Below are 115,343 nucleotides of genomic sequence, written 5' to 3'. Positions count from 1 at the left end.
TTAGAAAGCGATTATTTGTTCATGGATTCCGAAAAGAGGAATCTTATCAAAAGAATTCTTGAAGAATACCCTGATGAGGATGAAGTGGGTCGAACGAAGATTCTTGCACTGAGAGACGAATTGGACACAAGGAATTAAATGATGATAACTTAATGTTTATTATTTAATCACCTTCAATATCCTAATGGTTGGGTTCTGAATAATGAAAGTACAAACAAAGAAATATGGGGGAACTATATTGAGGTTATTCCTTGCGATTCCAATCATAGTGTTTGGTAGTTTTCTTATTAGTTTAACAGTTGATAACATTGGTATAGGTAACATTATTATTAAAGTCATTGGTGCTGGATGTATCTTTGTTGGAATCATTATCGGGAAAAACAAAAGAATATACTAATGAATCTGAATGATTGAACGTGTACTAGTTTATATCTAGAATTAATGCTTATTAGGAAATAGTTTTTGTGAGGAGAAAAATTCAATGGACTTTAAATTTATTCCAATAACTATAGAGTATGTAAAAGAAATAGATTCATGGAATTATGAGGGCTTCATTGAAGAAGTTTGGATGACTCCCTATTTTGAGTCGTTCAATAATACGGAGAAGTTAAGAGGTCCTGGTGGATGCGAAGGTTTTGTAGCATTATTGGATAATAAGGCTGTTGGATTATTTGAATTTAGAATGGAAAACAGTATTATGGAAATCGGCCTAGCATTAAGACCCGATTTAGTGGGGAAAGGCTTGGGAGTAGAATTCGTCAATCAAGGGATAGAGTTTGGCCTTAAACATTATGATACTGAATTTGATTACATAAGATTAGAGGTGCACTTTCAAAATAAAGCAGCTATCCGTGTTTATGAAAAAGTGGGCTTTGTAAAAGTCGAACAAAAGGCTACTGAAATTGAAATGAGAAAGACACTGTAAAGTAATTTTATATGGTCCAGAAAGGGGAGGGTTAATCTATGAAGGATTAACGCTCTTTTTGTTTAATAATTAACAGAAGGGCTGGATTATATAGAAGCTTTTTAATTAAATAAATTAAATGGAGTTCGGGGATAAAAAAATGAATAGAATATTTGTATCATTATTCGTTCTACTTCTAATTTTTTTAGGTGCTTGTGAGAGTTCAGCGCATACAATTTCAAAAGAAGAAGTAAAATCAATTGTTGTGGAACAGAACTCAGGATCCATCGGAGAAATTAAAATAATATCAGTCCGTCACACAAGGGGTAAATACATAGTCGAGTGGGAAAACAAACAAAACTGTGAGAGGGGCACTCAATATATTGATGACCAAAGTGGGGAGATAACAAAAGGTAAAGTGTCGATATGTTAATAATATTTGTTTCTAACAGTTATTCTTCTTAGTAGTAATTTAAGTGCTAGACCTTGCGAATAGCGTATAGGTATTTAAGGAGGAGCAGATGAAGTTTTATGTAGCATCGAGCTTTAAGAATGTAGATAAAGTTCGGCAAGTTAGTAAAATGTTAAAAAGTAAAGGGTATATACATACATTTGATTGGACTAAAAATATAAAGGCTTCAACACTTGAAGACTTGAAACAGATTGGGCAACAAGAGAAAAATGCTGTTTCTGAAGCTGATTTCATTGTGGTTTTATTACCAGCAGGAAAAGGAAGTCACATTGAATTAGGAATAGCACTAGGGCTAAATAAAAGGGTTATACTTTACTCGCAGGATAATGAAATCAATAACTTTTCCACTACGAGCACTTTTTATCATCTATCAGAAGTAGAAAAGGTCATTGGATCTTTGGAAGACTTGGTTGAATACTTGACCTCGAATGATAAAGTACTTAAATAAATTAGGGGGTATTGAATGTGAATTCGAAATTAATTGAAGAACTTACTGATCAAATGGAAAAAGATAGAGGTTGGGTTGACGAGGATGCATACTATAAAATGAATCTTTTAATTGAAGAAGTTGGGGAATTAGCTAGGGAAGTGAGAAGGAGAGAAACTGGTAGATTAAGACCTGATGAAGACGATACGGTGGATAATAGAGATGATTTAGAACTTGAGGTGGGAGATGTATTATTTTCGCTAATATCTGTCTCAAATCATTACAAGATCTCACTAGACAGAGCATTCCTAGCAAAGTTGAACGACCTAAAACGACGATACAATTCCAGCATACCTATTCCTGGATATGAAGAAATCAATTCTAATAAATAATCGGTATATCTGGCATTATTTTAGAGGAGTTTTTAGAAATGAAAATTAAATTTCTCATAGTTTTAGTCTCATTAATCCTAGCTATATTCACATTCAGTATCCCTGGACTATACATGCTCTGGTCTTCTTCAGGGTTCTTTGAAGTGTGGACTTTTTGGTTGGTAATACTTATTTTTTTCATTTATATAAAAAGAGAAGAAAAGTAGAATTCTCTACGATTGAAAGCGTTAATCTCAGAAGGATTAACGCTTTTATTTGGAGTTTATTGGATTGAATTATGATAAAAGGAGGTATGGACAATGGATTATTTCTACCCCTTAAATGGTGACCTTGAAAAAGATCCTTTGTTGGATCAAACACCTGAGAAATTTAGATTTGCTGCTATCATTTTTTATCCTTTTGTAAAAATGCCAATCAAATGGAAAGCTAAGAAGGGTGCAAATCCCCATGCCTACCCGTCCAATAAAGATATTCTTAAATATGGAAAGCCCGTATATTGGAATGAAATCAGAGACAAGAGTGGCTTAAATAACATTGCTGAGATGTCTATTGCTGTAAAATCTGCCATATCAGGAGAGTCAGGAAGACAAATCTATCAAAGACCCGACTTAGCAATACAAATGAATGATTGCTTATATAAAAATATCTTCTATCCATTGGAAGATCGTCTATCTATTTTTCAAATAGATGGCATATTGAAGATCCTGAGCTCTAAAGGAGCAAAACGGATAAAGTATACAAAGATTCATGGTGAAGAAGGTACATATGAAATTAATAGTATTAAAACGAATGATGCGATTAACTTATGTTCTGGACCCATAACGAATACAGATGAAAATGAAGATTTTGTGGTTGCCTGCTATTTTGATGAAGTATCAGCATTATGTCTTGCAAAAGAAGATATTCGGGATCTTTTAAGGAAAACTAAGTTGGAGGGCATTATCTTAGACGAAAAAACACCCTTAGTTTGGGAAAAATACAAGGTTGCTACTTTAAACTCTCTTATTTAGCCTAAGAATTAGGCAGGAATGTGATACCGAGAATGTTACTTTTAGGCAGGTGAAAACATTTGGATTGGGATCAACAAGCAGTCATTTTTAACATTTTTCATGATGGAGTGATTACAGATTTAATTAAAAGATCTGGGATTCTTGAAATGAAGATAGAAATTAGATATTTAGCTGAAATGTTAGATGAAAGTTATAGGTGTTTCTACTGTAAGTTGATCAATTGCGATAAGTTTTTGTTAGAGAATTGGAGTGATGAGCAGAATTACATTCATGATTTAAAGACGATCATTGACTATGATCTGGAGATTATGGATGCCAAGAATTCCGAGGAAGGGGTATTGGTTAATTGTCTAAGTGTGGAGTTTATAGGTGGTACATTGCAAATTGGTACAGAGGATATAAAAATTTTTGACCAAAGTAAGAAAGAAATCTTTTTAGACGAACTTACTCAGTTAGCTGATCGTTATTGGAAAGATAGTGTCTAGTTAATAGCCCGTTCAATAAGTTTATTGAGATAGTTGCTCATATTTGAAATAATTGGCATGGGAGGAGTGGTGTTCTCATGTTTCTTTTTAATGATTTGTTCATGTGGCTTCTTTTAGCTTTTGTCGTTATATTATTAACGATCATTGTATTATTGAGAGGGATTTTCCAGAGGTTTAGAGAACCGAATGAGGAATTAAAAGAACGTGTTCGCAGACTAGAAAGGCAGGTTCATGAGCTCCAAAATAATAAATAGCTAATGGAGCCCCTTTCATCTTAGTGACATGAGAGAGGAAGATGGTTATGGAATGGGTGAAAAAGACTTTTCAAAAGTTGACGAAAGAGGAGTTATATACGATTCTGCAAAAGCGCGTAGAAGTATTTGTAGTTGAACAGGAGTGTCCATATCCAGAAGTGGATGGGCGTGATGAAGAGTGCATACATATTTGGTCTGAAATGGATGGTGATATGGCAGCTTATTGCCGGATAGTTCCACCTATTCATAAAGACGGACACTACTCCATAGGCCGGATATTGATTCCGAAAGATTACCGCAGACAGGGGATTGCCCGAGATATGGTCAATTTAGCGATTGACGTCTTAGTTCAGGAAATCGGTGTAAAAAGGATAGCGCTTCAAGGTCAGGAATACCTACGTCACTTTTATGCTTCGTTCGGATTTAAAGAAGTTTCAGGTGTGTACCTAGAAGACGGGATTCCACATGTGGATATGCTGATGGAAGAAGAAGAAAGGTGAATCAGGTAATGATGGGGCGTGAATCCAAGAAGGATTCATGCTCCTTTTGTTTAAATTAAATCATGAAATTAAGATAGGCTCTTGTCATACAATACATTGAGGTGAAGAAAATGCCTAGAATAAAGTATACGAATTCGGATGTTGATTTAATGGCAAGAATGATGAGAGCGGAAGCAGAAGGCGAAGGCAAGCAAGGGATGTTGTATGTTGGAAATATAATTGTTAATCGCGCGAATGCAGAATGTTTAGATTTTAAAAATATAAGAACCATTCCACAAGTCATTTATCAAGTACAAGGTGGTAACTATTCTTTTGAAGCTGTTCAAAAGGGCAATGTATTTTATAACCGAGCGAGATCTGCTGAAAAAAGGTTAGCCAAAAAGAACTTGGATTATTGGAGGGAACACCCGGCGAAATATGGTCTTTGGTATTTTAACCCGTATGGTCCATGTCCACAAACATGGTTCGGGCAACCTTTCGCTGGTCAATACAAAAACCATTGTTTCTACGAACCAAAAGCCGGTACATGTGCAAGTGTTTATGTATGAGTTGGTTTAGAAAAAAATAAGAATTATCTTCTAACTAGGAGGCGCGGATCTACGCCTCTTTTTGTTTTGTCTAAAAATGGAGGATTCTTACAGGCGATGTAGAAGACTGGTCATGTAAGAGAAACCATCCTTCAGGAGTGAAGTTCATGAGCCAAGAAGTTATTAATGAAAAGTCTGTTAAAGAATTAGGTCAAATTAAACTAGTCGGGTTTAGAGTAGTGTGTGCAGATAATCAGTATATTGAAGAAATCCCAAAGGCGGCAAACGAACTAGCCGAGAGGATAAATGAAATAAAAAACGTCATGAATGTCGACCAACAGATAGGAGCTTTTGTTGTAGAAGAAACGACTCCAGAGCACGAAGGATACTGGGTCGGAGTGCAAGTAAGTGAATATCAGAACATACCTGAAAATATGACTATTCTAACCATTCCTGAACAAAAATATGCCACACTGGTACATACAGGACCAAACGATTTAATTAGAGAAAGTTATAGCCACTTACACCAGTGGATCGAGGAACAAGGATATACACGGTCCAATACGGGATGGAATTTAGAGATCTCTCCAAAACAAAACGATCCTCAAAATCTTCAAGTTGAATTGATGGACTCCATTAAGTAACCCGAATGAGAGAACGACAATTTGATGGTCGTTCTCTTTTTGTTGTTACTAACTTAAAAAGCTTCTTTCTCATATAATTTTCAGATGCATTTAGTTTGGATGAGCAGCGGTATTATGTGTACACTAACGGTGGATTATTATAATAAATGTTTTGAAAGGTGATTCTAGTATGAAAGCTGTTCAAGTAACAGGATATGGAGATGTCGACAAATTAGAATTAGTGGACACACCGATTCCTGAGCCGAAAAGTAATGAAGTTCTCGTAAAAGTTAAGGCTTGTGCAATCAATAACACGGAAATCTGGATGAGAGAAGGCGCATATGGAACTGGCAAAAAATCAGGTTGGAGACCAGAGGGTGTTCAATTTCCGAGGACTCCAGGGTCTGACATTACAGGTCAGGTCGTAAAAGTAGGAAGCCAGGTTGAAGAAAGCATGATTGGAAAAGATGTTGTCCTGTTTCCATTCACTTCAAGCGGTGAAGAAGGCCTTGAACATATTTCTGAAGATATGTCTTTCATCGGTTCTGAATATGATGGAGGGTATGCTGAATATGTTGTTTGGCCCGCGGAACTTTGCTATGATATGCCCCTTCCTGACTATATAGAGAGCTCAGTTTTCTCTGTTAGTGGGATGACCGCCTGGCATATGGTTGAACAGATTCAGGCGAAACCAGGAGAAACGATTATGGTGACGGGCGCAAATGGTGGCGTCGGATCGTTGAACGTTCAAATCGCTTCAAAAGTCTTCGGTGCCAAGGTCATCGCAATCGTTGGTGATCTGGCTTTAGAAGATAAGATGAAAGATTTAGGAGCTACACATGTACTTTCCTATAGATCGGACAAGCTTAGCGAAGAAATTTTAGAAGCGAACGGCGGTCCAATTGATTCTGTCTTGGATGTAGTAGGTGATGCGTTGTTTGCAACATCGCTTCAGGTTCTGAAAAAAGGCGGGAAGTTTTGTACTTCTGGTTCAGCCGGGGGTCAAAAAACGGAGCTTGATTTCAGAACGATGTATTTAAAACACATCACGCTGTATGGCTCTGTATTAGGAACGAGAGCGGATTTTCAAAAAATGCTTACTGCCATATCAGAGGAAAAAATCAAGCCAGTCATCGATTGTACTTTTCCATTAGAAGAAGCAAGAGAGGCACAAACCTACTTCAAAAACTCAGGGAAACTCGGAAAGATTGTTCTACTTCCTGAAAAATAGGTTATAAACTAAAATGGCGTAACCCGTTAACTCGGGTACGCCATTTTTTTAACGTCATTCACTATAGTTTTCTTGAGATTCTTTGTTTTTAGTTGGTGCGAACCAGCCTAATAATGCGATTGCAATCAGCACGCCGTAGAAGATGAGCGTCCAGACCGTACTATGTGGGAAATGGTGGTCCAGTACGCCGATATCCTTGTGCGCAAGAGTGATTACTGCAAGCTTGACTCCGACCCATGCCACAATCGCATAAGCAGTCGTTTCTAAAGCAGGGCGTTGTTCAAGAAGTTTTACAAACCAGGTTGCAGCATACTTGATGAGGACAAGTCCTGCAATCCCACCGAGCACGACGACTAGAAATTTTCCGCCATCCATACCGCCGAAGTCACCGAGCGGGGAGTCTGGTAGGCCAAGTGCTAGAGCAACTGCAGCTAAGATCGAATCAATCGCAAACGCAAGGTCTGCCACTGCAATTTTTCCGACTGTTGGCCAAAATCCTTTTCCTGCAGCCTCTTCTTCTTCATCCTTATGGACGTTTTCGTTTTCTTTTCCAAAGCGAGCCTTAATGACATGCTTTAGACCTAAGTATAGAAGATAAGCCGCTCCGACTGCTTGAATCTGCCATACATTCGCGATAAAGGAAATGGCAAAAAGAGCAAGGAAGCGGAAGGCGAACGCCATGATAATTCCATATTTGATCGCTTTCTCTTTTTCATCGTCTGGTAAGTGCTTGGCGATCACCGCAAGAACAAGTGCGTTATCCGCTGATAGCAAGCCTTCCAGACCAATAAGTATCAGTAATGTCCATCCATATTCTAACCAAATTGACTCCACAAAAAAGTACCCCTTTCACAAACAAATCCAAATCATCTGAGCCTTTATACGGTTTAACAATTATAAATATACCATAGTCCACGAAAGATAAAACTTTTTCGCATATGAGTTATCTTCCCTCTTTTACAAGATCTAATTCTGTAATCTGACCTTTTGAAGCAGGATTATGGCGTTCCGATAAGAATATACATACGTGAAGGTTCAGTAGTCAAAAATCTGTCAAATCTGGAGGTAATGATGGGAAGATTGATTCATTTCGAGATTCATGTAGATGACATGGAACGTGCTAAGAAGTTTTATGGAGAAGTATTCGGATGGACGTTTGAAGATTGGAGCGAATTTGCTGGCATGCCATATTTCGGGGCTGTAACAGGAGATGCAAATGAGCCTGGAATCAACGGCGCATTAATGCAACGTCAAGGTCCACCACCAGAAAAAAACCAGGCAGTGAATTCCTTTACTTGTACGATGGGTGTAGAAGATTACGATTCCATCGACACTAAAATCAAGGAGCTCGGTGGAGAGGTCGCATTGCCGAAATATGCACTTCCAGGAATGGCTTGGCAAGGGTACTACATAGATACGGAAGGAAATATTTTCGGTATCCATCAACCGGATGAAAACGCGAAATAGGAGTTTTAAAAAAGTAGTACAAGTCGAAGAACCCTACTATAAGGGTTCTTTTGTTTTCTAGAAGAGGGTGATGTATTGGACAAGTGGAATAGATTCGTTTATAAACTTTGGTCTCCTGTTTATGATAAGTTTTTCAACACTGGGCAATTCCTCAAAGCACGAAAAGAGGTTTTTCAAGACCAACGTTTTCACGAGGGTCAGGAGATCTTATTTGTAGGAGTAGGAACAGGTGCAGATTTAGAGCTTATCAACTACGAAGTAATGAACATAACAGCGATCGACTATTCAAACGATATGCTCAACAAAGCGAAAACCAAATTCAAAGGTACATCTATAGAATTCTTGAAAATGGATGCTCAAGATATGAGTTTTCCGGATCATCAATTTGACGTTGTTGTGGCAAGTCTTGTTTTATCGGTCGTACCTGATACGAAAAGGTGCTTGGAAGAAATGGTGAGAGTATTAAAGCCTCAAGGGACTATCATTGTATTTGATAAATTTGCGCCTAAACATAAAGGTCTTTCCTTTTTGAAAAAAGCATTAAGACCGTTTATTAAGTTATTGGGGACGGATATCGGGATCAATTTTGAAAAATTGTATGCGGTACATAAAGATGGATTATTGATTAGAGAAGAGGAGCCGCTCATGTTCAATGGTATGTACATGAAGATTATCCTCCAGAAAAAAGATTAGAAACCTTAGAAAAGAAGGATTCAGCCCTTCTCTCTATAATAAGTACTGTTGGGGATGCTGAATTTCTTTCATCTACATAGTGAAAAAGAGGAGCTTACATAACATGAACTTGCTTACAAAAAACGCTTCTACAGAACTTGAACTCATCAATAGAGCGTTAAACAATGAAGGATTAAATGGACTATCGGATAAATCTCAGATCCATCGTTTAGGTGAAGGTGCCTGGCACTTTGCTTATTTGGTTGAAAAAGATTCCCTCGTTCTTCGTATTCCGAAAAAAACAGCCTACGATCAAGAGGTCGTTTTTAATCGAGATGAATTGACGACCGAGTTTGCTGGCACGAAAGCATTTTACGAAATGGCTAATAAAGCTAAAAAAGGTATCTGTCCTGAGCATTTCGAGTACTTCGTCCATGACGAATTGACTTATACCATTGAATCCTATTTGGGAACATCAGCAGGGCTTGGCGATCAAACCGAGGAACAAGCAAAACGGTATGGTGCAGAACTGGGAGAGTTTTTCCTGGCACTTGAAGGTTTAGAACATCCCTATGACGGAATTGGATACTTGAAAGTCGGAGACAGCGGTAATGTGAAAGGCTCATTAGATATGGACTTGAAAGCGTGCATTATTGAAGAAACGCAAGAGTACCTGGATGATTTGAATACGTTGGCGTCCAATAATTACCGCTTTGATAAGGAAAAAGTTTTAAACATAGGTAAGGAATTGCTCTCTAAACGGTCAGTAGAACGTGAAAAAAAGGTGCTTACCAATCAAGACACCTCTCCTGAAAACATTCTTTTTACCAGTAGTGGTGCTCGAATGATCGATCCGGTACCGATCCTTTACACAGGAACTTCACTAGCTGCCAATTATGTTTACAATTATCAGGGGTTTTTCCATACGGTTCATGACACTGAAAGATATGGGAAATGTCAGTATCACCTTCATATACCGAGATTAAAGGCCAATGCTGAAGGATTCATAGCAGGATATACAAACGGCTCACCGCAAAAACTGCAAGACTTGAATGTTGAAGTGTTCATAAAGCTTTTATCGATGGCGTTTACACATCATGAGCTATTGCAAAAAGATGAATTGAGCCATGAACAAATCATCCGATTCGGGACAAAAGAACAAATTGAGAAACGTCTCCAGATTTATTTGAGAGAGCTTGAGGCGTTTACAACTATCTAAAGTGACAACTAATCAGAAAGCATTTGGGGGATGATCATGGAACAAAATGTACATAAACCAATCAAGTTTTTAGAAAGCAAAAGAGTGTATTTGAGACCTGTTGAAGAACATGATTTAGATCTTTTCTATACTCAAGCCTTGTGGGATAAAGAAGGCAGAAGGCTAACGGGAACCCAAGCGGTATTCAGTCGAGCTGGTGTTCAAAATTGGTTTGAGAGTATTTCCACCGATACGACTAGAGTGGATCTAATTATTTGTTTACAGGAAAACGATCAACTGATAGGAGATCTGTCGATGCTCGAAATCGACCATCAAAACCGTAAGTCTGTCGTTCGTATCTCGATTTTCGAGAAAGGTTGTTGGGGAAGCGGATACGGAACAGAAGCAATGTCGCTTCTGTTGGATTATGGTTTTAACATCTTCAATTTAAACAGGATCGGTCTTGATGTTTTCGACTATAACGAAAGAGGGATCAAGTCTTATAAAAAGTTAGGGTTTAAAGAAGAAGGCCGCATCCGACAGGACCTCTTTTACAATGGTGAATATCATGATTCCGTCTTGATGGGTGTTCTAAAGGACGAATTCCGGCCTTATCGTTTTTAAGATTAGTGACTAATGTTTATCGTATTTCTGTGCCGGGTACAGCATGGACATAACCCAATTCCACAGAAAGGATGAGTACATTGGCTAGAAATATTCAATATCAACCTGTAAGAGGAAATGGGATGGAATTATCAGACGCTCAAGAGGTGTCTTACGCGAAAGAATTCAAACATGCCGATATGGCAGGTGGATATCGCAAACCGAGAGTGAAAGAAGCGAAGAGGGAAAATCCTAAATTACGCTCTTAATCGGAATGAAAGCAGCCCATCAGCGGCTGCTTTTTTACGTTTTACATAGGAAATGACCGAGGAGTATGGAATCAATATCTACACTACTTTTAGTCAGATTGGAGATTTTTAATGGAGAGATATGTAATCATTACTGTTGGAAAAACACATAGTGGAAAGTCGACGTTTGCAAGAGATTTAGAAAGACAATTGAAGAATACGGTGGTCATTGACCAGGACGTACATGCAGAGTTTATCAATACATATTATGATAAACTATTGCCTGCCAGTGGTCCCAATACTTTTAAATATGCAATCACGAAAACCATTGTAGATTATGCGGTGGAAGAGACGAATGCTCACCTTATATTGTGCAACTCCAATCGCAATGAGAAGATCCGCTTGAAATTGCTGTCCCGTTTTCATGATTTAGGCTTTAAGAGTATCCTTGTTGATTTTGACTTACCGGATGATGTACTGCGGGCACGTATTGCCGATAGTACGCGGAGCACAAAGATCTTTCGCAGTGCATCAACCTTTCAAGAAGTGCTCGATCGTCAAGAGGTTGAAAGAAATGTAAAGCAGCCAAAAACTGGTGAAGCGGACCACTTATTCGTTATTAATAGACCAGAGGATGCAGAGCAGGTCATTTATTCAATTGTTGAAGTAGTGGATTAGAGAAAAATAATGGCGTTTTGGTCTATAATTTCTGAATCTGGTCTATAATTTTTTATTTTTATGGGAAAATCGAAAATCTGATCTATATTTTCTCATTTTTATTGGAAATAACCCGTTTTTTATGGGAAATAATCAAAACCCACTCTAAAACAAAAAAACAGAGCCGACATAATCACTGTCCGGCTCTGTTTTACAACATTTCAACTCAAATTACTCTTTTTCCTTCAGTGCTTCTACCATTTTCTCGGCTGCACTTTCACTGGACATCGGATTTTGACCGGTAATCAAGTTTCCGTCACGCACAGCATGAGAAGTCCAGTCTTCACCTTTTGAAAAGTTTGCTCCTTTATTACGAAGCTCCGTTTCCAACATGAATGGCATATGAACATCCAATTTCATGCTGATTTCTTCTGAATCTGTGAAGCCTGTTACGGTTTTACCTTTTACAAGTGGAGTTCCGTCTTCATATGTTGCGTTTACAAGACCAGATGGACCGTGGCAGACGGATCCGATGACATTTCCTTGCTCAGCATGTTGTTGAAGGACATACTGAAGGGTTTCATTCTCTGGGAAGTCGAACATTGTACCGTGTCCGCCTGGTAGGAAAATGCCGTCAAAGCCTTCTGCATCATCTTTTGACAGTTGAGCTGTGTCCTTTAATTTATCTTGAGCTTCAGCCCATTCCTTGACTTCTTCTTCAGGAATGCTGTTCGGGTCAAGTGGGACTTCGCCTCCCTGGATGCTTGTTACTTTTACGTCATAACCAGCTGCCTTGAACGCGTTGTAAGGGACAGCATATTCCTCCAGCCAAAGGCCGGTTTTATAATCGTCTGTAATTTTAGTGTGATTGGTTACAACCATAAGTACTCGCTTGCTCATTTTCTCTACCTCCTAATTTTTTTATAGAAACTAAGGATTACGTAGTCAGTTATAACACGAACCTTCTTTATGACAAAAATAGTTTGCTCAAACGCTTTTGAATTAAACATGGATTTATGTAGTGATCGACGAGCATATGTAAGGTGAATGCAATTGATTTGTGGTACAGTTTTTGCAAAGCCCTAAGATTGAAAGGATGTATCGAAATGGACGCTATTGTAATTAATGCGATTTTCAAACCGAAAAGTGATAAAGTTGAGGAATTTTTTAAAGAGCTGAAGGAAGTTCAACGTGCTTCAAGAGAAGAAGAAGGTTGTGTACAGTATGAATTGCATCAAGGTCTAGAAGACGATACGTTCATGCTTTATGAAATCTGGGAGAATGAAACCGCATTTGAGGAGCATATAACGACAGATCACTATAATCACTATCGCGATCAGACAGCGGATCTTATCGAATCGAGAGAAGTATATAAGTTCAAGAAATTGGACTAAAATTGTTGCGAGGTATTGAATGAGTAATTTTCAGCTGCAAAAAAGGTTATGGATCGGGAGCGTATTTGGATCGTTACTGGCTTTTCTGATTTTGAAAGCCATCTGGTATGAACTGCCCAATCCTACTTTACTTGTCATCCTGATGATTAGCTTCCTGATCAACTTCATCATTTCATTCAAGTTCGGAATAAAATAAAAAATGTCTCATGCTGAAACAGCCATGAGACATTTTTGCGTTTTGCTTACCAGATTCCATAACCATATGGTGGATAATACGGGTATGGTCGGAACAAGGTGACACCAGCAATCGCACCCAGCCCCAAACCAATTAGCCCCGCACCTAATAAAGGAAAGAACCTTCCTTCTCTTTCTTCAAATGGTTGCAGGTATACTTTCTCCGAATCCACATCTACAATGACACCGACAAAGACTTCCTTTTTGTACGTGGTAATCATCACAGGCTGTTCAATATGGTGAACACATTGTTGATAAATATAGTCTTTCATACCTTCACCTCCCCCTTCCGCCTAAATGACTCTTTTTATCATATGAAGGGGTTCTGGAATTGACAAAAAAGCCCGGAGAAAATTTCGTTTTAGAGGAATGGAATCCGGGTATGACGACTATAGATATGGGTCTCATGGTTATTCATTGAATAACTGTGGGGCTTTTTATTATATAGAAAGAGGGGGAGAACATGAATAGCAAAAACTTGATCGAGTATAAGATCTTCTTACCATCTTTACTCGTCATCATTGCCATAAGTGTTCCGTTTGCATTGTACGAAGCGGAATCGCTCCAATTACTGAACTCCATTTTTGACTATATCGTGAAGGTATTCAGCTGGGGTTACTTATGGTATGGGATTCTATTGGTGGCTGCGGCGTTATATTTTTCATTTTCCAAATATGGTCAAGTCGTACTCGGTGATCCGAAGGAAAAGCCGAGGTTCACCTTATTCGAATATGCTTCCATATTGATTGCGATGGGGATTGGTTCAACAATCATGCGGACAGGGATGTTGCAGTGGACGTCGGTTGCAAACGATCCTCCGGCAGGTGTGGAACCGGGCTCAGCTGAAGCCCTATTATGGGGGAATTCCTACAGCATGTTCTTATGGAGTTTCCAGGTATTTGCGATCTTTGTCATGATTGCGCCTGCGATGGGATACATCCTCCATGTAAAAAAACGACCATTGATGCGGATCTCAGAAGCCTGTCGGGTGTTGTTTGGTGATCGATTTACAGATGGCTGGGGCGGCAGAGTCCTGGACATGCTTTTCCTGATCAGCATTCTAGCGGGAGCAGCCGTGACTTTGGGGCTTGGAGCTCCGATTGTTACACATAATCTGTCCTCTTTGTTGGGGATGGAAGTGACTTTCACGATGACAATCATCGTCACCATCATCTGGGTGATGTTGTTCTCGATCAGTGCATACTTAGGGATTGATAAAGGAATCAAACGGTTAAGTACGTTGAACATGTATTTAGCTGCACTATTTGGGCTTTTCATCATCATAGCAGGACCCGGTGTGTTCATTTTGAATTATTTCTCGGATAGTGTTTCCTTTCTGTTGACACACTACATTCCAATTTCAATGAACACGGAGTCTGTCCATCAAGGGGCAGCATCGCATATCCAAAGTAATACGGTGTTCTGGTTTGCCTATAGTGCGACCTGGGCGATGCTGCACAGTGTATTTGCGGCGAAAATTTCAAAAGGCCGGACAGTCAAAGAAATGATTCTTACCTATCTGTTGGCACCGACTCTCATTTCCTGGGTAGCAACTGGCATACTCGGTGGGCTTGGAGTGCACCGTTACCTCACAGATCAACTTCCGGTATTAGAGCTCGTGAAGGAGAAGGAAAGAATGGCTGTCATTCCAGAGATTCTATCCACACTGCCACTCGGTGAACTGTCCATCATCATCTTTATGGTCGTCGCACTTATTTTCCTGACGACGACACTGGATTCGACCACTTACACCGTAGCAGCATATACGAGTAAGCGGGATATGAGTAAACATGAACCGCCTAAAACGTTGCGGATTGTCATCGCTGGAATCATTACGGCAGTTGCCCTTGTCTTGATGCGAATCGGAGGGTTACCACCGTTATCGGTTGTGTCAGGATTGATGGGATTACCAATCATCGTGATTCAGTTCATTCTCATCTATGCAGCGAAGCGAATGTTTGATGTCGATCAAGCATTTAAAAATAATATAAGGGAAAATTAATGAAGGAGACGCGTCCAGTGGACGCGTCTTTTCTAATTAGATAAAATAAAAGGAACGAATGGAAAGATGTGGAATGAGCTATGTAAAAAAGGGAGGGTGTATGTATATGAAAAGTTGGGTGCCAATGAACGATCAAGAATCGGAGCAGGTTTGGACCACGATTTACGAAGAATTTGAGTTTCGACCAAGTACGACAATCTTTCCTTCCTTATCAGTTCCTGCGCCTTTTATCACGTATGATGTATCTTCATACTATAAAGCGAAAAATCACGAAGCCCTTTACGAAGATCTGGAGAATAAGGTCATACATGCTTTCCGAAATCTAACGAGTCAAGATGAGTTGATCTATGCATTGGAGTGGCAACATGAAGGGTATTGGTTCAACCCACGCGATGAAATACCGAGTGATGAATTCGGTGAATGGGTGGTTCCGCCTTTTCCTAATGGAGATTATCCTTTCTACTTGGAACAGAATTTCAGTTGGGGATATATCGGACATCCATGGGAGAAATCCGTCATTGTCTTTGGTGACGCATTAATCAGTAGTCTGGAGAACCAAAGGCCAAAATTATTTCAGCAAATCATTCGTTCCAATTACCATCTTTAATGAGAGAACTTTATTTTATAGAGGAGAAAAAGAATGCAATTTAAACATGAAATTACGAGCGAAGAAGAGCTGCGAGAAATCATTGGTACCCCGAGTGAGAGAGCAAGGAAAAAAGTCATTTCTCATATCGACGAGCATGTCAAAACGTTCATCTCCAAGTCACCTTTTCTAGTATTAGCAACTTCCAATCTAGCAGGCTCTTGTGATAGTTCTCCTCGAGGGGATGCGCTAGGCTTCGTACATATCTTAAATGAAAACATATTGGTTATTCCAGAACGTCCCGGCAACAAGAGGATGGACTCCATATTGAACATCATGACGAACCCGAATGTGGGCTTACTGTTTTTCATACCAGGATTGGAGGAAACCCTCCGAATCAACGGAAAAGCTAAGGCTATACGAGATGAAGAGATTCTAGAAAAGATGAACGTGAATGGGAAGACTCCATTACTAGCAATTGCCGTAATAGTGGAAGAATGTTTCATCCATTGCGCCAAAGCCCTCAAGAGGTCACAACTCTGGCATAACGATACATGGTATGAAGACTGTTCTCTTCCAAAACCTGCGAAGATACTAGCAGATCACGTCAATATACCTGAAATGGACGAAAAGAGAATAGCGGCTGACCTGAAAGAAGGTTATCAAAACCGGCTGTATTAAGGAGAATGAATAATGAGATTATTATGGAGCGGTATACGGATTTCTTTAGAGTTTTTGCGATTCATAGTCATACTTATTCTTCTTGGTAGTTTGTTAGGTGGTGTGAGTAAGCTCATATACAACATGTTTGGGATTAATCTTGATCATACTGTTGGTGGTTGGATGGTGGGGTGCGCAATCCTCATTTCTATTACAGTGTTTTATAAAAATAGATTTCAAAAAACAGTCTTTTATAAGGGGCACCCTTTTTCACCAACAATCAGGAAGACGCTCCTTTTCGTGTCCTTAATGATGTTCATCATGGCACCCTTTTTCAGTTGATAAGCTTGGTTATCCAAGCTTTTTTATTTTTGCCTATCTGAAATCAAATTTTATAATTTAAAATAAAAAACTAAAAAAATATTTTATTTTGGAAGGGATTTTTCATTTCAGGCCGAAATAATATTTTAAGAGTGTATCCGTAATTGTGAAATCAACATTCAACAAACATTTAAAGGGGGATGGAACGGGTCTTCATTTAAAATTTTCAAACAATAGAGGTGTCTTATGGAGTTAGATTTGACGTCGTTGACGACGGAACAGCGCAACATGCATACGAATAGCATCGACACACTCGGGACTCAAGAGATTCTGCAAACGATTAACAAGGAAGATGAGAGCGTTTCTCTTGCGGTAAAAAAGGTCTTGCCAGACATTTCTGCTGCAGTTGATTTGATTTATGAGGGTTTTAAAAACAACGGCAGATTATTGTACATCGGTGCTGGCACAAGTGGCAGATTAGGTGTCATTGATGCGGCCGAATGCCCACCGACGTTCAGCACACCTCCAGAGCTCGTGCAAGCGATTATAGCAGGAGGAGCGGAGGCGATGTTCGAGGCGATCGAAGGTGCGGAAGATAATGAGCAACAGGGAAGAAAAGATCTCCTCGCTCGGGGTTTGGCTGAAAACGATGTGATCGTTGGGATAACGGCGAGTGGTCGAACGCCTTATGTCATTGGTGCTATAGAAGCCGCAAAGGAAATGGGACTGAAAACGGTCAGTTTAAGCTGTAATCCGAATTCGGTTGTATCGGATCTTGTGGACCAAGCGATTGAAGTTGTGGTCGGTCCTGAAATTCTGACGGGTTCGACCCGGATGAAAGCGGCAACTGCACAAAAGATGGTCCTGAACATGCTGACGACTGCTTCGATGATCAAAATGGGTAAAGTGTATGAAAATTTGATGGTCGATGTGAACGCCACCAATAAGAAATTGGTGGAAAGAGCGAAAGGAATCGTCATGACGATTACAGGAATTCCGTATGAGGAAGCCGAAAAACTGTTAGAGCAGACAGGTTATGAAGTGAAGACTGCAATTGTCATGCAGAAGGCGGACGTACCACTAGTTGTAGCGAAAGAAAGCATTCAGAAAGCAGATGGATTTGTCAAAAAGGCGATTGAATTGGCAAAACGTTTCAAGTAGAGTTAGCGAATTACAAATTTGTGAGGGGGATTCACATTGAAAATGAAGAAATGGTTAATGGGATTCGTTTCAATGATGCTCGTTGTTGGTATTTTTGCTGGATGTTCGAATGATGATGCATCAAAGGACATGAGTTCGGATGAGTGGAAGGATTGGGAAGGCACCATCACGATGTGGGATGGTCCACGTTGGGCTGATAAGGATGAAAACAAGTACCACTGGATTGAAGCGAAGATTTCTGAGTTCCAAAAAGAGTATCCGAATGTAAAAATCAAACTCGTCAAAACACCTTGGGCTGAAATGAATGACAAGCTCAGTGTAGCGATTGCTGGACGTGCATGGCCGGATATCGCACCAGTGGACATCAGTGGTGGATCAGTCAACCAAAACCACATCAAACAAGGTGTCATCGCTGAATTGGATCCTTATTTTTCAGATGAAGACAAAAGTGATTTCTATGACAATGCACTAGAAGCGTACACGACTGACGGCAAATTGTATGGTATTCCGACGTCGATCAGTGTTCATGCGATGCTTCTGAACCTTGATATCTTTGAAGAAAAAGGCGTAGAACCTCCTGAAAATGGAAAATGGACATATGATGAATTCGTCGAAAAGATGAAAGCACTCACTGGTGATAAAGTGGATGGATTCTCAACGTACATCCTTCCAGGATACTATGAAGCTTGGCCGTTCCTATTGATGGATGGCGGGTATCCATTGAATGAGGACATGACGGAGTATACGTTTGACTCCGAAGAAGCGATCAGCGGCTTACAAAAGCTTGTCGATCTTAAATACAAACACGAAGTTGCACCTGAAAGCATGGGTGGTCAAGATGTCGGTGGTACTTGGAAGGCTTGGGCTGCAGCCGATCAACGAACAGTAGCGGTTCAACCTTGGGCGACATGGGCAATTGCTGCTGCACAAGGAGATAAGTTCAAGACGAACTTCATGGTTGCAGAGTATCCGATCGGTGAAACTGGCGAACCCGTTACAATTGGCGGTGTCGGTGGTTACGTGATGTTCAACGCGAAAGACGAAGCGAAAAAGCGCATGACAGCTGAGTTCATGAAGTACATCACGAGCACGGATGAGCAAGTGGTAACCGCAAAGAACTACGGAACGTTCCCAGCAAGAAAATCTGCTGCGGACCAAGAACCGTTTGCGGATAACCCTCAAATGGCGAGAGCGCAAGAACTTGCAAAGCATGCAGTACCTGTTCCTCGTCACGAAAACTGGGCACGAATTGATGAAGCGATCCAGAAGGAACTTCAGCTTGCTCTGAACGGTGAGAAAGAACCGGCAGACGCATTGAAAGACGCTGGAGAAGCTGTAAACGCCATTCTAAGCGAATAGTTTAAACCCATGGGGTTGGCTCGATGAACGATCGAGTCAATCCCTACAATTTTAGTCATTGTCGGTTCAGAAGGGAAGTGGACAACCTTGGAAACGAATACGGTAACCGAACGTAAAGTCCAACAACGGACGACAACGAAATCGAAGACCAAAAAGGTCCTGAAAGAGATGTACAAGAACAAAGTGGCTTACCTTTTTCTCATGCCGAAGCTTTTGTTCTTTTTCTTGTTCATGCTCGTTCCGATTGTTTGGGCATTCATATTATCGTTTCAGGAATTCAATATCATGGGCTCGACATGGATCGGGTTCGACAACTATATAACAGCTTTCCAAAGTAAGGTCTTCAAAGTGTCGCTATGGAACACATTCCTCTATACGATTGTGACCGTACCGGCATTTGTCATCACCGCACTCATTATTGCATCACTCGTGCAGCCGCTCGGTAAGCTCTCGCAATCTTTCTTCAGAGCTGCGTTCTACCTACCGACGGTAACGTCTATGGTCATCATCGCAATGGTGTGGCGCTGGATGTACAACTATCGGTTCGGAATCTTCAACTACATCATCGGATGGTTCGGATTTGAACCTGTCAACTGGCTCGGTAAGAGTGATTCTGCGTTACCTGCACTCATGATCATGTCGATTTTGATTCCTCCAGGTGCCGGGATCATCATCTACCTTGCAGCGATGAATGACATCGACCAATCGTTATACGAAGCGGCAAGGATTGACGGGGCGAATGCGTTCCAACGGTGGTTGCGCATCACAATACCGATGCTGAAGCCAACGACCTTGTATCTGGTCATTTTAAGTACGATCGGCTCGTTCCAGGTGTTTACCCAAATCATCATGATGACGGGCGGCGGACCAGGGAATGCTACAGAAACGATCGTCCATGTCATTTATAAGACCGCATTCCGCGATTTCAAATTCGGATTAGCCTCGGCACAGTCCGTTATCCTGTTCTTCATCATTATGATATTTGCTATTTTCCAATATCGAACACTACGGGATCATCATTAAGGAGGTGGGAAGATGAATCCAAAACAAGTGAACCAAAAAGTCGGAAAAATGCTCATCTATGTCACGCTTATATTCATGGCAATCGTTTCCCTACTCCCGCTGTACTGGGTGTTCGCGACCTCATTACAATTACCGAGTTATCAAAATGAAACGATGGAGGAACCAGTCAATTACGTGGAATCGACTCCACCGAAGTTGTATCCGGTCGGGGTGAAAGAGTACTTCCATCAGTGGCAAAAGCGTGAAGCGGCAGAGGATGCAGGCAATGATGCGCAAGCTGCTTATCACGACGAGAAGATGGATGAAGTAGTTACGAAAACGTTTGAAGGATTCGTCATACTCTTTGAGCGGACGAAAATCATGAAATGGCTGCTCAACAGTTTATACATATCCATTGTCACGACGGTCGCCATTGTCTTGATCGATACGATGTCCGGATATGTGCTCGCAAAGAAGAAATTCCCAGGGAAGATGATTATCTTCTGGGCAATCATCTCTACAATGATGATTCCAGAGCAGGTCACGCTTGTGCCGACGTTCATGATGGTTCAGAAATTGCAGCTTTTTGACACGCACTGGGCATTGATTTTCCCGAGTCTCGCATTAGCTTTCGGTGTCTTTTTGATGCGTCAATTCTTACTGGCAATACCGGATGAGTTAATTGAAGCGGCGAAAATTGACGGTGCGTCGGAATGGAAAATCTTCTGGACGGTGATCGTACCGCTCGCAAAACCTGCAATGGCAGTGTTGAGCATCTTTACGTTCGTGTTGATGTGGAACTCCTTCTTGTGGCCTATCATCGTATTGAACGATGAGAACCTGTTAACGCTTCCGGCAGGACTGAAAACGTTACAGGACGCGAACCTTGCAAGCTTCAAGCTGCTTATGACAGGTGCTACGGTCGCAGCGATCCCAATGATCGTATTCTTCTTGTTGTTCCAGCGTTACTTTGTCAAAGGACTCTCAATGGGTGGTGTGAAACAATAATGGATCTACGGAAAAAGATTGGCCAATTGATGGTGTTCGGATTTAAAGCCGATCATCCTTCGGAGCTGTCTGACGAGATCAAAGATCTGATCGAGAATCATCATGTAGGCGGCATCATTTTATTCGGTAGGAATATTGGTACTCCTGAAGAGATTCAACAACTGACAACAACGCTTCAATCCACTGCGAAAAATGCAGGTCATACGCATCCTCTGTTCATTTGCATCGATCAGGAAAATGGTGTCGTTCGTAGGTTAGGAGAAGGAACGACCGTGTTTCCTGGAGCCATGTTGCTAGGAGCAACGGGTAATCCAGAACGCGCATTTGAGATTGGAAAAGCTTCCGGTCGAGAGCTGATGGATTTGGGCATCAACTGGAACCTTTCGCCTGTTGTGGATGTGAACAACAACCCGAACAATCCTGTCATAGATGTACGTTCTTTTGGGGAGAAGGCGGAGGTCGTTGCCCAATTCGGAAAGCAGTTGATGAAGGGAATGCAAGCTTCCGGAGTGATTACGACACTGAAGCATTTCCCGGGGCACGGTGATACGACTGTCGATTCGCATCTGGCATTGCCAGTGATCCCGCACGAGCTTCAGAGATTGCATGAGGTAGAATTGGTCCCTTTTAAAGAAGCGATTGAAAACGGAGCGGAAACGGTCATGTCTTCGCATGTCTATTTTCCATCCATCGAGCCGGAAGAAAACCGACCGGCGACAATGTCCAGAGCTGTCATGACTGGTCTATTGCGTGAAGAGCTCGGGTTTGAAGGTGTCATTACGACCGACTGTATGGAGATGAAAGCCATCGCAGACGGAATCGGTACGGCAAGAGGGGCGGTCGAGGCGATCAAGGCGGGCGTCGATCTGATCATGATTTCCCACTTACCTCAATTGCAGCATGAAGCGATTGAAGCGATCTATCAAGCCGTTCAGAGCGGAGAGATCGACGAGAAGCTGATTGATGAAGCGGTCGATCGTGTGATGAAGCTGAAAGAAAGCACGTTGGATTGGCACGATGACCTGAAAGGATTCTTGAAGCCAGAAGCTCATCAGAAACTAGCTGAGGACGTGATGCGCAGCGGTGTTACACTCCTTGAGCATAGAAAAGGATTGCTCCCGCTAAAACGGGATCATCATGAACGAATCCTTGTCATTTATCCGGAAAACAGTTACTTGACCCAAGTTGAGGATGAACGGTTTTCACAAAATGCGCTCGGAGAATTGGTGAAAGAATTGAACCTGGGAGCAAAGGTGGCTTCTGTTTCACCACAGCCAGAACAAAGCGAGATTGATTTTATGAACGTTTTGGCGAGTGGTGCTGATGTGATTATTGTAGGGACATTGTCAGCTACGCGATCGGAAGGTCAACAAAGGTTGATGCAGGATATGTTGAAGATGAACAAGCCGATCATCCATTTTGCGATGAGAAGCCCATATGACCTCGGATTGTTTCCGGAAGTCGATGTGTCAGTAGCCACTTATGAATTCACGACCCCTGCATTGCGTATTGCCGTCCGTGCTTTATTCGGATTAGAAGACGTTAAAGGGAAGTTACCCGTCACCATTCAGAATAAGAATTGATGCAAAGAGAGAAGCAGGTGAATACAGATGACGAATACGACCGGTGGACTTGTGATGTTGAAAGAAATGCGTGACAAGTTACCCCCATCAGAGAAAAAGATTGCAAGCTATATTCTAACGAACCCGAAAGCAGCCGTTTCTTGCACAACGAGTGAGCTTGCGAAGCATAGTGAAACAAGTAGTGCAGCCGTTATCAGGCTATGCAAGTCCTTAGGACTGAAAGGCTTCCAAGAACTGAAGCTGAAAGTCGTCGGGGATCTGCAGAAAGACGTTCAAGAAGGCTATCGGGACATTCAACCGAATGAAGCTTACGACTCAGTGTTGGAAAAAATGACGAACAACAGCATCCAATCTCTGAAAGAGACCGCGGAAATGCTGCACCTTAGTGAGCTTTCAAAGTCAGTCGAAGCGTTGAAAGATGCGAAAAACATCCATTTCTTCGGCGTCGGCGCTTCGGCAATCATTGCACAAGACGCTCAGCAGAAATTTTTACGAATCAACAAGAACGCCAACGCATTCTCCGATCTTCATATGGTGGCGATGCTCGTAGGTAATGTGCAGCCTGAAGATGTGGTGGTCGGCATATCGTTTTCCGGTGAAACGGCGGAGGTTGCCCATATCCTTGAATTGGCGAACCAAAAGGGAGCAACCACGATCAGTCTGACGAAATACGGTTCATCGAAGGTTGCTGATCAGGCGGATATCAAATTGTTCACTTCCGCATCGAAAGAAGCGACATTCCGAAGTGGCGCGACCTCTTCACGCCTCGCTCAGCTACACGTGTTGGACATTCTGTTCATGTGTGTTGCTTCCAGTCAATACGATGCATCCATTCAGTACCTGGATGAGAGCCGAAGTGCCATTGAATATATCCAACAGAAACGTCGGAAGTAGGAGGGATGGAATGCTTCAGAAACTGACTTCTATTTTGAAAAGTGAGAGGAAATTGGCTGTCGGTTTGATGTCCGGGACGTCGCTGGATGGAATTGATGCCGCTTTAGTTGAAATCAGCGGGGCAGGAGAAAACACTGAAGTGAAGTTGATTGAATTCGATACGACGCCTTATTCGAGTGAAGATCGTGAACAGTTGATCGAGCTCTGCAGTCCATCTTCTTCAACGGTTGAAAAAATCTGCCGGATGAATGTCGTGCTTGGTGAACGATTTGGTGAAGCGGCTTTAAACGTCATCCAGAAGGCTGGTTATCAACCTGGAGACATCCAATTCATCAGTTCTCACGGTCAGACGATTTATCATTGGCCTGAGGAACGATCTACGTTACAGATCGGGGAACTTGCTAACATCGCAGCAAAGACAGGTATTTTAACCGTTGGAGATTTCAGACCGAGCGACATGGCGTATGATGGGCAGGGTGCTCCGCTTGTTCCTTTCGTAGACGCACTGCTCTTCTCGCATGAGACCGAGACTCGAGTGTTACTAAATATTGGTGGAATCAGCAACTTGACGGTTGTCCCTGCACTATCCAACCGGAACAGAGCGTTCAGTGCTTTTGACGTCGGTCCGGGCAATGTCTTGATTGATGGGGCTGTCCGGAGATTGACGAATAACAAGCAATCTTATGACAAGAACGGCGAAATGGCGAAACAAGGTAAAGTGCATTTGGAGTTGCTAGAAACCCTAATACAGGAGGATGGATTTTTAACGATTCAACCACCGAAAAGTACAGGGAGAGAGCTTTATACAGAAGATCGTCTGGACAAAATCCTTGTTAGAGCAGAAAAGTTGAATCTGAATCCGAATGATACGATCGCGACGATCACTGCCTATACCGTGCAGATGATTGCAGAAAGCCTCGACAAGTTCATACATAAGGATCATGCCATCAATCAATTGATTGTTTCCGGTGGTGGTGCCTACAACGAGACGATTATGGATGGATTGAAGGATGCTCTTTCATATAAGGTATCTAAGATGGATGACATTGCGTTCGATGGGGATGCGAAAGAGGCGATTGCATTCACGATTCTAGGAAACCAATTCCTGCACGGCGAAACGAACAACCTTCCTACGGCAACAGGAGCTTCTAAACAAGTCGTCATGGGAAAAATGGCATTACCCTCATAACAAACAATCAGGGGGGAGAGAATGAAACGATCTTATAAGTGGTTGATTGGAGCAACAATTGCAGGCATTTTGTTGCTTCTTTTTATTTTCATCTATATGAATCAAAGTCCGATGATGTGGAGTGAAGTGCAATCGGATGAGGATCTTGATGATTTTATCAAACAAATGAGTACAGAAGAGAAAGTCGGTCAACTGCTCATGCCAGCAATCCGTGAGATGGATGGAGAACCGGTTACTGAGATGAACGATGAGTTGAATGAAATGCTCGGTACGTTCCAGCCTGGTGGAATCATTCTTTTTCGTGAAAATATACAGAGTCGGAATCAAGTGAAGCAATTGAATGAAGCGATGCAGAAAGGAAGTGACGTTCCACTCCTCATTTCCATTGATCAAGAAGGAGGAATTGTGACACGCCTCCCTTACTTTCCCGAGCTTCCAGGCAATATGGCACTTGGTGCAACACATAGTGCAGACCTTGCCCGTGAAACCGGGGAAGTGCTAGGAGCTGAACTCCGACAAATCGGTGTACATATTGATTTCACTCCTTCCGTTGATGTGAACACGAATCCGAATAACCCGGTCATTGGTGTGAGGTCGTTCGGAGATGATCCTGAGCTAGTCACTGAGATGGGTCTCGCGTTCATGGAAGGACTGCACGCTTCTGACGTAATGGCAGTTGCCAAGCACTTTCCAGGTCATGGGAGTGTGAATTTGGATTCTCATTACGTCCTGCCAGTCAGCGAACAGTCGATTGAAGAGCTGGAACAAGTCGAATGGAAACCTTTCCGTAAGATGATTGAGCAAGGTGTGCCTGGTATCATGACGGCGCATATCACCTTCCCAAACATTGATGATTCGGAATTCACCTCTCGTAAAGATGGTTTACCGATCCAAACGCCAGCGACTATGTCACCCAAAATCATGAATGAACTACTAAGGAATGAGATGGGGTTTCAAGGGCTTCTTTTCACAGACTCTATGGAGATGAAGGCAATTACCGATCATTTCGGTCCAGGAGAAGCTGCGGTTCAAGCGGTTTTGGCAGGTGTGGATGTCATCGTTATGCCCGACCATTTGAAAGTCGCGTATGATTCCTTGGCCCAAGCGGTAGAAGAGAATCGGATTTCAGAAGAGCGGCTTAATCAATCGGTCAATCGGATTTTACAAGCGAAGTTGAAGTGGATCGATGAGAGTGAGGTAGACGAGTTAGATGCCGCGGTTACAAATCGAGCTGTGGAACTAGAAAAAAAGATTGCCCAGGATTCTATTACACTCATGAAAAATGAGGGAAGTGTGATTCCGCTCACAGCACCAGTCAACGGGCAAATCTCATTCGTATCTACCAATAGCCAACACTTAGAAAAATTGAAGTACGCGCTTTGGAAGGATCACAAAAAAGTTACTCTGATCCTATTAAAAGGTGATGCCCTCACAGAAGCGCAGAAGCAAGAACTGAAGAAGAGCGAAATGACCATTCTGATAACCGATTCCAAAACCGTTATCGGAGAAGGGGATACAGGTTGGGAACAATCAGCCATGAATGAAACCATCCGCCACTCAGAAAAATCCATTCTTGTCATGGCACGAAATCCGTATGATGCGGATGTGTTATCAGAGGTTGATGCTGCGATTGCGCAGTACTCGGACCAACAGGCTTCTTTCCAGGCAACTGTGGATTTGATTTTCGGACGGATTGAAGCAAAAGGGGAACGACCTGTAGAACGATTGGAAAAAAGGTGAGGAAATTCATGAACAGATTAGATGCAATCGTAGAAGACGCTGTGCGTACTCAATTTCCAGGCTGTGTCGTCAAGGTCTTGAAAGAGGAAAAGACGGTTTATGAAAAAGCTGAAGGGTATCGGCAAACTGAACCGACACTTGAACCGGTAAACATGGAAACTATTTTTGATATCGCCTCTCTCACGAAAATCATGACTACGACAATGATTTTACAGCTGATCAGTCAGGAAAAATTGAGGATGGATACTTGTGTTGGGGAGTTTTTGAATATTAAGCATCCCAAACTGAGAGAAAAACTAGAATCTATTACCCTATTTCAGCTTTTGACCCATTCTTCCGGTTTGATTGCCTGGCATCCATTTTATACGGCTGACGATGATTTCTGTTCACAGCTTCATAAATTGGGTCCAAACCTTTTTCAAGCTGAAAAAGTGAAGTACAGTGACGTGAACTTCATTTTGCTTGGAAAAGTGATTGAGGAAACAACAGGACATTCCTTGAATGAAGCTGTCCGAACAAGAATCTGTGTACCTTTGGGTTTGTCGACCATGAAATATGGTCCGGTTGAAGCGGAGAATGTGGCAGCCACGGAGTTTGGCAATCACATTGAGCGAAAGATGTGCGAAGAGCGGTCTCTCACTTTTAACAGATGGAGAAGAACAGATCGACCGATCATCGCAGAAGTGAATGATGGAAACACGCATTACTTCTTCAGAGGTGTCTCCGGTCATGCAGGTCTTTTTTCAAATGTGGACGATGTTCTCGAGTTAGGCCGAATTTATATCGATCCTTCACATGCAGAGAAAGTAGATATCCAACCAAGCTTGATAGATGAAATTAAAAATACAGTCGTAGGGTCCAGAAGTCTAGGATTTGAGTGGTCGCCGAACTTTCCAGGTGGGTACGGTCATACTGGATTCACGGGGACATCTTTATTCATCCATCCTGAACAGAAAATCGTTGTGGTGATTCTCACGAACCGATTGCATCAAATAGAGCCTGTAAACATCAATACATTTCGTCGAATCTTCCATGAAGCGGTCTTGTCACACACCTAGCCACTTCAACAACCCATAAAGGAAAGTCAACGTGAACATGGAGAGCACGGTTGATATGGCTGAACCGACGGATGCGAAGTAAGGGTCACCTCCATACTTCCTTGCATACAAGGCGATTGTCGGAGCGGAAGGCGTTGCTGCAACCAATACCGCAACGAGTAAGAGAATTTTATTGTCGAGTAAAACAATGAACGGAACGAGGCAAATGGGGATCCCGATCAAGCGCATGAATACAGAAGACCAGAGGTATGGACTGCAAAAATAGTTCCATACCTCTTTCTTGTTTAAGTTCGCTAAAAGGATTCCGATAATTAGCATTGAAAGCGGGACGGTGGGAAGTCCGACGGTTTCAAAAAGGTTATGGATCGATTGTGGCCATTGATACGGAAGTAGAAAAAGGATGAACCCGATCACTGTAGCCATTACACCCGGATTGAATACGAGCCATTTCCATGTGAACGATGCATTGCTTTTTCCAACCACATAAATGCCGTATGTCCAAATCAAGACGATGTAAAGAAAATTGAACACCGCAGTATAAAGGATGCCGATGTCACCGAGTAACAAATAAACGATGGCATAACCGATGAATCCTTGATTCCCGAATACGATCAATCCTTCATAGACGCCTTTTTGCTCATCGGGTAGTTTTGCGTTTTTTCGTAAAAGGTATCCGAATAGACAGGCGATGATGATGGCGGTAATCGATAACAAGAGCAACCAGCTGAAATCATGGAGGTAACGAGCTTCATAGGGAAAATCCATGGAATAAAGGATGAGGGCAGGTAAGGTGACATAGAGGACAAGCTGGGTCAATACATAGTCGGATCCGTCCGGAAGTACTCGAGCTTTCCGAGCGATGTACCCAATCACAGCTATTCCGTACAGCATGATCATTTCCTCGAACAATGAAGCCATGGCACCCATCGGAAACCCCTCCCCTTTGCAGAGTATGAGCTCTGTTGGGCATAGGTGCAGAGATCGATTTTGGAAAAAGGAAGGTGTAGTTGATTCCGATGGCGTATTAGTAGGTATGCACAAGAATTATGGAAGGGGTTTTCCAATTGTTATCGAAGCTACCAGATCATATTGCAAAAGAACTAAGTGTACCCGTAATTTCTGCACCTATGTTTCTCGTATCCAGTCCTGAACTCGTCATTGAAAGTTGCAAATCAGGTATCATCGGATCGTTTCCCTCATTGAATGCTCGTACCGAAACGATTCTAGAAGAATGGATGGAACGAATTCAATTTGAGTTAAGTGAGGCGAAGGAGAAGGAGCCGAACCGAAAAGTTGCCCCATGGGCTGTGAATCTTATCGTCCATAAATCGAACAAACGATATGAGAAGGATCTTGAAATCGTGAAGAAATATGAGCCTCCGATTGTCATTACATCGCTCGGAAATCCATCTGCTGTCATTGAGATCGTCCATTCCTATGGTGGACTCGTTTTCTCAGATGTATCTACGATTACACATGCTAGGAAAGCGGCTGAAACAGGTGTAGATGGACTCATCCTCGTGTGTTCAGGAGCAGGCGGACATGCAGGCACCATCAACAGCTTCGCATTCGCAGGAGCGGTACGGGAATTTTGGGATGGTATCACGATACTTGCGGGTTGCATCTCAAGTGGCAGAGACGTGCTTGCTTCTGAAGTGTTAGGGATGGACTTAGCCTATATGGGAACGAGATTCATCTCGGCAAAAGAAAGCTTCGCATCAGATGAATATAAAGAGATGCTGATTGAATCGGTCTTGGATGATCTCATATATACGGATGCATTCACAGGTGTTAACGCCAATTATTTGAAAAACAGCATCATCAAAGCTGGCATTGATCTGGAGAAATTGAAGAGTAAGGAAAAAGTCGACCTCTCTTCTCTGGATCAATCGGATTCTAAAGCCTGGAAGGATATTTGGTCGGCTGGGCAAGGAGTCCATCAGATTCAAGCCGTGCAATCGGTCAAGGAAATGGTAGCCGAACTACAAGATGAATACGACAAAGCAAAAGAAAAGCTTTTCGTTCCTTCGTCTTAACGTACATGTGGGCATTGCTTCGATAAGAAGTAATGCTCTTTTATTCAAAGGAGGAAGAATATGATATATGTCATCCGACACGGTCAAACAGACTTGAATAAAGAAGGCAGGCTGCAAGGTAGAAATGGACTGCCTTTAAATGGACAAGGTATCAAACAAGCTGAATCGTTAAGAGGGGAGTTGAAAGGGGTCTCTTTTGACTATGTCTTTTCATCTCCACAAGAGCGGGCGGTTCATACTGCTGAAATTGCAACAGGCGTGACTCCTGCAATAGACCCGAGGTTGGATGTCTTTGACCTCGGTACTGCGGACCGTATGAAAAAAGAGGATGTTCAAATGAAAGAGGCTATACCCGATCCAGATGTCTATGAGGGAGTTGAAGACATTCCTAGCTACATGAAGCGGGTTTTCAGTTTCATGGAGGAGCTTGAGAACAAGTACGGTACAAGTGATGTAAACATATTGATTTCCGGACACCGGTGTACGACCGGCTGTATCGGCTCGTACTTTGAAGGCATCCCGGAAGACCGGAACATACTGAAATTGTCCTCTGATAATGGAGGTTACAAGGGATACTCTTTCAAGAGCCGAGTGAATAATTGACCTGAAAGTTGCCGTTCTGCCCTCCCTAAACTTGTCGTTACTTCATATACTGCGGTAATAAGACAAGCTAGAGGTGGAGAGAGAATGGCAACAAAATTGACTGGACGGGTCGTTTTGCCGGATGATCCGGCTTATCCGGAAGCCCGCACCAATTTGAATCTATACAGAGGCAAGTACCCTGCTGCAATCGTATTTTGCCAGGATGAAATGGATGTTTTGAATGCATTGAAATTTGCGCGTGAACGCGATATTCCTTTTCGAGTGAGAAGCGGTCGGCATAGCTATCAAAATTTTTCTATACTGAACAAAGGTATTGTCATTGATATCAGCGAGATGGTTAAAGTGTCGGTGAACACCAGTAGCAATACTGCGGTCATTGATGCAGGTGCGGATCTCGGTCATGTGTATCAGTCGCTATGGAAGTATGGACGAGCTCTTCCAGGCGGAACAGAATACAGTGTTGGAGTAGCGGGACTGACATTAGGTGGAGGCATCGGATACTTATCAAGAATATTCGGATTAACGTGTGATCATCTCATTGGGGTAAGGATCGTGATTCCGAAAGGCGACAACAGTGCAGAGATTGTTGAGGCGAATAAATGGAAAAACAGGGATTTGTTTTGGGCCTGTTGCGGAGGTGGGGGAGGAAACTTCGGAATCATCACCCAGTTCACGTTCCGTGTTCATCCGATAGACATGGTTTCCATATACCGGGTGGAATGGGACTTTGATCAATTGGAAAAAGCGTTTGACTCATGGCAAAATTGGGCTCCTTTTACCGATGAGAGGTTAACATCGGACATAGAATTACATGCGAAAAGTCAAAATTTGATACTATCGGAGGGGCAATTCGTAGGCCCGAAAGAGGAATTGAAGCAGCTGATCAGACCATTGCTGAAAGGAACACGCCCTCGTAGAATCCAAATCGCATCGCTACCTTTCAATAGAGCGTTCGAACATTTCAATTATCCTGCAGGGAACGAACCCTCCTACTTTAAGCGATCGGGATCTTTTGTTTATGAAAAAATTCCGGAACGTGGCATTCAAATCATGAAAAAGTTTTTGGAAAATGCTCCGAATGAGAATGCATCGATCTGGCAGCAATCGTTGGCAGGGAAGGTCCAGACAGTCGGTCCGACGGAAACGGCGTATTTTCACAGAAATGCACTTATCGCTCAGGAATACAACACGACCTGGGAAAAAGGTGAAGATCCAAAAAAGTTCGTCGAGTGGGTCGTGGCTTTACGGAAACATATGAGTCCTTATACGAGAGGCGATTACGTCAACTGGCCGGATCTGACCATTTCTGACTGGCCGACCTCTTATTACGGGGAAAACTACGATCGGTTGCGAAAAGTGAAAACGCGGGTCGACCCGATGAACGTGTTCAACTTCAAGCAGAGTATTCCACCATTCACACGCTAGAAAGCGGTCGCGTTTCGAATAATTCAATGGTGATTTTCGCAATCTAATCCCATGAAAGGAGGTTCTTTCATGGGAAGAATGGACCACGGTCGAAAAGCGAACAACAGCAAGAAAAAGATCTCGCAAGATCCAAATCAAGTCGGCGGATTGACGCAGGAAGAAGTTGAGCTTTCGGAAGAACTTGACGCTTCATATGAAATGGAAGAGAAGCCAGGCTTCAGACCAACTGCGGCGAGAAAGAAAGAAGATTAAGTCTAGCAAGAAAATACTAGAAAAAATTGGCGTACTCCTAAGAGAAGTAGGATACGTCAATTTTTTTATGTGCAGAAATCTAAACTTTGATATGTTTTTCTCAGTACAGATGGTACCCTTATAAACAGAGAAGATAATCCGAGGAGGATCACAAGTTTTGATACAAAGAGCAAAAGAGATGCTGGAGCAATACTATGGTTATTCGTCATTCCGATTGGGCCAAGAAAGAGCGATACAATCGGTTTTGAACGGGGAAGATACCCTTTGTGTGATGCCGACTGGTGGAGGGAAATCGATTTGTTATCAGATTCCAGCGGTCGTATTTGAGGGAACGACGATCGTCATTTCTCCATTAATTTCTTTAATGAAAGATCAAGTAGATTCATTGCTACAATTAGGTATCCCTGCTGCTTTCATCAACAGTTCACTCACTGGATCGGAAACGAGAGAACGAATTGAAAAAGCGAAAAGCGGAGAATACAAATTATTATATATCGCACCTGAAAGACTGGAATCGTATGACTTTATGACGCTTTTAAAAGAGTTGGACATTCCCTTGATTGCAGTGGATGAAGCCCATTGTATTTCGCAGTGGGGACATGATTTCCGACCAAGTTACCAGCGCATTCAGAGAATGATCGGAAGCCTGCCGAAACGACCGACTGTATTGGCGTTAACGGCAACGGCTACACCGAAAGTTCGTCAGGATATTTGTAGGTCACTTGATATTGATGAGAACAATTCGGTTCTGACAGGTTTTGAGCGGGAAAATCTATCATTTTCTGTAATCAAAGGACAAGACAGGGTCAAATTTTTAAAAGACTTTATTAAAAAGAATGGAAATGAAGCAGGCATCATTTATGCAGCCACCCGAAAAACAGTGGATAAGCTGTATGAACAATTGAAAAAAAGTGGTGTCAACGTCTCACGCTATCATGCTGGCTATGATGAAGCGGAGCGAATGGAACAGCAAGAGCAGTTTTTACAAGATCAATCAACAGTGATGGTAGCCACCAACGCGTTTGGTATGGGAATCGATAAATCCAATATCCGATATGTGATCCATTTCCAGCTACCGAAGAACATGGAAAGTTATTACCAGGAGGCAGGACGTGCCGGACGTGATGGACTTCCGAGTGAATGTATCCTTCTGTATTCTCCTCAAGATGTTCAAGTACAGCGCTTTTTAATTGATCAATCGAGTGAAGCTGATCGCATGTCGCAAGAATTGCAGAAGCTGCAACTCATGGTGGATTATTGTCATACAGAAAGCTGTTTGCAAAGATCGATTGTCAGGTATTTCAGTAACGAGGATACACCGCCATGTGGTCGCTGCGGCAATTGTACTGATTCGCGTGAAAGTATCGATGTGACACGAGAAGCTCAAATCGTCCTGTCTTGTATCGTGAGAATGGGGCAAAAGAGATTCGGAAAGACGATCATCGCTCAAGTACTGACAGGCTCCAAAAGTAAAAAAGTACTGGAATTGCGTCTCAATAAACTTCCGACTTATGGTCTGATGAAAGAAAAAAGTACAAAAGAAGTGACGGACTTTATCGAATTTTTCATCTCGCAAGAACTAATAGCTGTTGAACACGGTACATTTCCTACCCTTTACATCAATGAAAAAGGGAAGGACGTTCTACTCGGAAAAGAAACTGTGAAGCGGAAAGAAGCTGTTCAGACGAAACAAGTTGCCGTCAATGATCCATTGTTCGAGGAACTTCGAATGGTTCGTAAAGAGATTGCTGAAAGAGAAAACGTTCCACCTTTCGTCATATTTGCAGATACGGCCTTGAAAGACATGTGTGTGAAGCAGCCACAGTCTAGAGAGGAATTCTTAACGATAACGGGTGTAGGGCAAAATAAACTCGAAAAGTACGGAGAACGGTTCATTGAAGCCATTACGGATTATCTAGTCCAGAACCCTGAGCAGAAAGACGAAGCAATAAAGGGATCTGACAGTATTGAAAAGCCGAAGAAAGCTACACCGAACTCACATCTTGAGACGTACACGTTTTTTAAAGAAGAGATGAGTGTGGAAGAAATTGCAGAGCATCGCGATCTCGCGGTGAGCACGGTGGAGAGTCATCTCATTCAATGCATGCAAGAAGGAATGGACGTTCAGATGGAAGATATTATTCCGGATGAATATGTTTCAGAAATAGAACACGCCATTCAGCAAGCAAACGGCGAGAAGTTGAAGCCGATCAAAGAACTGCTGCCTGATGAAGTGAGTTATTTTATGATTAAAGTGTATTTACTTCAAAATGAGAGACAAGTAACTTAATAAACAATTTGACATATTGGTATGCAAAAAAGGAACTTCGTAATTACGAAGTTCCTTTCATTTTTACAGATGTTTAATTAAGGGTGCAAAAAGAATTTCCAGTACGCCAAACTGATAAAAGCACAAATCCAAGAAATAAATCCAAAAACCGTGACAATTTTATTTTCAGACCACCCATATTTTAAGCTGAAGTGGTAGTGAATTGGTGTAAATCTGAAGATTCGTCGACTTGTAAGTTTAAAGGAAGCAACTTGTAAGATAACCGAAAGTTTTTCTGCGAAATAGATAAAGAACAATACGGGAATTACAATCTCAACTTTCTCAATCACAGCAAGAAATGAAAGGGATCCACCTATTGCTAGAGATCCTGTATCTCCCATAAAAGCTTTGGCTGGATAAATATTATAAATGAGAAAACCGAGTAAGCATCCAATCATAATCAAACAAAACAGTTGTACCTCTGTACGATCTGAAATCACAAAAAAGAAAAAATAGGTTGGAATTGCAACGACTCCTAAAAGGCCGTCCATCCCATCTGTAAAATTGATGGCATTTGCAGAACCAACGACAAACAAGGTGATGATTATGATATAAAATACCATGGGAAGATCGAAGGAAAGATTTTTATGAATACGAATGATTGGGTCTACACCTAGTTCGTCAATCGTGTAGTAAAGTAATGCACCAGTAAAAAGAAACTGTAAGATGAGCTTGGTCTTACCTGATACCCCTAACGGATCTTGGCGAGAAGCTTTCCAAAAATCATCCAAAAAACCAATAAAGCCAAACAGAATGTAGGTAGCAGATAGGAAATACATGAATGGAGTAGGTGAAAATAGAAGGGAAACGATAATCCCTACTAATAGAATCAATCCAAACATCAACGGTGTTCCTTTTTTCAACTGATGATCCGGAGGGAGTTCTTTTCTAATCGGTTGAAGAAGCTTTCGTTTTCTCAAGATAGAAATGAATAGTGGGGATAATACGGATACGAATACAAAAGCAATGATTGCAGGAATGATTTGATTACTCAATTTTTTTCTCCTTTTCTCATTAATATCTATAATAAGTTCTAAGATGACTATTCATTTCCTCTAATTCATACAATAAATAAAAATTAAGATACCAAGAGGTGCACTTATTCATTGTACTTTTTTTTGTTTAGGTCCGTAGTACGTAATTTAATCCCGTTGAAGTAAAAGAGTCTTTAACCTGACCATAAAGCAGTTCTATGGATGGAATATAATCAGGCACTTTGGACGAAGTACACGAACTGAAAATGCATTAAACTCAATCTATTACTATTAAAGGTTGGAGGGTTCTATGACTTTATTTAAACGAGTCTTGGGAGCAGGAGTTTTTGCCTTGGGTGTTATGTTTGTCGTGGGCTGTTCAATTTACGAGAGTGAATCAGCGTCAAAAACGGAGCATGAAACAAAAGTCAGTTTCGAGGATCTAGAGAAGGAATATAATGCCAGGCTTGGTGTTTATGCACTTGATACGGGGAGCAATCAAACGGTTTCCTATCGAGCTGATGAACGCTTCACCTATGCATCTACTCACAAGGCACTAGCTGTAGGAGTACTTCTAATGAACAAATCTATTGATGATCTTGACGAAAAAATTAATTATACGGAGGCGGATTTGGTCAATTATAATCCAGTAACGGAAAAGCATGTTGATACAGGTATGACCTTACGGGAGTTAAGTGATGCCTCTATCCGTTACAGTGATAATACGGCAGGGAATCTAATCCTAGAAGCCATCGGAGGTCCTAAAGGATTCAAGGAAGCTCTCCACAAAATCGGTGATGATGTTACAAAACCTGAAAGAATGGAACCGGACCTGAATAATGTCGGACCCGGGGAAACGAGAGATACCAGCACGCCTAAAGCACTTGCTACAAGCTTAGAAGCATTTTCACTGGGCAGTGTTCTTCCCAGTGAAAAGAAGAATCTACTGAATGACTGGTTGAAACGAAACACGACAGGCGATGCTTTGATCCGTGCGGGTGTTCCTGAAGGCTGGATAGTAGGAGACAAAACCGGCGGCGCAAACGGAACTCGTAATGATATCGCTGTCATTTGGCCGACAGATGGAGACCCCATCGTTCTCGCTGTACTCTCCAGTCGTGAAAACGCAAACAATGCAGATGAACTCATTGCCAAAGCTACAGAAGAAGCGATTAGACAGCTTCAAGATAAGTGACAACAGTTAATTCTAAAATTAATATCAAGATTGATAAAAATCCTGGACTTTAAGTTCGGGATTTTTTTAAAAAAGAGAAAGAAGCGTGGAATGAAGTTTAATCGTATATTACATATTTTCCTTGTTCACGTAACTTTTTTAGAGATGTAAGCATATGATTGATTTCTTCATCGGTATGTCTTTCCCATGAACCCAATTCAGCTATTATTTTCAAAGGTGATTTAGATCTATATGAACGGGTTGGGTTTCCGGGAAATTTTTTATCAGTTAAGTTCGGGTCATTTTCAAAATCACCTAATGGCTCTACAATATAAATTCTTTCTTTCGATTTAGATCTTGCTAATTCAGCACCCCATTTAGCAGCATCTAATGTTGCTGTGAAATATATGTAGTTCGATTTTTTGTCCTGATAATTTGATAAGTGTTGCGGTTCTAATAGATCTCCGAGTTTTAGTTCAGCTTTAGTACCATGAAAGAAAGGACCATGATCTAAGACATCTTTTTGGTCATCCATACGGGTACACCTCTTTTTTTTAGATTTGATAACAAAAGTATATGACAGGAATTTTAGAAAGAGTAGTCTACAAATTATTGGGAATCAGGAGTATAATGTAAGTAGAGAGTATGATATTGAAGTACGATTAAACAATTATGCGCGAAAAGCCGCATGCCTGGATGCATGCGGCTTTTGCTTTATTCTTCTTCTCTTTTCGATGCCCAGAATATTATAAGAATGAAAATCGAAAAAATCACCAAAAGAAATAGGGTGGATAGACCATGATTATAGTGGAAAAACGCCTGAACAAGCGGAAATTGATAAGCAATCAATCCTAAGATGATAATGAATAGAGCAAACATGAAAACATTCCTTATTTAATCGACGAAGCAACCTGGATCAATTCGTCTTTGCTTAAAGGTTCTTTCCCCACATAGTCGATGGCGTACTCGACTTCTTTTCCGTTTCGCCAGCTAAGCATTTGAGTCCCGTCACTTTCAGTATAATAGGCTTTCCGACCATCCTCGAAGGTCAGTTCTTCGTCCCAATCGGTTACGTTGTTCCAGCCGATTTCAGATGTTACCCAAATACCCAAGGAATCTTCCGCATTCTCGAACACGAGCCGTACTCGATCGAAACCAGTGAATTCTGCGTATTCCTCTTCTGCTTCAAAAGGCAAATAAGCTGGTGTTACCACTTCAAAAGGTACAATCCAATTGATCATCTTGGTCGGGAATTTCACCCAATTTAATATTAGAAAAAATGAGATGCAAAAGACCAGTACCCATACGAATGTCTTTTTCACTCTGATGCTTTCCCTGAAATATCTCTCCATATGTTCGAGCAATTTGATCCCCACCCTGTCACCTAATTGATTGGAAAATTATGATAATTTCAGTTTATCATACGTTCAAATCCTTGAGAACAACGGAATCAGGTTTAAAAAATCAGACCTAGGTGAAAATTACCAGTGGAAAGCGAACGTATATTCGCTTACAATAAGACATAAGATATAGAACAAACGTTCTTATTGGGAGTGACTGAGGATGGAGATTGATTATTCGACCTTTGAAAAACGAACGATCCTTTGTATTGACATGAAAAGTTTCTTTGCAAGCTGTAGTGCGGTGGAGAGAGGCTTGGACCCGCTTACGTGCTACCTTGTCGTTGTAGGAGATACCGAACGGCAGGGCAGTGTCGTATTGGCTGCTTCACCGATGATGAAAAAAGAATTCGGGATCCGAACAGGAAGCCGGTTGTTCGAGGTGCCGGACGACCCGCGCATCCATGTCGTGAATGCGCAAATGCGCTTGTACCTGCGGCGTTCGACGGACCTGACCCGCTTGTTCAACCGTTATGTGCCGAAAGATTCAATCCATACGTACAGTGTGGACGAAAGCTTTTTACAAGTGGATGGGACGGAACGGTTGTGGGGAGACGGCTGGGAAGTCGCCCGCCGCATCCGGGAGGAAATATGGGAGAAGTATGGTCTGCCGTGTGCCATCGGGATCGGTCCGAACATGTTGCTTTCGAAAATTTGCCTTGACCTTGAAGCGAAGAAGGAAGGGATTGCGGAGTGGACGTTTGAGGATGTGCAGGAAAAGCTGTGGAAAGTTTCGCCGCTCAGTAACATGTGGGGCATCGGTCCTCGGCTAGAGAAGACGCTGAACCGGATGGGCATCATGTCGGTCGGTCAGCTTGCGAACTATCCGCTGAAAATGCTTGAGAAAAAGTTCGGCGTGATGGGGAATCAGCTATACTATCATGCCTGGGGAGTCGACCTTTCTGAAATCGGCGCGCCGATCATGCAGGGACAGATCAGCTACGGGAAAGGCCAAATTTTACTCAGGGATTATAAAGACCGCAAAGAGATCCAGCACGTGATTCTCGAAATGTGTGAGGAAGTCGGCCGACGTGCGCGGACGGCGCGGAAAGCCGGTCGTACGATCAGCCTCGGTGTCGGTTACAGTAAGGATGAAGGCGGGGGAGGATTCCATCGCTCCAGAACCATCACGGACCCGACGAACATCACGATGGATTTGTACCGTGTCTGCCTAGAGCTGTTTGACGAATTTTACGGAGGTCAGACGGTACGGAAGCTTAACATCACTTTATCGAATGTGTGTCCAGACGATGAAATGCAGCTGTCTCTATTTGAACTTGATCGCCCGAAAAAGCGGGTGCTCGGCTATACGATGGACCAAATCCGTGAGAAATACGGAGGAGACGCCCTCCTGCGCGCAGTATCCTACACACCTGCTGGGACTGCAAGGCATCGCAGCCGTCTTGTCGGTGGACATAAAGCGTAGAAAGGAGCGTGGGTCGATTGAGTATTCGTGATCGCGGCAACATCAAATGGACGTCCATGATGCTTCCGGAGCACGTGAAGCTGCTCCGAGACTGGAAGGAGGAAGAACGCCTCCGGAAAAAGCCGGAGCTCGATGAACAGAAGCTTGAGGAGATGAACGAGACGATTAATGAGGCGATGGCCTACAACGAAACCCTTTCGTTCGTCTACTTTTCGGCATATGAGTATAAGCTCCTTGTCGGCAACATCCATTATGCGGATCCGGTTAAGAAGGAGCTGCGCATCGTCGATGAGTTCGGCGACCGTTATGATTTGAAGCTGCAAGACATCGTAGATATTCGCCATTTATAAAAGGGAAACCGCTCATTTTTTGAGCGGTTTTTTCTTTAATTAGGTCCATGTGACTAAAATTTAATTTTAGAAATATTAAGATAATTTTGAAAGGAAATTTCAACCAAACGTCGAAAAGTACAGATAGAAGACTAAAAATGAGGAGGAAATGTGTTGAAACGAATTTGGCTTGTGCTGTTGACGATGGTGACAGTGGTTGCTTTTTCTTTTCCAAATGCACAACAAGGGATGGCATCCGAACCAGAAGACATGATTCGAATCGGTGTTGTTCCTGAAGCGGAGTCTCTTACACTAGGGAGTGCCGACACCTTCCGTATCCAGGACAAAGTGACGGGTGATGTGCTCGTTGAAGCAGTGAACGACACTGCAGAAGTGATGTTGGAAAGTACGGGATCCGTCGACTCTTCCTACAGATTGCAGACGGCATGGACAACGAGTGAAGCTTACATGAACGACTGGGTAGCCCGTGCGGAAGCAGGGGGATACGAAACGTATATTGAACCGTATAACGGAGGGCATCGCCTATACATAGGGAAGTTCCCTGCGGATGCGAGCTGGAGTGTACGGAATAACTTCCGAAATGAAGTGATTGCGAATGGACTCGCCGCTACGGATTCGTTCTGGAAAGTGATTACGTTGACGACAGGCGTCTCATCGGTAAAAGTAAGCTATCAAGGAAGCGAGTTTGTCACCGAGAATCCGGTCGTAGTGAGCTCACCGGATGGATTGATCGAAATGAACGGTAAGCAGTACCGCGGTGTTGGGGAAGTTGGCTACAACAGCAACGGCACGTTGGCTGGTATCAACGAACTGCCGCTTGAAGAATACTTGTATGGCGTCGTGCCTAAGGAATTGCCACCAAATCCGTATGGAGAAATGGAAGCACAAAAAGCACAAGCCGTGGCAGCCCGTACTTACACCTACGCGAACTTAGGAAAACGCAGCAATGATGGATACGACTTGTTGCCGACCACATCCGATCAAGTGTATGGCGGCTATGAGGTCGAGCATCCAGTATCCACACAAGCAGTCCAAGAAACAGACGGTGTTGTCGCGACAAAGGACGGTAAGCTGATTACAGCCGTCTATCATTCAACAAGCGGTGGCGTGACAGCGAATAACGAAGACGTCTGGGACTCAGGTCCAGTCGACTACTTACGAGGTGTTTTCGTTTTTGATTGGAAAAAAGGAAACAAACATAAGTCCCAAAAAGAAGAATTCAAAAATGCAAAAGAGGCTGCCTCACTCCGAACGAGTAAAGTATTGGAGTATGAGAAAGACTGGTCGAAGTATTACCGATGGGAGTTTGAGTGGACAGCCGAAGAAATTTCGGGTGTCTTGAGCGAATACTTCGGTACCGATGTCGGCGAGGTGTATGAGATCAACGTCGTAAAACGGGCTGATCTCGGTCGCGTACTGGAAATCGAGTACGTCACTGAGAATGGAACATTTTACGAGCAAAAGGACAAGATTCGTTGGTCGTTGAAATACATCAACTCAGCTGGGAAACATAGTGTGTTACTCAGCACTCTGTTCTATATCGATCCGGTTGAAGGTGACGATGACAATCAAGCTGCCGGATTCAAAGTTTACGGCGGCGGCTGGGGACACGGAGTCGGATTATCCCAAACCGGAGCAGTTGGAATGGCCGTTGACGGGAAAAACTTCGAGCAAATCCTGAAGCACTTCTATCAAGGGATTGAGCTGGAAACAAGATAATAGTATGAATGTGAAAGAACCTCACGAGAGACGTGGGGTTCTTTTTATGTTGCCCTCAAAAGCGGTGATTAGTTGGTTTTGGGTAAAGATAGAGGGTACATCTTGCCCTCAAAAGCAGGTATTTGCGATTTTAGGTAAAGATAGAGCGTTTACCCTTCCCAAAAAGAGTGATTCATCGGATTTCGGGAAGGGTAGAGCGTTTATTCTGCCCCAAATGAGCGATCCTCCGGATTTCGGGAAGGGTAGAGCGTTTATTCTGCCCCAAATGAGCGATCCTCCGGATTTCGGGAAGGGTAGAGCGTTTATCCTGCCCCAAATGAGCGATCCTCCGGTTTTCGGGAAGGATAGCGTCCCCCTACCTTACCTACATGAGCAAAAATTTTTTCCAAATATATCTTCCCAAATTGAATTTACTGGTATATAATCAAAACTGTATTAATAATCATAATACAGTTAGTACGGATAATACAGTTGGTACAGATGGGAGGGAGTACATGTTTAATCTTGATGTCAGAAGCAGAAAGCCAATCTATGAACAGTTAGTCGAACGGTTCAAAGAGTTGATTATCAGTGAAGTGATGAAGAAAGATGAGAAACTCCCCTCTGTCAGAACGTTGGCTCAGCAATTGACGATCAATCCGAACACGATCCAAAAGGCGTACCGAGAGCTCGAAACCCAGGGCTATATTTATTCAATAAAAGGAAAAGGGAGCTTCGTGAGTGAAACGACCGACGTCGTCAACACAGAAAAGCTCCAAAAAGTTGAAAAAGATCTGAGCAAACTCATTTTAGAAGCCTTATATCTAGGGATGACAGTCCCACAATTACAAGCACTAGTCGAAGAAACAGAAAAATCAATAGGGGGAGGGGAACAAGATGATCGTAGTGAATAAAATTTCAAAAGAATTAGATGATACGGAAGCTCTTTCAGATGTTTCCTTTACGGTCAAAAAAGGATCCATTTATGGACTGCTCGGCTCGAACGGCGCTGGGAAAACGACGTTGTTGCGAATCATTGCAGGTGTCTTGAAAGAAAGCAAAGGGAACATCACCATCGACAATCTACCGGTTTTCGAAAATACTCAAGTGAAGGAACGGATGATTTTCATCCCGGATACATTGTATTTCTTTTCGCAATACACGGTCCGTCAGATGGCGAATTTTTACCGAAGTATGTATCCCAGTTGGAATGAAGAACGTTTCCAGCAGTTAAGTGAAGTCTTCGATATTGATGTAAAGAAGAAAATCCAAAAGTTCTCAAAAGGCATGCAGCGCCAGGTCGCGTTCTGGATTAGTCTTTCGGCAATGCCAGACATCCTGATCCTTGACGAACCGATTGACGGACTCGATCCAGTCATGCGGAAAAAGGTGAAGAACTTGATCCTTCAGGATGTGGCAGAACGTGAAATGACGGTCTTGATCTCATCCCATAACTTGAGGGAGATTGAGGACATTTGCGACCATATCGGCATCTTACATAAAGGGGAACTTTTACTGGAAAAAGAACTGGACGACTTGAAGTCAGATGTCCATAAAGTCCAAGTGGCCTTTAAAGAGGGCATTCCAGAAGGATTGTTCGAAGATGTAAGAGTCCTTTATAAGGAAGAACGAGGAAGTGTACTGCTCTGTATCGTGCAGGGGCGAGCGGAGGAAGTTGAAAAGCAGATCGAACAATACAATCCAGTCATCTTCGACTTGTTGCCACTTACATTAGAAGAAATATTCATCTACGAAATGGGGGATGTGGGTTATGCAATCCAAAGCGTCCTGGATTAATAAAGAGATCCTTATACAAAGTTTTCGAAGTGTTGGATGGGTGAGCATCATCTATCTAGTCGGTCTTTTGCTGACGATTCCGTTACAGATCTTGATGGATTGGAGCTATCGAAAAGACGAACTTGAACAAAACATGCAAGTAGAAGCTACTAACTTGAACTACTATGACAATGTGTTCCAAATCGGAATTGGTATTCAATTAATCATGCTTGTCGCTATACCGGTCTTGCTCGGAATCTTTTTATATCGTTTCCTACAAGTGAAGCAAGCATCTGATTTTATGCACAGCTTACCTTTAAAAAGAACCAATTTGTACACGCAATATTTTCTGATAGGCGCTCTATTCTTAGTGATTCCGTTGTTCGTGACTGCAGTTGTTTTGGTCATTATTCATGGAGCATTAGACTTAGAACAATATTACGCTTTAAAAGATGTCGCTAGTTGGTTTGGAATCTCTATTGTCTATTTACTACTTATGTTCTCTGGGACTGTCATGATTGGAACGATTTCCGGTTTATCAGCGGTTCAGGGTGTGCTCACGTTCATCATGTTTTTATTCCCAGCAGGAATCTTAAGTCTGATCTATTTAAATGCTAAATACTATTTCTACGGTTATGATGCAGAATGGTATTTTAATAACGAACTTGAAAATTATTCACCAATTACAACAATACCCGTGTTACATGATGGATCTTTCAGTTCAGTTCAAATGTGGACTTACATCGTGCTGACAATCGTATTTTTCACGATAGGTTTACTATGCTATCAATATCGTAAACTTGAAAGTGTTTCACAACCACTTGTTTTCAAATCATTAAAGCCAATTTTCAAATATGGCGTAACCTTCTGTTTCATGTTACTAGGAGGTATTTACTTCGCAGAGCTTCAATATCACGGAAGCTTTCCTTGGTTAATTGTTGGATACGTAATTGGATCATTCATCGGATATCTTGTAGCAGAAATGGTGCTTCATAAAACGTGGCGCGTGTTCACCCACTTGAAAGGGTATGCGTTGTATGTAGTAGCCGCTGGTATTTTAGTAGCGGCACTTCAATTCGATGTTACTGGTTATGAGAGAAGAGTTCCTGAAATGGAAGATGTGAAAAGCGCATATATCGGTGAGGTGACTTACGGATACATGCAGGATAATTTTGATCAACCTGATTTTGGTGGTGGGTCAATATTAACGACTCCAGAAAATATAGAGGAAATTCGTGAATTGCATAAAAGATTGATTGAACAAAAGGGTGAGTCCCAGAGATACAGTAATTACAATCACATTTATCTGGCATACGAGCTGGAAAATGGTAAGGAAATCACAAGGCATTATAAGGTTCAAATGAACGATGATATGACCAAAGCGTTAAAACCAATTTATGAATCAGATGAATTCAAATTAAAAACAAACCGTATTTTGAGTGTCAATCCAGAAGATGTCATTCAAATTCGAATCATGCCAGACCATCCGGTTAGTATCAATGCGCAACTGAAAGATCCGAAGGTTGTAATAAAAGCAATAGAAGCTTTGCAAAAGGATACGCTTAACACGCCTTATGAAGGTTGGACCAACTGGCACGATCATGAAGCTGATATTGCAATCCATCTAGATAATGGAGATGACTTCCATATGAATCTAACGTCAAACTACACATCCTTTAAAGAGGTATTGAGGGAAGCTGGCGTACTAGAGGATATTCAAGTTGGTTCAGAAGACGTGAATTATGCAGTTGTCATACAGGCAGAAGGGATGAACAACCTGCATCGTTTAAGTGCTGAAGAAATCATTGACCTTGAAAATTCAATAATGGTGAAGGATGCTGAGAAAATCGATAAGATCTTGGACTCTAGTAAATCTTACAACCCTGGCAGTCCTTATGTCGTCATGTACATGTATTCTAATTGGGAAGTTGACTTTGGTACGCTTGAGGATAACAATCTTCCTGACTTCGTCAAGGAACATTTTGAATAAGGTGAGGTGATGGGAATGGCTGCAGAAATGAATGCGCCGGAATTAGATTTCGGTCTTTTATATGAAACCTTTGCGGATAAGATCTTCAAGATTGCAATGATGATAACGAAGGACGCCTACCTGGCTGAAGATATCGTCCAGGAGACGTTCATCAAGGCTTTTAACAAAATCGACTCTATTTTGGACTTAGAAAAGGTCGGTGCCTGGCTGTCCACAATCGCCTCACGAACCGCAATCGATCTGATCCGGAAAGAAAAACGATCGGGAACGATCTTAGTGGATGACATTATTTTTAACGAGAGCACGAAAGCGATCAATGATGTGGAGCAAGAAATCGAGTATCTTTGGATGAAGCGGGAAATCACTCAGGAAGTGCTTCAACTGAAACCTGCACTCCGAACAGCTTTCCTTCTGAAATATAAGGAAGACATGAAGGAAGAAGATATTGCGACTCATCTCCAATTGCCACTCGGTACGGTGAAGTCAAGGCTTTACCGCGCAAGACAGCAGATTCGAACGGAACTCAATCAACAATTGACAGCTTCATAGCAATACAAAAAGGACACTTGAGATGCAGGGGATGCCACATCAAAAGTGTCCTTTCTAATAATAACTTTTAAGGGGGTTGTGTTAATAAGTTTCGGGTTTACAGGATTACATGTGGGGGTGCTGTTAAAAAAATTCTTCAGCACGTTGATGTGTTTTCTTAGGAAAGCGTAAAGTGAAGGCCAGGAACGGGATGAACGTGATCATACTGATTAAAGTAAGCCCTGTTCTGATAGTTAATGAATCAAGCATCCATCCAACTAGAAACGCTCCAATTCCACCACCTGCAACTGCTATCAAACTCCAGCCAGCAAAAACTCTACCTAAGTACTCATCCGCAACACGTTCTTGAATGACGATCTGCAGTAAAGTTACGGTTGCGGTCAGTACGCCACCGAAAAGGAAGGAAAACACAGCAATGGTCACCGGATGCAACCACTGCGCCACCAGGACCAGCAGAATGCAAAGTGTGAACCCGCTTATTTTTACAAGATGGGTGGGAGGAATACGGTTGTGCACTTTGGGTATAAAAAGAGATCCTGTTATGCCTCCTGTAGCGAAAATCGCCAAAAGCATTCCAAGCGAATGTAGACCGTCACTATTCATGCGATTGCTGAAATCCAAAACCAAGACATCAAAAATTTTCCCAGTCCACGCAACAGGAAAGATCAGCAGGAGTAATGAACGGACGCCCTGGTACGGAAAATGAATTGGAACCCTTCTAACAAAAGTGGTCTTCCGGGAACATTTTGTTGACGTTCAGAGTCCTTGAAATCTACTTGGAGTAAAAAGAAAAAACTGATAAGAAAAGTGATAGCGTCTAATACAAACAACAGCTGTAGAGATTCGTTCGTGTTGAAATAAAGTATACCGGCGAGGAGAGGTCCTGCAATGACCGCAATTTGACTGAGCAGGGCGCTGACAGATCCGGAAATTTTTAAAGGTGTAGGATCAGAAATACTTTTGAATGACGCTTTAGCAGCGGGATCATAAACACGCTGGACCGCTTGAGTTGAAAACGCTAGTAAAGGAAGTAGCCAGACTTGATTTCCGTGGTCAACGAAAATGAAGCAGAACGTTAACAACCCCAGTATCACGTCTGTCGTAAGCATCAACCTTTTCCGTGGGAAGCGATCTGCAAGCACACCTCCAAAGGGGATGAGAAGGATACTTGCAATCCCGCGAACCAACCACAAGACTCCCACCGCAGTAAGGGTTTCGGTAAAATGATAAGCAGCCACAGATTGGGCGAAAAAAGAAAAATGATTGCCGAGTGAAGAAATGAATCGACCGGTAAAGTACCGTCTTAAGTTGTTGTTTGTCCAAATCTCATTAAACATCCATCACCCTCCTAAATTGAGTAACCTTAATATTAGAAGGAAATTTGTGTAAAAGACAGTCTGTAATTGCTCAGGATATTGGAGTATACTTAAGATAGAAGGACATACGTCGAACACACCGCCTGACCACATTGGTTTGGCGGTTCTTTGTCTAGCTGGAACGTTAACGTTTAGTCAGGTCAGCGGAAAGGGAAAGATAACCTTTAGAGTCTATCGTTCGATCAATGAATTCCGAAAACGAGGGAAAATTATGGACAAACGTAAATTGGCTAAGAAGATTGCGATCATTTTAACCATTATTGGTGTTTTCATTTGGTTGAACCGAACATTCTTCGATATTCCACCTGAAGAGATTCGCAATTGGGTAATGTCATTCGGATGGATTGCGCCTGGTATTTACCTACTCATTTTTGCATTCAGACCATTTGTTTTATTTCCTTCTTCTCTCTTGGGAGTCGTTGGAGGATTAGCGTTTGGGTTTTGGTTTGGATTCTTACTCACAACAATTGGGACAACAATCGGAGCGGTTCTATCTTTTCTAGCAGTGCGTCAATTAGGTTTTTCTTTTGGAAAAATCCCATCCTCTGAGAAGTACGATGGACTTCGGAAGCAGATTGAAGACAAGGGCTTCATTATCTTGATGATTTTACGATTGATTCCGTTTTTGCATTTTGAATTGGTGACCTATTTAAGTGCCGTTTCCAACATCAGGTTCAGAGATTACTTCTTTGCTACATTGGCAGGTGTGATACCAGGAGCGGCAATTTACACAGGGATTGGAAGCAGTTCCTATTCCGGTGGAAGTGAAATACTCATCTTTTCCATCGTGAGCTTGATCATCCTGACATCGATCCCGATTTTGTTTCGGAAAAAACTCTTTACGATGCTTGCAATCCGAGCGGACCAAGAATAGGGAAACGAGCGGACCAAAAATAGGGAAATAGGAAGGAGCGTTTTTGAACAATCATGGCAGATTTTCGTGTGAAAGCAATTGTATTTGATGTATACGGTACGTTATTTGACGTACATTCCGTCATTGAAGAGTGTGAGCGGCAATTCCCTGAAAAAGGGGAGACCATCAGCCAAATTTGGCGGAAAAAGCAATTGGAGTACTCCTTTTTACGTGGATTGATGGGTAACTACCGTCCTTTCTGGGAGATTACACAGGACGCATTACGTTATGCTTGTATAACTGAGGATGTAGAATTAACGCCTGAAAAAGAGGAAAAACTGCTGAATGCTTACAAGCAATTGCAGCCTTACGATGAAGTGAAGGAAGTCCTTACCCAATTGGAAGGCTATCAGCTGGCGGTTTTCTCCAACGGTTCAGAAGAAATGCTCCATCCGTTAATTAAATATCATGATTTTCAAGGCTATTTCGATGCATTGATTTCCGTAAATGGGATCAAACAGTTCAAACCGCATCCATCGTCTTACTTGTATGCGCTAGAACAGCTTGGCGTCGAGCGTGAAGAGGTGTTGTTCTTATCGTCCAATACATGGGACATCGCCGGTGCGAAGACGTTCGGTTTCCAGGTTGCATGGGTGAACCGTTCGGGTGGTATAATGGACGAACTAGGGGTCACACCGGATTATGTAATAAGAGACCTCACTGAGCTATTCGAATAGGAGATCACGTTGTATGTCAGAGAAATTGTTGTTAATCGGAGGTGGCCATGCCCACCTTTCTTTATTGAAAAAATTAAAAGATCATCAGCTTCCAGATTGTGAAGTGACTTTATTGAATCCAACTTCATCGTATTATTATTCCGGTATGTTTTCAGGATATGTGGAGGGCATCTACTCGTTAGACCAGTTGGAAATCGACCTGGCTGAATTGAGTGAGAAGGCAGGCGTCCAATTCGTTGAAGGAACGGCAATGAGTGTTGATGCAAAACAGAAAATGGTGCTCACCGAAAAAGGCGACATCCTGTCTTTTGATGTGCTCTCCTTTGACATCGGAACAAGACGAAAAGGTATTGAGGACCTGCCTCAGTCTGATGCCATTTATCATTTGAACAGAAAAGAACAGATCCAGGAGCTCGGAACGGATGAAAGTCGACGAGGAGAGGTCGTCATCATCGGCGGTGGGGCAGCTGGAATCGAACTTGGCTTCTCAATCCAATCATGGAAAAAGAAACATGGTGATGAGGGACGAGTGAGCCTTATCAGTTCTTCAGCCATTTATGGAGAATCTGAAGATGATCGTTGTAAAAAGCAGTTGAAACAGAAGCTTCTAGATGCTGGAGTGCACCTTCTGGAAAATGAGAGGGTAGAAGAAGTCAGGGAGCATGAAGTGGTTGTCGGGGGAGAATCTGTCCGATATGATTCGTTGCTCTGGATGACAGGTTCTGAAGCCCCTAAATTATATAAAAGCTCCAAGTTGCCGACTGATGATGAGGGTTATCTTCTCGTAGAGGACACATTGCAGGTGAAGGAATTTCCATTCATCTTCGGCTCTGGTAATGGCGTTACTGTCCGGCAGTACCCAGAAATTCCGAGGAACGGTGTCATGGCGGTACGACAAGGGGAAGTGCTGTGGGACAACTTGAAAGGCTTTTTGGGTTCTGGTGAGGGCTACCATTTTAAACCGCAAAAGCGGTATTTAACGATTTTATCGACCGGTGAACGGCACGGCTACCTACGCTACGGTTCGTTATGTACATCCGGCAAACTCGCCTGGAAACTGAAGAACAAAATCGATCAGAAGTTCATGTCAACGTTCAAATAATGAAGGAGGAGTGCCGTGATGGCACTCCTTTCATCTTGAAAAGAGTCTATTCACCCCGACGGAGCGGAAAATTAATTGAGATGGTAATGAATAGGGGCTATTCATCCATACGAAGTGGAAAGCTGATTGTGATGGTAACGAATAGCGTTTATTCGTCCCTAAGATGCGGAAAATTGCTTGAGATGGTAATGAATAGGGGCTATTCATCCCTAAGATGCGGAAAATTGCTTGAGATGGTAATGAATAGGGGCTATTCATCCCTAAGGAGCGGGAAAATGACTGAGATGGTAACGAATAGCGCTTATTCGTCCCTAAGATGCGGAAAATTGCTTGTGATGGTAACGAATAGAGCCTATTCGTCCCTATCAAACTAAAAAACAGCACATAAAGGTAACGAAAAAGGCTGATCTCCGCTACAAAAGCGGGATCAGCCTTCTTTTATTATGCATCTACTGCTTGTTTTCGTTCTTTTCGTGCTTGTTTGAAGAAGAACAGTTCATAGATGACTGGGACGATGATCAATGTCAGGAAGGTGGAAGTGGTTAATCCACCGATGACGACAATAGCGAGTCCTTTAGAGATCAACGTACCGGATGAAGTTGTAAACGCCAATGGTAACAAGGCTGCAATCGTGGCGAAAGCAGTCATCAAGATTGGGCGCAAGCGCGTTTTACCTGCTTCCAATAAAGCCTCACGAATCGACATTCCTTTTTCAAATCGGTTCTGTCCGATGCGGTCTACGAGTACGATCGCGTTCGTCGTTACGATACCGATCAGCATCAGGACACCGATCATGGCACTGATGGAGAGTGGTTCACCCGTCAACCATAAGCCACCAATGGATCCAATCGGTACGAAAATCAGTGAAGACAGGATGATGAACGGAATACGTGCTTTTCCGAATGTGATAAGCATCGTCAGATAAACGAGTCCGATGGCTACTAGCATTGCAAGACCTAGCTGTTGGAACGTTTCTACCGTCTCATCACTTCCACCACCGCCCTCAAGGGAAACGCCGTCTGGTAATTCTAAATCAGATTTCACACCACTGACCACTTCGTTTGAAACGGTTTGGATGTTTTGACCTAGAATCTGTGCAGATACACGAGCAAAGACTTTTTCATCAAGCTTTTGGATGGAAGCGACATCTTCAATCTGTTTCACTTCAGCAAGTTCAGAGAGTGGAACGGGACCTTTGCTTGTGAATATCTGCAGTTCTTCAAGCTCCTCAAGTGAGGTCACATCTTCATCATACTGGAGCGTTACAGATGAATCTTCTTCACCAATCGGAAGTTCTCCGACACTCACAGGTTTCGTCTGTTCGCTGATGATGCCTAGAATCATGAATCCAGATACGCCATATTCAGACGCGATTTCAGGATCGATTTCAACCTTCCATTGAGGTTGTTTTTCAGAGAAGTTGTTGCTTACATAATCCAGATCATCGTTCTCTTTCATATAAGCTTCAACCTTGGCTGCTGCTTTTTGGAGCTTATCAAGGTCATTGCTGTATAGATCGATGTTCACGGCATTATTAGTCGGTGGTCCTCCAGACTGAAGTTCTTGAACGCTGACCACAGCATCTTCGCTTTCAGAGGTGACGATCTCTTTCATTCCGTCTTCCAGCATATCAATAACGCCACTCACATCTGCAGACTCAGTCAGGTTGATGAAGTAGTTGGCGACATTTTCACGCTTAAGTCCAGTCTGGAAGTCTCTGCTTCCGACAGCTGCGGTGACATCCTTTATGCCGTCTTGGTCTTCAAAATATTCCTCGACTTGTAACGAAACTTCATTCGTGTTTTCGAGTGTAGTGGAAGCTGGCATCTCAACGGATGCAATCAATGTCTTCTGCTTTTCGTTCGGTAAGAATACGAATCCGAGTTGAGAGGTCATGAAGAACGAACCTCCAAGCAGCAAGAAGGACAGGATGATGACAACCGCTTTGTGATTCAAGGATTTCTTGATCAGGCTGACATACACTTTTTGAAGCCAGGTCACTTTCTCTTCATGCTTTACATTTTTGAACGACACTTTTGCAAGGATCGGAACAATCGTAACCGCTACGATAAGGGATGCGAGTAGAGCAAATACGATCGTCAATGCGAAAGGTAAGAAGAATTCTCCTGTCACGCCTCCGACAAATCCTAATGGTAAAAAGACGACAACCGTAGTCAACGTAGAAGAGACGATTGCTTTCAAGATTTCTTTCGTCGAGCTTAAGATGAGCTCGTTGCGATCTTCCGTTCCATCACTTTTGCGCATTCGCCTGAATATGTTTTCGATGACGACGATACTGTCATCGACGACTCGACCGACTGCAACCGCCATACCACCGAGCGTCATGATGTTCAATGTGATGTCCATCTGGTCTAAGAAGATGGCCCCGATCAACAAGGATAGTGGTATGGAAATGATGGCGATGATCGTTGCACGGATATTTCGCAAGAACAACAATACTGCAAGGGATGCGAATAAAGCACCGTACAACCCTTCCTTCACAAGCTTTTCAACGGACTGCTTGATACCAGAAGCTTGGTCGAAGCCGATCGCATAATCCACTCTGTCGTCGTACTTTTCGAGTGTCGTGATGATTTTTTCTGATACTTCAACAGTGTTTGCGCCTTGTTTTTTCGTAATGGCAGCAGATAAGGCTTCCTGCATGTTGTAACGTGTGATTTCATCGCTTTCTGCCGTCTCTTCGACTTCAGCAACATCCCCTAACGTTACAGGTTCTGGTGCCTGAGTCGGTGCAGTTCCGGCAGGAGGTCCTGCTTCGTTTCCACCACTCGGTGGCCCTGCATTACCCTCACCGGAAGGAGGACCTTCCTGTTGAGCGGGTTGCCCTGTAGCTCCAGAACTCAATTGGAGAGCTTTCAGTTCATTGATCGTTTCGATTTTTTCTTCGACACGGACAGGGACGGAGATCGTCTCCTGTTCAATGGAACCAGCAGGGAAGGACATGTAATGCTGATTAATTGTTTCTTTGATTTGATTCAAGTTCAAGCCATTTTGTCTGGCTTTTTCTTTATCGACCGTGATGACGATGGATTCGTCTTCCAATCCACCTACGGAAATGTTGTTCACTCCAGAAATTTTATTGATTTCTGGAATCAGTTCATTTTCAACGAACGCTTTGAAATTTTCACCTTCACCGGAAGGGAAGAGTGAAATGTTGTAAATCGGAAATGTACCGAATGAAAAACGGTTGATTTCAGGTTTTGCATTCTCCGGTAGATCCGCGTCTTCAATCAAACTTTCGATTTCACGTTCTACGTCATCCAAGTTTGTGGAGAATGGAAACTCCAGATTGATGACGGAAAAGCTTTCAAAGGATTGACTTTGCAGTTTTTTGACATCGTTCAATCCTTTCAATTGTTCTTCTAATTTGTCGGTGACTTTCTCATTTACGTCCTGGGTGGAAGCCCCTGGATAGACGACTTGCACAGACATTTGTGGGAATTCAATGTCAGGAAGTAGATCGACTTTCAAATTACTGAATGAAAAAAGTCCGCCAATCACTAATAAAATACCGATGATAACAACAGCAATCGGATTCTTCAGACTGAATTTAGTTAAGAAACTCAAGATTTCGCCCCCTCGTATTATGTAAAAATAAATTCAGGTGTATATGTGAATTTACACATATACACCCTAAGTATAAAGCATTAGTGAAGTGGTGCAACTATTTTGTATCTGTTTGTTTGTAAATTTTGTGATAAGATGTATTCAGTTGAGAAGAAAGAAGGATAAAAATGGCTTTACGATACGCAATACTCGGGTTATTAACCAAGAAACCATCGACGGGTTACGAACTGAATCAGCAATTTAAGGAAACGATGATCCATTTCTGGTCAGCGCATCACACACAAATTTATCGTGAATTGATCAAGCTGGAAGAAGAGGAGTGGGTGAGTTCTGTCATCTATCCACAAGAGGATTCACCGGATAAAAAGGTCTATTCAATTGAAGACAAAGGAAGAGAAGAATTATTGAAGTGGTTGTTGAACTATAAAGTCGAGCCACCCAAATTGAAAGACCAACAGTTGTTGAGAGTCTCCTTGTTCCATCTGATTGATCCGGATGATGCGATACGATTTTTAGAACAGAGTAAAGAGCATCATAGAATCGGTGTTCATCATATGAACGTCTGGCAACAGACACAATATCCAACAGATGAAGACAAGAAAGCTGCGCTCGGAGAATATTTCACCTCCGAATTTGGTAAAAGGTATATGAAAAGCTGGATTGAATGGTGTGATTGGGCGATAGAAGTGTTAAAAGAGTTGAAAGAGTAGATAATCAAGATTGTCCCTTTCCTTTAAAGGATCCTATGATTAAGAGCAGTAAAGGGAATATCAAACCAAACAACAATGCATAAGCGAGCCACGTTTTCGTGGCAAAGTCGATGAAATAGGCGCTGTTTGGATAGGCAATCAGTGAGTAGATATATAAGATGAATGACATCGGAATGACCAACAAGCGATAATCTTTCAAATTGAACAATTTCTTGAGCATGATGAGTGAAGCATGGAATGAGAGAACCAGTTTAAAGAACAGGGTGATTCCCCATAATGCAGCAACCGTGACTTCTATCCGCTCTAAGAAGTCTGCTATGCTGATTTTCTTTGCCCACACATAGGTAGGGTATACTTTCAGTTTTGTCAGTTCCACTCCGAGAACGAGGATGGTAAATAAGGTCGTAACGATTAGTATAGACGAACCTAATGTGACACCTAATAAAAAGCTTTTTCTCGTTTTCTCCGGATGATTGATGGACGTATAAAATGTGGTCAAAATGACCAATTCAAGGAAGGGAACTCCAACCATAGATAGTGAGCCCCCAAAAATCGTCTTCAAACCTTCCCCTGCAATCGGTTGTATGTTCGTCAGATTGATTTGTGGAGACGTAAGGCCGACTAGTATGATGAACATCAGTACGACAAAGGGAAAAGTGATTTCCGCTACTCGGCTATATGTTTCTAAGCCCAATTTCACTGCATAAATGACCGGAATCAGAAACATGATATGGATCGCTTCAAGTGGTGTCTCCAACATGATTTTCGTTTTCATGAAATCGCCGAAATTTCTTAATACGAGTGCAGCAAGCGTGAAGCAAAAGAAAAAATAGAACACGATGATGATACGCCCCAAAAATTTACCTAAAACAAGTTCAGCGATGCTCGGTAAATTCATTCCAGGATACCGTTTAGGAAATGAGGAATAAAGATAAGCCAAGCCCAATCCTATGATGGAGGCGACAATTGCGGAGATCCAACCATCTTGACTGGCCGTAATAACCAGACTTGATGGAATGATGATGATTGAACTTCCCACAGTGAATAACAAGACGAGAAGTACAAACTGACGGGAACTAATACTCTCCTCTTTTCCCATAAACGTTCCTCCTTACTTAAATAGATTGAGAATACTCGTACTGATTGGTTCGAAAAGATAACTTACTAAATTTAATGGATTGGGGATTTTCACATCAAATCCATAAAGAGTTAGAAGTATGCTTGCAAATGCTAGCAGGACAAAATAAATGATACTTGGATAGAATTGCTGTTCCTTGATTAAGGGTGGTAATTCTACAGTTACAAAAAGTATCGCTAACAATAACATTCCTACAGTGAACCCCATCTACTTCATCCTCCAATCTCTGGAGATTCTGAAATCGATCCTGTATTATGAATTGCTGAATCTACTTTGACCTCAACCTCGATGTTTGGGAATAAACTATCCCACTCTTTCTCTACTCGTTTCCAAACTTTAGGATGACTACGATGAAGAGCGTTTCCAAAGCCATATATATCAGATTGATAAGTGTCTTGCGCTTTTTTAATGGCTTCTCGAATGTCCTTTTCAATGGTTTCATTCATGTTGTTTTCAAATTTCTTCATATAATCTGGATCATTGAATGGCTGTGGTAAAACACATTCCGAATCCATAATATTTCCGTTTATCTCCACAGAAACATCACCTTGAATTTTTTTGTTTTTTTGTTCTGTGTTGATTGAAGCGTTTGTATTGATCACTTCAACACCAACGAGTCCATCTCCCTCGACACATGGAACATTAATCAATGTGCTTTGGATATTGCCTTGAGAGAAGTTATAGGCAATACTTTCTTTCTCTTCCATCCAAGCAATAAGCTTATCCTTTTTGAACACACCTAAAGGACTATACATGAGATAGGTTTTAGGACTGATATATTTATATTTTGATTCCGTTTGCCCCTCTTCTTCATCCCCCTCAATGAAGACTCCTGTTACAACGAGGTTTTTCCCTGTGCTTACCAGTTCGGTAATGAAAGTGTCCAACGATACTTCCGTCGTTGAACCATATGATGTGCTGGATGTAACCAGTGATTTGAACAACTTGTTTCCAGGAATTTCATCCATGGTTGTCAAGATTGAGAGAATGTCATTGGCTTTACCATTTTTTGCAATTAAGATGAAAAAGTCAGAACGATATTCATGGTCCCTTAGCATAACGTCCATGATTTTTGAAACTCCTTCTTTTGCAAGGTCTTCTCCGATGATAAGTACCCGAACGTGCGAAAAGTACATTTTTGTTTCAGCTTTTTTCGTCATTTTTCTCCATGCTTCAAAAAGTGTATCTCCCTTTTCATCTAGGGTCGTTACTACTGTCCGTTTTGCAGAGCGTTCTTTTGCTACCTCACTCGGATTAATGATTTGTGTTGTAAAAACATATTGCCCATCCACTTTGTCAATTCCAAGACCAGTCGTTATGGAGAGTTCGTTCAATTCACGGCTGTTCCAGCAGCCTGAGAGGAGGGGAGTAATGAATACGAGAATTACAATAAAAGTTTTAAAAGATCTCATTTCTATCATCACTCCTCATTATCATCATTGCTTTCTCTTGCCATTCAGAGGCGAATGGTATTGTTGCTTCGTTGTATTTATTTGACTTATCAATCGAGGTCTGGTGATCAACCATCTTCTAGGGAATCTGAATACAGCATCTTTTTGTTCTTTTAAGCTGAAAGGTCCAATCGGAGACATGTACGGCATACCGAAAGAACGTAGACTACATAAATGTAAAAGCAATAAAAATAGTCCGACTGCGATTCCGAATAAGCCAAATGTGGCGGCAAGAATCATAAAGCCGAATCGTAGAATTCGGACAGAAAGTGCCATGTCGTAAGAAGGGAATACGAAGTTGGAAATTGCAGTGATGGATACGACGATAACCATTGTCGGAGAGACAAGTCCCGCCTGGACAGCAGCCTGGCCGAGAACCAGTGCGCCTACAATTGATATCGCTTGTCCGACTGCTCGTGGCATCCGAATACCAGCTTCCCTTAAAATCTCAAAGGTTACTTCCATGATTAAAGCCTCAACGAGTGCAGGAAAGGGAATTCCGTCTCTTTGTGCTGCTAAGTCAATTAATAGTTGAGTCGGTATCATTTCCTGATGAAATGTTGTTACCGCGATGTATAGTGATGGAATGAGTAACGCTGCAAAAAAAGCTAGGAACCTTAAAACTCTTATGACTCCAAAGAATGAACGCTCATAGTAATCCTCAGGTGATTGGAAGTAATGGATAAACAATGCAGGCACAATAAGTGCGAAAGGTGTTCCATCGATGAGGATGGCGACTCTTCCCTCCAATAAAGCAGCAGCAACAACATCTGGACGTTCGGTGTTAAAAACAGTAGGGAAAGGGGAGGACGTCTTATCCTCAATTAATTCTTCTATATAAGCACTTTCCAAGATGCCGTCAATGTCAATCTGTTTAAGACGGTCACGTACTTCTTGAAGTACTTTAGGGTTGGTAACAGATGAGATGGAGATGATAGATACATCCGTTTGTGTATGTTTTCCGATGATGTTCGTTTCCACTCTCAAGTCTGGATCTTTAATTTTCCGACGTAAAAGTGACGTATTCGTCCTGATGCTTTCTGTAAAAGATTCCTTTGGACCACGGATGACATTTTGTGTAGTCGGTTCTGTAACTTCACGATGTTCCCAACCACGAGTAGCAGCAATGACCGCTGTGTTGATACCTTCTATGAAGATAGCGGCATCCCCAGACAAAATGTTGTTCAACGTTTTCTTGAAATCCTTCTCATCATGTACTTCACCAATGGAAATTGCTTGTTTTTTCAGGAGATCAAGATCGTTCTTTTTTTCATTGCGAAGTACTTTGGAATCATGATCGAACATCATGACTTTTAAAATAAATTCCTGTATGGATTGGATATCTACAAGTCCATCTACATAAACGATGGAAGCGTTGATTTGCTGGTAGATCTGGAATTCTCTGATGATAATGTCGTCACTTTGACCAAGACTTTCACGAAGAGCTGCAACATTTTCCTTCAGTGACCGAGAAACTTCATTAATCGGAGAATGCGTGACCTTCTTTTGATTTGTACTGAATTGATCTTTCATCCGGTTTCGTTTGCGGAAGAAACTCATGACGAGCTCACTGCTTCCCTTCTGATTTGCCCGATTTTCTTTAGTATTCACGGATAATATGAATTTATGAATACACAAAAAAGATGAACCAAATGAATTTGGTTCATCTAACTTTTCCATATCGTTTTGTAAGTCCTTAACGTCAAGAAACAGAATGCGTGTTGTTATTCAAATTGTAATATTTACTTTCAATGTTTCTAGAGACGTGTCCGGAAATGCCTTGAATGGCTTTCTGGAGTTTTTCTAAATCGATGCCGGTTTCAATGCCCATCTGATGAAGCATGTAGACGACATCCTCTGTTGCAACATTTCCTGTCGCACCGGGGGCAAACGGACATCCTCCAAGTCCGCCGGATGAGGCGTCGAATCTTGATATTCCAGCCTGGAGGCATGCAAACACATTCGCGAGTGCCATTCCGCGCGTGTCGTGGAAGTGCGCTGTCAGGAGCAGGCGATCTCCCAATTCATCATTCAACCTTTTGAACAGAGCATAGCTTTCTTGCGGGTTCGCCATCCCGATCGTATCCGCAACGCTCAGTTCGTCCACTCCATTATCTGCAAATTGCGTGCAGAGCGCGACTACATCGTCCGGATTGACCTTCCCGTCATAAGGGCAATAGAAGGCTGTCGAGATACATGCTCGGACAAAATAGCCTTTTTGCTTCAACTCCGCAAGGATCGGTTTTAATTCTTCCATACTTTCTTCTGTCGTTTTATTGATGTTCTTTTTGTTGAATGCAGAACTGACGCCTACAAAAACTGCGACATGCTTAACGTCTGTTTCATAGATGCGATCGATCCCTTTCCGGTTCGGTGCTAGGACGAAATTCCGTTCTCCATCCAGACAAGCCTCGATGACTTCCTTGGCATCACCCATCTGTGGCACCCATTTCGGGGATACGAAGGAAGTGAGCTCCATTTCCTTCAGTCCAGCTTCTTTCAATCCTTTTATGAAGTGAATTTTTGCATTGGTTGGAACTTGCTTTTTCTCATTTTGAAGTCCATCCCTTGGTCCGACTTCAATCATGGTCACTTTTTCAGGTAAGTTCATGTTCGACCTCCCAATCTGGCAAAAATCGTAAGCGTTTTCACCCATACTAACTTTCATTGTAACGCGAAAATTTTTATAAGGGCAAGAATTTTCAATAAATTGAAGAAATATTGGAGGATAGGGAGGAAATGCTCGAATGAAATGAGAAATAGACAAGGTGAGACATAGAACTACAATTCACAAGGAGGCAACAAAGAGATGGAGAGAGAAGCTGTCATTGTAAGTGCTGTCCGGACGCCAATCGGGACGTTCGGCGGTAGTCTGAAATCAATTCCAGCCACTCAATTAGGTGGTCTAGTCATTAAAGAAGCTTTACAAAAAGCTGGTATATCAGAAGTGGATGAAGTCATCATGGGGAATGTCCTGCAAGCAGGCTTAGGGCAAAATCCGGCTCGACAAGCTGCGATTCATGCAGGTCTTTCAGAGAAAATTTCATCCATGACAATCAATAAAGTGTGTGGATCCGGACTGAAAACTGTCCATCTAGCAGCACAATCCATCCTGCTTGGGGATGCAGACGTCGTCCTTGCGGGTGGAATGGAGAATATGAGCCAGGCGCCTTACTTGTTACAAGGCGCACGTGATGGCTATAAAATGGGCGATCAGAAAGTGGTCGACTCTATGGTCCACGACGGGCTTTGGTGTGCATTCAACGATTACCATATGGGGATTACAGCAGAAAACCTTTGCTCATCACATGAGTTGAAACGTGAGGAGCTTGATGAATTCGCGGCATGGAGTCAGGAGAAAGCAGCGAACGCAATTGAAAGCGGAAAATTCAAGGATGAAATCGTACCCGTTTCCATTCCTCAACGAAAAGGTGATCCGGTTGTTTTTGATACAGACGAACACCCGAAAAAAGGGTCGACTGCTGACAAGTTAGCGAAACTTCGTCCAGCATTCAAAAAGGATGGCATGGTCACTGCAGGGAACGCTTCCGGAATCAATGATGGTGCAGCCGCAGTTGTCGTCATGAGCCGACAAAAGGCTGAAGAGCTCGGATTGAAGCCGCTGGCAATCATCCGTTCAAATGCATCAGCAGGTGTTGACCCAAGTGTCATGGGCATCGGACCTGTTCCGGCAACACGTAAAGCACTTGAAAAAGCGAACCTCACAATGGATGCGATCAATTTGATCGAAGCGAACGAAGCGTTTGCCGCTCAATCGTTAGCGGTCGGGAAAGATTTGAATATCAACCGTGACATCCTCAATGTGAATGGTGGCGCAATCGCACTCGGACATCCGATCGGAGCGAGCGGAACGCGCGTACTCGTAACGCTCATTCATGAGTTGAAGCGACGTAATGAACAATATGGTCTGGCAACATTATGTATCGGTGGCGGACAAGGTGTCGCAACCATTATCGAAAATGAAGCTTAAGCAGAGGAGATGAAGAAGTTATGAAACCAATCGAAACATCATTCTTAGAAGCTGTCAAAGAAATCAAAGATGGCGCAACGATCATGGTCGGAGGATTCGGACTTGTCGGAATCCCGGAGAACCTCATCCTTGCTCTTGTTGAAAGCGGTGTCAAAGACTTGACCGTCATTTCCAACAACTGTGGAGTCGATGAGTGGGGACTCGGTCTTTTATTGAAAAACAAACAGATCAAAAAAATGGTCGGCTCTTATGTCGGTGAAAATAAAGAGTTCGAACGCCAAGTGTTGGCAGGCGAATTGGAAGTCGAACTAATCCCTCAAGGTACGCTTGCAGAGAGAATCCGTGCAGGTGGAGCAGGTATTCCTGCATTCTATACGCCAGCTGGCGTTGGAACACCGCTTGCAGAAGGTCGTGAAGTCCGTAACTTCGACGGCAAGGATTATTTGCTCGAATATGGCATGAAAGCCGATGTGAGTCTTGTTCGTGCGAAGAAAGCGGATAAGATGGGGAACCTCATCTACAATAAGACCGCTCGTAACTTCAACCCGATGATTGCAGCGGCAGGTAAAGTGACGATTGCTGAGGTGGAAGAGTTGTGCGAAGTCGGTGAATTGGATCCAGATCTGATTCATACACCAAGCATCTACGTTCAAAAGTTGATCGTTGGAGAACAGCAAAAGAAAATCGAGCGCTTGACGGTTACAAAGTAGCAGAGGAGGAACTGAATCATGACAAAAGTAGATAAAGCAATTGTACGCGAACGTATCGCAAGAAGAGCAGAAAAGGAAATCCAGGACGGCTTCTACGTGAACCTAGGAATCGGTATGCCGACGCTAGTAGCCAACTACATTTCAGATAACAAGACAGTCGTTCTTCAATCGGAAAACGGACTGCTCGGAATAGGCCGTTATCCGACAGAAGATGAAGTTGACCCGGATTTGATCAATGCTGGTAAAGAAACGGTCACAGCGACAAAAGGAGCTTCTTACTTTGACAGTTCCGAGTCATTCGCGATGATCCGTGGAGGTCATATCGATATCGCCATTTTAGGTGGTATGGAAGTTTCCGAAAACGGAGACCTTGCGAACTGGATGATTCCAGGAAAGATGATTAAAGGTATGGGCGGTGCGATGGATCTTGTCCATGGTGCACAACGCATCATCGTCATTATGGACCATGTCAATAAGAATGGTGAACCGAAGATTTTGAACAAATGCTCACTGCCGCTAACAGGTGAAGGTGTCGTCGACCGTATCATCACCGATCGTGCAGTAATCGATGTAACACCAGAAGGTCTTAAGCTAGTTGAGGTGGCAGAAGGATTCACACCTGAAGACATCCAGGAAGTGACTGAGCCTTCGCTCATCATTGCAAATGATGTAACAACCAATTCATTTTAATGAATTGTAAGCTTCTAATCGTGTAGGGAGGGGATTGGTCTTGAAAAGATTAACAGCACTTTCAAATCGGATCATGCAGAGGTATCTGCCTGATCCCTTCCTTTTTGTCGTCATTTTGACGATCGTCGTATTTTTGATGGGTATGCTCATCATGCAAAGTACACCGGTTGAAATGGTGACATATTGGGGAGATGGATTCTGGAATCTATTAACGTTTTCCATGCAGATGGTCTTGATCCTTGTGACCGGATTCGTTCTTGCGAGCAGTCCGTTTTTCAAAAGGATCCTGAAAGGGATGGCTTCGCTCGTTTCCAAGCCAGGCCAAGCGATCGTTTTCGTCACGATTGTTTCATTGATCGCAAGTTGGGTGAACTGGGGCTTCGGATTGGTCATCGGTGCCTTGTTTGCGAAAGAACTGGCCAAGAAAGTAGAGAAGGTCGATTATCGTTTGTTGATTGCCAGTGCGTATAGTGGATTCCTCGTCTGGCATGGCGGATTCTCCGGATCCATACCGTTGACGATTGCGACACCAGATCATTTTACGAGTGACATGATCGGGATCATTCCGACATCGGAAACGATCTTCGCACCGTTCAATATTTTCATCGTCATCTCGTTGTTCATCGTGCTACCGATTGTAAACCGCTTGATGATGAATTCGAAAGAGAATGCCTATTACATCGATCCTTCTGTGTTAAAAGATTCTGATGTACAAGCAGCGACCGTCGAAGCGGGTACACCTGCTGAAAAGATGGAGAACAGTAAGATTTTATCACTGATCATCGGGTTGCTCGGATTGGCGTTCATCGTCTATTATTTCGCGACGAACGGATTCAGCTTGAACTTGAACATCGTGAACTTCATCTTCTTGTTCTTCGGAATTCTGCTGCACGGTACGCCGAGAAGATTCATCAACAGCGTTTCGGAGGCGGTGAAAGGAGCAGGAGGCATCATCATTCAGTTCCCATTTTACGCTGGGATCATGGGGATGATGGTCGCATCTGGACTCGCAGCTGAAATGTCGCAATGGTTCGTGAGCATTTCTAACGATATCACGTTCCCATTCTTCGCCTTCCTTAGTGCAGGTATCGTCAACTTCTTCGTTCCATCTGGTGGAGGTCAATGGGCGGTTCAAGCACCGATCATGCTCCTTGCTGGTGAAGAACTTGGATTTGATGCAGCTAAAACTGCGATGGCAGTAGCATGGGGAGACGCATGGACGAACATGATCCAGCCGTTCTGGGCATTACCAGCCCTTGCGATTGCAGGATTGTCAGCCAAGGACATCATGGGCTTCTGTGTCATTGCCATGCTTGTAAGCGGTTTATTCATTACGGTCGGTCTCGTATTCATCTAGGATGATGCCGGATTGAAGCCTTTTTAGGAGGATAAAAGATGAACGATTTATACATTGTAGATGGCGCACGTACAGCTTTTACAACGTTCGGTGGATCATTTACACAGGTCGGTCCAACCGAACTTGGTGTTGCAACCGCGAAGGAAGCCATGCAACGGGCGAATGTGTCGCCTGAAGATATTGACCAAGTGATCTATGGAAATGTGATTCATAGTAGTGCAAATGCCCCTTACGTCGCGCGCCATATCGCCACTCAGTCTGGCATCCCTGTAGAGGTACCGGCGATGCTCGTCAACCGTTTGTGTGGTTCCGGATTGCAGTCAGTTGTTTCTGGGGCGCAGTCTTTGCTGTTGAACGAGGGAGAAGTCGCTCTTGTCGGCGGTGTGGACAACATGTCGATGAGTCCGCACGTATCTTTTCAAAATCGGTTCGAACATCCGAAGCTGGGTGGCGTCGAATTCCAGGACATGCTGTTGTTGACGTTACGTGATGAAGCGATTGGAAACGGTATGGGCATTACGGCGGAAAACTTAGCGGAGCAGTATGGCATTTCGCGTGAAGAGCAAGATGAATTTTCTACGTTGAGCCATACGAGAGCCGCTAAAGCGATTGAATCAGGCCGATTCAAAAAGGAAATTGTATCGGTTGAAGTGAAGAAGCGTAAAGAAACCGTCATGGTCGACACGGATGAACATGTTCGTCCGACGACTTCCATTGAAGGTCTTGCGAAGCTGAAACCGACGTTCAAAAAAGACGGGTCTGTAACAGCTGGGAATTCTAGCGGAATTAACGATGGAGCGGCTTCTCTAATTATCGCTAAAGATTCTTTTGTGCAAAAGAAAGAGCTAAAGCCGATGGCGAAAATCCGTTCATGGGGAATCTGCGGAGTCGATCCATCTGTGATGGGCATCGGGCCAGTGCCAGCGATCAAGATGGCACTCGAGCGGTCCGGATTGACGATGGATGATATCGATTTAGTCGAAGTGAATGAAGCTTTTGCCGCACAATATTTATCGGTCGAAAAAGAGTTGAAACTCGATCGTGAAAAAACGAATGTAAACGGTGGCGCGGTTGCACTCGGACATCCTGTTGGAGCGAGTGGTTCAAGACTACTGCTGTCACTAGCATATGAATTGCATGAACGAGATAAACAATTCGGTGTTGCTAGCCTTTGTATCGGAGGCGGACAAGGCATCGCGATGGTAATTGAACGCGTTTAGTTTCAATAAGGAGGGGGCTGACCACATGTCAGCCCCTTTCGTTATGGAGAAGTTGAGTTTTGAGCTATAAATTTCGATTTATATGGAAAAATCGAAATTCTGATCTATAATTTCTCAAATTTATGGGAAATAACACTATTTTATGGGAAATGCCGAAATCTGATCTATATTCAAAAAAACGGAGCCCGACAACCACTGTCGAGCTCCGTTTTTCCACCTATTTATTCTCGATGTTTATCGTAATGCGTCACTTGTGTCCATTCTTTAAAGAGTTCTACCTCTTCTTCTGATAGATTCACGTCTGCTGCCGCTACGTTGTTTTCCAATTGACTCACACTGCTCGCCCCTGGAATGACTGTGGCTACAGCAGGGTGATTCAGAGGATATCGTAAGGAAAGGTGTGACAAATCGCGACCTTTCGCGATTTCTTTTACTTTGGTCATTACATCTCTAATTTCCTCGTCACTATATTCCATGAATCCTTTACCAGAAGCTTTATCAGTGAAAATTCGCTCTGTAAGATTCCCCTTCGCTAACGGACCTCGTGCAATGACGGACACATCGTTTTCCTGTATGAGATCAAGGAATTCCTCAGGTCGTCGATCGAGCATGCTGTACTGCATCATGATACTCACAATGTTGGACCGTGATAAGTATTCTTTGATGACGTTCGGACGGATGGATGAGATGCCATATTCCCGAATCAGGCCATCTTGCTTCAAGTCTTCGAACGCTTCAATGATTTCATCAATCGGATCCTCAATCGTTCCACCGTGTAATTGATACAAATCAAGATAATCCGTATCCAGTCTTTGTAAGGATCTTTTGACCGCAGTTTTTATATAATCCTTACTTGGTGCCCATTCCCAACCTTCATCGACATGATCCCAGCGATTTCCTACTTTTGTAGCTAGGACGCATTGATCACGTTTTCCTTTCAATGCTTTACCGACCAACTCTTCATTTGCGCCAAAATCATACAGATCGGCAGTATCGATGAACGTCACGCCTTCATCAATTGCTCTGTGTATGATGTTGATCGATTCTTGTTCGTCCTTTCCAAGTGACATGCAACCAAGACCAATCTCTGATACATATAATTCGGAAGAACCTAGTTTATTTCGTTGCAAAGTACGCACCTCCTACACCTACATTACCACGTACGGATGGAACTGTAACACGAGAATGAGGATCAGCTTGAATTCTAAAGATAAAACATAAAAAAGCACCCTTCTGTAGAGTGCTTTCCGTCCGTTTCCTTTATACTTTTGGTTTTCCTTCGATCCATTCCTGGACGGTGGTGTATTCACGCATGTACTTCTTCAGCATGTATTTAATCTGCCAAGGTTTCCCGACAAGTGTCACGCTGTTTGGTTGAAGATAGACTTTCATGCTCGGACCCCCTTCATTTTTTACGTAGTAGGTTTAGGATGTCGCGTATGATAGACTTTATGTAAGTTGAACTAGATTTAGTACAAGGAGTTTTGCGATATGAAACCATTAGAAGAGAAGACCCTTGATTCGAAAGTGATCTATAACGGAAAGATCATCGATTTACATTTGGAAAAAGTAGAGTTGCCTGATGGAAGGACTTCAGAAAGGGAAGTGGTGAAGCATCCTGGTGCCGTTGCCATTCTCGCTGTCACGCCAGAGGACAAGATCGTGTTTGTCCGCCAATACCGTAAACCATTGAATCGTGAAATCATTGAGATTCCAGCAGGAAAGCTCGAGCCAGACGAAACTCCTGAAACATGTGCAATCCGTGAACTGGAAGAAGAGACGGGTTACCGGACAGGAAAGCTTGAATTCTTACAATCGTTCTATACGTCTCCAGGATTTGCAGATGAAATCATCCATATCTATTATACTGATCAACTCGAGCCTGGTGAGGAACAGCTCGATCAGGATGAGTTTGTTGAATTGATGGAAGTGACTTTGGATGAAGCGATCCAGATGGTGAAAGACCAGAAGATCTATGATGCGAAAACCGCATTTGCGGTGCAATATCTTCAATTGAAACGAGCGATGGAGTAAGAGAATATGATTCAACCGTTTGCAGATCTTCATATTCATTTAGGAAGTACTTGGGAAGGACAACCGGTCAAAATCTCAGCTTCCAAGAACTTGACGATTCCAACAATCATGGACACTGCTGTGCACAAGAAAGGGATCCAAATGATCGGAATCATCGACTGCCACGTCCCAGCGGTGATCGAGCAATTACAGTATATGTTGGATGATGGTGAGCTTCTCGAACATGAAGAAGGTGGCCTGATCTATGATAGTGGCTGTTTGATCCTAGGTTCCGAGATCGAAATCTATGATGAAAATTGCAAGGGACCAATTCATGTACTCGTATATTTACCTTATTTAGACAGCATGAAACATTTCAGTGAATGGTTGAGCCAACGGATGACCAATCCGACTCTATCATCACAGCGTTATTATGGTTCGGCGATCGAACTGCAAGAGAAAACGCACGAGCTAGGAGGTCTGTTCGTGATCGCCCATGCTTTCACCCCGTTTAAAAGTCTGTACGGCAAAGGGGTTGAGCGGAATCTTTCAGAAGTGTTCGATCCTGCTAAAATCAATGCCATCGAGCTTGGGTTGAGCGCGGACACAGAAATGGCGGACCAACTCAGTGAGCTCCATTCCTATCCGTATCTATCAAATTCAGATGCGCATTCACTAGAGAAGATCGGAAGGGAGTACCAACAGATTCAGGTGGATCAGCTTTCTTTTCAAGAGTTGGAATGGGCTTTGAAAGGGCAAGAAGGCAGGAAGCTTCTTTCCAACTTCGGTCTTCATCCAAAGCTAGGCAAATACTATCAAACGAGATGTTCAAAATGCGGTGCTGCTATAGAGGAGCTCTCTATGAAACGATGTCCTCACTGTGAAAAAGGTAGAGTGGTCAAAGGTGTATCCAATCGGGTGGCAGAGCTGGCGGATACATCTTTTCAACTCGATCGGCCCCCTTTTGTCCATCATGTTCCACTGGATTTCATCCCAGGTTTAGGACCAAACACTTTACGGAAACTGAGAGAAAAGTTCGGCACCGACATGGAAATCATCCATTTTAAGGATAGAGAAGCGTTGGAATCGATTCTTCCAACCCGTTTAGTAGAGAAGATCATCCAGTCAAGAACGGGTTCTGTAGCTGTGGAAGCAGGAGGAGCAGGTAAATACGGCAAGTTGAGATGATAGATTAGCTCCAAACGGATTGTCATACTCTATGAATTCCCTCATAAGATGGAAGTAAGAGAAGAAGAGGGAGGGCAATACGATGGAGCACCGGGTAACCTTGAATATGAAGCGGTCATTCTCGCAACACATGCAAGAACATTCTTCCTTATATATGTTCACAGTCGTTTTACTCATGATGGGAATCGTTTTCGGAGCCGTCATTGTAAATAGCTTAAGTTTGATGCAGAAGGAGGATCTGTTCCATTATTTGAATCGTTTTTTCGGACAAGTCTCTGAAGGAGAGGTCGCTAGTGCATCGGCCATGTTCACCCAGAGCTTTTTACACTATTTAAAATATATGGGATTGATCTGGATTCTTGGACTTTCCATCATCGGACTGCCCGTCATCCTCGTTTTGCTGTTTTTGAAAGGAATGGTGGTTGGGTTTACGGTCGGGTTTCTCGTCAATCAAATGGGGTGGCAGGGCTTCTTGTTATCGTTCGTTTCCGTACTGCCACAAAACCTAATCCTAATCCCAGCATTCGTGCTCGTCACCACTGCTGCAGTTGCAATTTCCTTGACATTGATCAAGGCTCAATTCTCAAATAGGATGAAAACGCCGCTTATGCCTTTGCTCGTCCGTTATACCATGACAGTCGTTCTCATTATGGTTCTTGTCGCATGCGCATCTTTTGTCGAAGCCTTCCTGTCGCCAACTTTGATCAAAACAACGATCGGCATTTTCAATTAATAATTGCTATCAGATGATAATAACTTTAAAACCCAAATTAAAATTATTATAATTTGACACTATTTTCACCCACGCTTATAATGAGACTATACATAGAGTGTGGGAGGGTTCGTCTTGGAAAACCGTATTGAAAGCATTAAAAAACAACTCCATTCACAAAGCTACAAATTAACCCCCCAGCGTGAAGCAACGGTCCGGGTCCTGCTAGAACGTGAAGAGGACCACTTGAGTGCAGAAGATGTCTACCTTCTCGTTAAGGAGAAAGCGCCGGAAATCGGTTTAGCAACCGTCTACCGGACACTGGAACTGCTGACTGAATTGAAAATCGTCGATAAGATCAATTTCGGCGATGGGGTTTCCAGATACGATCTACGAAAAGAAGGCGCGGATCACTTCCATCATCATTTGGTATGTATCGAATGTGGCGCAGTGGATGAAATCCAAGAGGATTTGCTTGGAGATGTAGAGCAGATCGTTGAAAGAGATTGGAATTTTAAAGTAAAGGATCACCGATTGACATTCCATGGAATCTGTCACCGGTGCCATGACAAAGTTGAAGCTGAAAAAGAAGAAGAAGTAACGACGAAATAATTGAAAATGAATCATAATGAAACGATGGGTTGACCCGAAATGAAAGAGTTCCAAAGGGTCAGCTTTTTCTTTTGTTCTTTTCCTAAGGATTGTTGCTATTGAGGAAGTGACTGTAAAGAATCAACAACTATCAGATCCCATAAATTTTGCTAATCTTTCTTAACGATATCCCGGTTTACAAGTATATTCTTTCGAAAGACAGGCATATCCTGTAGAAAGGACAAACTGGGAGGCTTTCGTTATGTTGTCTATGATTCGGTTGATGTGGAACACGATGAAAGTGTTCTTCACATTCATTTGTTTTACACTGCTGTTTTATTACGGACTTTTATGGTTAAATGAAGAGTATCAGAACTTTCACCGTTATGACGAGCCTGAAGGGCGTGCTGTGAAAGTATTCGAAGCCTATTATGAGAAAGAAGAAATGAACTGGGTCGACCGTTTGAAGTTGTTTTATGATATTGGGGAATAAGGAGCGGTTGCTTCATGCTAGACGAAGTGAAGGATTATTTGCATTACCTCACAGTTGAAAGAGGTCTCGCAGCCAATACGCTGCAATCATACGAACGTGATCTGAAGAAATACACCACACACTTACAAAAAGAATTGAACCATACGAATTATAATACGATTACTCGTAACGACATCATGAATTTTTTATATCATTTGAAGGATTCTGGAATGGCGACAACGACGATTGCAAGAACAATTGCATCCATTCGTTCTTTCCATCAATTCCTGATCCGTGAAAAGGTCACCGATCAAGATCCTTCTGTACATATTGAAACACCTAAAACGGAAAGACGCCTACCGAAGATTCTTTCATCAGCAGAAGTGGAAAACTTGATGGAAGCGCCAGAAGGGAACACTCCTTTCGGATTAAGAGACCGTGCCATGATTGAGTTGTTGTATGCAACAGGTATCCGGGTATCGGAAATGATTCAGCTGAACGTGTCGGATGCGCATTTGACGATGGGATTCATCCAATGCACAGGAAAAGGGAACAAAGAGCGGATCATCCCGGTGGGGCGTATGGCTAGTCAAGCATTAACCACTTATATAACAGAAGCACGGGGCAAGCTATTGAAGAAGAAATCGAATGATGCTTTATTCTTGAATCATCACGGAAATCGTTTGACCCGACAAGGTTTCTGGAAGATTTTAAAGAAGCTTGCTCGTCAAGCGAATATCGAAAAAGAGCTGACACCACATACATTACGGCATTCATTCGCGACGCATTTGCTCGAAAATGGTGCGGATCTTCGTGCGGTCCAGGAATTGCTTGGGCATGTGGACATATCGACGACACAGATCTATACACATGTGACGAAAACCCGGCTGAAAGATGTCTATTCCACGTATCATCCAAGAGCCTGAACAAACAATATTTTACATTGATAGAATAGGAATGTAAGCCCTTATATAAAATTACGTGCGAATTGAAAGAAAAGATGATACACTCAAAAAAGTGCCTTCGTTTAGAACAATGAATGAAGGGCACTTTTAAATAAGATAAGAGGTCAGACTTCTGACCTTTACAAACTGTTGTTTGATAGACCGTTTCGCTGGAAATGGTATTAAATAGTGTGAAAATAGGGAGGAGACTTACTATGACGGATCCTAAATTCAAACGAGTATTCCTGATAGTCATGGACTCTGTTGGAATTGGAGAAGCACCAGATGCAGAACATTTCAATGATGTCGGTGCGGACACGCTTGGTCATATCGCAGAAAAAATGAATGGCTTGAACATGCCGAACATGGGACGCCTTGGATTGAGCAACATCCGAGAAATTCAAGGAATCGAGAAAGCAGATCAACCGATGGCTCATTTCGGTAAGATGGAAGAGGCGTCTAATGGAAAAGATACGATGACAGGCCACTGGGAAATCATGGGCCTTCATATTGAAAAGCCTTTTAAAACATTCCCTGATGGTTTTCCGGATGAACTGATTCAAGAGCTCGAAGAAAAGAGTGGCCGAAAGATCATCGGAAACAAACCTGCTTCCGGTACTGCTATTATTGAAGAACTTGGCGAAGAGCATATGAAAACAGGTGCTTTGATCGTATATACATCAGCGGATTCTGTACTTCAGATTGCTGCACATGAGGACATCGTTCCAATTGAGGAGCAATATGAAATTTGTAAAATGGCTCGAGAATTGACTTTGGATGAAAAGTATATGGTCGGTCGTATCATCGCACGTCCATTCATCGGAAAACCAGGTGAGTTCGAGCGTACATCCAACCGTCATGACTATGCATTGAAACCGTTCGGTCGTACCGTCATGAATGAGTTGAAAGATGAGAATTACGATGTGATCGCAATCGGTAAGATTTCCGATATTTATGATGGAGAAGGGGTAACAGATGCGATCCGTACGAAATCCAATATGGATGGAATGGATCAGATCGTCAAAACAGCTGAACGTGATTTCACTGGCATCAGCTTCTTAAACCTTGTCGATTTTGATGCGAAGTTCGGACACCGTCGTGACCCGATCGGTTATGGAGAAGCATTGGAAGAGTACGATGAGCGACTCCCTGAACTGTTGGATAAAATGAAAGAAGACGATTTGTTGTTGATTACGGCAGACCACGGAAATGACCCGATCCATCATGGCACGGATCATACGAGAGAGTATGTCCCACTACTTGCTTACCATAAAGGTATTGAGGTTGGTCAACAGCTACCGACAAGCAAGACATTTGCCGATATTGGTGCAACGATCGCGGATAACTTCAACATCAAATTACCTGAGCACGGAAAAAGCATTCTAGAAAAATTGTCGTAGGAGGAGAACCATGACACAAATTGAATCCATACAACAAGCTGCACAATACATTACTGGTAAAATCGATGCTAAGCCGACAATCGGTCTGATTCTTGGATCAGGCCTTGGCGTGTTGGCGGACAAAATCGAAAATCCAGTTTCTTTCCCTTATTCTGATATTCCGAATTTCCCTGTTTCCACAGTAGAAGGGCATGCTGGCGAACTCGTCGTTGGTACGATTTCTGGTAAAACAGTCGTCGCGATGAAAGGACGCTTCCACTATTACGAAGGTTACTCCATGCAAAAAGTCACGTTCCCTGTTCGTGTCATGAAAGAAATCGGAGTGGAGCAGCTGCTTGTAACGAACGCTGCTGGAGGAATCAATGAAAACTTTGATGCTGGTGACTTGATGCTGATCACGGACCACATCAACAACACAGGAGACAACCCGCTTATTGGACCGAATGACAATAAACTAGGTGTCCGTTTCCCTGATATGTCTGATGCCTATTCTGAGCGCTTGCAAGGCATTGCGAAGCAAATTGCCAAGGATCTTGGGGTGAAAATGCAAGAGGGTGTCTACATCGCGAACTCTGGTCCTTCTTATGAAACACCAGCAGAAGTCAGAATGCTTCGTATCATGGGTGGAGACGCAGTCGGAATGTCTACTGTACCTGAAGTCATCATCGCTCGTCATAGCGGAATGGAAGTCCTCGGTATTTCTTGTATTTCCAACATGGCTGCAGGAATCCTTGATCAACCATTAACGCACGATGAAGTCATCGAAACGACGGAAAAAGTAAAATCCAACTTCATGGATCTTGTCCAACAAGTTGTCAAAAGCATGTAAGTAGAGGGGGATATACATGTCAAACCTAATGGAACAAGTGAAAGAGTCAGTAGGTAAAATCAAAACCTTCACAGAGCAGCAACCGACGATCGGTTTGATTTTAGGATCTGGTCTAGGTGATTTTGCAGACGAAATCGAAAATGCCACTTCCATCGACTATGCGGATATCCCACATTTCCCAGTATCAACAGTAGAAGGTCATGCTGGGAAATTGGTCGTCGGTGAAATGAGTGGCAAGACGGTCGTTGCGATGCAAGGCCGCTTCCATTTTTACGAAGGGTACTCCATGCAGGAGGTTACGTTCCCGGTCCGTGTCATGAAAGGATTAGGTGTGGAGCAGATCATCGTCACAAATGCATGTGGCGGAATGAACCCTGATTTTAAAGCAGGAGATTTGATGATCATTGAGGACCACTTGAATTTGACGGGGGCGAACCCGTTGATCGGACCGAACGACAAGGAGCTTGGACCGCGTTTCCCTGATATGAGTACAGCGTACACACCTGAACTCATCGAGTTGGTTGAAAATGTAGGGAAAGAACACGGTATCAACCTTCAAAAAGGGGTATATGCTTCTATAAGTGGACCAACGTATATGACGCGTGCTGAGTTGAAGATGCTCCGCACACTTGGGGCAGATACAGTCGGAATGTCCACGGTTCCAGAAGTGATTGTCGCTCGTCATATGGACATGAAAACAATTGGAATTTCATGTATCACGGATATGGCGATCGCTGAAGAACTCGAACCGTTGACGCACGAACAAGTCGTCGAGGTTGCGAACCGCACGAAACCGACGTTCAAGCAATTATTACGTTCAATTATTGAAAAAGTTTAAAACAAGGAATGATTTCGCATGAGAATGGTAGATTTAATCGAGAAAAAACGTAATGGTCAAGAGCTCTCGAAAGAAGAGATTGACTTTATCATTGAAGGATATACAGAAGGTGACATCCCGGACTATCAAATGTCTGCACTAGCTATGGCGATCTATTTTACGGATATGACGGAAGAAGAACGCGCAAACTTCACAATGGCGATGGTCGAGTCTGGCGATCAAATCGACCTATCTGCGATTGAAGGCATCAAAGTCGATAAGCACTCCACAGGTGGTGTCGGTGACACGACGACGCTTGTACTTGCACCATTGGTTGCAGCGCTCGACGTTCCAGTTGCGAAAATGTCAGGGCGTGGACTTGGTCACACAGGTGGAACGATCGACAAGTTGGAAGCTGTCCCTGGTTTCCACGTTGAGCTAGAGAAAGACGAATTCGTCGACCTCGTCAACAAGAACAAGATCGCTGTCATCGGACAGAGCGGTAACTTGACTCCTGCAGACAAGAAATTGTACGGTCTGCGTGACGTTACAGGTACAGTCAATTCGATCCCATTGATCGCAAGCTCAATTATGAGTAAAAAAATCGCAGCAGGTGCTGATGCAATCGTGCTTGACGTCAAAACAGGCGCAGGCGCATTCATGACGGAAGTTGAGCAAGCGGAAGAACTTGCAAACGCGATGGTCAAGATCGGAAACAATGTCGGTCGTAACACGATGGCAGTCATTTCTGACATGAGCCAGCCGCTCGGGTTCGCAATCGGTAATGCGTTAGAGGTAAAAGAAGCAGCGGATACGTTGCGCGGTAAAGGACCGAAAGACCTTGAAGAGCTTTGTCTCACGCTAGGTTCATTCATGGTGGTCCTTGCAGGAAAAGCGGAAACGAAAGAAGAAGCACGCGAGATGTTGATTGAAGTTATGGAAAATGGCAAAGCGATCGAAGTGTTCAAAACATTCTTGGCGGCACAAGGCGGAGATGCTTCTGTCATCGACGATCCGAGCAAAATGCCACAAGCTCAATACCAAGTTGCGTTTGAAGCAGACCAAGACGGATACGTTTCTGAAATCGTTGCGAACGAAGTCGGAACGGCCGCAATGTGGTTAGGTGCTGGTCGTGCGACGAAGGAATCTGAAATCGACCTCGCTGTAGGAATCGTCCTTCACAAGAAGGTTGGAGAAGAAGTGAAGAAAGGCGAAGCACTCGCTACCATTCACAGCAACCAGGAGAACGTAGACGATGTATTGAAGAAGCTGCGTGAATCCTACACGATCTCAGCTGAAAAAGTGGATGCACCACCACTTGTCTATAAAGAAATTATGTAAACTTTAGTTGGGAACTGCCCTTGAGCGAATGCTCGGGGGCAGTTTTTTTATGGCGTGTGGCGTGGTACAAAAGGCCTGATTTCTAAAACAGGTCGCTGTTTTTCTAAAACCGACGTGCAAAATTCTAAGACCCCATGTGATTTTTCTAAAATGAGCGCGCAAATTTCTAAAACCCACCCTCATTTTTCCAAGACCACCTCTCAACTCCCCCACAAAAACCAACCGAAACCCACTCGTTAAGTATAAACTCTCCAAAATTGGAAAATATAAGAATAATAAGAATGGAGGGATTATGCCATGAAACGTATTTTTTCTAGTATTCTGGCGGTTATGATCGCTTTTTCAGTCGTATCACCGACCGCTTTTGCAAACGAAGACCATGTTACTGTGAATTCTCTTGCGAATAATGCATCTTCTGCCATCCTGATTGAAAGGGATACGGGCAGTGTTCTATTTGATAAAAATGCTGATGAGAAGCTTCCTCCAGCAAGCATGACCAAAGTCATGACGATGATTCTCGTGATGGAAGCCCTTCATAAAGGCAAAATCAACATGAAAGACAAAGTGCGTACAAGTGAATACGCTGCTTCCATGGGAGGTTCTCAAATTTTCCTGGAGGCTGGTGAAGAAATGACGGTTGAGGAGATGCTCAAAGGGATTGCGTTAGCTTCAGGAAACGACGCATCCGTTGCCCTTGGGGAGCATATCGCCGGAACGAACGATGCGTTCGTGAAACTGATGAACGAAAAGGCGAAGGAACTCGGCCTGAAAAATACAAACTTCGAAAATGCGACAGGTCTACCAGGCAAAGAGCACTACAGTACTGCCAGGGACATGGCGCTTATGGCGAAGGAACTGTTGAAGTACGAGCAGATTACGAAGTATACCGGTAAATACGAAGATTACTTACGTGAAAACACCGAGAAAAAGTTCTGGCTCGTGAACACGAACAAGCTTGTCAAATTCTACCCTGGAGTCGATGGGCTCAAAACAGGTTACACGTCTGAAGCAAAATATTGTCTGACAGCTACTGCTAAGAAAAACGGCATGCGTGTCATCGCGGTCGTCATGGGTGCTCCGACAACGAAAGAGCGGAATGCGCAAGTGACGCAAATGCTGGACTATGCATTTGCCAATTACGAAACGCAAAAGCTTTACGATCGTCATCAGATGATTGAGAAAGTAGAAGTGCAAAAAGGTGCTTCGAAAACCGTCCAAATGCAGACTTCAGAGCCGATCTCCATTTTGATGAAAAAGGGAGAGAAGAAACTGAAGTTGAAGACGGAAATCAAAATCAAGAAGAGTCTTAACATGCCGATTGAGAAAGGCGATCGTCTCGGAACACTCGTTGTGAAAAACAACGGCAAAACCGTGACGGAATCAGCACTCGTCGCATCTGAAAACGTTCCATCAGCCAACTGGTGGGGACTATTCAAGCGAACCGTCGGCAAGTTCTCACAAACACCATAGAGTATTTTTTTATCGATTCGACACTAGTTTTGTCATCGTGAAAGGATTCAACTATTGCGGTATAGAATTGACTCACTACCCAGAAGAAGGAGGAGAGGTAAGTGAGTCTCAGCGTAAAACTTGAAGTGAAAGACCGTGTACTTTGTATCCGATTATCCGGTGATTTAGACCACCATACAGCGGCACAGTTAAGAGAAGAAGTCGATCAGACCATCCAAGAAAATCAGATTCATGACATCGTTTTGAATTTGGAAGCCTTGTCTTTTATGGATAGCTCGGGATTAGGTGTAATCCTCGGCCGTTATAAATTGATTAAAAGCCAAGGTGGAGAAATGGTTGTATGTTCGATCTCCCCTTCTGTAAAAAGACTGTTCGAAATGTCAGGCTTGTTCAAGATCATTCGTCTTGAGGACAGTGAACAAAAAGCACTGAACACGCTGGGGGTGGCATAATGAAAAATGTAATGAAAATGGAGTTCTCTGCGAAAAGTGAAAACGAGTCCTTTGCACGCGTAACCGTTGCTGCGTTCATCGCGCAGCTCGATCCGACAGTCGATGAATTGACGGAAATCAAGACCGTCGTTTCAGAAGCAGTCACGAATGCGATCATTCACGGCTATGAAAACAAAGAAGATGGCATGGTGCACATCGAATGTCGTTTGGAAGATGGTTGTGTGGAAGTCGTCATCCGTGATGAGGGTATGGGCATCGACAACCTGGACGAAGCTCGGCAGCCTTTATTCACGACGAAGCCTGAATTGGAACGTTCTGGAATGGGCTTCACGATCATGGAGAACTTCATGGATCAAATTGAGATTGAAACAGAAAAATCCTTCGGCACCACGATCCGCTTGAAAAAGTACTTATCAAATCATAAAGCGCTTTGTAATTAAGGGAGCTAAGCCTATGGATTTGGACGTCAAACAAGATAAAAAGACCACGTACCTGAATGACAAGGAAATGAAAGAATTGATTCAACGTAGTCAAGATGGTGATCAGACGGCACGCGATACGATTGTCGAGAAGAACATGCGACTTGTCTGGTCCGTTGTACAACGTTTTTTGAACAGAGGGTACGAACCGGATGACCTTTTCCAAATCGGAAGTATTGGTCTGCTCAAATCTGTCGATAAATTCGATCTTAGTTATGACGTAAAATTCTCAACCTATGCGGTACCGATGATCATTGGAGAGATCCAACGGTTCATAAGGGATGATGGCACGGTAAAAGTAAGCCGTTCCTTGAAGGAGCTCGGCAATAAAGTCCGGAAAATGAAAGACGAATTATCCAAAGATCTCGGAAGGAACCCGACGATCAATGAGATCGCCACGAAACTCGAAATCAGTCCAGAAGACGTCGTGATGGCGCAAGAAGCTGTAAGGGCACCTTCCTCCATTCATGAGACGGTTTATGAAAATGATGGCGATCCGATCACCTTGCTCGATCAGATTTCGGATCAAGAAGAAACGAAGTGGTTCGATCAGATTGCGTTGAGGGAAGCCATACAGACGCTCAATGAACGTGAGCGGCTGATCGTCTACCTCAGGTATTTCAAGGATCAAACCCAGTCGGAAGTCGCGACAAGGCTTGGCATCTCACAAGTCCAAGTTTCGCGGCTCGAAAAGAAAATACTTCAGGAAATGAAAACCCAGATGGACGAATGACTCGTCGCATCTGGGTTTTTTACGTTAAATGATACCTAACCTCGGTCAAACTGAGCTATCATTTTTCATTTTTTATGGGAAATGCCGAAATCTGATTTATATTCCACAAAGATCCTACATCCATGTATCCTTTCCACTCCATTTCACCCCATTTTTTGCAAATAGGTAATTGTTGGAGAACCTGAGTGGACAGAATGATACAGGTTTGGAAGAAACATACTACACATAAACGAATTGGCATAAGGGGGACTTACTATGGATGCTGAAGCGGTGTATCTACGTATGCGACATAAGCTGCATGTTTCTCCAAATCAAACCGTACGTATCAAGGACCTTGCCCAACTCGTAGGACCTGACTCGGTCATTGAAAAGATCGGTCAGATCATCGTGCACAAAATCACGATCCATGACAAGAACATCGTCATCATCGACCTTATGAAAGTTCTGAAAGCGATACGAGATGAGTATCAAGGCATCGACATCCAAACGATCGGAACCGCGCAAACGATCATCGAAGTACAGTATAAAAAACCTAAAATGACAGGTATGTACTTTATCATCGTTTGGCTCCTCCTATTCATAGGTGCGGCTCTTGCCATCATGAACTTCCATGAGGATGTCAGTATGCAGGAAGTACATCAGAAAATCTATTACATCGTGACAGGTCGGGAGAACGATTATCCTTTACTGCTTCAGATTCCTTATTCACTAGGACTGGGGCTTGGGATGGTGTTGTTTTTCAACCATATTTTCAAGAAACGCTTCAATGAGGAGCCTAGTCCACTTGATGTAGAGATGTTCAACTATCAACAGGATCTCGATCAGTACGTCGTCATGAACGAAAATAGTGAGAATGAGAAGAAGACCCATGACAATCAAAATACTTAGCGTCATGTTGATCGGATTAGGTGGAGGATTGGCCGTCGGTGCCGGTTTTGTCGCGGTACTTACCGTGTTCGGTATCCTTCCTAGGCTTATGCAGATTTCCAAAACACATGCACGCATCAGAAGCTATGAATTAAGTGTCATACTTGGAGTCCTTTTTTCCAGTTGGTACGGACTTCGGGACATGACGATCACAAGCAGTCCATGGCTGCTCGTCCCGATCGGGCTTGCAAGCGGGACGTTCATCGGAATGCTGGCAGCTGCATTGACGGAAGTGTTGAATGTCCTGCCCATCCTCATGAAACGGGTCGGGTTCAAAGAGCAAGTGCTCATCCTTCTGATGGCTATTCTTTTTGGAAAAGTGTTCGGCTCGTTATTTCATTGGATATTCTTTGTCCATTTGTAGAAGTGGTGCTCATCCAAAACAAGGAGTGGAATTCAATTGGCTAAGAAAAAGCTGACACCTGAACAACAGGCATACAAAGAGAAAATCAAACCCTTGCAGCCGAAAACCCCTTATGTGCTGAATGCGTTCAAAGCGTTCATGGTCGGAGGTTTCATTTGCTTGATCGGACAAGGGATCTCCAACTTTTACATCATGTTTTTTAATTTTACCGAAAAAACAGCCGGCAATCCGACTGTTGCCACACTGATCTTGATCGCTTCGTTACTCACAGGTTTTGGTGTGTACGATAAAATCGGTCAGTTCGGCGGTGCAGGATCAATCGTGCCGGTTACAGGCTTTGCGAACGCGGTCACGAGTGCCGCACTCGAACACAAAAGCGAAGGGATCGTTCTCGGGGTTGCGACGAACCTGTTCAAATTGGCAGGAGCTGTCATCGTGTTCGGAGCGGTATCCGCCTATGTCATCGGTATGATCCGATATATTATCCAACAATTCCTATAAGTCTCAGGGGGACTGACAATCATGAAGTTAACTGGAAAGCAAACTTGGACTTTTTCGAAACCGTTATACATTACATCCTCAGCTGCTGTCGTCGGTCCAGAAGAAGCGGCAGGTCCTTTAGGGGATCAATATGATCTGTCGTTCGATGAACTCCATTGCGGTCAGGACAATTGGGAGCTCGCAGAACGTCATCTGATGGAACAGGCGATCAACATCTGTCTGGAAAAAGGAAGTAAACAAGCGTCCGATATCGATTTATTTTTGTCAGGTGATCTGATCAACCAGACGGTCATCGCGAACTATACGGCACGTCAAAATCAGATACCGTTCCTCGGTATGTTCGGGGCTTGTTCCACATCAATGGAAACGTTGGCTGTGGCATCTGCATTGATCGATGGCGAGTTTGCCAACAATGTGTTGACGGCGGTCAGTAGTCATAACGCGACAGCTGAACGGCAATTCCGGTACCCGACAGAATACGGTGGTCAGAAGCCGGACTCCGCGACCTACACGGTAACAGGAGCGGGGGCATCGATCGTCAGCACGACGCCATCCCCAATCAAAATCACCAGTGCCACAATCGGGCGGGTGATGGACTTAGGGATTAGTGATCCATTCGACATGGGTTCAGCGATGGCACCGGCGGCTGCAGATACGATCGCGACTCACTTGAAAGATACGGGACGTTCACCGGATTACTATGACATGATCGCAACAGGCGACCTTTCCGCTGTCGGGACACCGATTTTACTTGAACTGTTAAAGGAACAAAATTATGACCTCACTGCGAACCATCAAGACTGCGGACTGCTCGTCTATCGACCTGATCAGCCTGTCTTCGCAGGTGGTAGTGGGTGTGCCTGTTCAGCAGTTGTGACTTACGGTCACCTGTTGAAAGAGATGAAGGCCGGTAATCTGAAGCGGATTTTCGTCGTTGCGACAGGTGCGCTCATGAACCCGATCATGATTCAACAGAAGGAATCTATTCCGACTATTGCTCACGGTGTCGTATTAGAGGCTGTTTCAGGAGGTGGGAATCAATAATGGAATATCTTATCGCATTTGTCGTTGGTGGTCTGATCTGCTTGATCGGTCAATTGCTGCTCGATTTATTCAACATCACACCTGCCCATCTCACCTCTGGATTTGTCGTAGCTGGAGCCTGTCTCGATGGATTCGGATTATACGACAAGTTGATTGCATTCGCTGGAGCAGGGGCAACCGTTCCAATCACGAGTTTTGGACATTCGCTGCTTCATGGGGCGATGGCCGAATCGGAAGAACATGGATTCATCGGAATTGCAATGGGGATTTTCCAGCTCACCTCAGCTGGAATCTCCTCCGCGATCTTGTTCGGATTCATTGTCGCTGTGCTTTTCAAACCAAAAGGATGATCTGACATGAAAAAAAGAGTCATCATGATTACGGATGGAGACTTGTACGCTCTGAAGGCAGTCGAGCATGTGGCAAAGGAAATCGGAGGTCGCTGCATCTCCCAATCCTGGGGGAATCCTTCCAAGATGTCCGGCGAAGAACTCGTCTCCATGATTTTATCAACTCCATATGATCCCGTACTTGTCATGTTCGACGATTGCGGATACCGAGGCGAAGGTCCAGGAGAACGGGCGATGCGTGAGGTATGCAACCACCCGGACGTGGAAGTGCTTGGAGCGATTGCGGTGGCGTCCAAAACCCATCTAGCGGAATGGACCAAGGTGGACGTCAGCATCGATCGCTTTGGAGAACTTTCCGCTTATGGCGTTGATAAGAGCGGTCTTCCGGATATGGAATTCGGTCGATTGGACGGGGACACCGTTTATATCCTTGATGAACTCGATATACCCTTCATAGTCGGAGTCGGTGATATTGGAAAAATGGCGGGCATCGACCACGCTGAACGGGGCTCACCGATTACGCGACAAGCCATTGAACTCATCTTAGAAAGGAGTGGACAACATGAATCCGAAAAAGGAAAAGGAAACACCGATCAAAAAGAAAATCGCTGAAAATGAAGAGTTCTTGAAAGAAAAAATCGGCATAGGAAAGAGCTTCGACGTCGGTGTCCGGAAGATGAACATCCTGAACAAGGAAGTCCAGATCTACTATTGTACAGGTCTCTGTGACAGTGAATACATCATCATGCTGTTAAAAGAACTCCTTGTCATGAACGATGATTTCCGAACGAGCTCTAAAACGAAGGATATGATCAAAAACCACCTCGCCCATCAGCAGGTGTCGACTGCGAAAAACCTCGATGAAGTCATCGACCGGGTGCTTTCAGGGCTGATCGCGGTGCTCATTGACGGTCATGATGAAGGATTCATCGTCGATGTCCGTAGTTATCCCGGACGAACCCCACAGGAACCGGATGTTGAAAAGGTCGTCCGTGGTGCACGTGATGGGTATACAGAGAACATTGTTGAGAATACAGCCCTGACTCGTAGACGATTGAGGGATGAGCGTCTACGCAATGAAATCGTCCAGATCGGTGACCGATCGAAAACGGACGTATGTTTATCTTATTTGGAAGACGTAGCCGATCCTGGACTGATTGAAACGATCAAAAAAGAACTCGACAATATCCGGATCGACGGAATTCCGATGGCAGACAAAACGGTAGAAGAATTCATCGTCAATCAAGGCTGGAATCCATACCCACTCGTACGATACACCGAACGTCCTGATGTTGCGGCGACCCATTTGCTTGAAGGGCATGTGCTCATTTTCGTCGACACTTCTCCAAGTGTCATCATTACACCGACGACGTTTTTCCACCATGTGCAGCACGCAGAGGAATACCGACAAACACCGATGATCGGGGCTTTCTTGAGATGGATCCGTTTTGGAGGAATGCTGACCTCAGTGTTTCTGCTACCACTCTGGCTGTTGTTCGTCTTGAATGAAAACTTACTACCCGCGGGTCTCGATTTTATCGGTCCGACGAAGGAATCGAATATCCCAATTTATCTGCAGATCTTGTTCGCCGAACTCGGAATTGACGTGTTGAGGATGGCCGCTATCCATACGCCATCGGCCTTGTCGACCGCAATGGGCTTGATCGCGGCTGTGTTGATTGGCCAAATTGCGATCGATGTCGGATTGTTCGTATCTGAAGTCATCCTTTATGTTTCTTTAGCGGCTATCGGATCGTTCTCGACACCGAGTTATGAGCTGAGTGTCGCCAATAAGATCGTCCGGTTGATTCTGATTACGCTCGTACTCATATTCGGAGTACCAGGGTTCATGGTCGGTACGACATTAGTGATCATTTTACTGTGCAGCATCAAGAACTTGAACACACCTTATTTGTGGCCGTTCATACCATTCAATCCACAAGCATTGATGCAAGTACTTATCCGTGTGGCTGTACCGTTATCGAAAGTCCGTCCAAGTATCGTCCGTCCGCAAAATCAGAAAAAACAAGAAAATACAGGTTGATTCTGTCAGGGGCTTATGCTAAAGTTATTGATAATTTCATAATTGCCTCATTCAACGTAATGGGGTAGAGGCGCAAAACGAATGAGTAGTCGTTCCGAGCAGGGGTGCGAAGACGTACGATGAAAGGTCAATTTGCCGAAGCGAACAATGGACCTGACCATGTTTCGCTGGGTCGTTGCTGAATAAGTAACGGACTGTCACTACACATGTAGTGGAGAGCTATTCCGACTGATGAGGGTACGGACGAAACCAGTTTATGTACCTATACATGGACTGGTTTTTTGTATTTTTATCAGTTAAAAGAGCTCTCTCATAATCCGAGAGAGGGGAAATGAAAAATGGCATTCTTAGGAACAGGTTATATGAATCAAGCAGGGCACTTGGAAATTGGCGGTGTAGATACCATCGATCTGGCGAAGGAATTTGGAACACCTTTATTCGTATATGACGTAGCGAAAGTCCGGAAACAAGCGAGAGCCTTCCGCTCATCTTTCGAAGAAAATGGAGTTAAAGGCAAGGTGGCATATGCGAGTAAAGCTTTTTCAAGCATCGCAATGGTCCAATTGATGGAGGAGGAGAAGATCGACATCGAGGTCGTTTCTGGTGGGGAATTGTATACGGCACTTCAAGCAGGATTTCCGGCAGAAAAGATCCACTTTCATGGAAGCAATAAAGGTGTCGATGAACTGCGGATGGCGGTGGAAGAGAACGTCGGTTGCATCATCGTCGATAATTTTTACGAGTTGGACTGTCTGAAGGCGATTGGAGAACAGTTGAATCGAATCATTCCTGTCCAATTGAGGATTACCCCGGGAATCGAAGCCCATACCCATGAATATATCCTTACCGGACAAGAAGATTCGAAATTCGGTTTCGACGTCATAAGCCTTCAGGCGGAGCAAGCTTTACAGGAGGGATTGAATTCTCCTTACATCGCCGTGATGGGGATCCACTGTCATATCGGTTCCCAAATTTTCGAAGCGGACGGGTTCGTGATGGCCGTTCAGAAGGTGTTCGATCAGTTGGAAAGATGGTCAGAGTCGTTTGGCTTTGAAGCGCGCGTTGTCAATTTGGGTGGAGGGTTCGGTATCCCATACACGTCCGAGGATTCTGCGATTTCTATTGAAAAAATGGTTGGTGTCTTGATTCGTGAGGTGGAAAACCAGGTGGCTGCTCGAGGACTTTCGATGCCCGAAATCTGGATTGAACCAGGGCGTTCTCTTGTAGGTGAAGCGGGAACGACGCTCTACTCAATTGGTTCTGAAAAAAGAATCCCTGGCGTGCGAAATTATCTAGCGGTCGATGGAGGCATGACGGATAATCTTCGACCTGCCCTGTACCAGGCAAAATATGAAGCCGTCATCGCCAACCGTTTGATGCAGAAAAACGCTCAAGTCGTTTCAATTGCAGGGAAGTGTTGCGAATCTGGGGATATGCTTGCTCATGACATCGAGTTGCCGAAAACGTCTCAAGGGGACATTCTTGCGATGTTCTGTACGGGGGCATATGGATATTCGATGGCGAACAACTACAATCGCCTTCCGCGTCCGGCAGTTGTTTTTGTAGAAGAAGGGGATGTGCAGCTCGTCGTAGAACGGGAAACGTACCGGGATCTTGTCCATTTGGATCGACCTTTGAAAAAGGCCACTGTATCAAGCGTTTAGAACGATGATTGGAAGGCACTTACCTTTACTTCTCCTCCAAAAAGTCATACAATAAAACTACTTGTCAAAGAGGAGGAACCAATCATGAAAAAAGGTAGTATCGAGTTTGAAAACGGAGAAAAAGTACTTATCGATTTCTTCCCTGAGGAAGCACCGAATACAGTTGCGAACTTTGAAAAATTAGCGAATGAAGGTTTTTACAACGGTTTGACGTTCCACCGTGTCATCCCTGGTTTCGTTTCACAAGGCGGATGCCCGACAGGAACTGGAACTGGCGGACCTGGTTACACAATCGATTGTGAAACAGAAGGAAACCCTCATCAGCATAAGCCTGGTTCATTATCAATGGCACACGCTGGTAAAAACACAGGTGGAAGCCAATTCTTCATCGTGCATGAGCGTCAACCGCACTTAGACGGTGTACATACCGTTTTCGGTCAAGTGACAGAAGGCATGGATTCCGTATTGCGCACTCAGAACGGCGACGTGATGAAAGAAGTCAAAGTCTGGGAAGAATAATAAACATCAAAAGGAGGATCGTTTCATTCTGAAACGGTCCTTTTTAACACTTTTGTGGGACTGTCTAGGTGACAGTCCCTTCCTATTACGGGAGACAAAGCTGCATTTTCGAGAGATGGACCCACATTTTCGAGAAACACCGACCTAATTTGCGTATAAAACGCATTTCAGTAAGTCTAAAATCCTCATCTAAGATTTGTGATTCTCCACTTATACAATAATTGTTCACTATAGAATGGATCAAAAGCGAATTTCGTAACATTTTCAACGTAAATGCGTGAATATTACATCAACCTTCTCTTTTTTCACATCGACCGTGCGAGGAGGACATTCCTCTTGCTAATGCGGGAAATAAAGAGTAACATGAGAATACAACTGAAATATCCTTCGGGGTCGGGTGAAAATCCCAACCGGCGGTGATAAAGCGAACGGTGCTTTTCAGTCCGTGACCCGGTGCAATGTCTATTGTAGCGGTGGATTCGGTGCAATTCCGAAGCCGACAGTATAGTCTGGATGGGAGAAGGATTCATAAGAAGAACAAGGTATATTCTGCTGTAAAACAACAGCAGTCACTATGCCCTCAGTTTACCTACGTCTATTGTCTGAACATTCGTTCAGTTAGACAAAGGTTTATTTGTTCATGATTTTAAACCCCCGAAGATGCTTATGCATTTTCGGGGGTTTTTTCACCTTCAAGTAGGAAAGAGGAGATCAGATGATACAAGAACAATATATGCAGCTCGCATTGGATATGGCGAAGCAAACAGCCGGTCAGACGTCTCCGAATCCGAAGGTAGGTGCTGTTGTCGTCCGAAATGGTGAAGTCGTAGGACTGGGAGCCCATCTTAAAGCGGGTGAAGGACATGCTGAAGTCCACGCCTTAAATATGGCTGGATCGAAAGCAGACGGAGCTATCATGTTCGTTACGCTGGAACCGTGCAGCCACCACGGCAGGACACCGCCTTGTGCGGATCTCGTCATCGAACGAGGCATCAAGACGATCTATATCGCGACTTTGGATCCAAATCCGATCGTGGCAGGTAGAGGTGTCGAACGTTTGCAAGAAGCAGGGGTCGAAGTCCATGTTGGAATGCTCGAAGAAAAAGCAGTAGCTCTCAATCCATTCTTCAACCATTTCATGAAAACGAAGCTTCCTTATGTCACCTTGAAAGCTGCGTCGAGCCTGGATGGAAAAACAGCGTCCAATTCAGGGGATAGCAAGTGGATTACAGGAGAAGAAGCGCGTCTTGATGTTCATCGACACCGTCATGAGCATGATGCCATCCTGGTCGGGGTCAATACGGTCATCCAGGACGACCCACAACTCACGACAAGGATTCCCCTCGGTGGTAAAAATCCGATCCGTATCGTTTTGGATACGAACCTGCGGATTCCTGCTCATGCGAAGCTTTTACATGACCAAGAAGCGGAAACGCTTATCATTGCTGGGAGCAGTGCGCCAAAAGCTCGGATCGCTGAACTTGAAAGAGCATCCGTTCGAGTCATCCAGCTCGATGAACCAGCGATCGAAATCCCTTCTCTGCTGGAAAAGATAGCGAAAGAAGGGATCACATCGATTTTCGTGGAAGGCGGCGCATCCGTACATGCGAGTTTTATCCAAGCAAGATGTTTTCAACAGATAATCACTTACATCGCACCGAAATTGATCGGTGGAATCCATAATCCGACCGTCATCGGTGGAACAGGAATTGAGACGATGAAGGATGCTGTCGAACTAGAGATAATTTCAGTTGAACATGTGGGGAATGATTTGAAGGTCGTTTCCGAGCTGAAGGAGGGATGAGGAATGTTTACTGGGATCATTGAAGAAATCGGAACCATTCAATCAGTGAAAGAATCGAGTGAAGGTTATGTCGTCACAATCAATACGAAAAAGGTCCTTGAGGATGTCCGCCTAGGAGATAGTATCTCGGTCAACGGGATCTGCCTGACCGTCACTTCATTTAAAGAATCATCATTCACGGTCGATGTTATGCCGGAAACGCTTAAAGCGACCAACCTGAAAGGGCTTGGCACAGGAGATCGGGTCAACCTGGAACGTGCAATGGCAGCCGGTGGAAGATTCGGGGGACATTTTGTCTCCGGGCATATTGATGGCGTAGGAAAAATCGTCAGCAAAACACCGAAGCACAATGCCATTTATTTTGAAATTGAAGCCCCGCAAGAATTGAATCCCTACTTTATGATGAAAGGTTCTGTAGCGGTTGACGGAACAAGCTTGACGATCTTCGGGGTGACCGATACAACCTTCACTTTATCCTTGATTCCACATACGGTTGAGGAATCAGTCATCGGTCACAAAAACGAAGGAGACCTCGTTAATATCGAATGTGACATGCTGGCGAAATACATGGATAACATCCTTCAACGAAGAGCTGAACAATCTCAGCAAAGCAAATTGACGAAAGATTTTTTGACAGAACACGGCTTCTAACGCGTGCACGAAAAAGGGTGGTGACAGAAATGTTCGATCGAATCGAAGAAGCAATTTATGAATTGATGCAAGGAAATGTGGTCATTGTCTGTGATGATGAAGACCGCGAGAACGAAGGTGATTTCATTTCGTTGGCCGACCGGGTCACACCAGAGATCATCAACTTTATGGTGACGCATGGAAGAGGGCTTGTCTGTACGCCCATTACGGAAACTCTGGCTGACAAGCTTGAACTGAGTCCGATGGTCCATCAAAACACGGACCCTCACGGCACGGCATTCACTGTCAGTATTGACCATAAAACGTCTACGACGGGAATCTCCGCTCAAGAACGTGCAGCGACCATACAATATCTTTTAGATTCAAATGCAGTAGCTAGCGACTTCAAACGTCCGGGACACGTTTTCCCATTGATTGCAAAAGAGGGAGGCGTACTGAGACGGGCTGGTCATACGGAAGCTGCTGTCGACCTGGCAAGACTCTCAGGTGCTGAACCTGCTGGCGTCATTTGTGAAATCATGAATGAAGATGGAACAATGGCCAGAGTTCCTGAACTACGGAAAATAGCAGATGAGCATGATTTGAAAATGATTACGATCAAAGATCTCATCCAATATCGAAACAGGAAGGATAAGCTCGTCAAAAAGGAAATCGAGATCAACCTCCCAACGGTGTTCGGTGATTTCCGTGCAATCGGCTATTCCAATATCCTTGATCAGAAAGAACACGTTGCGCTCGTAAAAGGGGAGATCATCCCTGATGAGCCGACGCTCGTCCGAGTCCATTCCGAATGTTTGACAGGAGACGCATTCGGTTCGTACCGCTGTGATTGCGGTCCGCAATTGCATGCAGCCCTCTCACAAATCGAACAGGAAGGAAACGGTGTTCTTCTATATATGAGACAAGAAGGTCGAGGAATTGGTTTGTTGAACAAGATGAGAGCTTATAAGCTACAAGAAGAAGGCTATGATACCGTAGAAGCGAATGAGAAACTCGGTTTCGCACCTGACCTTCGTGATTATGGAATCGGAGCGCAAATTCTACGCGACCTTGGAATCTCCAAAATGAAGCTGTTGACGAACAATCCTCGCAAAATCAAAGGATTAAGTGGGTATGGACTTGAAGTGGTCGATCGAGTGGCGATCCAGATGCCACATCGGGACGAAAACGAGAAGTATTTGCGTACGAAACATAGCAAACTCGGACATATGTTGCACTTTTAAGTGAACTAGATTTCACACTCACACATGAAATTACAAAAAAAATCTACCTGGAGGTAATCAAATATGGGAACGACTTTTGAAGGACATTTAGTAGGAACGGATTTGAAGATTGGAATCGTTGTAGGCCGCTTTAACGAATTCATTACAGGAAAATTGCTTTCAGGTGCTGAAGATGCTCTTAAGCGTCACGGTATTAACGAAGAGGACGTTGACGTCGCCTGGGTACCCGGTGCATTTGAAATTCCATTGATTGCAAAGAAAATGGTCGAATCCAATAAATACGATGCCGTCATCACATTAGGTACGGTAATCAGAGGATCTACACCTCACTTCGATTATGTTTGCAGTGAGGTATCCAAAGGGGTATCCAGCCTCTCTATGTCTTCCGGTATCCCGGTCATTTTCGGTGTGTTGACAACAGACTCCATCGAACAAGCTGTAGAACGTGCTGGTACGAAAGCAGGGAACAAAGGTTGGGAAGCTGCAGTTTCAGCAATAGAAATGGGGAACCTCTGCCGTACATTCAATAAATAAGAATGAATCGGACAAAAGTATGGTACAATTCGAATAGAATGTTATACTGATATCGGGTGTAGGGTTAAAATTAGCAACTTGAATGAAGATTCGCTATAATGAATGTGACTTTGAATCAACTCGAAAATTATGTTTAAATAAGAGGCTGAGTGGATGAACAATCGAAAGCAAGAACGCATACTATTCATCGTAGTCATCATCGTTGCATTCCTCTTACTATTGTCACTAGTCGGGAAGTTATTTCGATAATGAGGGAGAACTTATGTTAATTCGTTATAAGCGTAATTATGAAAAAATTGCAATGGGATTATTATCGTTCATGCCGAACGAGAAAGATCTCAAGAAGTTGCAGCAAACCGTGAAACAATACGACACAGAACCTGATTATCAGTTGTTCCTATGGAAAGAAGATGAGGATATCATCGGAATTATAGGATTGAAAATGGAAGATGGTATTGCTGAACTGCAACATGTCAGCGTCAATCCATCCCATCGTCATCAAGGAATCGGTAAGAAAATGGTCGACGCCCTTAAAAAGGTGTTGAAAGATGAATATAAATTGACAGCCAATGAAGAGACTCATTCTTTCTTTGAACGCTGTGAAGAGAATCCAGTCAAACTGGAGCATGATCAATAAGAAACGGAAAGGTTCAACCTTCCCGTTTCTTTTTTCTAATCGCTTGTTGTTCTAACCGTTCTTCTATGACAGGCTGTCTGTCTCGGAGAGTGTGCTTATGGATGAGAAACTCATTGTCGAGGTCGCTCGGAATGCCATACTTACAGCCAACCGCTAAGCATTCCTTCTCACATTCTTGTAGCAACTTTTGATCAACGATGGGAAGATTGAAGCTTTTGTATGGCTTTTCATCCTTGATCTCAGCCAATCTGGATTGCAGCTGTTGCTGTAACTGAGCGGTGTCCAGACCGAGGCCGACGACCGCTTTTTCGTTTTGCCGGACAATATTGAGAGCACTCTTCATCATTCGGTATGCCCCAGGGAAATTACCGCGTCGCTGGTGGTAGAGCCCTACAGCAATCTGAATCAATCCCACCCAATGGTGCTTCGGTTCTTCTTTCGGTACAGACTTCCAATATTCTTCTAGTATTTCATGACATTCGAAGTAATCTCTCAATCCATGAAAATGAACGAGATATTCAATGTATGATTTCGGATACATACGTCTAAAACCTCCACTCGAGTGGTGACTTTCATTTTACCATAATCGGCCGGACAGTTGAAAAGAAGCAAATTGTGAAGCACCAGGCGGTATGCTATAATATCGACATATTTTGATGCAAAAATCAGGTTGAAAGAGTTGGCGGTGTGAACGAGGATCCGCCTAGGAATCAACCTCTGGAAATGGTGAAAAATACATGACGCAATACAATGTAAGACTGGATGCATTTGAAGGACCTCTTGATCTGTTACTTCATCTGATCAACCGTTATGAGATCGATATATATGATATTCCAGTCTCTCAAATTACGGAACAGTACTTAGAATACATACATACGATGCAAGAATTGCAATTGGATGTGGCTAGTGAATACCTTGTGATGGCGGCGACATTGGTCGCCATCAAAAGCAAAACGCTACTTCCAAAGCATGAGGAAGAAGATTATGATCAGCAAATGGAAATGGATATGGAAGAAGATCCCCGGGATGAACTTGTCCGTCGATTGATCGAATATCGGAAGTTCAAGGAAGCTTCGACTTACTTGCGAGAACACGAAGGACAGAGGAGTCTTACCTTCTCAAAACCCCCTTCCAACCTTGAGCATATCGAGGCGAATGCTGAACCGGTCAATCCAGTATCCAATATGACGATCTATGACCTCGTGGATGCATTCCAATCCATATTTGATAAAAAGAAACCAAAAAAACAACCACAAACGAAAATCGATCGTCAGGACATTCCGATCGACACTCGAATGAATGAAATCGTGACAGAACTGAAAGGTAAGAAAGGGGTAAGGACTTTCAAAAGTCTGTTTCCTTATCCGAGCCGCGATCATATGGTCGTTACTTTCTTGGCCGTATTGGAACTGATGAAGACACGACAAATCCGTTGTGAGCAGGAAAAGAATTTTCAGGATATCATGATTCATCTGGTACAGGAGGAGAAAAGCCATTGACGACGAAAATAGAACAGAAAGCAATCATTGAAGGCCTACTTTTTGTCGTCGGAGACGAAGGGCTGGAAAGCAAACAAGCTGCCGATATTCTTCAAATCGAAGTGGCGGAAGCGGATGAATTGATTCAAGAAATGAAAGAAGAATATCAATCTGAGGCTCGTGGTATCGAAATTGTTGAAATCGCTGGAGCATTCCAATTTACAACCAAAGCGAAACACATTTCTTATTATGAGAGATTCGTAGAGTCACCGACGACAAGTTCTCTGTCTCAAGCAGCACTTGAGACGCTTGCCATCATTGCATACAAACAACCGATTACAAGAGCTGAAATTGAAGATATACGTGGAGTAAAGACCGAAAAGCCGATCCAGACCTTATCTTCGAAACAGTTGGTGAAGGAAGTCGGCCGAGCAGAAGGGACAGGCAGGGCAATCCTGTATGGTACGACACGTGACTTTCTCGAATACTTCGGTTTGCGGGCGTTGGAGGATCTACCAAGCCTTCCGGAGCAATCAGGGGAAGAATCAATCGAGGCGGAAGCGGATCTTTTCTTTGAAAATTTCCAAGATGTTATCAATACGGATGATAAGGAGGAAGGAAATTGATCATACATTCCATTTCCGGTGAAGAACTGGAAAAGTCGAAGTCCAATTCACCTGAGGAATTCTTCACGCGTTCGGAGGTCACTTTTTCCGGTGAGGATGGTAAAAGCAAAACGTTGGCAGTCTTGTATGTACGTTTCTTTGATGAGAAGATGTCGGAATGGAGTCCGTTCGAATCAGACCCGATTTTTGACGTGAAGGGCAAATCCATTCACATGCGGGATGTTGTGGCACTCATCGCATTACATAAAAATCCTGATTTCCAACATCGTCATCGGGTATACATCAATGAAGAAGAGGCGTTTGCAGCTTTGTTCAAAGGTTTGGATGCTGAAACAATCACAGGGTGGGTCACACAGCTGGAGTCAGATGGTCAACTGAATCTTGAAACTGCTCAAGCATAAAAGAAATCAAAAGGGATTGATCGATTTGTACAGGTTTGAAATGCTCAAAGCCGCACGGATCGGAACAATCCCTTTTTTTATTGAAAATGATGGATAGATCGATGTTAGCCGACCGTTCCGGTATAGACCACGATCCCGATGATCACCAAAAGGACGAATAGTACGACGACTAAAATGAATCCTTTCCCGAGTCCGTCTGACATGAAAAGTCCCCCTCTACCTCCTGAGTCATTCACCCATACTATATGCATTCGTCTAGTAGGCGGTCTGGACGGATGCCCGGTTTTACATAATTCACCGAAATTAGTACAAACTGTTACCAACCATATGAGAGGGTAGGGTCGCTCATGCCATACATACTATCGGTTGGAACATGTGATGCAGAACATAAGATTGACCAAGAAAAAACAGTCATCTTCGCCAAGGAGATGTTCGAGGATCATTTCCCTAATATCAAACGTCTGTTGAAGGTGTTTGAAAATGGTCAGATCCAATCCAGGAATTTTGTGCAGGATGTCAGCTGGTACAAACATGATCATTCATTACAAGAAAAAAACGATCTGTATATCGAGAAAGCGTTGGAATATAGTGTTAAGGCGATCGAACGATGTTTGAGCACGTACGACACCCCTTATCATGAAATTGAAGCGATTTTCTTTGTTTCTTCTACCGGATTTTCCACGCCTAGCATGGAAGCAAGAATCATGAATGTGCTGCCGTTTTCCCCACATACGAAGCGGATTCCCATATGGGGACTCGGGTGCGCGGGAGGCGCTTCAGGCATGAGCCGCGCACATGACTACTGCCTTGCCTACCCAGATGCGAAGGTTCTGCTTGTTTGTGTGGAGCTTTGCAGCCTGACTTTCCAAAATGACGATTTTTCAAAGAGTAACTTGATCGGTACGTCCTTGTTTGCAGATGGTGTTGCCGCAGCTCTTGTCGTTGGTGAAAATGTGAAAGTGAACGAATTCGAGCAAGACGGACATACATATGTTAAAACGATTGCAACACAGTCGACCCTCAAACCACATTCGGAAGACGTAATGGGCTGGGACGTGAAGGACAACGGATTGAATGTCGTGTTCTCGAAAGACATCCCTACGATCGTAGACAACTGGATGTATCCGACGATCCATCAATTTTTGATAGATCAAAAGCTGGAAATGGATCAAATTCAGCATCTAGTGGCTCATCCAGGTGGAATCAAGGTGCTTAATGCTTATCGGAGTGCACTTTCTCTGCCTGAAGAAATGATCGCGGATGCATTGGAAGTGTTGAAGCATTATGGCAACATGTCCTCTGTCACTGTGTTATATGTCTTGAGCAGATTCTTTGGTAAAAAGATCAATGCAGGAGAACTGGGACTGTTGATGGCACTTGGTCCTGGGTTCAGTTCAGAAATCGTCTTATTGGAATGGACCGAATAAAAGGAGGGGAGAAGAATGGTATTCATCGTACTCTTTTCGTTTCTTGTCGTCCAACGACTTGTCGAGTTATTCATCGCAAGGCGGAATGAACGTATCCAAAAGGAAAAAGGCGCGCACGAATACGCACCCGAACATTATAAATACATTGTGCTCCTTCACACCGCATTCCTCATTTCTTTATTGATCGAGTCTTCCTTGCAAGGTTTTTCGCTCTCGCCTATATTCGGCATCCTGTTCGTTCTATTTGTCGTACTACAAGCCTTGAGAATCTGGACGATCCATTCGTTAGGACACTTTTGGAATACGAAAATCATCATCTTACCTGGAGCAGATGTCGTGAAAAGGGGTCCGTTCCGTTTCATAAGGCATCCGAACTACGTGATTGTAGCATTGGAACTGATCGTCATTCCGCTTCTGTTCAACGCCTATGTTACGGCCGTTCTTTTTACGATATTGAATGCGTGGTTGATCCGATTCGTCAGGATTCCTGCAGAAGAAGCCGCTCTGAAAGAATTGTGCAATTATGAAGCAACATTCAAGTCTACCCCTCGATTCATACCGAACGAACCTGAACGACCTTGACGAACAACATTAATACAAGTCGACCATAACAACATTATGTATACTATCTTTTTTTCATATCCCGTCCTTTCCAGCATAAACTTGTACAAAACGTGCTAAGGGACGGGATGTTATGTTTGCTGCAGCAATTAAAACAGGAATCCGAATCGGGCTAGCCCTTTTATTATTGATATTGATACCGATCCACCACACAGGGGAAGCAGCAAGCCCAGGGGTGAACGCTCGTGCAGCGATTCTCATGGAACAAGAATCCGGTAGAGTGTTATTCGGGAAAAAAGAGCATGAGAAGATGCGCATCGCAAGCATTACCAAAATCATGACCGCAATACTTGCAATCGAGTCGGGTAAAATGGACGAAAAAGTGAAAGTGAGTGAGCGGGCGACATATGCAGAAGGGTCCTCTATCTACTTGAAAAAAGGCGAAAAGATTCTTATGGAGGATCTCGTCTATGGCCTGATGCTCCGTTCTGGGAATGATGCAGCTGTGGCGATTGCCGAGCATGTCGGCGGCAGTGTGGAAGGCTTTGCTTTTATGATGAACGAAAAAGCGATGGAACTGGGCATGGAAAATTCGTATTTCTCCAATCCCCATGGCTTGGACGACAGTGAACACCATTACTCCACTGCGTATGATATGGCGTTGTTGACCCGTTATGCGATGAACAATTCCGAATATCGTAAAATCGCTGGAACAGATACCCATCGTGCACCCCAAGAAGGTGAGAAGTGGGATCGCATTTGGAAGAACAAGAACAAATTACTCCGGATGTACAAATATACGACGGGTGGAAAAACCGGCTTCACTTCCCTCGCCAAAAGAACACTCGTATCGACTGCAGCAAAAGAGGACATGGAACTGATCGCCGTCACTTTGAACGACGGAGACGACTGGAATGACCATATGAACCTGTATGAATGGGGATTCAAAGAATACGATCTCGTTTCAATCATTGAAAAAGGCACCATTGAGGGATTAGAGAACAAATTTTACAAAAACAAAGTCGAAGCGGCCCGTACGTTCGCCTATCCATTATCAGAGGATGAACGGGAGCTTGTCCGGAATGACATCACATTGATCAAGCCACCTGAAAAAGGAAAGTGGAAAAATCCGCCGAGTCATGTCGGTAATGTGACGGTACTTCTTGAGGATCAACCGATCGGGACGATGCCCCTATATATGAAGGGTACGTACCGGGAAATGGATGAAGAGACCTTTTGGAAGACGGTGAAAGAGGTTGTTACGAAGTTTTTCATCATAACGGTGCCTTATGGTTAATCTCATTTGGGTGTTCATGTTTGTTTTCGGTATCGTTTATGCCGCCATCAATGGAACGATGGAGGAAGTGAACAAAGTCCTTTTCAAAAGTGCGCAGGAGGCTGTCACCATCAGCTTAGGATTAATCAGCATCCTCGTCTTTTGGCTAGGGTTGATGAACATCGCCAAGAAAGCTGGATTGTTGGACAAATTGACTGGCTTGTTCAAGCCGATTGTACGAAGGTTGTTTCCGGAAGTGCCGCCAGATCATCCCGCCATGGGTTATATCCTCTCCAACATGGTGGCAAACCTGTTCGGATTAGGGAATGCTGCCACTCCGATGGGAATCAAGGCAATGGAACAGATGAAAAAATTGAATGAGGACCGGGATGAAGTGAGCAGGTCGATGATTACCTTTCTGGCGATCAACACCTCGAGTTTGACGATCATACCGACGACTGTCATCGCCATCCGGATGAATTACGGATCGGTTTCCCCGACGGACATCGTTGGGACGACCTTGATTGCAACAGCCTGTTCGACGGTTGCTGCCGTTCTGATCGACCGATATTTCCACCGACGTCGGATGCAGAGAAGGAGGCATTGATCATGGAAGCAGTTTCGACGATTTCCATTTGGCTCATGCCTTGCTTGATTGGATTTGTGTTGATCTATGCGACGTTTAAGAAAGTCGCTACGTATGAAGAGTTTGTGGAAGGCGGTAAGGAAGGATTTTCAATTGCCGTGTCGATCATTCCTTATCTCGTCGGGATGCTCGTAGCGATAACGGTGTTCCGGGCATCGGGTGCGATGGGGTTTATGATTTCGTCGATCCAGCCCTTTCTGACAGCCATCGGAGTGCCATCTGAAATCGTGCCACTCGCTTTGATCCGTCCGATTTCCGGTACGGGAGCATTGGCGATGACCTCCGACTTGATCAGTACACATGGAGCAGATTCGTTCATCGGTCGGCTGGCTTCCACGATGCAAGGAAGCACAGACACGACTCTCTATATATTGACCGTCTATTTTGGTGCAGTCGGCATCAAAAAGATGGGAGACGCTCTGAAGGTCGGCCTGCTGGCAGATCTGGTAGGCATCATCAGCGCCATCATCGTCGTTACTCTCGTTTTTGGAAGCTAGGTTTCATTCATTTTTCCTCCTTATATTGAGGGTGCCCGTAACGGGCACCTTCCTTTTTTGGTTTTGGTAGGATGAGGAGTTATCGTGCCCGAGGAGTCGGCTGATTTCGGGAAGGATAGAGCGTTTATCGTGCCCGAAAAAGAGGTGGGGGCTGATTTCGGGAAGGGTAGTGCTTATTCATCCCTACCACCAGCGAAATCGTAACCAACTGTAATGATTAGTGCTTATTCACCCCTACCAACACCGAAATTCCCTTCCAATGGTAATGAAAAGGCTCTATTCATCCTCATCATCACCCAAAACAAGCCTCTAAGGTAACGAATAGCCTCTATTCGTCTCCATTAACACCCAAATTCCCCTCCGAAGGTAATGAATACCCCAGCCACCAGCCAAAAAAATCATGTAAACTTGAGAATTCAAACACCGAGGAGTATGATTGAGAATGAGGTGAAAGTATGGAACGATTACAAAAAGTAATAGCACAAGCTGGAGTGACTTCCCGCCGTAAAGCGGAGAAGCTGATTGAAGAAGGACAAGTGAAAGTGAATGGACAAGTCGTAAGGGAATTAGGTACAAAAGTATCCCCATCAGACGAAATCGAAGTGAACGGTGTACCGATCGATAAAGAGGAACCCGTCTACTTCTTGATGTATAAACCTTCAGGGGTCATCTCGAGTGTAAAAGACGAAAAAGGAAGAAAGGTCGTAACCGACTACTTCCCGGAAGTAGAGCAACGGATTTTTCCGATCGGACGATTGGATTACGATACATCCGGGCTGCTTCTACTCACGAATGACGGTGATTTTGCCAATATCCTTATGCACCCGAAATACCACGTGGATAAGCGCTACATAGCGAAAGTCAAGGGAATTCCGAGCAAGCTCGAACTTCGCACGCTTGCGAAAGGCATCCAACTTGAAGACGGCAAAACGGCACCAGCCAAAGTGAAGATGAAAAGTCTGGATAAAAAGAAGCAAACAGCGATCATCGAGCTGACTATTCATGAAGGCCGAAACCGGCAAGTCAGAAGGATGTTCGAAGCACTCGGATATCCAGTGCAAAAGCTGAAACGGGAAGGGTATGCATTCCTCGACTTGCACGGATTGAACTCGGGCGAGTCCCGACCGCTCACCCCTCATGAAATCAAGCAGTTGCGCAACCTTGCTGTCACATAAAAGTCAAAAAAAACCCATGAATACTGGACAAATTAGCGTTATAGTAGGAAGGGTAGAAGATTAGATTGGAGCGATTGCCATTATGAAAAAACAGCAGCGATTCATCATGCGTACTGTCATATTGGCTGTAATTGCCCTAGCCCTTGGATACACACTTTTTCAGACAGTTTTCAGTGACAAGGAAGAGCCCGTCGCTGCAGGTGATATGGCTCCGAATTTTGTCCTCAAAGACCTAGATGGAAATGAAGTCGAACTAGAAGATTTCAAAGGGAAAGGCGTTTTCTTGAACTTCTGGGGTACATATTGCCCGCCTTGTGAAAAAGAAATGCCGGCAATTCAACGTCAATACGAGAAATATAAAGATCAAGGCGTTGTCGTTCTGGCGGTGGATATCGCAGAAACAGAATTGACCGTCAAAAAATTCGCCGAAGAGAAGAACCTGACATTCCCGATCGTGTTGGACCAGCAAAGGGAAGTGGTTGATACATATGGTGTCGGTAACCTGCCAGCCACTTATCTCATCAGTCCTGAAGGGGAAGTTCTTGATAAGATTACCGGTGAATTGAACGATACACGTGTCCGTGATTACATGGAACAAATTAAGCCATAATGGGGTGTTCAAATGGACAAGATTAAGTGCGAATGCGGCCATCTGAATCCCTACGGTACGATTCTTTGCGAATCATGTGGAAAACCGATCCAGGAAGAAGCAGATCAGCAACTCTTGAACATGAGGTATGAAGGAACGGCGAGACGTTCCCAAACCTACAATACGAATTTCATTGATAAGACGTGGAACTTCTTCTCCAGTGTCAAAGTCGGGGTTTGGTTGATCGTGATTACATTGATTGCTTCTGCAATCGGAACGATTTTCCCTCAACAAATGTACATTCCACAAAACGTGGACCCTGCTGCTCATTACGAAAATGAATACGGGGTACTTGGAGAAATCTATTATCTGTTAGGTTTCCATAACTTATATAGTTCGTGGTGGTTTGTACTACTGCTAGGATTGATCGGGGTCTCGATTACAGTCGCGAGTATTGATAGAGGTATTCCACTCTATCGTTCTTTGAAAAATCAACGAGTGACCAAGCATGAAAATTTCCTGAAACGACAACGGATGTTCGGAACATCGAAGCGTCCTGACGATGAAGAGCAATTCATTGAAGAAGCGATTTTCCGTTTGAAAGAAAAGCGCTATAAAGTCCGTCGTGATGGGAACAATATCCTCGCTGAAAAAGGGAGATTTTCCAGATGGGGTCCTTATGTGAACCATGTCGGACTGATTATTTTCTTGCTTGGAGCGATGTTGCGGATCGTACCAGGGATGTATATCGACGAAGATATGTGGGTCCGTGAAGGCGAAACGAAGGCGATCAAAGGGACGGATCGCGAGTACTATTTGAAGCATGAGCAGTTCGTCCTCGAAACCTATGATCCGAAAGAAGAACGCTATTCAGAAGCGCTTAACCGGGTCGGCGGAACGGTCGTCAAAAACTATCAAAGTGACGTTATTCTGTATAAAGCGGATGAAAAACTTCCTGGTGCGAAGCCAGAGCTGACAGAAGTGAAAGAGTATCCGATCCAGGTCAACCGACCGCTGCAATTCGATGGATTTTCCGTTTATCAGGTGGATTACAGGCAAGAGATGAGCGAGATGAGTTTCCAATTGCAAACCAAGGAAACGGAAGACACGATCGGAGAATTCACGGTTGATTTACAGAATCCGAAGAATGAGTACGATCTAGGGGATGGAAACAAAGTCATACTCAGAAACTATTATCCTGATTTCTACTTTGATAAAGAACGGAATCAACCGGCTACACGGACGAATGTACCGAACAATCCTGCGTTCATATTCAATATGATGACCCCTGATACTCCGGATGGAGAGATTGCATTCATCGGAATCAGGCAGAACCTCGATCCTTCGGGAGAGAACCAGTACAAGATCGCGTTTAACGGCATAGATACAGAGTTCATTACCGGTCTTACGGTCAACCGAGATTACACACTACCGATCATCTTTGTCGGTGGGATCATCTTCATGATTGGTGTCGTACAAGGATTGTATTGGAATCATAGACGGATCTGGTTGAAATTGAACGAGGAAGAAATTTGGGTCGCAGCCCACACAAATAAGAACTGGCATGGAATCAAGCGTGAAATGGACGATGTCACATCCAAATTGCAATTGAATCCGGCTATCGATCAACAAGAAAAGAAAAAAGACAGATAGAAAGGAGGAAACACATTGGCAGAATTAAGTAGTAGTCTATTATATGCGGCATTTATCATCTATTTTATCGCAACAGCTGTCTTTGCCGTCGCATTGACGGTCAAGAAGTCAGACGAGGCAACGACGATGAACAAATGGGGACGTTGGGGATACATCCTTTCGATCATCGGTTTCATCTCCCAACTCGGCTACTTCATCACTCGCTGGATTGCGTCAGGACATGCTCCAGTCAGTAACTTGTTCGAATTCACGACGTTTTTCGGCATGATGATGGTATTGGGCTTCATCGTGATTTATGCAATTTACCGTTTGAACGTATTAGGTGTGTTCGCGATGCCGGTCGCATTACTGGTCATTGCCTATGCTAGTATGTTTCCACGAGAAATCGAACCGCTCATTCCGGCACTGCAAAGTAACTGGTTGAAGATCCATGTTACGACAGCTGCCCTTGGGGAAGGGATTCTGGCAATCAGTTTTGTCGCTGGACTGATTTATCTCATTGCGTCCATCGATCAATCAAAAGGGTCGAAGAAGACGGGATGGTTGGAATTTGTCCTGTATACATTACTCAGTACCCTCGGATTCATCCTTGTCTCCTTATATTTCGGATTGACGGACTATCAGGCGACCTTCAACTGGATCAATGAGAATGAAGCGGAAGCAGAGCTTGTCTATCAACTGCCTGCCATTGCAGGACCTCATGAAGGGGAATTGTTGACAGAAGATACATTCGGACCTCTATTCGAAGCTCCATCCTGGATGGAAGGTATAGACGCTCCGAAAAAACTGAACACATTCATCTGGTCACTTCTTTCAGGTGGTGTGCTTTATGGTCTGCTTCGATTGTTGCTTCGCAAACGATTAGGCGCAGCTTTACAGCCGATGTTGAAAAATATCAATAAAGAGCTTGTAGATGAAATCAGCTATCGCTCAGTCGCAATCGGGTTTCCTGTGTTCACGCTCGGAGCGCTCATATTCGCGATGATCTGGGCACAAGAAGCATGGACCCGTTTCTGGGGCTGGGATCCTAAAGAGGTCTGGGCACTGATCACATTCCTGTTTTATGCTGCTTATCTACACTTACGACTGACAAGAGATTGGCACGGTGAACGATCTGCATGGTTATGCGTCCTCGGATTCGTCATCATCATGTTCAACTTGATTGCTGTCAACCTTGTCATCGCAGGGTTACACTCGTATGCTTAAGAAATAACCTTCACGTTTCGTGGAGGTTTTCTTTCCATTTGGTAAGAATAAATGGTATGTATGATGTAGGAGGGTTTGTATATAATGGAAAATTTACAAAGAGTATTAGTTGTTGATGATGAAGAACGAATCCGTAAATTGCTGAAGATGTACTTAGAACGTGAAGATTTTGAAGTCGTTGAAGCAGAAGACGGGGAGACGGCATTGCAAATCGGCCTGGAGTCTGAATTCGATATCATCCTGCTTGATTTGATGTTGCCTGAAATGGACGGAATTGAAGTTTGCGAGAAACTTAGAAAAGAAAAAGCGACTCCAATCATCATGCTGACAGCAAAAGGAGAAGAATCGAACCGCGTGCATGGATTTGAAGCTGGTGCGGACGACTATGTCGTCAAGCCGTTCAGCCCGAGAGAAGTCGTCTTGCGGGTGAAAGCGCTGTTAAGAAGATCGACTGCTACGAAATTTTTACATACAGATACAGCGAGTAAAGACTTGCTCGTTTTTCCGCATTTGACGATTGATAATGACGCCCATCGCGTGATGGCGGACAATAAAGAAATCAATTTGACACCGAAGGAATATGAATTGTTACTTTATCTGGCCAAGACACCAGACAAAGTGTACTCCCGTGAACAATTGTTGAAGGACGTTTGGAATTATGAGTTCTTCGGAGATCTTCGTACGGTGGATACGCATGTGAAACGGCTCAGAGAGAAGCTGAACCGTGTCTCTGCAGATGCAGCATCAATGATTTCAACCGTATGGGGCGTCGGTTATAAGTTCGAGGTGGAAGAACAAGAATGATCTGGCGGAGTGTCGTAGGCAAGCTTTGGGGGACGATTCTGCTACTCGTTTCCGTTGTATTATTCATCTTGACCGTCTTATTGCTGCAGTTCTTCGAGAACTTGATCGTCGACAATGCAAAAGTGCAGCTTTCTCAACTTGCCGGCTCACTCGTCCAGGTGATCGAAGACGAACGACGCTTCGAAAACTCTGAGGAAACGATTAATGCACTGGTCGATGCGCATTCAAGCAATATTGTCATATTAGGTGAGAACACACAGTTCTCCCATGCTTCCAATCAAGTGGAACTGTCGCTTTTGCCTTATTCGTTGTTCCGTGAGGATAAGCAGTTGTCGCAAGTTCTGAAACAAGGAAAAGAAGTGACTGTACAGGGTGATTTTCCTTCTGCAAAAAATAACGGGACGGAATCGAACGAAATCCTGATTGTCGGGAAACCTGTCCAGTTAACCCCTAATGAGCGCGGAGCTGTGTACATCTATCAGTCGTTGGATTTGATTCAGGAAACGAATAAGAAAGCGAAGCAGATCATCTATCTATCAGCCGGAATTGCCATCATACTGACTACGATTTTCGCCTTTTTCTTATCCACGAGGATTACAGCGCCTTTACGACGGATGAGAGAAGCGGCACTAGAAGTGGCTCAAGGGAAGTTCGATACGAAAGTACCGATCCTCACCCATGATGAAATCGGTGAACTTGCGCTCTCTTTCAACCGGATGGGGCGTAAGCTGAAGAACAACATCAATGCACTCAGTCAGGAAAAAGAACAGCTCTCAAGCATTTTGAGCAGTATGGCAGATGGTGTCATCACGTTTGACCGTAGAGGGAAAATCCTTGTGACGAATCCACCTTCCGAACGCTTCATCCAAGCCTGGTATTATGAGCAAGGAATGGAGGAACGAGTAGGGGAAGAGTTACCTGAACAAATCAAAGACTTGTTCCGACGAGTCGTCAACCTCGAACGAGAACAGATGACAGAGATCGAATTGCAAGGGCGTAGCTGGGTCGTTGTCATGACGCCGCTCTATAACCAGGCAAATGTCCGTGGTGCTGTTGCTGTATTCCGGGATATGACAGAAGAGCGGCAACACGATAAGCTGCGGAAAGATTTCATTGCGAATGTCTCACACGAGCTCCGCACACCGATTTCAATGCTACAAGGATATAGTGAGGCGATTATTGACGATATCGCAGCTACAGAAGCCGAGAAGAAAGACATTGCTCAGATCATTTATGATGAATCGCTCAGAATGGGTCGCCTCGTCAACGAGCTGCTTGATCTTGCAAGAATGGAAGCGGGATATGTCTCATTAGAAAAGATGGAAATCGATGTGGATGAATTCTTCAGTCGTGTCGTTCGCAAATTCCAGGGACTTTCAAGAGAAAGGGACATCCAGCTGCAGATTTCTACTCCAGAGCATCCGGTCCAAGTAAATGCAGATCCGGATCGTCTGGAACAGGTGATGACGAACCTTGTCGATAATGCCATCCGGCACACTGATAAAGGGGGTCATGTCACGGTCAAAGTAACAGATCGAGGCGATGGTATCCTGGTTGAGGTGAAGGATACAGGAACAGGAATTCCGAAAGAAGATCTGCCATTCGTGTTCGAGCGTTTTTATAAGGCAGATAAAGCACGGACGAGAGGAAGATCTGGGACGGGGCTTGGTCTTGCCATCGCGAAAAACATCGTCGATTCGCACGGTGGAAAAATATCCGTTCACAGTAAAATGAACGAAGGAACGACATTCTCCTTCCACATCCCTCGAAATAGTGAGAACACGAGTAAATCGTGACGATTAATCTTGTTCCATAAGAAACATTGAAGCGCTTTTTACAGTAAAGTGACATTCAAAAACTTTTGTTATAAAAATTGGACAACCTCCATACGATATGAGCATGTGCAAATTTGGTCCATATGCTCTACCAATCGTGGGAGGTTTTTTTATGTGGAAAAAAGGATTCTTCGTGTGCTTGTTGATCATGTTTTTTAGTTTGCCAGAATTGGCGAAACCATATATAGTTTCTGCAGAGGAGACAGAATTGAACAGGGGTGCGTTCAATTGGGAATGGCCCGTTCAGGGCATCATCACGGATCATTTCGGCTCTCGGGGTGGTTCGCATTTCGGGATCGATATTGCTGCTGAACGTGGTACAAATATTTACACGGTCGATCAAGGGAGGGTTCATAAATCGTATTACTCCAGTACGTATGGCCATGTGATCTTCATCAAACATCCTGGAAAAGTGGAAACGGTCTATGCCCACTTGAGTGAGCGACTTGTAGAAGAAGGGGAAGTCGTCGAACGTGGTCAGGTCATAGGGAAGGTCGGCAACACGGGAAGATCGGATGGAAATCACCTTCATTTCGAAGTACATACGGAGGAATGGAATATCGAAAAGAGCAATGCAGTCGATCCATTGGTATTGTTAGACGAAGAAAACCATCGGTTCCATGCACTTGAGGTCAGTCAAACGAATGCACCAGAAGATAAAGTCATCACAATCCAAAGTGGTGATACTTTATGGTCGCTTTCAAAGCAATACAGTGTTTCCGTGGAGAACTTGATGCTGTGGAATGACCTTGGATCCGATTTAATAGTCGCCGGAAATCCACTCATTGTATTTAAAGAAAAGTCATAAACACGTATAATGATGGTGATCACAGTCGGAAGGATGATATTCGTGCTGACAGATTACCATAATCATTTGGAAAATGGGACTTTGACATTGGAGTATTTGAAGAAGTTCACTGATAAGGCATCAGAAAAAGGAATCGAACATTTCGGGATTTCAGAACACGCGTATCACTTTTACCAAACAGCCAATATTCTTTCGAATCCCTGGGTGGATGAACGCCGCTATTACGACATGGATGATTATGTCGCATTGTTTGAAGAAGCCTGGAAGAAGAATATTGATGTGAAAATGTCGATTGAGATGGATTACACACCTGGAAAGCACGAAGAGATGGGTTCCTTTATCCGTTCATACGATTTCGATTATGTCATCGGATCCATCCATTGGGTCGAAGATTTCGGCATTGATCTTTCAGAATTCAAGACCGAATGGGATACAAGAGATCTGCATGATACGTACCGGAAGTATTTTGATCAAGTCGTCACGTTGGCTGAATCCAACCTTTTCGATATATTAGGGCACTTCGATTTGGTCAAAATCTTCAACTACGTGCCACAAGAGAAGGAATTTCTCATTGAGCAATATGAACGGGCGACGGACGCTATTGCGGAGTCTAAAACGTGTATCGAAATCAGTACAGCAGGATTACGGAAACCGGTAAAAGAAATGTATCCACATGAGGAATTGCTGAAAATGTGCTACAAAAAAGGGATCCCAATCGTTTTGTCCTCGGATGCTCATTTTCCTGAACATGTCGGATTCGCTTATGACAAAGCGGTGGAATTTGCTCGTTCCGTCGGTTACACACAATTGATGACATTTGAAAAAGGCAAACGACGCGAAGTGGAGCTTGGATGAAAGTAAATCAAAAGGCTTAGAGGATATGTTCCTCTAAGCCATTTTTATAGTCCAGGAATAGGTGAATTCCGAGAATTGATGATTTCACCCTACCAGAGCGCATATCTGGATAGGTGAATTCCGCGAATTGATGATCACACCCTATCAGAGCGCTTCTCTGGATAGGTGAATTCAGCGAATGGGTGATTACACCTTACCAGAACGCCTCTATATCATCTATTCCATCGACATGACGGTTACCGATGAGATGTTATTCGTTTGTTGCAACTCTTCGAGCATCGGGTGGGTCAATGGCTCATCAAACGTCAGTACCATTGCAGCTCCACCTCCGATTTCTTTTCGGCCAACCTGCATCGTAGCGATGTTCATTTCGTATTTTCCGAGAACCCGACCGACCATACCGATGACACCTGGTTGATCATTATGCGTAATGAAAACGAGGTGACCTTTCGGTGTGAAGTCGATGTCGAATCCGTTCAGATTAACCACTCTTCCACCTAAACCAGGCAATAATGTCCCTTGGATAGAGACGCTATGATCTTCTCCGATTACTTTTACGTCGATTAAGTTGGAATAACCGTATGATTGGGATGCCTTCGTTTCCCCGTAGGATATCCCCCGCTGTTTAGCGATGACACTCGCATTGATAATATTGACGGGTTGATCCACGCGCGGATTCAAGAACCCAGAGAGAAGACTTCTCGTAATCGGTAACGTTTCATGGTCTGAGAGGTCACCTGAATAGCTCAACTGGATTTCGTTGACCGCGGTTTTGATACATTCGGATAAGAATGAGCCTAGTCGATAAGCAAGGTCGATATAAGGATAGATGAATTCGTGTACATCTTTAGAAATCGTCGGATAATTGAGCGCATTATAAGCTGGCTCACCGAGCAATACATTGCGGACATCCTCGCTTACCTGCCTTGCCACATGGTATTGAGCTTCAGTGGTAGAAGCAGCGATGTGTGGAGTGGCGATTACTTTTTCATGTAAAAGTAGTGCTTGGTCCAAACAAGGTTCAGCTGAGAATACGTCGAGTGCTGCTCCTGCAATATGTCCATTGTTGATGTATTTCAGCATTGCTTCTTCATCGATGATTCCGCCGCGTGCACAATTGATCAGATAGACGCCTTTCTTCATGGACTCGATGGTTTTCGGATTGATGAGTCCTTTCGTATCCTCATTCAATGGTGTGTGAACAGTGATGATATCTGCGTGTTCCAGCAATGGATCCAATGGAACGGCTTCCACTTGCAGTTTTTTTGCGCGTTCCTGTGTCAAGTATGGGTCGTACACGAGTATTTTCATACCGAACGCGAGAGCACGCTTCGCAATTTCCGATCCGATCTTTCCTAAGCCTACGATGCCGAGTACTTTCCCATGTAATTCATGCCCCGTAAAAGCAGAACGCTTCCATTCAAGGTTACGGAGTGAGCGGTTCGCTTGCGGTATGTTCCTCAACAAAGACAGCATCATGGCAAATGTATGTTCAGCGGTCGAAATCGTATTCCCATTCGGGGCATTGACGACGATGATGCCTCGTTCCGTAGCCGCTTCCACATCAATATTATCTACACCAACGCCTGCTCGTGCAATGATTTTCAGGCGGGGCATTTCGGAAATCAATTGTCTCGTGATCTGGGTACTGCTCCGCACGATGACAGCGTCGACTTCATTTTTGGACTCTATTTGAGCGATGTTTTTTTCGATAAGGTGCATTCCTGATGTGTTCGCTAAAGGCTCTAGTCCAGTCTTACTGATTGGGTCACTTATGACGATATTGAACAAAGATCCATCACCTCATCCTTCACTTATTAATAGTTGATTGTCCTATCATTCACAATCTATGTCAACAAAAATAAATAAGACCCATGGAATCTTTTCCATGGGTCTTTCAAATATAATTCGGTTTTATTGCTCTTTGTAACGTTTTACGCACTCATCAACCAGCTGGGACGCTTTTTCAGGGCCTTCCCAAGCGCCGATTTCTGTTTTCTTACCTTGAAGGTCTTTATAACGCTCGAAAAAGTGGGAGATTTCTTTCAATGTGTGTTCAGACACATCTTCTAATGACTTCACGTGATCGAAACGTGGATCTTCAACTGGTACCGCGAGAAGTTTAGCATCTTCTTCGCCAGAGTCGATCATGTTCAATACTCCGATGACGCGGGATTCGATGACACATCCAGGGAACGTAGGATTCGTCACAAGAACGAGGATGTCAAGTGGATCTCCATCAAGCGCTAATGTATTTTCAAGGTAACCATATTCTGCTGGATAGAACATTGGTGAGAAAAGAACACGGTCAAGCTTGAATACACCTTGCTCTTTGTCATACTCATATTTGTTTTGGCTTCCTGTTGGTATTTCAATGAATGCATCGACAATTTTATTTTCCATTCAATAGGGCCTCCTTTAACTATGTAACAACTTACAGTTACCTATTATAGCAATTTGTTCCCCGTTTGAAAACTTACGTCTCTCCGTACATGGAAAAACGTATGAGCGGCTTCAACGGCGCCTAACCCAAAAATAGGCGGATTGATTCCGTGCTGGACATGGGCATTCTTCATCCCAGGTCATATAATGCACTATTACATCTCTACTCTCTTTGACGCGGACGACGACTATTCACATAAGGAGATGTTCAAGGAATGGGGAAGAGGCTCAGTTCTTTAAGGGGACTCGCAATTGCTGCTGTATTGTTGTTCGGAACCATCTTTTCATCGACGACTGTTGCTGCTACGTCTTGGATACAACCGGATTTGGATCAGCCAGGACCGATCGACCTCGGAATTGTGAACGATGAGCGCATGATTGAGGCTTTGATTGAGCGAGGATTGATTTCGAATACATTAAGTGCTTCAGGTAAAGAGAAAGCACTGAAGGCATATCTTGAAAAGCGGGCCAATGGACAAGCGCATAAGCATTCCGGGAAAAGCGTTCTAGGGGGAGAGCATGCCGATCGGTTGAAACATGTTCAAGAGAGAATGCGGAAAGGGATGCCATTTCCCTTGAAAACGAATGGAACGCCAAAAAAATCCTCCAGCTTCCAACTTCCTTCTGTATTTGAAGAACAATGGCAAGGAGCAGTCAGAACAGATAAGGTGCTCGTCATTGCCATTCAATTCCCTGACCTGCCTACAGGATCGTTTTCTCCAGATGAAACCGATATGTACTACGATGAATATCCCGTTTCCCATTACGAAGATATGATTTTTGGAGCAGAAGGGTATGTGGGACCTTCAGGTGAGAATCTGATCTCCATGAGACAATATTATGAACAACAATCAGGGGGGAGTTACTCCGTTGATGGAAAAGTGGCTGGTTGGTACACGGCTGCACACCCAGCGTCTTATTATGGATCGAATGGACCCGAGCCAGATGGTAACGATTCTAAACCTCGAACACTGGTTGCAGAAGCGTTGATGCTTGCAGCGCAAGATCCGAATATCAATTTAAGGGATTTCGATATGGAGGATCGTTACGATCTGGACGGTGACGGCAATTATCGTGAACCAGATGGCTTAGTGGATCATTTGATGATTGTCCACTCCGGAGCGGGAGAGGAAGCTGGAGGTGGCTCGCTAGGTGAAGATGCCATCTGGTCACACCGTTGGAATCTAGGAGGCGTGTTCCTCATACCCGGCACAATCGCCAAAGTACCATATTGGGGTGGTGTGATGGGGGCATTCGACTATACGATTGAGCCTGAAGATGGCGCTACGGGAGTGTTCGCGCATGAATACGGGCATGACCTAGGACTCCCCGATGAGTATGACACCCAATATTCAGGAGAAGGCGAACCGGTCGCCTACTGGTCGATCATGAGCAGCGGGAGCTGGGCTGGGATCATCCCGGGAACGGAGCCCACTGGATTCAGTGCATGGGCAAAGGAATTTTTACAAGGGTATGTTGGTGGCAATTGGCTGACCGGAATGTCGATTGATATAACGGATCCGTCTTTTCATGCAAAGCTCGCCGTATTGGATCAGGCAAACGACAAAGGAATCTGGAACGATGCAATCCGGGTAGAGCTTCCGGATAAGATGACACAAGTCAATGAACCATACAGTGGAAACTATGAGTATTACAGCGGTAAAGGGAATAGCTTGGATCACGCCATGTTGACGACGGTCAATCTGCAGAATGCAAAGAAAGCGAGCCTGTCGTTCAAGGCTTGGTATGAAATCGAAGAAAATTGGGATTATGCATCCATACAGATCAAGGAAACCGGAACAGAAGAATGGATTTCAATCAAAGGGAACCTGACCACATCAGAGGATCCCAATGAACAAAATCCTGGTCATGGCATAACAGGTCATTCGGATGGATGGGTGGACGGCGTATTCGATTTATCCCCATTTGCGGGTAAAATCATAGACTTGAAGGTGAACTACTGGACGGATGTCGCAGCCACGGAAAAAGGATTGTATTTAGATGATATCCATATCCAAATGGATGGAGAAACGATTCTTTGGGATGACGCAGAAGGGGATGCTCAGTTTGCATTGGAAGGGTTCAGTAAAGATACCGGCACTTTCTCCTCAAAGCATTATTACTTGCTGGAATGGCGGAATCACCAGGGAGTAGACCAAGGTCTCAAGCACATCCTCAGGGGTGAATCACTCATGGAATATGATCCCGGATTGGTTGTCTGGTATGTAGACTTATCTTATACAGACAACTGGACAGGAACACATCCTGGGGAAGGTTTTTTAGGTGTCGTGGATGCTCATCAGTCTACGTTGAAATGGAGTGACGGCACAATCGCGTCAACGAAGTATCAAGTGAATGATGCCGCCTTCGGCATTTCAAGGACGAACGGAGAATATTTGGATTATCAGGAATCGTTGGGGATCACGCTGACAGCACAAGACCAAAGAGGAGATTGGTTGTTCTCAGATCAGGATGAGTATCTGAATCCAGGTCTCGTAGACGCTGGACGCAACATACCGCAATATGGTCTCACCTTCGTCGTCTTCGCACACTCGAAAGATAAGTCCACAGCCTTGATTGGTATTTTCAAAGAGAAGTAAGTAGCTATTCATCCCTATGAAGATCATTCTACCTGAAACGATAATACTGAAGGTTATTTCCGCAAATATTGTTGCTCTTGAGTTCATTTCCGCTTAAGGTACTCAACTTGCACAAGTTGTTTCCTAACAAAAATGATCCGATTTCAACAATCCTAAAGAAAAGATCCATATAAAAAAAGAACGCTTCTTATTAACCGGTTCGGTTATCTATCACAAACAATAAATATGTTGACTAAAATGTGCCCCGAATTGCATAGCAATTTGAGGCACTATTTTTGTTGATAAATAAGGATTATTGCTCAAATAGAACGTTAAATTGTTTGAACATATGCATACGAATTTGTAACCTTACAGAATCCCCTGTATGTTTGCAAATTGACCTGCATTTGTTTTTGTTAGAATGCGGAAGGTAATCAAATTTTGAAATATTATATGGATAATGCTAAAAGTGTACTTAGATACACACTTATTGTTATTCAACAAAAGGACAGGATTGTTGAAGGTGGGAGATAGGGATTAACGGACATCAGATCCGTTATTTGTGACAAAAACGCTAATTTCGGTGTGCAAGCGGACATCAGAGACGCTATTCTTTAAAAAGTATATTGTTTTTGATGATTTTGGACCAAATAAGGTATCATATGTCCGTTAAGTTTAGTGAAAATGAATAAGTTATAGAAATAAGGTCCTCAATGTCCGTTAGATTTATGAATTAGTCATTCTTCATTAATTATCGCGCGCTTTAGTTTAAAAAGCTGAAAAAAAATAGCCGCACATCGATCCGTAATGGATTGAAAGTTCGGCTTATTTTTTATCTTATACGATATGAAATACAGTGAAATTATCTATGCATTTCCATATGCAATTTCTTAAGTAAATTACGGTTTTGTGACAGGTATCAGAACCCGATAGCTTCTTATGGCGTTCTTTTTTAATTGACAATGATTATCATTTGTAATAATCTATAAAAAACGCCCTGCATTGAGGGCGTCTTCGTAAGTATTTTTTATTCGAACTTAGTTGCATCTCCATCGAAAGGCTCTTCTGCGATCTTGATTGAATCTGTTGGGCAACCTTCGAAGGCGTCTTGCATATCTTCGTGCAAGATATCTGGAATTTCTACGATTCCCTGGTTGTCATCCAATGTTACGAATGCAATTCCTTCATCATCGTAATCATAGATATCAGGTGCTGCTGCTCCACAAGCTCCGCAAGCAATACAAGTTTCTTTGTCAACAATTGTGTACTTTGGCATATCGAAATTACCCTCCTAGTAATTGATGAAACTGTCTTTCGTCATCCACTTTTCTAATCCTGCTTATTATCAATTAAAAAACAGTTCATATTCTCCAAATGATACCATTTTATATATCCATATTACTATTGTAAAACTGTTGTTAAGAGATTTCAACAGTTAAATTCAATGAGAATCCTTATCAAATAAGGGTTTCTCAATACTCTCATCTACATAAGCAATTTTCCCAAATTGACCAAAATCTAAACAACCTTTGATACAATAAGAGTATAGATGGGGAGGAGGTATGGAAATATGGATTATGCTGAAATGATCTACTTGTTCGGAATTCATCGTATGAACGGAGAACGGACGACATCAGGTCTCTTCCATCTATTAACAGGTAAAAAGTCTTCACAGACGGTCCAAGATGGGAAACTTTTTGGACTGTCCCATTTGTTTGGAACGTTTCAAGGATATAAGTATGCAGCCTTCGCGTCAAAGATACATGAATTCGAGAAAAAGGGATGGATCCATCTAGAAGAAAACCAAAAGGCGATCTTAACGGAACTCGGCGAATGGACTTTACAGGACAAGCTGGAAAATAAACCGATTCCGGATGCTTTGGATGGATGGCGGTTTGGAGATATCGCACGTGTGTTTTGGCGGCGATTCTCACTATTCACCCAAACCCTTTCGTACTTGTTAGTGGATGATTCGAAGTTTCATCCGATCCAGAATGATCCACAGGTTTTAGCATGGGTAAAACATCATTTCCCGAAAGCACCACAAGATCGTATACGTGTCTCAGAAGTCATACATAAAGAATTGAAGTCCCTCCTACATGGATTTGATCGAAAGACATCTGAAAACCTAGTTTTTCGGCTCACAAGATACAACCGGGTTGGAAGGACGTCCACACAGATGTCGGAACACTTGAAGATGGACCCGATGGAGTGTCACATTCATTTTCAAGCGGCTCTTCATCGTCTTGTTCGTATCGTCATGGAGGGTCGGTCTCAATTTCCATCCCTTTACCTATTCATTTCTGATCTGGACTCTGAATACACGTTAACGGAATCTACGAGAAAAACATACGAGTTGATCCAGGCAGGTTATCCTCACGAAAAGCTGCCGATGATACGGAATTTGAAGATGAGTACGATTGAGGACCATATCGTTGAGCTCGCCATTCATGTCGAAGATTTTCAAATTGAACCATACATATCGAACACAGATCAAATCAAGATTATGGAATCGTCGAATCGGCTGAATAGTAAAAAACTGAAAGACATCAAACAGGATCTGGATGAGGATTTTACCTATTTCCAGATACGGTTGACCTTATCGAAACATACTGCTGAAACCAGCTTGAATAAAGGAGCAATGAGCCTTGTCGATTGAGCAACTTTTAATGGACCGATTCGGACACACTTCTTTCCGGAGAGGACAAAAGGAAATAATTGAAGATGTCCTACAGGGAGAAGATGTCTTTGCCATGCTTCCGACGGGCACAGGTAAATCGATTTGTTACCAACTTCCCGCTTATATCGTACCCGGGAGCGTTATTGTCGTTTCACCTCTCATCTCATTGATGGAAGATCAGGTTGAGCAATTGAAACGGAACGGTGAGAAAAGGGTATACACGTTTCATAGCGGTTTACCATTTGAACAAAGGAAAAAGATCCTCAAGAATATCAGGCGGTTCAAATTCATCTACTTATCACCTGAAACGTTACAGTCGGATGTGTTGTTCGATGCTTTGAAGAAAACGCATATCTCTCTATTCGTTGTGGATGAAGCGCACTGTATTTCCCAATGGGGTCATGAGTTCAGAACCGACTATTTGAAGCTAGGAAAGATATGCGAACAGATTGGAAGGCCTCCGATCCTTGCACTGACAGCCACAGCTACTGAAAAAGTCCGGTTGGATATCATCCATCAATTGAAGTTACATGAGCCGAAGCAGCACGTCTATTCGGTGGACAGGCCGAACATCGCATTGCAGGTGGAAAAGGTGTTGGATCAAACAGATAAGATGGATCGTCTCATAGATTATGTGAAGCGATTAGAAGGACCAGGACTCATCTATACTTCAAGTCGGCTTATCGCTGAAACATTGACAGCGAACCTGAAACAAAACGGGATCGAACGTGTGGCGTACTATCATGGAGGTATGGAAAACGACGATCGGTTGTTGATCCAAAAACAATTCATTTATGATGAACTAGATGTTATTTGTTGCACAAACGCCTTTGGGATGGGAATCAATAAATCGAATATCCGCTTCGTCATCCATTATCACTTTCCGGCGAATATGGAAGCCTATCTCCAGGAAATAGGTCGTGCTGGACGAGACGGAAAATCGAGTATAGCCATTTTGTTATACCATGAGGACGATGACTTTATTCCTGAACGATTGATCGAGATAGAGTTCCCTGAACCCGAACAGCTTGATGGTTTCAGCCGGGCTATGGCACATCATCCAAAGGAAAGAAGTCACCTGGATCATGTGCTGCAATCACTGGACGTGTCTGAAACCGGTGAACGGTTCATCCGGTATCATTATGAAAACTTCTTACGTGACGATGATCAGGACCTTCAAGCATGGAAGGATGCTTTACTTGATAAGATGGAAAAGCGAATTCAAGAAAAGAAACGGCGCATCCGATATATGAAGAAATGGATTGAAACGGATACTTGTAAACGATCGAGTATTTTAGCAGCCTTTTCAGAAACATTGATTGATCGACCGGATCAT

120 protein-coding genes and 2 riboswitches (2 of these 122 cut by a window edge) are annotated in these 115,343 nt (G+C 43.5%); of the genes, 99 read left to right on the top strand and 21 right to left on the bottom strand.

The features are described from left to right. The 10 genes from ACSVDE_RS08870 to ACSVDE_RS08825 form a co-directional block, all read left to right on the top strand. A protein-coding gene (locus tag ACSVDE_RS08870; RefSeq protein ID WP_439300556.1) for a tetratricopeptide repeat protein crosses the window boundary here: on the top strand, positions 1-138 show its 3' end. 1,251 nt of this gene lie to the left of the window's left edge; only the last 138 of its 1,389 coding nucleotides appear in the window; its start codon lies off the left edge, out of view; the stop codon is at positions 136-138. A 343-nt stretch (positions 139-481) separates the two neighbouring features. Beyond that, a complete protein-coding gene (locus ACSVDE_RS08865; protein ID WP_439300555.1) occupies positions 482-925 on the top strand; it encodes a GNAT family N-acetyltransferase in 444 nt (147 codons plus the stop codon). Positions 926-1,425: 500 nt separating this feature from the next. Then, positions 1,426-1,824: a nucleoside 2-deoxyribosyltransferase gene (locus ACSVDE_RS08860; RefSeq protein ID WP_439300554.1), complete on the top strand. Its 399-nt coding sequence runs from the start codon at positions 1,426-1,428 to the stop codon at positions 1,822-1,824. A 17-nt stretch (positions 1,825-1,841) separates the two neighbouring features. Next, positions 1,842-2,195, top strand: coding sequence for a MazG nucleotide pyrophosphohydrolase domain-containing protein (locus ACSVDE_RS08855; RefSeq protein ID WP_439300553.1), 354 nt, complete (start codon positions 1,842-1,844; stop codon positions 2,193-2,195). Positions 2,196-2,494: 299 nt separating this feature from the next. Then, entirely contained in the window at positions 2,495-3,205 is a 711-nt protein-coding gene (locus tag ACSVDE_RS08850; protein WP_439300551.1) for a DUF2711 family protein, read from the top strand. A gap of 59 nt (positions 3,206-3,264) precedes the next feature. Beyond that, the gene (locus tag ACSVDE_RS08845; protein ID WP_439300550.1) at positions 3,265-3,690 is read left to right on the top strand and encodes a hypothetical protein; all 426 of its coding nucleotides are present in this window, start codon (positions 3,265-3,267) and stop codon (positions 3,688-3,690) included. 301 nt (positions 3,691-3,991) lie between these two features. Beyond that, complete coding sequence (locus ACSVDE_RS08840) at positions 3,992-4,444, top strand: GNAT family N-acetyltransferase (RefSeq protein ID WP_439300549.1); 453 nt, start codon at positions 3,992-3,994, stop codon at positions 4,442-4,444. Positions 4,445-4,554: 110 nt separating this feature from the next. After that, the gene (locus ACSVDE_RS08835; protein WP_439300548.1) at positions 4,555-4,992 is read left to right on the top strand and encodes a cell wall hydrolase; all 438 of its coding nucleotides are present in this window, start codon (positions 4,555-4,557) and stop codon (positions 4,990-4,992) included. Between the two features lie 146 nt (positions 4,993-5,138). Then, positions 5,139-5,615, top strand: a complete 477-nt coding sequence (locus tag ACSVDE_RS08830) for a GyrI-like domain-containing protein (protein WP_439300547.1) — start codon at positions 5,139-5,141, stop codon at positions 5,613-5,615. A 169-nt stretch (positions 5,616-5,784) separates the two neighbouring features. Next, on the top strand, positions 5,785-6,825 hold the full coding sequence (locus ACSVDE_RS08825) for a zinc-binding dehydrogenase (RefSeq protein ID WP_439300546.1): 1,041 nt from the start codon (positions 5,785-5,787) through the stop codon (positions 6,823-6,825). 54 nt (positions 6,826-6,879) lie between these two features. On the opposite strand, the gene ACSVDE_RS08820 is transcribed toward ACSVDE_RS08825, so the two are convergent. Continuing rightward, a complete protein-coding gene (locus tag ACSVDE_RS08820) occupies positions 6,880-7,659 on the bottom strand; it encodes a TerC family protein (protein ID WP_439300545.1) in 780 nt (259 codons plus the stop codon). A gap of 237 nt (positions 7,660-7,896) precedes the next feature. On the opposite strand from ACSVDE_RS08820, the gene ACSVDE_RS08815 reads away from it, so the two are divergent. From ACSVDE_RS08815 to ACSVDE_RS08790, 6 genes are all read left to right on the top strand, one after another. Beyond that, the gene (locus tag ACSVDE_RS08815) at positions 7,897-8,292 is read left to right on the top strand and encodes a VOC family protein (protein WP_439300544.1); all 396 of its coding nucleotides are present in this window, start codon (positions 7,897-7,899) and stop codon (positions 8,290-8,292) included. A gap of 75 nt (positions 8,293-8,367) precedes the next feature. After that, positions 8,368-8,985 carry a class I SAM-dependent methyltransferase gene (locus ACSVDE_RS08810; protein WP_439300543.1) on the top strand — a complete coding sequence of 206 codons (618 nt, stop codon included), beginning with the start codon at positions 8,368-8,370 and terminating at the stop codon, positions 8,983-8,985. Positions 8,986-9,088: 103 nt separating this feature from the next. After that, positions 9,089-10,183, top strand: coding sequence for a hypothetical protein (locus ACSVDE_RS08805; RefSeq protein ID WP_439300542.1), 1,095 nt, complete (start codon positions 9,089-9,091; stop codon positions 10,181-10,183). A 36-nt stretch (positions 10,184-10,219) separates the two neighbouring features. Continuing rightward, positions 10,220-10,786 (top strand): GNAT family N-acetyltransferase, encoded by a 567-nt coding sequence (locus ACSVDE_RS08800; RefSeq protein WP_439300541.1) that lies wholly within the window; start codon positions 10,220-10,222, stop codon positions 10,784-10,786. An 80-nt stretch (positions 10,787-10,866) separates the two neighbouring features. Further along, positions 10,867-11,034, top strand: a complete 168-nt coding sequence (locus ACSVDE_RS08795) for a YfhE family protein (protein WP_439300540.1) — start codon at positions 10,867-10,869, stop codon at positions 11,032-11,034. A gap of 111 nt (positions 11,035-11,145) precedes the next feature. Further along, a complete protein-coding gene (locus ACSVDE_RS08790; protein WP_439300539.1) occupies positions 11,146-11,691 on the top strand; it encodes an ATP-binding protein in 546 nt (181 codons plus the stop codon). Positions 11,692-11,901: 210 nt separating this feature from the next. On the opposite strand, the gene ACSVDE_RS08785 is transcribed toward ACSVDE_RS08790, so the two are convergent. Beyond that, positions 11,902-12,570 (bottom strand): type 1 glutamine amidotransferase domain-containing protein, encoded by a 669-nt coding sequence (locus tag ACSVDE_RS08785; protein WP_439300538.1) that lies wholly within the window; start codon positions 12,568-12,570, stop codon positions 11,902-11,904. 206 nt (positions 12,571-12,776) lie between these two features. Between ACSVDE_RS08785 and ACSVDE_RS08780 the strand changes: the two genes are divergently transcribed. Continuing rightward, positions 12,777-13,064, top strand: a complete 288-nt coding sequence (locus tag ACSVDE_RS08780) for a putative quinol monooxygenase (RefSeq protein WP_439300537.1) — start codon at positions 12,777-12,779, stop codon at positions 13,062-13,064. Between the two features lie 19 nt (positions 13,065-13,083). Beyond that, positions 13,084-13,260 carry a hypothetical protein gene (locus ACSVDE_RS08775; protein WP_439300536.1) on the top strand — a complete coding sequence of 59 codons (177 nt, stop codon included), beginning with the start codon at positions 13,084-13,086 and terminating at the stop codon, positions 13,258-13,260. Positions 13,261-13,306: 46 nt separating this feature from the next. On the opposite strand, the gene ACSVDE_RS08770 is transcribed toward ACSVDE_RS08775, so the two are convergent. After that, the gene (locus ACSVDE_RS08770) at positions 13,307-13,570 is read right to left on the bottom strand and encodes a hypothetical protein (RefSeq protein ID WP_439300535.1); all 264 of its coding nucleotides are present in this window, start codon (positions 13,568-13,570) and stop codon (positions 13,307-13,309) included. A 191-nt stretch (positions 13,571-13,761) separates the two neighbouring features. On the opposite strand from ACSVDE_RS08770, the gene ACSVDE_RS08765 reads away from it, so the two are divergent. The 12 genes from ACSVDE_RS08765 to ACSVDE_RS08710 all read left to right on the top strand — a co-directional run bounded on the left by ACSVDE_RS08765 (position 13,762) and on the right by ACSVDE_RS08710 (position 27,861). Then, positions 13,762-15,300: a BCCT family transporter gene (locus ACSVDE_RS08765; RefSeq protein ID WP_439300534.1), complete on the top strand. Its 1,539-nt coding sequence runs from the start codon at positions 13,762-13,764 to the stop codon at positions 15,298-15,300. A 106-nt stretch (positions 15,301-15,406) separates the two neighbouring features. Continuing rightward, on the top strand, positions 15,407-15,907 hold the full coding sequence (locus ACSVDE_RS08760) for a DUF2716 domain-containing protein (protein WP_439300533.1): 501 nt from the start codon (positions 15,407-15,409) through the stop codon (positions 15,905-15,907). A gap of 33 nt (positions 15,908-15,940) precedes the next feature. Further along, positions 15,941-16,567 carry a pyridoxamine 5'-phosphate oxidase family protein gene (locus ACSVDE_RS08755; RefSeq protein WP_439300532.1) on the top strand — a complete coding sequence of 209 codons (627 nt, stop codon included), beginning with the start codon at positions 15,941-15,943 and terminating at the stop codon, positions 16,565-16,567. 546 nt (positions 16,568-17,113) lie between these two features. Further along, a complete protein-coding gene (gene murQ / locus ACSVDE_RS08750; protein ID WP_439300531.1) occupies positions 17,114-18,028 on the top strand; it encodes an N-acetylmuramic acid 6-phosphate etherase in 915 nt (304 codons plus the stop codon). A 42-nt stretch (positions 18,029-18,070) separates the two neighbouring features. Then, positions 18,071-19,387 (top strand): sugar ABC transporter substrate-binding protein, encoded by a 1,317-nt coding sequence (locus tag ACSVDE_RS08745; protein WP_439301962.1) that lies wholly within the window; start codon positions 18,071-18,073, stop codon positions 19,385-19,387. Positions 19,388-19,474: 87 nt separating this feature from the next. Then, complete coding sequence (locus ACSVDE_RS08740) at positions 19,475-20,410, top strand: carbohydrate ABC transporter permease (RefSeq protein WP_439300530.1); 936 nt, start codon at positions 19,475-19,477, stop codon at positions 20,408-20,410. A gap of 12 nt (positions 20,411-20,422) precedes the next feature. Next, entirely contained in the window at positions 20,423-21,397 is a 975-nt protein-coding gene (locus tag ACSVDE_RS08735) for a carbohydrate ABC transporter permease (RefSeq protein WP_439300529.1), read from the top strand. After that, positions 21,397-22,980 (top strand): glycoside hydrolase family 3 protein, encoded by a 1,584-nt coding sequence (locus ACSVDE_RS08730; protein WP_439300528.1) that lies wholly within the window; start codon positions 21,397-21,399, stop codon positions 22,978-22,980. Before ACSVDE_RS08735 ends, ACSVDE_RS08730 begins: the two co-directional genes overlap by 1 nt. 27 nt (positions 22,981-23,007) lie before the next feature. Beyond that, positions 23,008-23,874 (top strand): MurR/RpiR family transcriptional regulator, encoded by an 867-nt coding sequence (locus ACSVDE_RS08725; protein WP_439300527.1) that lies wholly within the window; start codon positions 23,008-23,010, stop codon positions 23,872-23,874. A gap of 10 nt (positions 23,875-23,884) precedes the next feature. Further along, a complete protein-coding gene (locus ACSVDE_RS08720; RefSeq protein ID WP_439300526.1) occupies positions 23,885-25,063 on the top strand; it encodes an anhydro-N-acetylmuramic acid kinase in 1,179 nt (392 codons plus the stop codon). A 21-nt stretch (positions 25,064-25,084) separates the two neighbouring features. Continuing rightward, the gene (gene nagZ, locus ACSVDE_RS08715; RefSeq protein WP_439300525.1) at positions 25,085-26,803 is read left to right on the top strand and encodes a beta-N-acetylhexosaminidase; all 1,719 of its coding nucleotides are present in this window, start codon (positions 25,085-25,087) and stop codon (positions 26,801-26,803) included. An 8-nt stretch (positions 26,804-26,811) separates the two neighbouring features. Then, positions 26,812-27,861, top strand: a complete 1,050-nt coding sequence (locus ACSVDE_RS08710) for a serine hydrolase domain-containing protein (RefSeq protein WP_439300524.1) — start codon at positions 26,812-26,814, stop codon at positions 27,859-27,861. Here ACSVDE_RS08710 and ACSVDE_RS08705 read toward each other — a convergent pair. Next, entirely contained in the window at positions 27,850-28,788 is a 939-nt protein-coding gene (locus tag ACSVDE_RS08705; RefSeq protein ID WP_439300523.1) for an AEC family transporter, read from the bottom strand. The two genes, ACSVDE_RS08710 and ACSVDE_RS08705, sit on opposite strands and share 12 nt — an antisense overlap. A gap of 137 nt (positions 28,789-28,925) precedes the next feature. Here ACSVDE_RS08705 and ACSVDE_RS08700 point away from each other — a divergent pair, with 137 nt between their 5' ends. The 5 genes from ACSVDE_RS08700 to recQ all read left to right on the top strand — a co-directional run bounded on the left by ACSVDE_RS08700 (position 28,926) and on the right by recQ (position 34,467). Beyond that, positions 28,926-29,897 carry an NAD(P)H-dependent flavin oxidoreductase gene (locus tag ACSVDE_RS08700; RefSeq protein ID WP_439300522.1) on the top strand — a complete coding sequence of 324 codons (972 nt, stop codon included), beginning with the start codon at positions 28,926-28,928 and terminating at the stop codon, positions 29,895-29,897. 60 nt (positions 29,898-29,957) lie between these two features. Then, positions 29,958-30,500, top strand: a complete 543-nt coding sequence (locus ACSVDE_RS08695) for a histidine phosphatase family protein (RefSeq protein WP_439300521.1) — start codon at positions 29,958-29,960, stop codon at positions 30,498-30,500. A gap of 84 nt (positions 30,501-30,584) precedes the next feature. Next, on the top strand, positions 30,585-31,925 hold the full coding sequence (locus ACSVDE_RS08690; RefSeq protein WP_439300520.1) for an FAD-binding oxidoreductase: 1,341 nt from the start codon (positions 30,585-30,587) through the stop codon (positions 31,923-31,925). 69 nt (positions 31,926-31,994) lie between these two features. After that, positions 31,995-32,177 (top strand): YfhD family protein, encoded by a 183-nt coding sequence (locus ACSVDE_RS08685; RefSeq protein WP_439300519.1) that lies wholly within the window; start codon positions 31,995-31,997, stop codon positions 32,175-32,177. 157 nt (positions 32,178-32,334) lie between these two features. After that, positions 32,335-34,467, top strand: coding sequence for a DNA helicase RecQ (gene recQ / locus ACSVDE_RS08680; RefSeq protein WP_439300518.1), 2,133 nt, complete (start codon positions 32,335-32,337; stop codon positions 34,465-34,467). A 77-nt stretch (positions 34,468-34,544) separates the two neighbouring features. On the opposite strand, the gene mraY is transcribed toward recQ, so the two are convergent. Further along, the gene (mraY, locus tag ACSVDE_RS08675) at positions 34,545-35,501 is read right to left on the bottom strand and encodes a phospho-N-acetylmuramoyl-pentapeptide-transferase (RefSeq protein WP_439300517.1); all 957 of its coding nucleotides are present in this window, start codon (positions 35,499-35,501) and stop codon (positions 34,545-34,547) included. Positions 35,502-35,841: 340 nt separating this feature from the next. On the opposite strand from mraY, the gene bla reads away from it, so the two are divergent. Further along, the gene (gene bla, locus ACSVDE_RS08670) at positions 35,842-36,675 is read left to right on the top strand and encodes a class A beta-lactamase (RefSeq protein WP_439301961.1); all 834 of its coding nucleotides are present in this window, start codon (positions 35,842-35,844) and stop codon (positions 36,673-36,675) included. A 97-nt stretch (positions 36,676-36,772) separates the two neighbouring features. On the opposite strand, the gene arr is transcribed toward bla, so the two are convergent. Together arr and ACSVDE_RS08660 are read right to left on the bottom strand one after the other, a co-directional pair. Then, positions 36,773-37,189 (bottom strand): NAD(+)--rifampin ADP-ribosyltransferase, encoded by a 417-nt coding sequence (gene arr / locus ACSVDE_RS08665; protein WP_439300516.1) that lies wholly within the window; start codon positions 37,187-37,189, stop codon positions 36,773-36,775. 355 nt (positions 37,190-37,544) lie between these two features. After that, positions 37,545-37,895, bottom strand: a complete 351-nt coding sequence (locus ACSVDE_RS08660; protein WP_439300515.1) for a DUF4367 domain-containing protein — start codon at positions 37,893-37,895, stop codon at positions 37,545-37,547. 322 nt (positions 37,896-38,217) lie between these two features. Between ACSVDE_RS08660 and ACSVDE_RS08655 the strand changes: the two genes are divergently transcribed. From ACSVDE_RS08655 to ACSVDE_RS08625, 7 genes are all read left to right on the top strand, one after another. After that, complete coding sequence (locus ACSVDE_RS08655) at positions 38,218-39,480, top strand: DinB/UmuC family translesion DNA polymerase (protein WP_439300514.1); 1,263 nt, start codon at positions 38,218-38,220, stop codon at positions 39,478-39,480. Positions 39,481-39,497: 17 nt separating this feature from the next. Next, positions 39,498-39,830, top strand: a complete 333-nt coding sequence (locus tag ACSVDE_RS08650) for a YolD-like family protein (protein WP_439300513.1) — start codon at positions 39,498-39,500, stop codon at positions 39,828-39,830. Between the two features lie 153 nt (positions 39,831-39,983). Beyond that, positions 39,984-41,549, top strand: coding sequence for a SpoIID/LytB domain-containing protein (locus tag ACSVDE_RS08645; RefSeq protein WP_439300512.1), 1,566 nt, complete (start codon positions 39,984-39,986; stop codon positions 41,547-41,549). A gap of 368 nt (positions 41,550-41,917) precedes the next feature. Continuing rightward, a complete protein-coding gene (locus tag ACSVDE_RS08640; RefSeq protein ID WP_439300511.1) occupies positions 41,918-42,442 on the top strand; it encodes a GntR family transcriptional regulator in 525 nt (174 codons plus the stop codon). Next, entirely contained in the window at positions 42,426-43,325 is a 900-nt protein-coding gene (locus ACSVDE_RS08635) for an ABC transporter ATP-binding protein (RefSeq protein ID WP_439300510.1), read from the top strand. Before ACSVDE_RS08640 ends, ACSVDE_RS08635 begins: the two co-directional genes overlap by 17 nt. Next, on the top strand, positions 43,300-45,294 hold the full coding sequence (locus ACSVDE_RS08630; protein WP_439300509.1) for a DUF6449 domain-containing protein: 1,995 nt from the start codon (positions 43,300-43,302) through the stop codon (positions 45,292-45,294). Before ACSVDE_RS08635 ends, ACSVDE_RS08630 begins: the two co-directional genes overlap by 26 nt. A gap of 15 nt (positions 45,295-45,309) precedes the next feature. Then, positions 45,310-45,843: an RNA polymerase sigma factor gene (locus ACSVDE_RS08625; RefSeq protein ID WP_439300508.1), complete on the top strand. Its 534-nt coding sequence runs from the start codon at positions 45,310-45,312 to the stop codon at positions 45,841-45,843. A 123-nt stretch (positions 45,844-45,966) separates the two neighbouring features. On the opposite strand, the gene ACSVDE_RS08620 is transcribed toward ACSVDE_RS08625, so the two are convergent. After that, on the bottom strand, positions 45,967-46,446 hold the full coding sequence (locus ACSVDE_RS08620) for an MFS transporter (RefSeq protein WP_439301960.1): 480 nt from the start codon (positions 46,444-46,446) through the stop codon (positions 45,967-45,969). A gap of 62 nt (positions 46,447-46,508) precedes the next feature. Beyond that, complete coding sequence (locus ACSVDE_RS08615; RefSeq protein WP_439300507.1) at positions 46,509-47,180, bottom strand: MFS transporter; 672 nt, start codon at positions 47,178-47,180, stop codon at positions 46,509-46,511. A gap of 250 nt (positions 47,181-47,430) precedes the next feature. On the opposite strand from ACSVDE_RS08615, the gene ACSVDE_RS08610 reads away from it, so the two are divergent. The 3 genes from ACSVDE_RS08610 to ACSVDE_RS08600 are packed head-to-tail and all read left to right on the top strand — an operon-like array spanning position 47,431 to position 49,911. After that, positions 47,431-48,093 (top strand): TVP38/TMEM64 family protein, encoded by a 663-nt coding sequence (locus ACSVDE_RS08610; RefSeq protein WP_439300506.1) that lies wholly within the window; start codon positions 47,431-47,433, stop codon positions 48,091-48,093. A 53-nt stretch (positions 48,094-48,146) separates the two neighbouring features. Continuing rightward, positions 48,147-48,809 carry a haloacid dehalogenase type II gene (locus ACSVDE_RS08605; RefSeq protein WP_439300505.1) on the top strand — a complete coding sequence of 221 codons (663 nt, stop codon included), beginning with the start codon at positions 48,147-48,149 and terminating at the stop codon, positions 48,807-48,809. A gap of 13 nt (positions 48,810-48,822) precedes the next feature. After that, positions 48,823-49,911 carry an FAD-dependent oxidoreductase gene (locus ACSVDE_RS08600; RefSeq protein WP_439300504.1) on the top strand — a complete coding sequence of 363 codons (1,089 nt, stop codon included), beginning with the start codon at positions 48,823-48,825 and terminating at the stop codon, positions 49,909-49,911. 441 nt (positions 49,912-50,352) lie between these two features. On the opposite strand, the gene ACSVDE_RS08595 is transcribed toward ACSVDE_RS08600, so the two are convergent. Continuing rightward, positions 50,353-53,499: an efflux RND transporter permease subunit gene (locus ACSVDE_RS08595; RefSeq protein ID WP_439300503.1), complete on the bottom strand. Its 3,147-nt coding sequence runs from the start codon at positions 53,497-53,499 to the stop codon at positions 50,353-50,355. A 167-nt stretch (positions 53,500-53,666) separates the two neighbouring features. Between ACSVDE_RS08595 and ACSVDE_RS08590 the strand changes: the two genes are divergently transcribed. Next, positions 53,667-54,209, top strand: a complete 543-nt coding sequence (locus ACSVDE_RS08590) for a PadR family transcriptional regulator (protein WP_439300502.1) — start codon at positions 53,667-53,669, stop codon at positions 54,207-54,209. A gap of 4 nt (positions 54,210-54,213) precedes the next feature. On the opposite strand, the gene ACSVDE_RS08585 is transcribed toward ACSVDE_RS08590, so the two are convergent. The 4 genes from ACSVDE_RS08585 to ACSVDE_RS08570 all read right to left on the bottom strand — a co-directional run bounded on the left by ACSVDE_RS08585 (position 54,214) and on the right by ACSVDE_RS08570 (position 59,409). Further along, the gene (locus ACSVDE_RS08585) at positions 54,214-55,308 is read right to left on the bottom strand and encodes a GerAB/ArcD/ProY family transporter (RefSeq protein ID WP_439300501.1); all 1,095 of its coding nucleotides are present in this window, start codon (positions 55,306-55,308) and stop codon (positions 54,214-54,216) included. 251 nt (positions 55,309-55,559) lie between these two features. Beyond that, on the bottom strand, positions 55,560-56,768 hold the full coding sequence (locus tag ACSVDE_RS08580; RefSeq protein ID WP_439301959.1) for a Ger(x)C family spore germination protein: 1,209 nt from the start codon (positions 56,766-56,768) through the stop codon (positions 55,560-55,562). A 15-nt stretch (positions 56,769-56,783) separates the two neighbouring features. Continuing rightward, positions 56,784-58,358, bottom strand: coding sequence for a spore germination protein (locus ACSVDE_RS08575; RefSeq protein WP_439300500.1), 1,575 nt, complete (start codon positions 58,356-58,358; stop codon positions 56,784-56,786). Between the two features lie 142 nt (positions 58,359-58,500). Continuing rightward, positions 58,501-59,409, bottom strand: a complete 909-nt coding sequence (locus ACSVDE_RS08570) for a hydroxymethylglutaryl-CoA lyase (protein ID WP_439300499.1) — start codon at positions 59,407-59,409, stop codon at positions 58,501-58,503. Positions 59,410-59,607: 198 nt separating this feature from the next. Here ACSVDE_RS08570 and ACSVDE_RS08565 point away from each other — a divergent pair, with 198 nt between their 5' ends. The 5 genes from ACSVDE_RS08565 to ACSVDE_RS08545 are packed head-to-tail and all read left to right on the top strand — an operon-like array spanning position 59,608 to position 64,766. Beyond that, complete coding sequence (locus tag ACSVDE_RS08565; protein ID WP_439300498.1) at positions 59,608-60,789, top strand: acetyl-CoA C-acetyltransferase; 1,182 nt, start codon at positions 59,608-59,610, stop codon at positions 60,787-60,789. 20 nt (positions 60,790-60,809) lie between these two features. Further along, positions 60,810-61,499, top strand: a complete 690-nt coding sequence (locus ACSVDE_RS08560) for a CoA transferase subunit A (RefSeq protein WP_439300497.1) — start codon at positions 60,810-60,812, stop codon at positions 61,497-61,499. 18 nt (positions 61,500-61,517) lie between these two features. Then, positions 61,518-62,189, top strand: a complete 672-nt coding sequence (locus tag ACSVDE_RS08555; RefSeq protein ID WP_439300496.1) for a CoA transferase subunit B — start codon at positions 61,518-61,520, stop codon at positions 62,187-62,189. A 40-nt stretch (positions 62,190-62,229) separates the two neighbouring features. Continuing rightward, on the top strand, positions 62,230-63,546 hold the full coding sequence (locus ACSVDE_RS08550) for a short-chain fatty acid transporter (RefSeq protein ID WP_439300495.1): 1,317 nt from the start codon (positions 62,230-62,232) through the stop codon (positions 63,544-63,546). Between the two features lie 38 nt (positions 63,547-63,584). Then, on the top strand, positions 63,585-64,766 hold the full coding sequence (locus ACSVDE_RS08545) for a thiolase family protein (protein WP_439300494.1): 1,182 nt from the start codon (positions 63,585-63,587) through the stop codon (positions 64,764-64,766). A 221-nt stretch (positions 64,767-64,987) separates the two neighbouring features. Here ACSVDE_RS08545 and ACSVDE_RS08540 read toward each other — a convergent pair whose 3' ends face one another. Beyond that, positions 64,988-65,896 carry an aldo/keto reductase gene (locus ACSVDE_RS08540; protein ID WP_439300492.1) on the bottom strand — a complete coding sequence of 303 codons (909 nt, stop codon included), beginning with the start codon at positions 65,894-65,896 and terminating at the stop codon, positions 64,988-64,990. A 130-nt stretch (positions 65,897-66,026) separates the two neighbouring features. Then, the gene (mciZ, locus tag ACSVDE_RS08535) at positions 66,027-66,158 is read right to left on the bottom strand and encodes a Z-ring formation inhibitor MciZ (RefSeq protein WP_439300491.1); all 132 of its coding nucleotides are present in this window, start codon (positions 66,156-66,158) and stop codon (positions 66,027-66,029) included. A gap of 99 nt (positions 66,159-66,257) precedes the next feature. Here mciZ and ACSVDE_RS08530 point away from each other — a divergent pair, with 99 nt between their 5' ends. The 28 genes from ACSVDE_RS08530 to ACSVDE_RS08395 all read left to right on the top strand — a co-directional run bounded on the left by ACSVDE_RS08530 (position 66,258) and on the right by ACSVDE_RS08395 (position 90,469). Then, entirely contained in the window at positions 66,258-66,800 is a 543-nt protein-coding gene (locus ACSVDE_RS08530) for an NUDIX domain-containing protein (RefSeq protein ID WP_439300490.1), read from the top strand. Positions 66,801-66,806: 6 nt separating this feature from the next. Further along, the gene (locus ACSVDE_RS08525; protein WP_439300489.1) at positions 66,807-67,967 is read left to right on the top strand and encodes an endonuclease Q family protein; all 1,161 of its coding nucleotides are present in this window, start codon (positions 66,807-66,809) and stop codon (positions 67,965-67,967) included. Positions 67,968-68,049: 82 nt separating this feature from the next. Beyond that, positions 68,050-68,700, top strand: a complete 651-nt coding sequence (gene spoIIM / locus ACSVDE_RS08520) for a stage II sporulation protein M (RefSeq protein WP_439300488.1) — start codon at positions 68,050-68,052, stop codon at positions 68,698-68,700. A 114-nt stretch (positions 68,701-68,814) separates the two neighbouring features. After that, positions 68,815-69,291 carry a ferric iron uptake transcriptional regulator gene (fur, locus tag ACSVDE_RS08515; RefSeq protein WP_439300487.1) on the top strand — a complete coding sequence of 159 codons (477 nt, stop codon included), beginning with the start codon at positions 68,815-68,817 and terminating at the stop codon, positions 69,289-69,291. Between the two features lie 241 nt (positions 69,292-69,532). After that, on the top strand, positions 69,533-69,763 hold the full coding sequence (locus ACSVDE_RS08510) for a YqzK family protein (protein WP_439300486.1): 231 nt from the start codon (positions 69,533-69,535) through the stop codon (positions 69,761-69,763). A 14-nt stretch (positions 69,764-69,777) separates the two neighbouring features. Next, a complete protein-coding gene (xerD, locus tag ACSVDE_RS08505) occupies positions 69,778-70,668 on the top strand; it encodes a site-specific tyrosine recombinase XerD (protein WP_439300485.1) in 891 nt (296 codons plus the stop codon). Positions 70,669-70,901: 233 nt separating this feature from the next. Continuing rightward, positions 70,902-72,086 carry a phosphopentomutase gene (gene deoB / locus ACSVDE_RS08500; protein WP_439300484.1) on the top strand — a complete coding sequence of 395 codons (1,185 nt, stop codon included), beginning with the start codon at positions 70,902-70,904 and terminating at the stop codon, positions 72,084-72,086. A gap of 10 nt (positions 72,087-72,096) precedes the next feature. After that, the gene (locus tag ACSVDE_RS08495; protein ID WP_439300483.1) at positions 72,097-72,915 is read left to right on the top strand and encodes a purine-nucleoside phosphorylase; all 819 of its coding nucleotides are present in this window, start codon (positions 72,097-72,099) and stop codon (positions 72,913-72,915) included. Positions 72,916-72,931: 16 nt separating this feature from the next. Then, the gene (locus ACSVDE_RS08490; RefSeq protein ID WP_439300482.1) at positions 72,932-73,753 is read left to right on the top strand and encodes a purine-nucleoside phosphorylase; all 822 of its coding nucleotides are present in this window, start codon (positions 72,932-72,934) and stop codon (positions 73,751-73,753) included. A gap of 18 nt (positions 73,754-73,771) precedes the next feature. After that, positions 73,772-75,073, top strand: a complete 1,302-nt coding sequence (locus ACSVDE_RS08485; RefSeq protein ID WP_439300481.1) for a pyrimidine-nucleoside phosphorylase — start codon at positions 73,772-73,774, stop codon at positions 75,071-75,073. 297 nt (positions 75,074-75,370) lie between these two features. After that, complete coding sequence (locus ACSVDE_RS08480; RefSeq protein ID WP_439300480.1) at positions 75,371-76,543, top strand: D-alanyl-D-alanine carboxypeptidase family protein; 1,173 nt, start codon at positions 75,371-75,373, stop codon at positions 76,541-76,543. A gap of 101 nt (positions 76,544-76,644) precedes the next feature. Then, a complete protein-coding gene (spoIIAA, locus tag ACSVDE_RS08475; protein ID WP_439300479.1) occupies positions 76,645-76,995 on the top strand; it encodes an anti-sigma F factor antagonist in 351 nt (116 codons plus the stop codon). Further along, the gene (gene spoIIAB, locus ACSVDE_RS08470) at positions 76,995-77,435 is read left to right on the top strand and encodes an anti-sigma F factor (RefSeq protein WP_439300478.1); all 441 of its coding nucleotides are present in this window, start codon (positions 76,995-76,997) and stop codon (positions 77,433-77,435) included. Before spoIIAA ends, spoIIAB begins: the two co-directional genes overlap by 1 nt. Positions 77,436-77,448: 13 nt before the next feature. Next, complete coding sequence (gene sigF, locus ACSVDE_RS08465) at positions 77,449-78,207, top strand: RNA polymerase sporulation sigma factor SigF (protein WP_439300477.1); 759 nt, start codon at positions 77,449-77,451, stop codon at positions 78,205-78,207. A gap of 255 nt (positions 78,208-78,462) precedes the next feature. Next, entirely contained in the window at positions 78,463-79,095 is a 633-nt protein-coding gene (locus ACSVDE_RS08460) for a stage V sporulation protein AA (protein WP_439300476.1), read from the top strand. Continuing rightward, a complete protein-coding gene (locus ACSVDE_RS08455; RefSeq protein ID WP_439300475.1) occupies positions 79,076-79,498 on the top strand; it encodes a stage V sporulation protein AB in 423 nt (140 codons plus the stop codon). The genes ACSVDE_RS08460 and ACSVDE_RS08455 overlap by 20 nt, the downstream gene beginning before the upstream one ends. A gap of 51 nt (positions 79,499-79,549) precedes the next feature. Next, a complete protein-coding gene (gene spoVAC, locus ACSVDE_RS08450; RefSeq protein ID WP_439301958.1) occupies positions 79,550-79,999 on the top strand; it encodes a stage V sporulation protein AC in 450 nt (149 codons plus the stop codon). A gap of 21 nt (positions 80,000-80,020) precedes the next feature. Beyond that, positions 80,021-81,043, top strand: coding sequence for a stage V sporulation protein AD (gene spoVAD, locus ACSVDE_RS08445; RefSeq protein ID WP_439300474.1), 1,023 nt, complete (start codon positions 80,021-80,023; stop codon positions 81,041-81,043). Then, positions 81,043-81,393: a stage V sporulation protein AE gene (gene spoVAE, locus ACSVDE_RS08440; RefSeq protein ID WP_439300473.1), complete on the top strand. Its 351-nt coding sequence runs from the start codon at positions 81,043-81,045 to the stop codon at positions 81,391-81,393. Before spoVAD ends, spoVAE begins: the two co-directional genes overlap by 1 nt. 6 nt (positions 81,394-81,399) lie before the next feature. Beyond that, a complete protein-coding gene (locus tag ACSVDE_RS08435; protein ID WP_439300472.1) occupies positions 81,400-82,005 on the top strand; it encodes a stage V sporulation protein AE in 606 nt (201 codons plus the stop codon). Then, positions 81,956-83,437 (top strand): spore germination protein, encoded by a 1,482-nt coding sequence (locus ACSVDE_RS08430; protein WP_439300471.1) that lies wholly within the window; start codon positions 81,956-81,958, stop codon positions 83,435-83,437. The genes ACSVDE_RS08435 and ACSVDE_RS08430 overlap by 50 nt, the downstream gene beginning before the upstream one ends. Before the next feature lie 57 nt (positions 83,438-83,494). Further along, positions 83,495-83,667, top strand: a riboswitch (Lysine riboswitch). A gap of 108 nt (positions 83,668-83,775) precedes the next feature. Then, the gene (gene lysA / locus ACSVDE_RS08425; protein WP_439300470.1) at positions 83,776-85,101 is read left to right on the top strand and encodes a diaminopimelate decarboxylase; all 1,326 of its coding nucleotides are present in this window, start codon (positions 83,776-83,778) and stop codon (positions 85,099-85,101) included. A gap of 84 nt (positions 85,102-85,185) precedes the next feature. Then, positions 85,186-85,620 (top strand): peptidylprolyl isomerase, encoded by a 435-nt coding sequence (locus ACSVDE_RS08420; protein WP_439300469.1) that lies wholly within the window; start codon positions 85,186-85,188, stop codon positions 85,618-85,620. 379 nt (positions 85,621-85,999) lie between these two features. Then, a riboswitch (FMN riboswitch) is annotated at positions 86,000-86,149 on the top strand. A 186-nt stretch (positions 86,150-86,335) separates the two neighbouring features. Continuing rightward, positions 86,336-87,424 carry a bifunctional diaminohydroxyphosphoribosylaminopyrimidine deaminase/5-amino-6-(5-phosphoribosylamino)uracil reductase RibD gene (gene ribD, locus ACSVDE_RS08415; protein ID WP_439300468.1) on the top strand — a complete coding sequence of 363 codons (1,089 nt, stop codon included), beginning with the start codon at positions 86,336-86,338 and terminating at the stop codon, positions 87,422-87,424. A 3-nt stretch (positions 87,425-87,427) separates the two neighbouring features. Next, the gene (ribE, locus tag ACSVDE_RS08410; protein WP_439300467.1) at positions 87,428-88,075 is read left to right on the top strand and encodes a riboflavin synthase; all 648 of its coding nucleotides are present in this window, start codon (positions 87,428-87,430) and stop codon (positions 88,073-88,075) included. Positions 88,076-88,104: 29 nt separating this feature from the next. Then, positions 88,105-89,298 carry a bifunctional 3,4-dihydroxy-2-butanone-4-phosphate synthase/GTP cyclohydrolase II gene (locus tag ACSVDE_RS08405; protein ID WP_439300466.1) on the top strand — a complete coding sequence of 398 codons (1,194 nt, stop codon included), beginning with the start codon at positions 88,105-88,107 and terminating at the stop codon, positions 89,296-89,298. Positions 89,299-89,361: 63 nt separating this feature from the next. Then, positions 89,362-89,832: a 6,7-dimethyl-8-ribityllumazine synthase gene (gene ribH, locus ACSVDE_RS08400; protein ID WP_439300465.1), complete on the top strand. Its 471-nt coding sequence runs from the start codon at positions 89,362-89,364 to the stop codon at positions 89,830-89,832. A 262-nt stretch (positions 89,833-90,094) separates the two neighbouring features. Then, positions 90,095-90,469 (top strand): GNAT family N-acetyltransferase, encoded by a 375-nt coding sequence (locus ACSVDE_RS08395; RefSeq protein WP_439300464.1) that lies wholly within the window; start codon positions 90,095-90,097, stop codon positions 90,467-90,469. Positions 90,470-90,482: 13 nt separating this feature from the next. Here the strand turns inward: ACSVDE_RS08395 and ACSVDE_RS08390 are convergent, their stop codons facing one another. After that, positions 90,483-91,010, bottom strand: coding sequence for a DUF309 domain-containing protein (locus ACSVDE_RS08390; protein ID WP_439300463.1), 528 nt, complete (start codon positions 91,008-91,010; stop codon positions 90,483-90,485). Positions 91,011-91,206: 196 nt separating this feature from the next. Between ACSVDE_RS08390 and ACSVDE_RS08385 the strand changes: the two genes are divergently transcribed. The 3 genes from ACSVDE_RS08385 to ACSVDE_RS08375 are packed head-to-tail and all read left to right on the top strand — an operon-like array spanning position 91,207 to position 92,974. Continuing rightward, positions 91,207-91,968: a segregation/condensation protein A gene (locus ACSVDE_RS08385; protein ID WP_439300462.1), complete on the top strand. Its 762-nt coding sequence runs from the start codon at positions 91,207-91,209 to the stop codon at positions 91,966-91,968. Further along, a complete protein-coding gene (gene scpB / locus ACSVDE_RS08380) occupies positions 91,965-92,573 on the top strand; it encodes an SMC-Scp complex subunit ScpB (protein ID WP_439300461.1) in 609 nt (202 codons plus the stop codon). The genes ACSVDE_RS08385 and scpB overlap by 4 nt, the downstream gene beginning before the upstream one ends. Then, complete coding sequence (locus tag ACSVDE_RS08375) at positions 92,570-92,974, top strand: hypothetical protein (protein ID WP_439300460.1); 405 nt, start codon at positions 92,570-92,572, stop codon at positions 92,972-92,974. Before scpB ends, ACSVDE_RS08375 begins: the two co-directional genes overlap by 4 nt. Positions 92,975-93,078: 104 nt before the next feature. On the opposite strand, the gene ACSVDE_RS08370 is transcribed toward ACSVDE_RS08375, so the two are convergent. Then, complete coding sequence (locus ACSVDE_RS08370) at positions 93,079-93,177, bottom strand: YjcZ family sporulation protein (RefSeq protein ID WP_439300459.1); 99 nt, start codon at positions 93,175-93,177, stop codon at positions 93,079-93,081. Between the two features lie 144 nt (positions 93,178-93,321). On the opposite strand from ACSVDE_RS08370, the gene ACSVDE_RS08365 reads away from it, so the two are divergent. The 13 genes from ACSVDE_RS08365 (at position 93,322) to ACSVDE_RS08305 (ending at position 106,306) form a co-directional block, all read left to right on the top strand. Then, the gene (locus tag ACSVDE_RS08365) at positions 93,322-94,401 is read left to right on the top strand and encodes a type III polyketide synthase (protein WP_439300458.1); all 1,080 of its coding nucleotides are present in this window, start codon (positions 93,322-93,324) and stop codon (positions 94,399-94,401) included. A gap of 15 nt (positions 94,402-94,416) precedes the next feature. Then, positions 94,417-94,983 carry an isoprenylcysteine carboxyl methyltransferase family protein gene (locus tag ACSVDE_RS08360; protein ID WP_439300457.1) on the top strand — a complete coding sequence of 189 codons (567 nt, stop codon included), beginning with the start codon at positions 94,417-94,419 and terminating at the stop codon, positions 94,981-94,983. Positions 94,984-95,095: 112 nt separating this feature from the next. Continuing rightward, entirely contained in the window at positions 95,096-96,259 is a 1,164-nt protein-coding gene (locus ACSVDE_RS08355; protein ID WP_439300456.1) for a D-alanyl-D-alanine carboxypeptidase family protein, read from the top strand. Beyond that, positions 96,252-96,845: a nucleoside recognition domain-containing protein gene (locus tag ACSVDE_RS08350; RefSeq protein ID WP_439300455.1), complete on the top strand. Its 594-nt coding sequence runs from the start codon at positions 96,252-96,254 to the stop codon at positions 96,843-96,845. The genes ACSVDE_RS08355 and ACSVDE_RS08350 overlap by 8 nt, the downstream gene beginning before the upstream one ends. Before the next feature lie 2 nt (positions 96,846-96,847). After that, positions 96,848-97,381: a spore maturation protein gene (locus ACSVDE_RS08345; protein WP_439300454.1), complete on the top strand. Its 534-nt coding sequence runs from the start codon at positions 96,848-96,850 to the stop codon at positions 97,379-97,381. A 455-nt stretch (positions 97,382-97,836) separates the two neighbouring features. Beyond that, positions 97,837-98,556, top strand: coding sequence for a pseudouridine synthase (locus ACSVDE_RS08340; RefSeq protein WP_439300453.1), 720 nt, complete (start codon positions 97,837-97,839; stop codon positions 98,554-98,556). 82 nt (positions 98,557-98,638) lie between these two features. After that, the gene (gene resA, locus ACSVDE_RS08335) at positions 98,639-99,166 is read left to right on the top strand and encodes a thiol-disulfide oxidoreductase ResA (protein WP_226549702.1); all 528 of its coding nucleotides are present in this window, start codon (positions 98,639-98,641) and stop codon (positions 99,164-99,166) included. A gap of 12 nt (positions 99,167-99,178) precedes the next feature. Further along, positions 99,179-100,798: a cytochrome c biogenesis protein ResB gene (gene resB / locus ACSVDE_RS08330; RefSeq protein ID WP_439300452.1), complete on the top strand. Its 1,620-nt coding sequence runs from the start codon at positions 99,179-99,181 to the stop codon at positions 100,796-100,798. Between the two features lie 15 nt (positions 100,799-100,813). Beyond that, on the top strand, positions 100,814-102,004 hold the full coding sequence (ccsB, locus tag ACSVDE_RS08325; RefSeq protein ID WP_439300451.1) for a c-type cytochrome biogenesis protein CcsB: 1,191 nt from the start codon (positions 100,814-100,816) through the stop codon (positions 102,002-102,004). A gap of 84 nt (positions 102,005-102,088) precedes the next feature. Continuing rightward, on the top strand, positions 102,089-102,808 hold the full coding sequence (locus ACSVDE_RS08320; protein WP_439300450.1) for a response regulator transcription factor: 720 nt from the start codon (positions 102,089-102,091) through the stop codon (positions 102,806-102,808). Continuing rightward, positions 102,805-104,604 carry an ATP-binding protein gene (locus ACSVDE_RS08315; protein WP_439300449.1) on the top strand — a complete coding sequence of 600 codons (1,800 nt, stop codon included), beginning with the start codon at positions 102,805-102,807 and terminating at the stop codon, positions 104,602-104,604. Before ACSVDE_RS08320 ends, ACSVDE_RS08315 begins: the two co-directional genes overlap by 4 nt. A gap of 151 nt (positions 104,605-104,755) precedes the next feature. Next, entirely contained in the window at positions 104,756-105,451 is a 696-nt protein-coding gene (locus ACSVDE_RS08310) for a peptidoglycan DD-metalloendopeptidase family protein (RefSeq protein WP_439300448.1), read from the top strand. 42 nt (positions 105,452-105,493) lie between these two features. Further along, positions 105,494-106,306: a histidinol-phosphatase gene (locus ACSVDE_RS08305; protein WP_439300447.1), complete on the top strand. Its 813-nt coding sequence runs from the start codon at positions 105,494-105,496 to the stop codon at positions 106,304-106,306. 216 nt (positions 106,307-106,522) lie between these two features. On the opposite strand, the gene serA is transcribed toward ACSVDE_RS08305, so the two are convergent. Together serA and ACSVDE_RS08295 are read right to left on the bottom strand one after the other, a co-directional pair. Further along, positions 106,523-108,097: a phosphoglycerate dehydrogenase gene (gene serA, locus ACSVDE_RS08300; protein WP_439300446.1), complete on the bottom strand. Its 1,575-nt coding sequence runs from the start codon at positions 108,095-108,097 to the stop codon at positions 106,523-106,525. Between the two features lie 123 nt (positions 108,098-108,220). Further along, positions 108,221-108,709, bottom strand: a complete 489-nt coding sequence (locus tag ACSVDE_RS08295; protein WP_439300445.1) for an inorganic diphosphatase — start codon at positions 108,707-108,709, stop codon at positions 108,221-108,223. 254 nt (positions 108,710-108,963) lie between these two features. On the opposite strand from ACSVDE_RS08295, the gene ACSVDE_RS08290 reads away from it, so the two are divergent. Further along, positions 108,964-111,348 carry an immune inhibitor A domain-containing protein gene (locus ACSVDE_RS08290; RefSeq protein WP_439300444.1) on the top strand — a complete coding sequence of 795 codons (2,385 nt, stop codon included), beginning with the start codon at positions 108,964-108,966 and terminating at the stop codon, positions 111,346-111,348. A 1,006-nt stretch (positions 111,349-112,354) separates the two neighbouring features. Here ACSVDE_RS08290 and ACSVDE_RS08285 read toward each other — a convergent pair. Next, a complete protein-coding gene (locus tag ACSVDE_RS08285; RefSeq protein ID WP_439300443.1) occupies positions 112,355-112,603 on the bottom strand; it encodes a ferredoxin in 249 nt (82 codons plus the stop codon). A 294-nt stretch (positions 112,604-112,897) separates the two neighbouring features. Between ACSVDE_RS08285 and ACSVDE_RS08280 the strand changes: the two genes are divergently transcribed. Beyond that, positions 112,898-113,986 carry a helix-turn-helix domain-containing protein gene (locus ACSVDE_RS08280; RefSeq protein ID WP_439300442.1) on the top strand — a complete coding sequence of 363 codons (1,089 nt, stop codon included), beginning with the start codon at positions 112,898-112,900 and terminating at the stop codon, positions 113,984-113,986. Further along, positions 113,976-115,343 carry the 5' portion of a RecQ family ATP-dependent DNA helicase gene (locus ACSVDE_RS08275; protein ID WP_439300441.1) on the top strand. It continues 135 nt past the right edge of the window, so only the first 1,368 of its 1,503 coding nucleotides appear in the window; its start codon is at positions 113,976-113,978; its stop codon lies off the right edge, out of view. Before ACSVDE_RS08280 ends, ACSVDE_RS08275 begins: the two co-directional genes overlap by 11 nt.

This window comes from Pseudalkalibacillus sp. Hm43 (assembly GCF_051842935.1).
Classification (GTDB): Bacteria; Bacillota; Bacilli; order Bacillales; family Fictibacillaceae; genus Pseudalkalibacillus.
This window is presented reverse-complemented; position numbering and strand designations above follow the sequence as displayed.

Excerpts from the sequence above, each read along its gene's own strand:
- ACSVDE_RS08865 (WP_439300555.1), top strand. The coding sequence starts at position 482 with ATGGACTTTAAATTTATTCCAATAACTATAGAGTATGTAAAAGAAATA.
- ACSVDE_RS08860 (WP_439300554.1), top strand. The coding sequence starts at position 1,426 with ATGAAGTTTTATGTAGCATCGAGCTTTAAGAATGTAGATAAAGTTCGG.
- ACSVDE_RS08850 (WP_439300551.1), top strand. The coding sequence starts at position 2,495 with ATGGATTATTTCTACCCCTTAAATGGTGACCTTGAAAAAGATCCTTTG.
- ACSVDE_RS08840 (WP_439300549.1), top strand. The coding sequence starts at position 3,992 with ATGGAATGGGTGAAAAAGACTTTTCAAAAGTTGACGAAAGAGGAGTTA.
- ACSVDE_RS08835 (WP_439300548.1), top strand. The coding sequence starts at position 4,555 with ATGCCTAGAATAAAGTATACGAATTCGGATGTTGATTTAATGGCAAGA.
- ACSVDE_RS08830 (WP_439300547.1), top strand. The coding sequence starts at position 5,139 with ATGAGCCAAGAAGTTATTAATGAAAAGTCTGTTAAAGAATTAGGTCAA.
- ACSVDE_RS08825 (WP_439300546.1), top strand. The coding sequence starts at position 5,785 with ATGAAAGCTGTTCAAGTAACAGGATATGGAGATGTCGACAAATTAGAA.
- ACSVDE_RS08815 (WP_439300544.1), top strand. The coding sequence starts at position 7,897 with ATGGGAAGATTGATTCATTTCGAGATTCATGTAGATGACATGGAACGT.
- ACSVDE_RS08805 (WP_439300542.1), top strand. The coding sequence starts at position 9,089 with ATGAACTTGCTTACAAAAAACGCTTCTACAGAACTTGAACTCATCAAT.
- ACSVDE_RS08800 (WP_439300541.1), top strand. The coding sequence starts at position 10,220 with ATGGAACAAAATGTACATAAACCAATCAAGTTTTTAGAAAGCAAAAGA.
- ACSVDE_RS08790 (WP_439300539.1), top strand. The coding sequence starts at position 11,146 with ATGGAGAGATATGTAATCATTACTGTTGGAAAAACACATAGTGGAAAG.
- ACSVDE_RS08785 (WP_439300538.1), bottom strand. The coding sequence starts at position 12,570 with ATGAGCAAGCGAGTACTTATGGTTGTAACCAATCACACTAAAATTACA.
- ACSVDE_RS08780 (WP_439300537.1), top strand. The coding sequence starts at position 12,777 with ATGGACGCTATTGTAATTAATGCGATTTTCAAACCGAAAAGTGATAAA.
- ACSVDE_RS08775 (WP_439300536.1), top strand. The coding sequence starts at position 13,084 with ATGAGTAATTTTCAGCTGCAAAAAAGGTTATGGATCGGGAGCGTATTT.
- ACSVDE_RS08770 (WP_439300535.1), bottom strand. The coding sequence starts at position 13,570 with ATGAAAGACTATATTTATCAACAATGTGTTCACCATATTGAACAGCCT.
- ACSVDE_RS08765 (WP_439300534.1), top strand. The coding sequence starts at position 13,762 with ATGAATAGCAAAAACTTGATCGAGTATAAGATCTTCTTACCATCTTTA.
- ACSVDE_RS08760 (WP_439300533.1), top strand. The coding sequence starts at position 15,407 with ATGAAAAGTTGGGTGCCAATGAACGATCAAGAATCGGAGCAGGTTTGG.
- ACSVDE_RS08755 (WP_439300532.1), top strand. The coding sequence starts at position 15,941 with ATGCAATTTAAACATGAAATTACGAGCGAAGAAGAGCTGCGAGAAATC.
- murQ (WP_439300531.1), top strand. The coding sequence starts at position 17,114 with ATGGAGTTAGATTTGACGTCGTTGACGACGGAACAGCGCAACATGCAT.
- ACSVDE_RS08745 (WP_439301962.1), top strand. The coding sequence starts at position 18,071 with ATGAAGAAATGGTTAATGGGATTCGTTTCAATGATGCTCGTTGTTGGT.
- ACSVDE_RS08735 (WP_439300529.1), top strand. The coding sequence starts at position 20,423 with ATGAATCCAAAACAAGTGAACCAAAAAGTCGGAAAAATGCTCATCTAT.
- ACSVDE_RS08730 (WP_439300528.1), top strand. The coding sequence starts at position 21,397 with ATGGATCTACGGAAAAAGATTGGCCAATTGATGGTGTTCGGATTTAAA.
- ACSVDE_RS08725 (WP_439300527.1), top strand. The coding sequence starts at position 23,008 with ATGACGAATACGACCGGTGGACTTGTGATGTTGAAAGAAATGCGTGAC.
- ACSVDE_RS08720 (WP_439300526.1), top strand. The coding sequence starts at position 23,885 with ATGCTTCAGAAACTGACTTCTATTTTGAAAAGTGAGAGGAAATTGGCT.
- nagZ (WP_439300525.1), top strand. The coding sequence starts at position 25,085 with ATGAAACGATCTTATAAGTGGTTGATTGGAGCAACAATTGCAGGCATT.
- ACSVDE_RS08710 (WP_439300524.1), top strand. The coding sequence starts at position 26,812 with ATGAACAGATTAGATGCAATCGTAGAAGACGCTGTGCGTACTCAATTT.
- ACSVDE_RS08705 (WP_439300523.1), bottom strand. The coding sequence starts at position 28,788 with ATGGGTGCCATGGCTTCATTGTTCGAGGAAATGATCATGCTGTACGGA.
- ACSVDE_RS08695 (WP_439300521.1), top strand. The coding sequence starts at position 29,958 with ATGATATATGTCATCCGACACGGTCAAACAGACTTGAATAAAGAAGGC.
- ACSVDE_RS08690 (WP_439300520.1), top strand. The coding sequence starts at position 30,585 with ATGGCAACAAAATTGACTGGACGGGTCGTTTTGCCGGATGATCCGGCT.
- ACSVDE_RS08685 (WP_439300519.1), top strand. The coding sequence starts at position 31,995 with ATGGGAAGAATGGACCACGGTCGAAAAGCGAACAACAGCAAGAAAAAG.
- bla (WP_439301961.1), top strand. The coding sequence starts at position 35,842 with ATGTTTGTCGTGGGCTGTTCAATTTACGAGAGTGAATCAGCGTCAAAA.
- arr (WP_439300516.1), bottom strand. The coding sequence starts at position 37,189 with ATGGATGACCAAAAAGATGTCTTAGATCATGGTCCTTTCTTTCATGGT.
- ACSVDE_RS08660 (WP_439300515.1), bottom strand. The coding sequence starts at position 37,895 with ATGATCAATTGGATTGTACCTTTTGAAGTGGTAACACCAGCTTATTTG.
- ACSVDE_RS08655 (WP_439300514.1), top strand. The coding sequence starts at position 38,218 with ATGGAGATTGATTATTCGACCTTTGAAAAACGAACGATCCTTTGTATT.
- ACSVDE_RS08640 (WP_439300511.1), top strand. The coding sequence starts at position 41,918 with ATGAGCAAAAATTTTTTCCAAATATATCTTCCCAAATTGAATTTACTG.
- ACSVDE_RS08635 (WP_439300510.1), top strand. The coding sequence starts at position 42,426 with ATGATCGTAGTGAATAAAATTTCAAAAGAATTAGATGATACGGAAGCT.
- ACSVDE_RS08630 (WP_439300509.1), top strand. The coding sequence starts at position 43,300 with ATGCAATCCAAAGCGTCCTGGATTAATAAAGAGATCCTTATACAAAGT.
- ACSVDE_RS08625 (WP_439300508.1), top strand. The coding sequence starts at position 45,310 with ATGGCTGCAGAAATGAATGCGCCGGAATTAGATTTCGGTCTTTTATAT.
- ACSVDE_RS08620 (WP_439301960.1), bottom strand. The coding sequence starts at position 46,446 with ATGAATAGTGACGGTCTACATTCGCTTGGAATGCTTTTGGCGATTTTC.
- ACSVDE_RS08615 (WP_439300507.1), bottom strand. The coding sequence starts at position 47,180 with ATGTTTAATGAGATTTGGACAAACAACAACTTAAGACGGTACTTTACC.
- ACSVDE_RS08610 (WP_439300506.1), top strand. The coding sequence starts at position 47,431 with ATGGACAAACGTAAATTGGCTAAGAAGATTGCGATCATTTTAACCATT.
- ACSVDE_RS08605 (WP_439300505.1), top strand. The coding sequence starts at position 48,147 with ATGGCAGATTTTCGTGTGAAAGCAATTGTATTTGATGTATACGGTACG.
- ACSVDE_RS08600 (WP_439300504.1), top strand. The coding sequence starts at position 48,823 with ATGTCAGAGAAATTGTTGTTAATCGGAGGTGGCCATGCCCACCTTTCT.
- ACSVDE_RS08590 (WP_439300502.1), top strand. The coding sequence starts at position 53,667 with ATGGCTTTACGATACGCAATACTCGGGTTATTAACCAAGAAACCATCG.
- ACSVDE_RS08585 (WP_439300501.1), bottom strand. The coding sequence starts at position 55,308 with ATGGGAAAAGAGGAGAGTATTAGTTCCCGTCAGTTTGTACTTCTCGTC.
- ACSVDE_RS08580 (WP_439301959.1), bottom strand. The coding sequence starts at position 56,768 with ATGATAGAAATGAGATCTTTTAAAACTTTTATTGTAATTCTCGTATTC.
- ACSVDE_RS08575 (WP_439300500.1), bottom strand. The coding sequence starts at position 58,358 with ATGAGTTTCTTCCGCAAACGAAACCGGATGAAAGATCAATTCAGTACA.
- ACSVDE_RS08570 (WP_439300499.1), bottom strand. The coding sequence starts at position 59,409 with ATGAACTTACCTGAAAAAGTGACCATGATTGAAGTCGGACCAAGGGAT.
- ACSVDE_RS08565 (WP_439300498.1), top strand. The coding sequence starts at position 59,608 with ATGGAGAGAGAAGCTGTCATTGTAAGTGCTGTCCGGACGCCAATCGGG.
- ACSVDE_RS08560 (WP_439300497.1), top strand. The coding sequence starts at position 60,810 with ATGAAACCAATCGAAACATCATTCTTAGAAGCTGTCAAAGAAATCAAA.
- ACSVDE_RS08555 (WP_439300496.1), top strand. The coding sequence starts at position 61,518 with ATGACAAAAGTAGATAAAGCAATTGTACGCGAACGTATCGCAAGAAGA.
- ACSVDE_RS08545 (WP_439300494.1), top strand. The coding sequence starts at position 63,585 with ATGAACGATTTATACATTGTAGATGGCGCACGTACAGCTTTTACAACG.
- mciZ (WP_439300491.1), bottom strand. The coding sequence starts at position 66,158 with ATGAAAGTCTATCTTCAACCAAACAGCGTGACACTTGTCGGGAAACCT.
- ACSVDE_RS08530 (WP_439300490.1), top strand. The coding sequence starts at position 66,258 with ATGAAACCATTAGAAGAGAAGACCCTTGATTCGAAAGTGATCTATAAC.
- ACSVDE_RS08525 (WP_439300489.1), top strand. The coding sequence starts at position 66,807 with ATGATTCAACCGTTTGCAGATCTTCATATTCATTTAGGAAGTACTTGG.
- spoIIM (WP_439300488.1), top strand. The coding sequence starts at position 68,050 with ATGGAGCACCGGGTAACCTTGAATATGAAGCGGTCATTCTCGCAACAC.
- ACSVDE_RS08510 (WP_439300486.1), top strand. The coding sequence starts at position 69,533 with ATGTTGTCTATGATTCGGTTGATGTGGAACACGATGAAAGTGTTCTTC.
- xerD (WP_439300485.1), top strand. The coding sequence starts at position 69,778 with ATGCTAGACGAAGTGAAGGATTATTTGCATTACCTCACAGTTGAAAGA.
- deoB (WP_439300484.1), top strand. The coding sequence starts at position 70,902 with ATGACGGATCCTAAATTCAAACGAGTATTCCTGATAGTCATGGACTCT.
- ACSVDE_RS08495 (WP_439300483.1), top strand. The coding sequence starts at position 72,097 with ATGACACAAATTGAATCCATACAACAAGCTGCACAATACATTACTGGT.
- ACSVDE_RS08490 (WP_439300482.1), top strand. The coding sequence starts at position 72,932 with ATGTCAAACCTAATGGAACAAGTGAAAGAGTCAGTAGGTAAAATCAAA.
- ACSVDE_RS08485 (WP_439300481.1), top strand. The coding sequence starts at position 73,772 with ATGAGAATGGTAGATTTAATCGAGAAAAAACGTAATGGTCAAGAGCTC.
- ACSVDE_RS08480 (WP_439300480.1), top strand. The coding sequence starts at position 75,371 with ATGAAACGTATTTTTTCTAGTATTCTGGCGGTTATGATCGCTTTTTCA.
- spoIIAB (WP_439300478.1), top strand. The coding sequence starts at position 76,995 with ATGAAAAATGTAATGAAAATGGAGTTCTCTGCGAAAAGTGAAAACGAG.
- sigF (WP_439300477.1), top strand. The coding sequence starts at position 77,449 with ATGGATTTGGACGTCAAACAAGATAAAAAGACCACGTACCTGAATGAC.
- ACSVDE_RS08460 (WP_439300476.1), top strand. The coding sequence starts at position 78,463 with ATGGATGCTGAAGCGGTGTATCTACGTATGCGACATAAGCTGCATGTT.
- ACSVDE_RS08455 (WP_439300475.1), top strand. The coding sequence starts at position 79,076 with ATGACAATCAAAATACTTAGCGTCATGTTGATCGGATTAGGTGGAGGA.
- spoVAD (WP_439300474.1), top strand. The coding sequence starts at position 80,021 with ATGAAGTTAACTGGAAAGCAAACTTGGACTTTTTCGAAACCGTTATAC.
- spoVAE (WP_439300473.1), top strand. The coding sequence starts at position 81,043 with ATGGAATATCTTATCGCATTTGTCGTTGGTGGTCTGATCTGCTTGATC.
- ACSVDE_RS08435 (WP_439300472.1), top strand. The coding sequence starts at position 81,400 with ATGAAAAAAAGAGTCATCATGATTACGGATGGAGACTTGTACGCTCTG.
- ACSVDE_RS08430 (WP_439300471.1), top strand. The coding sequence starts at position 81,956 with ATGAATCCGAAAAAGGAAAAGGAAACACCGATCAAAAAGAAAATCGCT.
- lysA (WP_439300470.1), top strand. The coding sequence starts at position 83,776 with ATGGCATTCTTAGGAACAGGTTATATGAATCAAGCAGGGCACTTGGAA.
- ACSVDE_RS08420 (WP_439300469.1), top strand. The coding sequence starts at position 85,186 with ATGAAAAAAGGTAGTATCGAGTTTGAAAACGGAGAAAAAGTACTTATC.
- ribD (WP_439300468.1), top strand. The coding sequence starts at position 86,336 with ATGATACAAGAACAATATATGCAGCTCGCATTGGATATGGCGAAGCAA.
- ribE (WP_439300467.1), top strand. The coding sequence starts at position 87,428 with ATGTTTACTGGGATCATTGAAGAAATCGGAACCATTCAATCAGTGAAA.
- ACSVDE_RS08405 (WP_439300466.1), top strand. The coding sequence starts at position 88,105 with ATGTTCGATCGAATCGAAGAAGCAATTTATGAATTGATGCAAGGAAAT.
- ribH (WP_439300465.1), top strand. The coding sequence starts at position 89,362 with ATGGGAACGACTTTTGAAGGACATTTAGTAGGAACGGATTTGAAGATT.
- ACSVDE_RS08395 (WP_439300464.1), top strand. The coding sequence starts at position 90,095 with ATGTTAATTCGTTATAAGCGTAATTATGAAAAAATTGCAATGGGATTA.
- ACSVDE_RS08390 (WP_439300463.1), bottom strand. The coding sequence starts at position 91,010 with ATGTATCCGAAATCATACATTGAATATCTCGTTCATTTTCATGGATTG.
- ACSVDE_RS08385 (WP_439300462.1), top strand. The coding sequence starts at position 91,207 with ATGACGCAATACAATGTAAGACTGGATGCATTTGAAGGACCTCTTGAT.
- ACSVDE_RS08370 (WP_439300459.1), bottom strand. The coding sequence starts at position 93,177 with ATGTCAGACGGACTCGGGAAAGGATTCATTTTAGTCGTCGTACTATTC.
- ACSVDE_RS08365 (WP_439300458.1), top strand. The coding sequence starts at position 93,322 with ATGCCATACATACTATCGGTTGGAACATGTGATGCAGAACATAAGATT.
- ACSVDE_RS08360 (WP_439300457.1), top strand. The coding sequence starts at position 94,417 with ATGGTATTCATCGTACTCTTTTCGTTTCTTGTCGTCCAACGACTTGTC.
- ACSVDE_RS08355 (WP_439300456.1), top strand. The coding sequence starts at position 95,096 with ATGTTTGCTGCAGCAATTAAAACAGGAATCCGAATCGGGCTAGCCCTT.
- ACSVDE_RS08350 (WP_439300455.1), top strand. The coding sequence starts at position 96,252 with ATGGTTAATCTCATTTGGGTGTTCATGTTTGTTTTCGGTATCGTTTAT.
- ACSVDE_RS08345 (WP_439300454.1), top strand. The coding sequence starts at position 96,848 with ATGGAAGCAGTTTCGACGATTTCCATTTGGCTCATGCCTTGCTTGATT.
- ACSVDE_RS08340 (WP_439300453.1), top strand. The coding sequence starts at position 97,837 with ATGGAACGATTACAAAAAGTAATAGCACAAGCTGGAGTGACTTCCCGC.
- resA (WP_226549702.1), top strand. The coding sequence starts at position 98,639 with ATGAAAAAACAGCAGCGATTCATCATGCGTACTGTCATATTGGCTGTA.
- resB (WP_439300452.1), top strand. The coding sequence starts at position 99,179 with ATGGACAAGATTAAGTGCGAATGCGGCCATCTGAATCCCTACGGTACG.
- ACSVDE_RS08320 (WP_439300450.1), top strand. The coding sequence starts at position 102,089 with ATGGAAAATTTACAAAGAGTATTAGTTGTTGATGATGAAGAACGAATC.
- ACSVDE_RS08315 (WP_439300449.1), top strand. The coding sequence starts at position 102,805 with ATGATCTGGCGGAGTGTCGTAGGCAAGCTTTGGGGGACGATTCTGCTA.
- ACSVDE_RS08310 (WP_439300448.1), top strand. The coding sequence starts at position 104,756 with ATGTGGAAAAAAGGATTCTTCGTGTGCTTGTTGATCATGTTTTTTAGT.
- ACSVDE_RS08295 (WP_439300445.1), bottom strand. The coding sequence starts at position 108,709 with ATGGAAAATAAAATTGTCGATGCATTCATTGAAATACCAACAGGAAGC.
- ACSVDE_RS08290 (WP_439300444.1), top strand. The coding sequence starts at position 108,964 with ATGGGGAAGAGGCTCAGTTCTTTAAGGGGACTCGCAATTGCTGCTGTA.
- ACSVDE_RS08285 (WP_439300443.1), bottom strand. The coding sequence starts at position 112,603 with ATGCCAAAGTACACAATTGTTGACAAAGAAACTTGTATTGCTTGCGGA.
- ACSVDE_RS08280 (WP_439300442.1), top strand. The coding sequence starts at position 112,898 with ATGGATTATGCTGAAATGATCTACTTGTTCGGAATTCATCGTATGAAC.